This is a genomic window from Methylocaldum sp. 14B (assembly GCF_002005105.1).
Lineage (GTDB): Bacteria > Pseudomonadota > Gammaproteobacteria > Methylococcales > Methylococcaceae > Methylocaldum.
Window position 1 is genome coordinate 1 of the sequence record NZ_MSCV01000008.1, and the last position, 115,343, is coordinate 115,343.

The 115,343-nt window shown below is 58.2% G+C and carries 101 protein-coding genes, 1 tRNA gene, 2 rRNA genes and 1 pseudogene (1 of these 105 running past the window's edge); 54 read left to right on the plus strand and 51 right to left on the minus strand.

What is annotated here, in order from left to right:
• From B2A78_RS07345 to B2A78_RS07375, 9 genes and pseudogenes are all read left to right on the plus strand, one after another.
• Positions 1 to 108 (plus strand): 23S ribosomal RNA (locus B2A78_RS07345); the annotation flags it as partial.
• Between the two features lie 95 nt (positions 109 to 203).
• Positions 204 to 316, plus strand: a 5S ribosomal RNA gene (rrf, locus tag B2A78_RS07350).
• Between the two features lie 233 nt (positions 317 to 549).
• A pseudogene (locus B2A78_RS26535) lies at positions 550 to 888 on the plus strand (ATP-binding cassette domain-containing protein); the annotation flags it as partial.
• A gap of 28 nt (positions 889 to 916) precedes the next feature.
• On the plus strand, positions 917 to 1,006 hold the full coding sequence (locus B2A78_RS26860; protein WP_276205384.1) for an ATP-binding cassette domain-containing protein: 90 nt from the start codon (positions 917 to 919) through the stop codon (positions 1,004 to 1,006).
• A 185-nt stretch (positions 1,007 to 1,191) separates the two neighbouring features.
• Positions 1,192 to 1,752 (plus strand): hypothetical protein, encoded by a 561-nt coding sequence (locus B2A78_RS26540; protein ID WP_240502439.1) that lies wholly within the window; start codon positions 1,192 to 1,194, stop codon positions 1,750 to 1,752.
• A gap of 35 nt (positions 1,753 to 1,787) precedes the next feature.
• Entirely contained in the window at positions 1,788 to 5,690 is a 3,903-nt protein-coding gene (gene hrpA, locus B2A78_RS07360; RefSeq protein WP_077729273.1) for an ATP-dependent RNA helicase HrpA, read from the plus strand.
• Positions 5,691 to 5,863: 173 nt separating this feature from the next.
• On the plus strand, positions 5,864 to 7,060 hold the full coding sequence (gene purT / locus B2A78_RS07365) for a formate-dependent phosphoribosylglycinamide formyltransferase (RefSeq protein WP_077729465.1): 1,197 nt from the start codon (positions 5,864 to 5,866) through the stop codon (positions 7,058 to 7,060).
• A gap of 145 nt (positions 7,061 to 7,205) precedes the next feature.
• Complete coding sequence (locus tag B2A78_RS07370; protein WP_077729274.1) at positions 7,206 to 7,820, plus strand: lytic transglycosylase domain-containing protein; 615 nt, start codon at positions 7,206 to 7,208, stop codon at positions 7,818 to 7,820.
• The gene (locus B2A78_RS07375; protein WP_077729275.1) at positions 7,820 to 8,689 is read left to right on the plus strand and encodes an HDOD domain-containing protein; all 870 of its coding nucleotides are present in this window, start codon (positions 7,820 to 7,822) and stop codon (positions 8,687 to 8,689) included. Before B2A78_RS07370 ends, B2A78_RS07375 begins: the two co-directional genes overlap by 1 nt.
• A gap of 1 nt (position 8,690) precedes the next feature.
• On the opposite strand, the gene B2A78_RS07380 is transcribed toward B2A78_RS07375, so the two are convergent.
• Positions 8,691 to 9,269: a Maf family protein gene (locus B2A78_RS07380; protein ID WP_077729276.1), complete on the minus strand. Its 579-nt coding sequence runs from the start codon at positions 9,267 to 9,269 to the stop codon at positions 8,691 to 8,693.
• Between the two features lie 54 nt (positions 9,270 to 9,323).
• On the opposite strand from B2A78_RS07380, the gene B2A78_RS07385 reads away from it, so the two are divergent.
• From B2A78_RS07385 to B2A78_RS07445, 13 genes are all read left to right on the plus strand, one after another.
• The gene (locus tag B2A78_RS07385; protein WP_240502440.1) at positions 9,324 to 9,860 is read left to right on the plus strand and encodes a YceD family protein; all 537 of its coding nucleotides are present in this window, start codon (positions 9,324 to 9,326) and stop codon (positions 9,858 to 9,860) included.
• Between the two features lie 13 nt (positions 9,861 to 9,873).
• Positions 9,874 to 10,065: a 50S ribosomal protein L32 gene (gene rpmF, locus B2A78_RS07390; RefSeq protein WP_077729278.1), complete on the plus strand. Its 192-nt coding sequence runs from the start codon at positions 9,874 to 9,876 to the stop codon at positions 10,063 to 10,065.
• A 95-nt stretch (positions 10,066 to 10,160) separates the two neighbouring features.
• A complete protein-coding gene (gene plsX / locus B2A78_RS07395) occupies positions 10,161 to 11,189 on the plus strand; it encodes a phosphate acyltransferase PlsX (protein WP_077729279.1) in 1,029 nt (342 codons plus the stop codon).
• Positions 11,186 to 12,151, plus strand: a complete 966-nt coding sequence (locus B2A78_RS07400; protein ID WP_077729280.1) for a beta-ketoacyl-ACP synthase III — start codon at positions 11,186 to 11,188, stop codon at positions 12,149 to 12,151. The genes plsX and B2A78_RS07400 overlap by 4 nt, the downstream gene beginning before the upstream one ends.
• An 8-nt stretch (positions 12,152 to 12,159) precedes the next feature.
• The gene (gene fabD, locus B2A78_RS07405) at positions 12,160 to 13,116 is read left to right on the plus strand and encodes an ACP S-malonyltransferase (RefSeq protein ID WP_077729281.1); all 957 of its coding nucleotides are present in this window, start codon (positions 12,160 to 12,162) and stop codon (positions 13,114 to 13,116) included.
• Positions 13,113 to 13,850: a 3-oxoacyl-ACP reductase FabG gene (gene fabG / locus B2A78_RS07410; protein ID WP_077729282.1), complete on the plus strand. Its 738-nt coding sequence runs from the start codon at positions 13,113 to 13,115 to the stop codon at positions 13,848 to 13,850. Before fabD ends, fabG begins: the two co-directional genes overlap by 4 nt.
• Before the next feature lie 147 nt (positions 13,851 to 13,997).
• Positions 13,998 to 14,228, plus strand: coding sequence for an acyl carrier protein (acpP, locus tag B2A78_RS07415; protein ID WP_026609307.1), 231 nt, complete (start codon positions 13,998 to 14,000; stop codon positions 14,226 to 14,228).
• 83 nt (positions 14,229 to 14,311) lie between these two features.
• A complete protein-coding gene (gene fabF / locus B2A78_RS07420) occupies positions 14,312 to 15,553 on the plus strand; it encodes a beta-ketoacyl-ACP synthase II (RefSeq protein ID WP_077729283.1) in 1,242 nt (413 codons plus the stop codon).
• Positions 15,554 to 15,697: 144 nt separating this feature from the next.
• Positions 15,698 to 16,573: an aminodeoxychorismate lyase gene (gene pabC / locus B2A78_RS07425; RefSeq protein WP_077729284.1), complete on the plus strand. Its 876-nt coding sequence runs from the start codon at positions 15,698 to 15,700 to the stop codon at positions 16,571 to 16,573.
• Positions 16,489 to 17,526 carry an endolytic transglycosylase MltG gene (gene mltG / locus B2A78_RS07430; RefSeq protein WP_143735100.1) on the plus strand — a complete coding sequence of 346 codons (1,038 nt, stop codon included), beginning with the start codon at positions 16,489 to 16,491 and terminating at the stop codon, positions 17,524 to 17,526. The genes pabC and mltG overlap by 85 nt, the downstream gene beginning before the upstream one ends.
• Positions 17,519 to 18,139 (plus strand): dTMP kinase, encoded by a 621-nt coding sequence (gene tmk, locus B2A78_RS07435; RefSeq protein WP_077729286.1) that lies wholly within the window; start codon positions 17,519 to 17,521, stop codon positions 18,137 to 18,139. The genes mltG and tmk overlap by 8 nt, the downstream gene beginning before the upstream one ends.
• Positions 18,139 to 19,152 carry a DNA polymerase III subunit delta' gene (locus B2A78_RS07440; RefSeq protein WP_168175373.1) on the plus strand — a complete coding sequence of 338 codons (1,014 nt, stop codon included), beginning with the start codon at positions 18,139 to 18,141 and terminating at the stop codon, positions 19,150 to 19,152. The genes tmk and B2A78_RS07440 overlap by 1 nt, the downstream gene beginning before the upstream one ends.
• Positions 19,149 to 19,505 carry a PilZ domain-containing protein gene (locus B2A78_RS07445; protein WP_077729288.1) on the plus strand — a complete coding sequence of 119 codons (357 nt, stop codon included), beginning with the start codon at positions 19,149 to 19,151 and terminating at the stop codon, positions 19,503 to 19,505. Before B2A78_RS07440 ends, B2A78_RS07445 begins: the two co-directional genes overlap by 4 nt.
• A 62-nt stretch (positions 19,506 to 19,567) precedes the next feature.
• Here B2A78_RS07445 and B2A78_RS07450 read toward each other — a convergent pair whose 3' ends face one another.
• The 3 genes from B2A78_RS07450 to B2A78_RS07460 form a co-directional block, all read right to left on the minus strand.
• Positions 19,568 to 20,332 (minus strand): OmpA family protein, encoded by a 765-nt coding sequence (locus B2A78_RS07450; RefSeq protein WP_077729289.1) that lies wholly within the window; start codon positions 20,330 to 20,332, stop codon positions 19,568 to 19,570.
• A gap of 13 nt (positions 20,333 to 20,345) precedes the next feature.
• Complete coding sequence (locus B2A78_RS07455) at positions 20,346 to 20,864, minus strand: DUF4398 domain-containing protein (RefSeq protein WP_139840988.1); 519 nt, start codon at positions 20,862 to 20,864, stop codon at positions 20,346 to 20,348.
• 102 nt (positions 20,865 to 20,966) lie between these two features.
• Positions 20,967 to 21,233 (minus strand): PGPGW domain-containing protein, encoded by a 267-nt coding sequence (locus tag B2A78_RS07460; RefSeq protein WP_077729291.1) that lies wholly within the window; start codon positions 21,231 to 21,233, stop codon positions 20,967 to 20,969.
• Between the two features lie 556 nt (positions 21,234 to 21,789).
• Here B2A78_RS07460 and B2A78_RS25600 point away from each other — a divergent pair.
• Complete coding sequence (locus tag B2A78_RS25600; RefSeq protein WP_143735101.1) at positions 21,790 to 22,212, plus strand: hypothetical protein; 423 nt, start codon at positions 21,790 to 21,792, stop codon at positions 22,210 to 22,212.
• 301 nt (positions 22,213 to 22,513) lie between these two features.
• The gene (locus B2A78_RS07465) at positions 22,514 to 23,863 is read left to right on the plus strand and encodes a HAMP domain-containing sensor histidine kinase (protein WP_077729292.1); all 1,350 of its coding nucleotides are present in this window, start codon (positions 22,514 to 22,516) and stop codon (positions 23,861 to 23,863) included.
• Between the two features lie 31 nt (positions 23,864 to 23,894).
• On the opposite strand, the gene B2A78_RS07470 is transcribed toward B2A78_RS07465, so the two are convergent.
• From B2A78_RS07470 to B2A78_RS07480, 3 genes are all read right to left on the minus strand, one after another.
• Complete coding sequence (locus B2A78_RS07470; RefSeq protein ID WP_077729293.1) at positions 23,895 to 24,572, minus strand: DUF1294 domain-containing protein; 678 nt, start codon at positions 24,570 to 24,572, stop codon at positions 23,895 to 23,897.
• Between the two features lie 163 nt (positions 24,573 to 24,735).
• Positions 24,736 to 25,128 (minus strand): Hsp20/alpha crystallin family protein, encoded by a 393-nt coding sequence (locus B2A78_RS07475; RefSeq protein ID WP_077729294.1) that lies wholly within the window; start codon positions 25,126 to 25,128, stop codon positions 24,736 to 24,738.
• Between the two features lie 16 nt (positions 25,129 to 25,144).
• Positions 25,145 to 25,588 carry an Hsp20/alpha crystallin family protein gene (locus B2A78_RS07480; protein WP_077729295.1) on the minus strand — a complete coding sequence of 148 codons (444 nt, stop codon included), beginning with the start codon at positions 25,586 to 25,588 and terminating at the stop codon, positions 25,145 to 25,147.
• A 218-nt stretch (positions 25,589 to 25,806) separates the two neighbouring features.
• Here B2A78_RS07480 and B2A78_RS07485 point away from each other — a divergent pair, with 218 nt between their 5' ends.
• Positions 25,807 to 26,907 carry a DUF1207 domain-containing protein gene (locus tag B2A78_RS07485; RefSeq protein ID WP_168175374.1) on the plus strand — a complete coding sequence of 367 codons (1,101 nt, stop codon included), beginning with the start codon at positions 25,807 to 25,809 and terminating at the stop codon, positions 26,905 to 26,907.
• A gap of 20 nt (positions 26,908 to 26,927) precedes the next feature.
• Here the strand turns inward: B2A78_RS07485 and B2A78_RS07490 are convergent, their stop codons facing one another.
• The 6 genes from B2A78_RS07490 to B2A78_RS07520 form a co-directional block, all read right to left on the minus strand.
• Entirely contained in the window at positions 26,928 to 27,617 is a 690-nt protein-coding gene (locus B2A78_RS07490; RefSeq protein WP_077729297.1) for a phospholipase, read from the minus strand.
• Between the two features lie 271 nt (positions 27,618 to 27,888).
• Positions 27,889 to 28,794 (minus strand): VOC family protein, encoded by a 906-nt coding sequence (locus tag B2A78_RS07495; RefSeq protein ID WP_077729298.1) that lies wholly within the window; start codon positions 28,792 to 28,794, stop codon positions 27,889 to 27,891.
• A gap of 85 nt (positions 28,795 to 28,879) precedes the next feature.
• The gene (treY, locus tag B2A78_RS07500; RefSeq protein WP_077729299.1) at positions 28,880 to 34,039 is read right to left on the minus strand and encodes a malto-oligosyltrehalose synthase; all 5,160 of its coding nucleotides are present in this window, start codon (positions 34,037 to 34,039) and stop codon (positions 28,880 to 28,882) included.
• A 5-nt stretch (positions 34,040 to 34,044) separates the two neighbouring features.
• Entirely contained in the window at positions 34,045 to 36,252 is a 2,208-nt protein-coding gene (gene treZ / locus B2A78_RS07505) for a malto-oligosyltrehalose trehalohydrolase (protein ID WP_077729300.1), read from the minus strand.
• An 828-nt stretch (positions 36,253 to 37,080) separates the two neighbouring features.
• Entirely contained in the window at positions 37,081 to 38,346 is a 1,266-nt protein-coding gene (locus B2A78_RS07515; protein WP_077729301.1) for a glycosyltransferase, read from the minus strand.
• Entirely contained in the window at positions 38,339 to 39,040 is a 702-nt protein-coding gene (locus B2A78_RS07520) for a DUF5752 family protein (protein WP_240502441.1), read from the minus strand. The genes B2A78_RS07515 and B2A78_RS07520 overlap by 8 nt, the downstream gene beginning before the upstream one ends.
• A 245-nt stretch (positions 39,041 to 39,285) precedes the next feature.
• On the opposite strand from B2A78_RS07520, the gene B2A78_RS07525 reads away from it, so the two are divergent.
• Positions 39,286 to 41,112 carry an ATP-binding protein gene (locus tag B2A78_RS07525; RefSeq protein ID WP_077729302.1) on the plus strand — a complete coding sequence of 609 codons (1,827 nt, stop codon included), beginning with the start codon at positions 39,286 to 39,288 and terminating at the stop codon, positions 41,110 to 41,112.
• A 471-nt stretch (positions 41,113 to 41,583) separates the two neighbouring features.
• Here B2A78_RS07525 and B2A78_RS07530 read toward each other — a convergent pair whose 3' ends face one another.
• Positions 41,584 to 42,309: an ABC transporter ATP-binding protein gene (locus tag B2A78_RS07530; RefSeq protein WP_077729303.1), complete on the minus strand. Its 726-nt coding sequence runs from the start codon at positions 42,307 to 42,309 to the stop codon at positions 41,584 to 41,586.
• On the opposite strand from B2A78_RS07530, the gene B2A78_RS07535 reads away from it, so the two are divergent.
• The 3 genes from B2A78_RS07535 to B2A78_RS07545 all read left to right on the plus strand — a co-directional run bounded on the left by B2A78_RS07535 (position 42,308) and on the right by B2A78_RS07545 (position 44,143).
• On the plus strand, positions 42,308 to 42,910 hold the full coding sequence (locus B2A78_RS07535) for an arylesterase (protein WP_077729304.1): 603 nt from the start codon (positions 42,308 to 42,310) through the stop codon (positions 42,908 to 42,910). The genes B2A78_RS07530 and B2A78_RS07535 overlap by 2 nt on opposite strands.
• An 84-nt stretch (positions 42,911 to 42,994) precedes the next feature.
• Positions 42,995 to 43,369 carry a HopJ type III effector protein gene (locus B2A78_RS07540; RefSeq protein ID WP_077729305.1) on the plus strand — a complete coding sequence of 125 codons (375 nt, stop codon included), beginning with the start codon at positions 42,995 to 42,997 and terminating at the stop codon, positions 43,367 to 43,369.
• A 522-nt stretch (positions 43,370 to 43,891) separates the two neighbouring features.
• Positions 43,892 to 44,143: a hypothetical protein gene (locus B2A78_RS07545; RefSeq protein WP_077729306.1), complete on the plus strand. Its 252-nt coding sequence runs from the start codon at positions 43,892 to 43,894 to the stop codon at positions 44,141 to 44,143.
• A gap of 326 nt (positions 44,144 to 44,469) precedes the next feature.
• Here the strand turns inward: B2A78_RS07545 and B2A78_RS07550 are convergent, their stop codons facing one another.
• On the minus strand, positions 44,470 to 45,288 hold the full coding sequence (locus B2A78_RS07550; RefSeq protein WP_077729308.1) for a pyruvate, water dikinase regulatory protein: 819 nt from the start codon (positions 45,286 to 45,288) through the stop codon (positions 44,470 to 44,472).
• A gap of 113 nt (positions 45,289 to 45,401) precedes the next feature.
• On the opposite strand from B2A78_RS07550, the gene ppsA reads away from it, so the two are divergent.
• Both ppsA and B2A78_RS07560 read left to right on the plus strand, forming a co-directional pair.
• Complete coding sequence (gene ppsA, locus B2A78_RS07555; protein ID WP_077729309.1) at positions 45,402 to 47,762, plus strand: phosphoenolpyruvate synthase; 2,361 nt, start codon at positions 45,402 to 45,404, stop codon at positions 47,760 to 47,762.
• 52 nt (positions 47,763 to 47,814) lie between these two features.
• A tRNA-Ser gene (locus B2A78_RS07560) sits at positions 47,815 to 47,905 on the plus strand.
• Positions 47,906 to 48,103: 198 nt separating this feature from the next.
• On the opposite strand, the gene B2A78_RS07565 is transcribed toward B2A78_RS07560, so the two are convergent.
• From B2A78_RS07565 to B2A78_RS07575, 3 genes are all read right to left on the minus strand, one after another.
• Positions 48,104 to 49,120: a hypothetical protein gene (locus tag B2A78_RS07565; RefSeq protein ID WP_077729311.1), complete on the minus strand. Its 1,017-nt coding sequence runs from the start codon at positions 49,118 to 49,120 to the stop codon at positions 48,104 to 48,106.
• Between the two features lie 526 nt (positions 49,121 to 49,646).
• A complete protein-coding gene (locus B2A78_RS07570; RefSeq protein ID WP_077729312.1) occupies positions 49,647 to 50,384 on the minus strand; it encodes an ATP-binding cassette domain-containing protein in 738 nt (245 codons plus the stop codon).
• Positions 50,381 to 51,124 (minus strand): ABC transporter permease, encoded by a 744-nt coding sequence (locus B2A78_RS07575; RefSeq protein ID WP_077729313.1) that lies wholly within the window; start codon positions 51,122 to 51,124, stop codon positions 50,381 to 50,383. The genes B2A78_RS07570 and B2A78_RS07575 overlap by 4 nt, the downstream gene beginning before the upstream one ends.
• 139 nt (positions 51,125 to 51,263) lie before the next feature.
• On the opposite strand from B2A78_RS07575, the gene B2A78_RS07580 reads away from it, so the two are divergent.
• The 5 genes from B2A78_RS07580 to B2A78_RS07600 are packed head-to-tail and all read left to right on the plus strand — an operon-like array spanning position 51,264 to position 57,207.
• Entirely contained in the window at positions 51,264 to 52,847 is a 1,584-nt protein-coding gene (locus B2A78_RS07580; RefSeq protein ID WP_077729315.1) for a thymidine phosphorylase family protein, read from the plus strand.
• A gap of 2 nt (positions 52,848 to 52,849) precedes the next feature.
• Positions 52,850 to 53,743: a ribose-phosphate diphosphokinase gene (locus B2A78_RS07585; protein ID WP_077729317.1), complete on the plus strand. Its 894-nt coding sequence runs from the start codon at positions 52,850 to 52,852 to the stop codon at positions 53,741 to 53,743.
• Positions 53,744 to 53,749: 6 nt separating this feature from the next.
• Complete coding sequence (locus B2A78_RS07590) at positions 53,750 to 55,261, plus strand: HAMP domain-containing sensor histidine kinase (RefSeq protein ID WP_077729319.1); 1,512 nt, start codon at positions 53,750 to 53,752, stop codon at positions 55,259 to 55,261.
• 7 nt (positions 55,262 to 55,268) lie between these two features.
• Complete coding sequence (locus B2A78_RS07595) at positions 55,269 to 55,841, plus strand: hypothetical protein (RefSeq protein ID WP_077729321.1); 573 nt, start codon at positions 55,269 to 55,271, stop codon at positions 55,839 to 55,841.
• A 4-nt stretch (positions 55,842 to 55,845) separates the two neighbouring features.
• Positions 55,846 to 57,207, plus strand: a complete 1,362-nt coding sequence (locus B2A78_RS07600) for a sigma 54-interacting transcriptional regulator (RefSeq protein ID WP_077729322.1) — start codon at positions 55,846 to 55,848, stop codon at positions 57,205 to 57,207.
• Positions 57,208 to 57,421: 214 nt separating this feature from the next.
• On the opposite strand, the gene B2A78_RS07605 is transcribed toward B2A78_RS07600, so the two are convergent.
• The 4 genes from B2A78_RS07605 to B2A78_RS07620 form a co-directional block, all read right to left on the minus strand.
• Positions 57,422 to 58,273 (minus strand): universal stress protein, encoded by an 852-nt coding sequence (locus B2A78_RS07605; protein ID WP_077729323.1) that lies wholly within the window; start codon positions 58,271 to 58,273, stop codon positions 57,422 to 57,424.
• Between the two features lie 14 nt (positions 58,274 to 58,287).
• Positions 58,288 to 59,766, minus strand: coding sequence for a SulP family inorganic anion transporter (locus tag B2A78_RS07610; RefSeq protein ID WP_077729324.1), 1,479 nt, complete (start codon positions 59,764 to 59,766; stop codon positions 58,288 to 58,290).
• Positions 59,767 to 60,423: 657 nt separating this feature from the next.
• Positions 60,424 to 60,993 carry a nicotinamidase gene (locus tag B2A78_RS07615; RefSeq protein ID WP_077729325.1) on the minus strand — a complete coding sequence of 190 codons (570 nt, stop codon included), beginning with the start codon at positions 60,991 to 60,993 and terminating at the stop codon, positions 60,424 to 60,426.
• A gap of 56 nt (positions 60,994 to 61,049) precedes the next feature.
• On the minus strand, positions 61,050 to 61,601 hold the full coding sequence (locus B2A78_RS07620) for a macro domain-containing protein (RefSeq protein ID WP_077729326.1): 552 nt from the start codon (positions 61,599 to 61,601) through the stop codon (positions 61,050 to 61,052).
• 433 nt (positions 61,602 to 62,034) lie between these two features.
• Between B2A78_RS07620 and cysZ the strand changes: the two genes are divergently transcribed.
• On the plus strand, positions 62,035 to 62,805 hold the full coding sequence (gene cysZ, locus B2A78_RS07625) for a sulfate transporter CysZ (protein ID WP_077729327.1): 771 nt from the start codon (positions 62,035 to 62,037) through the stop codon (positions 62,803 to 62,805).
• Here cysZ and mtaB read toward each other — a convergent pair.
• The 3 genes from mtaB to B2A78_RS07640 are packed head-to-tail and all read right to left on the minus strand — an operon-like array spanning position 62,748 to position 67,725.
• Positions 62,748 to 64,067 (minus strand): tRNA (N(6)-L-threonylcarbamoyladenosine(37)-C(2))-methylthiotransferase MtaB, encoded by a 1,320-nt coding sequence (gene mtaB, locus B2A78_RS07630; protein WP_077729469.1) that lies wholly within the window; start codon positions 64,065 to 64,067, stop codon positions 62,748 to 62,750. The genes cysZ and mtaB overlap by 58 nt on opposite strands.
• 7 nt (positions 64,068 to 64,074) lie before the next feature.
• The gene (locus B2A78_RS07635) at positions 64,075 to 65,304 is read right to left on the minus strand and encodes a spore maturation protein (RefSeq protein WP_077729471.1); all 1,230 of its coding nucleotides are present in this window, start codon (positions 65,302 to 65,304) and stop codon (positions 64,075 to 64,077) included.
• Between the two features lie 18 nt (positions 65,305 to 65,322).
• Positions 65,323 to 67,725: a DNA translocase FtsK gene (locus B2A78_RS07640; RefSeq protein ID WP_077729328.1), complete on the minus strand. Its 2,403-nt coding sequence runs from the start codon at positions 67,723 to 67,725 to the stop codon at positions 65,323 to 65,325.
• A gap of 84 nt (positions 67,726 to 67,809) precedes the next feature.
• Between B2A78_RS07640 and trxB the strand changes: the two genes are divergently transcribed.
• Both trxB and B2A78_RS07650 read left to right on the plus strand, forming a co-directional pair.
• Complete coding sequence (gene trxB, locus B2A78_RS07645) at positions 67,810 to 68,769, plus strand: thioredoxin-disulfide reductase (protein ID WP_077729329.1); 960 nt, start codon at positions 67,810 to 67,812, stop codon at positions 68,767 to 68,769.
• A 102-nt stretch (positions 68,770 to 68,871) separates the two neighbouring features.
• Positions 68,872 to 69,042, plus strand: a complete 171-nt coding sequence (locus B2A78_RS07650; protein WP_077729473.1) for a rubredoxin — start codon at positions 68,872 to 68,874, stop codon at positions 69,040 to 69,042.
• Between the two features lie 175 nt (positions 69,043 to 69,217).
• On the opposite strand, the gene B2A78_RS07655 is transcribed toward B2A78_RS07650, so the two are convergent.
• Together B2A78_RS07655 and B2A78_RS07660 are read right to left on the minus strand one after the other, a co-directional pair.
• Positions 69,218 to 70,897, minus strand: a complete 1,680-nt coding sequence (locus tag B2A78_RS07655) for a GTPase (RefSeq protein WP_077729330.1) — start codon at positions 70,895 to 70,897, stop codon at positions 69,218 to 69,220.
• 3 nt (positions 70,898 to 70,900) lie between these two features.
• Positions 70,901 to 72,763, minus strand: coding sequence for a GTPase domain-containing protein (locus B2A78_RS07660; protein ID WP_077729332.1), 1,863 nt, complete (start codon positions 72,761 to 72,763; stop codon positions 70,901 to 70,903).
• Between the two features lie 578 nt (positions 72,764 to 73,341).
• On the opposite strand from B2A78_RS07660, the gene B2A78_RS07665 reads away from it, so the two are divergent.
• Positions 73,342 to 74,826, plus strand: coding sequence for an alginate export family protein (locus B2A78_RS07665; RefSeq protein ID WP_077729475.1), 1,485 nt, complete (start codon positions 73,342 to 73,344; stop codon positions 74,824 to 74,826).
• Between the two features lie 262 nt (positions 74,827 to 75,088).
• A complete protein-coding gene (locus tag B2A78_RS07670) occupies positions 75,089 to 77,461 on the plus strand; it encodes a tetratricopeptide repeat protein (RefSeq protein WP_205780695.1) in 2,373 nt (790 codons plus the stop codon).
• 268 nt (positions 77,462 to 77,729) lie between these two features.
• Here B2A78_RS07670 and B2A78_RS07675 read toward each other — a convergent pair whose 3' ends face one another.
• Together B2A78_RS07675 and B2A78_RS07680 are read right to left on the minus strand one after the other, a co-directional pair.
• Positions 77,730 to 79,190 (minus strand): arylsulfatase, encoded by a 1,461-nt coding sequence (locus tag B2A78_RS07675; RefSeq protein WP_077729479.1) that lies wholly within the window; start codon positions 79,188 to 79,190, stop codon positions 77,730 to 77,732.
• Between the two features lie 173 nt (positions 79,191 to 79,363).
• Positions 79,364 to 81,058 carry a sulfatase-like hydrolase/transferase gene (locus tag B2A78_RS07680; protein ID WP_077729334.1) on the minus strand — a complete coding sequence of 565 codons (1,695 nt, stop codon included), beginning with the start codon at positions 81,056 to 81,058 and terminating at the stop codon, positions 79,364 to 79,366.
• Positions 81,059 to 81,309: 251 nt separating this feature from the next.
• Here B2A78_RS07680 and B2A78_RS07685 point away from each other — a divergent pair, with 251 nt between their 5' ends.
• From B2A78_RS07685 to B2A78_RS07700, 4 genes are all read left to right on the plus strand, one after another.
• Positions 81,310 to 83,757, plus strand: a complete 2,448-nt coding sequence (locus B2A78_RS07685; protein ID WP_077729336.1) for an arylsulfatase — start codon at positions 81,310 to 81,312, stop codon at positions 83,755 to 83,757.
• A gap of 185 nt (positions 83,758 to 83,942) precedes the next feature.
• Positions 83,943 to 84,773, plus strand: coding sequence for a substrate-binding domain-containing protein (locus B2A78_RS07690; protein ID WP_077729481.1), 831 nt, complete (start codon positions 83,943 to 83,945; stop codon positions 84,771 to 84,773).
• A 128-nt stretch (positions 84,774 to 84,901) separates the two neighbouring features.
• Positions 84,902 to 85,153, plus strand: coding sequence for a GlsB/YeaQ/YmgE family stress response membrane protein (locus B2A78_RS07695; RefSeq protein ID WP_205780696.1), 252 nt, complete (start codon positions 84,902 to 84,904; stop codon positions 85,151 to 85,153).
• A gap of 220 nt (positions 85,154 to 85,373) precedes the next feature.
• Positions 85,374 to 85,964 (plus strand): hypothetical protein, encoded by a 591-nt coding sequence (locus B2A78_RS07700; protein WP_139841053.1) that lies wholly within the window; start codon positions 85,374 to 85,376, stop codon positions 85,962 to 85,964.
• Positions 85,965 to 86,214: 250 nt separating this feature from the next.
• Here B2A78_RS07700 and B2A78_RS07705 read toward each other — a convergent pair whose 3' ends face one another.
• Positions 86,215 to 87,642, minus strand: coding sequence for an amino acid permease (locus tag B2A78_RS07705; protein ID WP_240502442.1), 1,428 nt, complete (start codon positions 87,640 to 87,642; stop codon positions 86,215 to 86,217).
• 417 nt (positions 87,643 to 88,059) lie between these two features.
• On the minus strand, positions 88,060 to 88,509 hold the full coding sequence (locus B2A78_RS07710) for an SRPBCC family protein (protein WP_077729339.1): 450 nt from the start codon (positions 88,507 to 88,509) through the stop codon (positions 88,060 to 88,062).
• A gap of 686 nt (positions 88,510 to 89,195) precedes the next feature.
• Between B2A78_RS07710 and B2A78_RS07715 the strand changes: the two genes are divergently transcribed.
• Together B2A78_RS07715 and B2A78_RS07720 are read left to right on the plus strand one after the other, a co-directional pair.
• Positions 89,196 to 89,570: a GNAT family N-acetyltransferase gene (locus B2A78_RS07715; protein WP_240502443.1), complete on the plus strand. Its 375-nt coding sequence runs from the start codon at positions 89,196 to 89,198 to the stop codon at positions 89,568 to 89,570.
• 174 nt (positions 89,571 to 89,744) lie between these two features.
• Positions 89,745 to 90,188, plus strand: coding sequence for a hypothetical protein (locus tag B2A78_RS07720; protein WP_077729341.1), 444 nt, complete (start codon positions 89,745 to 89,747; stop codon positions 90,186 to 90,188).
• Between the two features lie 142 nt (positions 90,189 to 90,330).
• On the opposite strand, the gene B2A78_RS07725 is transcribed toward B2A78_RS07720, so the two are convergent.
• The 10 genes from B2A78_RS07725 to B2A78_RS07770 form a co-directional block, all read right to left on the minus strand.
• The gene (locus B2A78_RS07725) at positions 90,331 to 90,609 is read right to left on the minus strand and encodes a hypothetical protein (protein ID WP_077729343.1); all 279 of its coding nucleotides are present in this window, start codon (positions 90,607 to 90,609) and stop codon (positions 90,331 to 90,333) included.
• A 122-nt stretch (positions 90,610 to 90,731) separates the two neighbouring features.
• Positions 90,732 to 91,841: a glycosyltransferase gene (locus tag B2A78_RS07730; RefSeq protein ID WP_077729344.1), complete on the minus strand. Its 1,110-nt coding sequence runs from the start codon at positions 91,839 to 91,841 to the stop codon at positions 90,732 to 90,734.
• Positions 91,842 to 91,843: 2 nt separating this feature from the next.
• On the minus strand, positions 91,844 to 93,028 hold the full coding sequence (locus tag B2A78_RS07735) for a glycosyltransferase (protein WP_077729346.1): 1,185 nt from the start codon (positions 93,026 to 93,028) through the stop codon (positions 91,844 to 91,846).
• 11 nt (positions 93,029 to 93,039) lie between these two features.
• The gene (locus B2A78_RS07740) at positions 93,040 to 94,176 is read right to left on the minus strand and encodes a glycosyltransferase (RefSeq protein WP_077729347.1); all 1,137 of its coding nucleotides are present in this window, start codon (positions 94,174 to 94,176) and stop codon (positions 93,040 to 93,042) included.
• Positions 94,177 to 94,197: 21 nt separating this feature from the next.
• Positions 94,198 to 95,358 carry a glycosyltransferase family 4 protein gene (locus B2A78_RS07745; protein WP_205780697.1) on the minus strand — a complete coding sequence of 387 codons (1,161 nt, stop codon included), beginning with the start codon at positions 95,356 to 95,358 and terminating at the stop codon, positions 94,198 to 94,200.
• Entirely contained in the window at positions 95,355 to 96,383 is a 1,029-nt protein-coding gene (locus B2A78_RS07750) for a Gfo/Idh/MocA family oxidoreductase (protein ID WP_077729348.1), read from the minus strand. Before B2A78_RS07750 ends, B2A78_RS07745 begins: the two co-directional genes overlap by 4 nt.
• Positions 96,380 to 97,387 carry a zinc-binding dehydrogenase gene (locus B2A78_RS07755; RefSeq protein WP_205780698.1) on the minus strand — a complete coding sequence of 336 codons (1,008 nt, stop codon included), beginning with the start codon at positions 97,385 to 97,387 and terminating at the stop codon, positions 96,380 to 96,382. The genes B2A78_RS07750 and B2A78_RS07755 overlap by 4 nt, the downstream gene beginning before the upstream one ends.
• Before the next feature lie 868 nt (positions 97,388 to 98,255).
• Complete coding sequence (locus B2A78_RS07760; protein WP_077729351.1) at positions 98,256 to 99,416, minus strand: NAD-dependent epimerase/dehydratase family protein; 1,161 nt, start codon at positions 99,414 to 99,416, stop codon at positions 98,256 to 98,258.
• On the minus strand, positions 99,413 to 100,528 hold the full coding sequence (locus B2A78_RS07765) for an NAD-dependent epimerase/dehydratase family protein (protein WP_077729353.1): 1,116 nt from the start codon (positions 100,526 to 100,528) through the stop codon (positions 99,413 to 99,415). The genes B2A78_RS07760 and B2A78_RS07765 overlap by 4 nt, the downstream gene beginning before the upstream one ends.
• Before the next feature lie 200 nt (positions 100,529 to 100,728).
• Positions 100,729 to 101,721: a UDP-glucuronic acid decarboxylase family protein gene (locus tag B2A78_RS07770; RefSeq protein ID WP_077729354.1), complete on the minus strand. Its 993-nt coding sequence runs from the start codon at positions 101,719 to 101,721 to the stop codon at positions 100,729 to 100,731.
• Between the two features lie 557 nt (positions 101,722 to 102,278).
• Here B2A78_RS07770 and B2A78_RS07775 point away from each other — a divergent pair.
• Positions 102,279 to 103,151, plus strand: a complete 873-nt coding sequence (locus B2A78_RS07775; RefSeq protein ID WP_077729355.1) for an SDR family oxidoreductase — start codon at positions 102,279 to 102,281, stop codon at positions 103,149 to 103,151.
• A 289-nt stretch (positions 103,152 to 103,440) separates the two neighbouring features.
• Here the strand turns inward: B2A78_RS07775 and B2A78_RS07780 are convergent, their stop codons facing one another.
• The 10 genes from B2A78_RS07780 to B2A78_RS07825 form a co-directional block, all read right to left on the minus strand.
• Complete coding sequence (locus B2A78_RS07780) at positions 103,441 to 103,863, minus strand: CBS domain-containing protein (RefSeq protein WP_205780699.1); 423 nt, start codon at positions 103,861 to 103,863, stop codon at positions 103,441 to 103,443.
• Between the two features lie 59 nt (positions 103,864 to 103,922).
• Positions 103,923 to 104,945, minus strand: a complete 1,023-nt coding sequence (locus B2A78_RS07785) for a YihY/virulence factor BrkB family protein (RefSeq protein ID WP_077729357.1) — start codon at positions 104,943 to 104,945, stop codon at positions 103,923 to 103,925.
• Between the two features lie 182 nt (positions 104,946 to 105,127).
• Positions 105,128 to 106,345 carry a DUF3618 domain-containing protein gene (locus tag B2A78_RS07790; protein WP_077729359.1) on the minus strand — a complete coding sequence of 406 codons (1,218 nt, stop codon included), beginning with the start codon at positions 106,343 to 106,345 and terminating at the stop codon, positions 105,128 to 105,130.
• A gap of 129 nt (positions 106,346 to 106,474) precedes the next feature.
• Complete coding sequence (locus B2A78_RS07795; protein ID WP_077729361.1) at positions 106,475 to 106,924, minus strand: ferritin-like domain-containing protein; 450 nt, start codon at positions 106,922 to 106,924, stop codon at positions 106,475 to 106,477.
• A gap of 48 nt (positions 106,925 to 106,972) precedes the next feature.
• Positions 106,973 to 107,533 carry a phage holin family protein gene (locus tag B2A78_RS07800; RefSeq protein WP_346425836.1) on the minus strand — a complete coding sequence of 187 codons (561 nt, stop codon included), beginning with the start codon at positions 107,531 to 107,533 and terminating at the stop codon, positions 106,973 to 106,975.
• Entirely contained in the window at positions 107,487 to 108,035 is a 549-nt protein-coding gene (locus tag B2A78_RS07805) for a hypothetical protein (protein ID WP_143735102.1), read from the minus strand. The genes B2A78_RS07800 and B2A78_RS07805 overlap by 47 nt, the downstream gene beginning before the upstream one ends.
• A 530-nt stretch (positions 108,036 to 108,565) precedes the next feature.
• Positions 108,566 to 109,597 carry an SDR family oxidoreductase gene (locus tag B2A78_RS07810; RefSeq protein WP_077729366.1) on the minus strand — a complete coding sequence of 344 codons (1,032 nt, stop codon included), beginning with the start codon at positions 109,595 to 109,597 and terminating at the stop codon, positions 108,566 to 108,568.
• A 136-nt stretch (positions 109,598 to 109,733) separates the two neighbouring features.
• A complete protein-coding gene (locus tag B2A78_RS07815; RefSeq protein WP_077729367.1) occupies positions 109,734 to 110,174 on the minus strand; it encodes a DUF2383 domain-containing protein in 441 nt (146 codons plus the stop codon).
• Between the two features lie 43 nt (positions 110,175 to 110,217).
• Positions 110,218 to 110,736, minus strand: coding sequence for a hypothetical protein (locus B2A78_RS07820; RefSeq protein WP_077729368.1), 519 nt, complete (start codon positions 110,734 to 110,736; stop codon positions 110,218 to 110,220).
• A 231-nt stretch (positions 110,737 to 110,967) separates the two neighbouring features.
• Complete coding sequence (locus B2A78_RS07825; protein ID WP_077729369.1) at positions 110,968 to 111,159, minus strand: CsbD family protein; 192 nt, start codon at positions 111,157 to 111,159, stop codon at positions 110,968 to 110,970.
• 273 nt (positions 111,160 to 111,432) lie between these two features.
• Between B2A78_RS07825 and B2A78_RS07830 the strand changes: the two genes are divergently transcribed.
• The 6 genes from B2A78_RS07830 to B2A78_RS07855 form a co-directional block, all read left to right on the plus strand.
• On the plus strand, positions 111,433 to 111,591 hold the full coding sequence (locus B2A78_RS07830; RefSeq protein ID WP_077729371.1) for a DUF1674 domain-containing protein: 159 nt from the start codon (positions 111,433 to 111,435) through the stop codon (positions 111,589 to 111,591).
• Between the two features lie 97 nt (positions 111,592 to 111,688).
• Positions 111,689 to 112,057, plus strand: coding sequence for a succinate dehydrogenase, cytochrome b556 subunit (gene sdhC / locus B2A78_RS07835; RefSeq protein WP_077729372.1), 369 nt, complete (start codon positions 111,689 to 111,691; stop codon positions 112,055 to 112,057).
• 20 nt (positions 112,058 to 112,077) lie between these two features.
• On the plus strand, positions 112,078 to 112,458 hold the full coding sequence (gene sdhD / locus B2A78_RS07840) for a succinate dehydrogenase, hydrophobic membrane anchor protein (protein ID WP_077729373.1): 381 nt from the start codon (positions 112,078 to 112,080) through the stop codon (positions 112,456 to 112,458).
• A gap of 1 nt (position 112,459) precedes the next feature.
• Complete coding sequence (sdhA, locus tag B2A78_RS07845; protein ID WP_077729374.1) at positions 112,460 to 114,247, plus strand: succinate dehydrogenase flavoprotein subunit; 1,788 nt, start codon at positions 112,460 to 112,462, stop codon at positions 114,245 to 114,247.
• Positions 114,248 to 114,257: 10 nt separating this feature from the next.
• Positions 114,258 to 115,040, plus strand: a complete 783-nt coding sequence (locus B2A78_RS07850) for a succinate dehydrogenase iron-sulfur subunit (RefSeq protein WP_077729375.1) — start codon at positions 114,258 to 114,260, stop codon at positions 115,038 to 115,040.
• A 90-nt stretch (positions 115,041 to 115,130) separates the two neighbouring features.
• A protein-coding gene (locus tag B2A78_RS07855; RefSeq protein ID WP_240502445.1) for a succinate dehydrogenase assembly factor 2 crosses the window boundary here: on the plus strand, positions 115,131 to 115,343 show its 5' portion. 72 nt of this gene lie beyond the right edge of the window; only the first 213 of its 285 coding nucleotides appear in the window; the start codon lies at positions 115,131 to 115,133; its stop codon lies off the right edge, out of view.

Below are 115,343 nucleotides of genomic sequence, written 5' to 3' on the forward strand. Positions count from 1 at the left end.
GCGAGTCCCCTGAAGGGCCCTGGAAGACCACCAGGTTGATAGGTGGGGTGTGGACGGTCAGTAATGGCTGAAGCTAACCCATACTAATGGCCCGTGAGGCTTGACCATATAACACCCAAACCGTTTGGGTGATGACACAAACGCCGTGTACGTTGTCCGAGTGAAGAGCTAAAAAATAAAAGCTCGACTCAAAACCAGTTTTGCCTGGTGGCCAGAGCGAGCGGGAACCACCCGACCCCATCCCGACCTCGGAAGTGAAACCGCTCAGCGCCGATGATAGTGCAGATCCCTGTGCGAAAGTAGGTCACCGCCAGGCACCTCCTACCCAAAGCCCCGTCGCCTAAATGGCAACGGGGCTTTATTTTGTCCCGACCTGCCAATAGCAACCTCGAGCGCGATCCAAGTGTTTAGTCCGGTATAATTCGGCAATTACTGCCTCCCGGTCTTGTCCAGCTCAGAAATACTTTCCGGATAATTGGCTGCATGACCGTGATGCATATGTCCGATGCCGTTATTTTCGCCAGTCAGCTGACAAAGTCCTATGGAGGGATGAGTGTAGTCGACTATGTTTCCTTTTTGATCCCTCGCGGAGAGCTCTGTGGAATTCTAGGGCCTAACGGCGCCGGAAAAACGACGACTCCCAATATGCTAGTGGGTAATGTTCCTCCGACCGCCGGACGGCTGCGGGTCTTGGGGTTTTCAATTCCAGCTCGTGCCCGGCAAATGCGGCTCAGGATTGGTGTTGTGCCGCAAGAGGATAACCTCGATCCGGATTTTACAGTGATCGAGAACTTGAAGGTGTACGGTCAACATTTCGGTCTGAAGCGTGCCGAAATTAATGCGCGGATACCGTTTCTCCTGTCCTTGGCTGCACTTGAAGACAAGACACATTACCGAATCAACCAACTTTGGGGGGATGAGGCGGCGCCTATCCATTGCTCGGGCACTGATCAACCGGCCGGAACTTCTAATTCTTGATGAGCCCGCCACCGGACTTGATCCTTAGATCCGCCAGAATATCTGGTAGATGTTGAGACGGCTTCAGAAAGACGGGCTGACGATCGTACTCACGACACATTATATGGACGAGGCGGAGCGTCTCTGTAGCCGCATTATCTTGATGGATCACGGTCGGATTCTGACCGACCAAACGCTGGTCGCCTCGTTCAGGAATGCATCGAACCAAGAGTCTTGGAGGTTTATGGAGACGATGTTTTCTCGTGGCATCGCAGCCTGCCGTTACAGGATGACATCCGTTTCGAGCAAGTCGGGGAAACTTTTTTCCACTATGGCGAAAATCTGGAGTGTTTGGTTCACTCTTTGGACGAAAGAGTAGGCATACGCTATTCCTATCGCCCATCAAATTTGGAAGATGTGTTTCTGAAGCTGACAGGGGGGAGTTACGAGATGATTGATGCGTTATGCCTCTGGGTTGCAGTATGGCGGCGCAACGCTCTGGTATGGCGCAAGCCGATACGTACCTCTTGGGATGATTCGCCGAACCAATATTTTATCTATTTGCGCTGGGATATGGTCTCGGGGCCTTTATCGGGGAAATTGAAGGATTATCGTGCCTGGCGTCCCCTTCAACACGTTGTTGAGATTATACGAACGCTGCTATCCGGGCGAATTTCTCAAGACATTTTGAAACACTTGCTTATTCTGGCTGCTTTTGCCGGGCTGGCAATAAGCTATGCGATTTGGCGATCGCGGCGGCGCTTGCCGCTTTTGATTAAAACAGTCGGCTCTTAACCACCGTGGAATCAAGCGTATTCATCAATCCCTCAATGCAGGAAATCTTCAAACAACTCGAACGGAACCTCGAACTTTGCCTTCGCAAGGATCGCTACCGCCTCGGAAAGAGGCTTTCACGTTTGCTGGCGGATATACGCCAAGACCAAGCCGCTACGGATCAGTTACAGGCACTTCAGGACTCGATTAACCAGTCCGTAGCACAAAGGCGGCTTCGAGCAGACGCCATTCCGGTACTTGATTATCCGCACGAACTTCCGGTTGTCGAACGGAAAGCAGAGATCCTCGCAAGCGTTCGCAATCATCAGGTCGTCGTCGTTTGCGGAGAAACGGGGTCGGGCAAAACGACCCAATTGCCGAAAATCTGTCTTGAGGCCGGCCGAGGCGTCTCCGGTTACATCGGTCACACCCAGCCTCGCCGCATCGCGGCCCGTACCGTTGCCGCTCGGATTGCCGAGGAGCTCAAACAGCCCTTGGGGCAGGCAGTCGGCTATAAGGTTCGATTCCAAGATCACACCCGGCCGGAAAGCTTGATCAAGCTGATGACCGACGGCATCCTGCTGGCCGAGACTCAGCACGATCGATTTCTCGACCAGTACGACACCTTGATCGTCGACGAGGCTCACGAGCGGAGCCTCAATATCGATTTTCTGCTCGGCTATCTCAAGTGGCTGATGCCCAAACGTCCGGACCTGAAGCTCATCATCACTTCCGCCACCATCGATCCAGAACGCTTCTCACAGCATTTTGGTCATGCGCCCATCATCAACGTCTCCGGTCGAACTTATCCGGTAGACATCCGTTATCGGCCGGTAGAAGTCGAGGAGGGCGACGAGACCGACCGCGCCGAGCAGACGGCTATACTCAACGCCGTGGACGAGCTGTGGCGGGAGCAGCCCGGGGATATTCTCATCTTCCTGAGCGGCGAGCGCGAAATTCGCGAAACCGCCGAGTCGCTGCGCAAACATCACCCGTCAAAATGTGAAATCCTGCCGCTGTACTCGCGTCTGTCCCAGTCCGAGCAGGAGCGGGTGTTCAAGCCTTCGGGTACGCGTCGCATCGTGCTGGCGACGAATGTGGCGGAAACTTCGCTCACCGTGCCCGGCATCCGCTCGGTTATCGATACGGGCTACGCGCGCATCAGTCGGTACAGTCACCGCAGCAAGCTGCAGCGACTGCCGATCGAGAAAGTCTCCCGTGCTTCGGCCAACCAGCGATCCGGCCGCTGCGGACGGGTCGGTCCGGGGACAGCGATTCGGTTGTATTCCGAACAGGATTTTCTCAACCGGCCCGAATTCACCGATCCGGAAATCCTCCGTACCAACCTGGCGGCAGTCATTCTGCAAATGCATGCCCTCAAGCTGGGAGATATATCCAAGTTCCCGTTTGTAGAACCGCCCGATTCGCGGTTGATTCGCGACGGTCTTCGAACCTTGCAAGAGGTCAACGCGCTGGACGAGCGCGGGCAGATCACGGATATCGGCCGCAAGCTCGCGAAGCTGCCCGTGGATCCCAAACTCGGGCGGATGCTGTTGGCCGGGGCGGACGAGCATTGCCTGAGCGAGATCGCAATCATCGTCGCTGCCCTGAGCGTGCCGGATCCCCGCGAGCGCCCCGCCGACCAGGCTTCGAATGCCGATCAGAAGCACGCCAAGTTCCGGGATGATGCGTCGGATTTCCTGTCCTTCTTGAAGCTATGGAACGAGTTCGAGGAACAGAAAAAGCATTTGTCGAAATCCAAGCTACGCCAATGGTGTCGGGACAACTTTCTGTCTTACGTGCGAATGACGGAATGGCACGATATCCACGCGCAAATCATGGAGGTGGTGAAGGGCGAGCTGGACTTGAAATTGAACCAGGCGCCGGGCGAATACGGCGAAATTCATAGGGCACTGCTTTCGGGTCTGCTGTCCAATGTCTGTCTCAAGCAGGAGCAGAACGAATATGTCGCGACGAGGGGTACCAAGCTGTTCATCCATCCCGGCTCTTTTCTGTTCAAGGCCAAACCCAAATGGATCATGTCGGCCGAGCAGGTGGAGACCACAAAAGTTTACGCCCGCACCGTGGCCAAGATCGAGCCGGAGTGGATCGAGAAGGTCGGCGCCCATCTCGTCAAGCAACAACACTACGATCCGCACTGGGAACGCAAGGCGGCACGCGCGGCGGTGCATGAGCGTACCACGCTGTTCGGACTCGTCATTCAGGCGGGACGCAAGATTCCGTACGAGAGGATCAATCCACAGGCGGCCCGCGAGATGTTCGTCCGCCACGCCCTGGTGCACATGGATTACGACAGCAAGGCCCCGTTTTTCCTGCACAATCTGAAACTTTTGGAAGAGGCTGATTATCTCCAGCACAAGGGCCGGCGCGCGGATTTGCTGGTGGACGAGGATTGGCTGTTCCGCTGGTTTGACGAGCGGATTCCGCAGGACGTGGTTAACGGCGTCACCTTCGAACGTTGGCGCAAGGCAGCGGAGGCGGGCAAACCCGATATTCTCAAACTCAGCCGAGACGACATTACCGCGAAGGAAGACAGTTCGCTGGATGCCAGGAATTTCCCCGATCACTTTCAGGTAGGGCCGTTGCGGTTTCAGTTGCAGTACCGATTCGAACCGGGACACGAGGACGACGGCGTCACGGCCATCGTGCCGTTGCATCTCCTGAACCAGCTCGATCCCGAGCCGTTCCGCTGGTTGGTTCCGGGGCTGCTCCGGGAGAAGACCATTGCTCTCATCAAGTCCCTGCCCAAGACTTTGCGTATCCATTTCGTGCCCGCACCGGACTACGCCGACCGGGCTTTGCCTATGCTGGATTACGGTCATGGTTCGTTCTGCGCCCAGCTTTCGTCGGCATTGAAAAAGACCGGCGGTATCGCCGTGTCGCCCGATTCCTTCCGAGAAGACGTGCTGCCGGCGCACCTTCGCATGAATTTCGCCGTAGTGGATGAATTCAATGCCGTCGTTGATCGTTCCCGCGATCTCAAGGAACTCAAGATCCGCCACTCCGCCGACGCCGGCAAGAACTTTCAGCAACTGGCTCGGCAGGCCTACCTGCATACCGGCTGCAAAAGTTGGAGTTTCGGTGAACTGCCTCAATGTTTCGACGGCCAACACGATGGCCAGACGATCTATGGCTTTCCAGCGGTGGTCGACGAAGGGGAGAACGTGGGCGTTAGGGTATTCGATACTCCGGAAGAAGCAGCGCGGCAGCAGGAACTGGGACTGGCACGCCTGTTCCGCTGCGCTTTGGCCAAGGAGCTCAAGTATTTAAAAAAGAATCTTGCAGTCAATGCGCAAGCGGAGTTCTTATACCGGCAAGTGCCTGCGCATCCGTTCCTCTATTCCGAATTGAAAACCGGGCGCGAGCTGCGCGAGGATCTTTTGGACCGGCTCATGGGGACGTTGTTCTTGGAAGGGCAGCCAGATATCCGTAGCGCCGATCAATTCGAGAAGCGGCTTAGAGATCAGAAAACTGAGCTGGTCCTAAAGGCGGACGAAATGGCGCGCATAGCTCAGACCGTGCTTCAACTATATGGCGAGGTGCAGGCCAAACTGAAGACTAGGCCGGCCAATGCAGCCACGCAGGATATGCAGGAACAAGTGGGATTGCTTGTTTACGCGGGATTCTTGGTTACGACTCCATATGCGCAGATCAAGGAAATGCCTCGTTACCTCAAGGCGATATTGCATCGTCTGGAGAAATCTGCGCAAGACTCTGTTCGCGACCAGAAGCAGTACAATGAGCTTGCGCCCCTTTGGGCGCGCTATTGGAACGTCATCAAGGCGGCCAAAGGGCGTTTGCTTCCTGAGCGCGACGCCTATCGCTGGAGCTTGGAAGAGTTCCGCGTTTCGCTCTTCGCTCAGATGTTAAAGACGCCGTATCCCGTGTCCGCGAAACGATTGGACGAGGCATGGAAACAGCTCGGGCCTCGGACGTGAGACCTTAGACCCGAAGTCGTTCGCGTTGGACTGGAATATCAGCCTCTTCGCCGGACATGCTGCATATCCAGGCAAGGTGGATACGGTGCAGGTAAGAGGCTGTGATTTGAATGCCGGAGAACGGTCTTAATGAATAAACGCATATGCAGCCGATCCATCGAAAGGAGCCAGTCATGAAAATAGGTACCGCACTGACACGTAGCGCCACGCGCGTCATGCTTCTGGGTAGCGGCGAACTCGGCAAGGAGGTCGCGATCGCTCTGCAACGCTACGGCGTCGAAGTCGTGGCCGTGGATCGTTATCCCAATGCGCCCGCCCAGCACGTGGCGCATTGTGCCCACATGATAGACATGACTGATGGAGAAGCTATAAAGCGACTAGTGGAAATGGAAAGACCGGACATCATCGTGCCGGAAATCGAGGCGATCGCCACGGACGCCTTGGCCGAGATTGAGCAGGCCGGTGCGGCGGCCGTGATTCCTACGGCACGCGCGGTCTGCTTGACCATGAATCGTGAGGGGATTCGCCGCCTTGCTGCGGAAGAGCTCGGTTTGCCCACCTCGCCCTATGCTTTTGCCGATTCTTTAGATTCGCTGAGGACAGCCGTTCAAACGATCGGCTATCCCTGCTTTGTCAAGCCCGTGATGTCCTCTTCGGGTAAAGGGCAATCGCTGCTGTGCAGCGAGGTCGATGTGGAAAAGGCTTGGGAATACGCGCAATCAGGAGGGCGAGTCAAGGATGCCAGAGTCATCGTAGAAGGCAAAATTGAATTCGATTACGAAATTACCTTGCTTACGGTGCGAGCCAGCGATGGCCACGGTGTAGAGGAGACTTATTTCTGCGAGCCTATCGGTCACCGGCAGGAACTTGGCGACTACGTAGAGAGTTGGCAGCCACAGCCCATGAGCGCAGTCGCTTTGACGGAGGCTAAACGCATCGCCACGGCGGTGACGGGGCGTCTCGGTGGGCGTGGTCTTTTCGGTGTGGAATTGTTCGTCAAAGGCGATCGGGTTTGGTTCAGCGAAGTCAGTCCGAGGCCTCATGACACGGGCATGGTTACCATGATCACCCAGGCGCAGAGCGAATTCGAGCTGCATGCCCGAGCCATACTGGGATTTCCCGTTTCGACCGGTCTCCGCAATCCGGGGGCCAGCGCTGTGATTTACGGCCAGATCGAAGGCGAGGGGATCGCGTTTGAGGGAGTCGGCGATGCGCTTTCCGTTCCCGAAACCGAAATCCGGCTGTTCGGCAAGCCGATTTCATATCCGCGCCGCCGAGTCGGCGTGGCTTTAGCCGCAGGTAACTCCATCGAAGAAGCCCGAGAACGAGCAAAAAAAGCGGCAGGATTGATCAAGCCCTTGCCGGGTTGATGTCTTGCGGAGCGAAGCGGCTCGCAGGTTTACCGCCCTGACGTTTTGACGCGGTAGGGGCAATGGCCTTGCCGAGTTGCAAAAAAACAGATTCGTGCAAAACTTTCGTCTGTCGATAGGGTGACGATCAACAGGCGGAAGAACGATGATTAGACCATCAAAAATAAGACGCTCGTTGGCACTTTTTTTCTTTCTTTGTTCGGGTTCGGCCGCTGCGGATGTTTACAAATATGTGGATAGCGCCGGACATGTTTTTTATACGGACAATCCGAAACACTCGGGCTATCAGTTGATCATCAAGTCGCCTGCCGCATTTTCGCTCTCTCGGACCTCGAAAAAATGGCCGACCGGCTCCAGATTCTCCGATAAAAATCGTAGACAATTTGCGTCATTGATCGATGCGGCAGCCAGCAAGTACAGCCTTGATCCGGCATTGCTGCATGCCGTTATCCGTGCCGAGTCTTCCTATAACCCCGGAGCAATATCCAGCAAAGGCGCTGTCGGTCTGATGCAGCTCATGCCCGAAACGGCCGCTCGCTACGGTGTTCGTGATCGCTATGATCCGAGCGAAAACATAGAAGGAGGTGCAAGGTACCTAAGCGAGCTGATCGACATGTTTCAATCCGACGTTAGACTCGCCGTTGCAGCTTACAATGCCGGGGAAAACAACGTCATCAAATATGGAAATAAGGTGCCTCCCTTTCAAGAAACTCAGGCGTATGTGACCCGAGTCCTCAATTATTACAACCGATTGAATTGATGTTTGCAGCCGAAACGCCGGAAGCCCTCGTCATGGGGGTACCTCAATTGGTATCCCCGCCAGTCGCGGTGGCGCGGATTTCGACCGTTCTCGAACGTGAAGACTTCACGATCGGAGAGGTCGCCGAAGCGATTGGTCAGGATCCCGCACTTGCGGCGCGGTTGCTGAAAATCGTCAATAGCTCTTACTACGGATTGTCGGGGCGTATCGAGACCATTACTCGTGCGGTTGGAATGGTCGGTGCCGACGCACTGTATGATTTGGCGCTGACAACCTCTGTCATTCATGGATTTCGCAACATCCCCGCTTGTCTAGTCAACATGAACGATTTTTGGTTGAACAGCCTCTATTGTGGCGTGATTGCGCGTCTGTTGGCCAAGGAAGCTTCCGTTTTGCATAGCGAGCGCTTGTTTGTTGCCGGGCTGTTGCATCGTATCGGTGCGCTGATTATCTACATGCGCTTGCCGGATAAGGCGAGGGAAATTCTTTTGGTTGCGGCAGGTGACGATCGGTTGATTCCGGGGTTGGAAAAGGAGCTGCTCGGGTTTACCTACGCCGAGATCGGTGCGGCATTAGCCAAGGCGTGGAAAATGCCATCGGCCTTGCGGGAAGGGATTCGTTGGCATTTGGAGCCCGAACGGGCCGAGGACTATCGTTTGGAGGCCAGCCTGTTATACCTCGCCAATCAACTGAAAACTGTGTCATTACTCGGCTTTCCGATCCAAGATGTGCTTAGGGCGATTCCTGATGAAGTCGCCTCTGCTATACGTTTGGACGAGACCCAAATAATAAATGTGATGTCCAAGGCAACCGAGAAACTCAGCGATACCGCTGCCGTGTTCATGCCTGATGTTTACGTGCGCCATTGATTCAGATTACCTGAACCCCGAAGCTTTCCAGTAGGCGGGCTAGCCTGATCAGTGGAAGCCCAACCAGTGCGTTGGGGTCTTCGCCTTCGAACCTTTCAAACAGCACGATGCCCAAGCCTTCGGACTTGAATCCTCCAGCACAATCGAAAGGCTGTTCTCGATCTACATAACGTTCGATTTCCTTGTCACTCAGTTCTCGAAAGTGAACCAAGCAGCGGTCGATTTCGGCTTTCATATCTCCCGTGGCGGTGTTTAGGACGCATACAGCGGTGTAAAACACAACGCATCGGCCGGAAGCCGCACGAAGTTGCCGGATGGCGTTATCACGAGTCATAGGTTTGACCAACTGTTTTCCGCATAGAACGGCTACTTGATCGGAGCCGATTATCAGGGCGTCGGGAAAACCGGGCGCCGCGGCAGCGGCTTTTTCCTGCGCTAGCCGCAGTGCTTGGCAATCCGGCTTTTCGTTGACTTTGGGCGTTTCGCTAATCCCTGGAGAGATCGAATCAAACTCAAGTCCCAGCTTTTTGAATAGGTCTTGGCGATAGGTCGAGCTGGATGCCAGAACAATTTTTGTCATGAGGTCGGATTTGAGTGAAGACTTAATGGGTCAAAAAGAGTTAAAGAAGCGATTTTGACAGCTTTTGACATTTCTCGATATCATTGCACGATTATGCTTGACCGTTTGCCGGATTTGATAGATCCATTAGAGTTCGCGGAAAAGAAGCGACGGATCGTCGGATCGATGCCTTTGAACACCATTTCTCGTATACAGGATATGGTGCTGAATGGTGAAGCTGAGGCGAAAGTCGATCTTGAATTTAAGAAAGAAGGCCGTCGTGCAATCGTTTCTGGTTGGGTGGAGGCCGATCTTAAGCTGGAGTGCCAATGTTGCCTGGGGCCTCTGGACTGGCCGGTGCACAGCGAAGTACACCTCGGCGTCGTCAGCTCCATTGATGAGGGGGATCTACTGCCCGAAACGCTTGAGCCCTTGCTTCTTGACGAAACGGGTGTGATTGATCTGGCGGATATAGTGGCGGATGAATTGCTGCTGGCTATTCCTGCAATTCCCCAGCATTCCCATTGTGCTTCGCCTAAGACAGAAACTACTAATGTGGATTCCCGCGAGAATCCTTTCGCCGTGTTGGCGCAACTGAAAACTATTCGATAATAGGAGCTTTTAAATGGCCGTACAGCAAAATCGTAAGACACGTTCCAAGCGGGGTATGCGTCGTTCGCACGATGCTTTGAAAGCAAATGCGCTTTCCATCGAGCCTACCACGGGTGAAACGCATCTTCGGCATCACGTCAGCCCGGATGGGTATTATCGCGGGCGTAAGGTGATTGCGAGCAAAGAAGAATCTAGCGAAGAGTAGCTTTGATATTTGGATTGACTTCGGGAGCCGGAATCGATGCGGCTCCTTATCGTTGTTTCTGCTGAGTTTGCCGCTCGATTGACTAAACAAGAACTATGATTAAGAAGCCGACCATCGCTTTGGATGCCATGGGCGGCGATCACGGTCCCGCCGTGATCGTTCCGGCGGCTCTGGACAGTGCCGAAAGCAATCCTCACTTAAATTTGATTCTTGTAGGTGATGAAGCCGTATTGCGCCATCATCTGGGATCAGCGTTAGCACGTCTCGGTGACCGAATTCGCATTCATCACGCGTCTGAAACGGTGGAAATGCATGAGTCCCCGGCGAAGGCTCTCCGCGGCAAGAAGGATTCATCCATGCGAGTTGCCGTTGACCTGGTCAAGGAAGGCGTTGCCGATGCTTGCGTCAGTGCCGGAAATACCGGTGCGTTGATGGCGATCGCGAAATTTGTTCTCAAGACGATACCTGGGATCGATCGTCCGGCCATTATCTCTGCTGTTCCCTCCATGGGAGGACATACCCATGTACTGGATCTCGGGGCGAATGTGGATTGTTCGGCCGAGCACCTCTATCAATTCGCCGTAATGGGCTACGAGCTCGTGCGCGCGGTCGAGGATAAAGATCATCCGCGGGTGGGGTTGCTGAATATCGGCGAAGAAGAAATCAAGGGCAACGAGCAGGTTAAGGAGGCCGCAAAACTATTGGCTGGTGCCCACATCAATTTTATCGGCTACGTCGAAGGGAACGATCTCTACTCGGGTAACGTGGATATCGTCGTCACCGACGGCTTTGTCGGCAACGTGGCGCTCAAAACCAGCGAGGGTCTCGCCAAAATGATCAATCATTCAATCAAACAGGCGTTCGGCAGGAATTTTTTCACTAAACTGGCCGGTTTAGCGGCTATGCCGGTACTCCACTCCTTTAAAAAGCAATTCGATCATCGGCGCTACAATGGAGCTTCCCTCTTGGGGTTGCGCGGCATCGTAATCAAGAGTCATGGTAACGCCGACCGTTTGGCTTTCGCGAATGCCATCGGCATTGCGGTGAAGGAGATTGAAAAGGCTGTTCCGACTCGTATCGGCGAGCGCATAGCGGAGATTTTCGCTGAGAGGAAGACTGCGTGAGACGGTACGCTCGGATTCTCGGAACCGGTGGCTATCTCCCCGAAACCATTCTCACCAACGAACAGATCGCTCAAACCGTCGATACATCGGATGCTTGGATCATCGAACGGACCGGTATTCGCGAGCGCCGCATCGCAGGAAAACATGAAACAGCCTCCAGCATGGCGGAGCGCGCTGCGCGTCAGGCTCTGGAGTCGGCAGAAATCGAACCGGGAACGATCGATCTCATCATCGTTGCAACTTGTACGCCGGATCGAGTTTTTCCCAGTACCGCTTGCCTGTTGCAACAGAGGTTAAATATCCGGGATTGCGCTGCATTCGACGTTCAGGCAGCATGCTCCGGTTTTATCTACGCGCTCAGTATCGCTGACCAGTATGTCAGGGCAGGAGCCGCCCGTCGGGTTCTCGTCGTAGGCAGCGAGGTAACCTCGCGGATCGTCGACTGGTCGGATCGTGCAACCTGCATTCTTTTCGGCGACGGTGCCGGGGCTGTCGTGCTGGAAGCGGCGGATGAGCCTGGAATCCTGAGCACACATATTCATTCCGATGGGCAATATCAGGATTTGCTGTACGTCCCCAACCCTAACGGTGCGGGGAGCGGTGAAGGCGACGAGCGATTCTTGAAGATGCAGGGTAACGAGGTATTCAAGATCGCCGTCAATACTCTGGGACGCATCGTGGACGAGACCTTGGCCGCCAACAATCTGCAGAAATCGGATATCCACTGGTTAGTCCCCCATCAAGCCAATATACGCATCATCGCCGCTACGGCAAAAAAACTGCATATGCCTATGGACCGCGTGGTGATGACCATCGAAAAACAAGGAAATACATCCGCAGCTTCCGTGCCGCTCGCTTTGAACGAAGCAATTCGCGACGGTCGAATTCAGCGAGGCCAGATGGTTTTGATGGAAGCTTTCGGTGGCGGTTTCGCTTGGGGCTCGGCCCTAATCCGGTACTAGGGGAGTTTATGTCTACGAATCTCGTCGACGAAGGTTTGGCGTTTCTTTTCCCGGGGCAAGGCTCCCAGTCCGTTGGGATGTTGTCGAAGCTAGCCGAAGTCCATACCGAAGTTGCGTCGACCTTTCAGGCCGCTTCAGAAGTGCTTGGCTACGATCTCTGGGATTTAGTGCGGAACGGTCCCGAAGAAAGACTTAATCTGACGCAGTGTACCCAGCCGGCTATGCTGGCCGCCGATGTTGCTGCCTGGCGAGTTTGGTCCAAACGGACTTCGGTAAGACCGGGCTGGATGGCCGGCCATAGCTTGGGCGAATATGCGGCATTGGTGTGTTCCGGCGCTTTGATTTTCGAGGATGCGGTTCGGCTTGTGGCCGAGCGCGGACGATTGATGCAGGAAGCGGTGCCTCCCGAAACCGGGGCGATGGCAGCTATTTTGGGATTGAACGACACCCAGGTCGTTGAGGTTTGCAGCAGAGCATCGACCGAAACGGAGATTGTCAAACCGGCCAATTTCAACGCTCCTGGGCAAATCGTGATTGCCGGTCATAAGGTTGCCGTGGAGCGGGCAGTTGAACTAGGCAAAGCGGAGGGCGCCAAGCGGGCCGTTCTCTTGCCGGTCAGCGTGCCGTCCCATTGTCCGTTAATGAGAAGCGCCGCTGAGAAATTTAGGCAAATGCTGTCCGACATAGCGGTAAAAATCCCTCCGATTGGAGTGCTGCATAACGTCGACGTCGCCTCCCATTCGGCTCCCGACGTGATTCGGGCCGTCTTGGAAAAGCAACTGTACAGCCCGGTTCGTTGGACCGATTCCATTCTGTTCATGTCTCAGCAGGGCGTCAGCCGGTTTGTCGAATGTGGTCCCGGTCGAGTTCTGACCGGTTTGAACAAGCGAATCGTCCCGGCGTGCAGAACCGAAGCGGTTTTTGATCCGGATTCCTTAATTAGAGCGTTGGAGCTTGTTCAATGATGTCTAAAGTCGCTGTTGTAACCGGGGCCAGTCGCGGGATCGGGCGTGCTATAGCTCTGCGTCTGGCGAAGGATGGTCATACCGTCATAGGTACGGCGACCACCGAGTCGGGGGCCAACGCCATCTCGGCGGCTTTGGCCGAAGGCGGATTTCGCGGCAAGGGCATGGTACTGGACGTGGCCGAGGCCGATTCGGTTGAGCGATTCTTCAAATCTGTGAACGAAGAGTTCGGCGCCCCGCTCATTTTGGTCAATAACGCCGGAATAACGCGAGACAACCTGCTGATGCGGATGAAAGACGAGGAATGGGATGACATCATCCGGACCAATTTGTCATCCGTTTACCGTATGTGTAAAGCCGGTTTGCGTGGAATGATGAAAGCCCGAGAGGGACGCATGATCAACATTACCTCCGTCGTCGGAGCGATGGGAAATGCAGGGCAAACCAATTATGCGGCCGCCAAGGCCGGTATCATCGGTTTTACCAAATCGCTCGCGAGAGAAGTTGGGTCACGGAATATCACCGTCAACGCCGTGGCGCCGGGATTCATCGATACCGACATGACGCGCGCGCTGCCTGGGGAAAGCCGTAAAGCGTTGCTGGATAACATCCCCTTGGCGCGATTAGGATCTGCGGATGAGGTGGCAGGCTTGGTGGCCTTTCTATGTTCGGATGACGCTGCTTACATCACGGGCGAAACCATACATGTCAACGGCGGCATGCACATGGCATGATCTCATGCATTTCCGGGACGCGTGCTTTCGCTAATGAATTGAGCGACCGACGTTTTCTTTTTAGAGAAAAGTCTTGTATTCACCCGGTTTCAAATTAAAATTTCCCGACTCACTAAAACCAGAGAAAACAGCTGAGGATATAAAACGATGAGTGATGTAGCAGAGCGTGTTAAGAAGATCGTGGCTGAGCAATTGGGCGTGAAAGAAGAAGTCTCCAATGAAGCTTCTTTCGTCGACGACCTCGGCGCCGATTCCTTGGACACGGTCGAACTGGTGATGGCCCTGGAAGAAGAATTTGAGTGTGAGATTCCCGACGAAGACGCGGAGAAGATCACCACTGTCCAGCAAGCGATAGACTACATCGAAAGCCACATCTGATTTGATCCTGCCGCCCCGCAAGGTTTTCGGCTTGGCGGGGCAGGATTGTCTTTGTCAATTTACACCCCGCTAAGGAATAAAGATTGAGTAGAAGGCGCGTGGTCGTTACCGGATTGGGCGCAGTATCGCCGGTCGGGTTAACGGTGACTGATTCCTGGGGAAACGTGCTTGACGGCAAAAGCGGCATCGCGCCCATCGAGCATTTCGACGTTTCCGATTTCTCGACCCGCTTTGGCGGGAGTGTCAGGGGATTCGATATCACCCGATATATTTCCGAAAAAGAAGCCAAAAAAATGGATGTTTTCATCCATTACGGGCTTGCGGCAGGCTGCGATGCGTTCGAAGACTCTGGACTGGACGTAGCCGAAGAAAATTCTGAACGTATCGGCGTGGCCATCGGTTCCGGCATCGGCGGTATCACGGGAATCGAGAGCGGACATAGCGCCTTTTTGAGAGGCGGACCGCGGAAAATTTCACCGTTCTTTGTGCCCAGCAACATCATCAACATGATATCGGGCAATGTATCCATCAAGTACGGATTGAAAGGCCCCAACTTCGCTATCGTTACCGCATGTACGACAGGCACTCATAATATCGGTGAGGCCGCCCGCGTGATTCAATACGGCGATGCTGATGTCATGATTGCCGGCGGTGCCGAAATGGCGACTTCGCCGACTTCCTTGGGAGGATTTGCGTCAGCACGGGCCTTGTCCCGCCGCAATGACGATCCGGTGCACGCCAGTCGTCCTTGGGACAAAGACCGGGATGGCTTCGTATTGAGCGACGGTGCGGGGGTCTTGGTGTTGGAGGAATTGGAACACGCCAAGCGGCGTGGTGCCAGGATTTATGCCGAACTGATCGGTTACGGCATGAGCGCCGATGCCTATCACATGACTCAGCCGCCGGAAGGTGGCGAGGGGGCGGCACGTTGCATGCGAAACGCGCTGAGGGACGCCGGCATCAACGCCGATCAAGTCGATTACATCAATGCTCATGGAACATCGACGCTAGCCGGGGATATCGCGGAAACCAGAGCGATCAAGACCGTGCTTGGAAATCATGCCTACAGTACTCCGATCAGCTCGACGAAATCCATGACCGGCCATATGCTGGGTGCTGCCGGTGGCATCGAGGCGATATTCTCGGTACTGGCGCTCAGAGATCAAGTCATTCCTCCAACCATCAATCTAGACAATCCGGACCCGGAATGCGATCTCGATTATGTTCCCCACACCGCGCGTGAGGCAAGGTTGGACATCGTCATGTCCAACTCTTTCGGCTTCGGTGGAACGAACGGCACTTTGATTTTCAAGAAGTACAACTAATTTCCGTTTGATAGCTCCAACTCTTCGTCAATAAAGGCTTAGAGTTGGACGTTCATATAGGCACGCATCAGCGTGCTTTTTGTTATCTTAAGACCAGGTTTTTTTGGGTTGGCCGATTAAGATGATGATGTGGGTTCGGCGTGTATGACGGCTCTAGTGAACGGCCAACCGACACGTTGTGTGGATTTGGCAGACCGTGGCTTCCAATACGGAGACGGGACATTCACCACGATTGCCGTCCGTCAAGGAGTCCCTTTGTTTTGGGCTTTGCACCTGGCTCGTCTGGAGCGCGACTGCCAAAGACTTCTCATTTCTTTTCCCGGGAGCGAATGTTTAGAGCCCGATGTACGGACACTCTGCATGACGCAGCTGGAAGGGGTGTTGAAGATACAAATCAGCCGAGGTATCGGAGGCCGCGGTTACCGACTGCCGCAACCGCAGCGGGTGACTCGGGTCCTGAGCATGCACCCCCTGCCCGAATATCCGCCCGAATTATGGAAAGTCGGTGTCGAGATACGGGTTTGCGGGAGCCGGTTGGGTATCAACCCCCGGCTGGCCGGCATCAAACACATGAATCGTCTGGAACAAATCCTTGCTCGTGCGGAGTGGGCTGCCGACGAGATTCGGGAAGGCATCATGCTGGATGCCGAGGGCTATGTCACCGAAGGCACGATGAGCAATGTTTTTCTGGTTAAGGACGGCACTCTGCACACGCCGAAAATCGACCGCTGCGGCGTCGCCGGGGTCATGCGTGGCATAACGATCGCGACGGCTCAGGAGAACGGGGTCGACTTCGTAGAGTCACGGGTTACGCTTGAGGAACTTTACGCTGCCGACGAGGTATTTTTAACAAACTGCGTAATTGGACTATGGCCCGTTCGCCGATGCGAGCATCGAACATATGGTATTGGGCCGATTACAGAAGAGATTGATCGATGGCTAAGGACGAAGGCGGAAAGCGAGTTGGCCGCAGCGTGCAACGGGCGATCGGGATTATCGTCATCGCTGCCAGTTTCCTGATCGGATGGTTGTGGATGGACTATCGAGCAGCGCTGGATAGGCCGCTAGGACTCGAGAGTCCAGCTTATTTCGAGATTGCTAAGGGCGACAGCCTGGCCCGCATAACAGCCAGACTTAAAGAGCAGGGAATTGTATCTAGCCCGGTATGGTTCAGATTTCGGGCCTATCTGGACGGTTCGGCCAGACATTTGAAGTATGGCGAGTACGAAATCCCGCCGGGGACGACGCTTCGGGAGCTACTGGCGCTGTTCGTCTCGGGCAAGGTCCGCCAGTACCCGATTACGCTTGTGGAAGGCTGGACATTCCGGCAAATTTTGAGCGCATTGGATCAAAGTCCCCCCCTAAAGAAACGTGCAACGGGTAAATCTCCCCAAGAGATCATGCAAATCATCGGGGCGCCCGATGAGCATCCGGAGGGACGTTTCTATCCGGACACTTATTTCGTGACCAAGGGCACCTCGGATATCGAGGTTCTCAAGCGGGCTTATCGAAAAATGCAGGGAGTACTGAACGAAGAATGGGCCAATCGTGCCGAAGGGACTACCTATGGTACGCCCTACGAATCATTGATCGTGGCTTCGATTGTGGAGAAGGAAACGGCCCGTTCGGATGAGCGTCCTCTTATTGCCGGCGTATTCACTCGACGTCTGGCCAAAGGTATGTTGCTGCAAACGGATCCGACGATCATTTATGGTCTGGGTGACAGCTTCACTGGAAATATCCGGAAGGAAGACTTGCTGAAAGATACGCCTTACAACACCTATGTTCGTTCGGGATTGCCGCCGACCCCCATCGCCAATCCGGGGCGCGATTCGATCCGCGCGGCCTTGCATCCCGCTGCGGGGGAGAGTTTGTATTTCGTCGCCCGCGGAGACGGCACTCACGTTTTTTCCGATAGTCTGGAAGAACATCGGCGCGCGGTCGAACAATTCCAAATGCGGCGACATGACTAGAGGAAAATTCATCACCCTCGAAGGCGGGGAGGGCGTAGGCAAAACCACCAATCTGGAGTTCATCCGAGATTATCTGCAAAGGCGTGGAATTAGATTTCTCGTGACCCGCGAACCTGGCGGCACCCCTATAGGTGAAGCCATCCGCCGGCTGGTGATCGATTCTCAAGGGATGTCGGCTCGGACTGAACTCTTGCTGATGTTCGCCGCCCGCGCCCAGCACATCGAAGAAGTCATCGAGCCCGCTTTGGCCAAAGGCATCTGGATCGTTTGCGATCGGTTCACCGATGCTAGTTATGCGTACCAGGGCGGTGGGCGCGGCATCGATAACGCGGTCATTCGATTTCTTCAAGAATGGTTGCAGAAAGGGCTGGAACCCGATCTCACCCTTTTGTTCGACGCTCCCGTGGAAGTCGGCCTCCAACGGGCTAAAGGCAGAGGCCAACTGGACCGTTTCGAAACCGAACTGCCGGCTTTCTTTTCCCGGGTCAGGGAAACGTATTGCGATTTGGCCAGACAATGGCCTCACCGCATCAAGCTACTCGACGCGACTCAGCCGCTCGAGGGCGTGCAGGCGGAAATCGCAAGGCATTTGGATTCTTTGCGTCAGACCTGATGGGAACGGCGTCCAGCGGCATTCTCTATCCTTGGCTCGATGAGCCATGGCAAAAGCTGAACGCTTATCTGGCTTCTCAGAGGCTGCCACAGGCTCTCTTGATTCACGGTGTTGACGGGATCGGGAAAACGTATCTGGCCGAGACTTTCGCCCAAAAGCTGCTTTGCAAGCACCCGGAAATCTTTGCCTGCGGCGATTGTGCCGGGTGCCGGTTGTTTCTAGCCGGAACCCACCCGGACTTCCTGAGGATAGAGCCTGCAGAGCGGGGAAAGCCTATCGCTGTGGACACGGTTCGGCACTTGATCGCGAACCTTTCGCTCAAGCCGCAGTACGGCGGCTACCGCATAGTCGTGTTTTGCGCGGCGCATCAATTGAACATCAGTGCAGCCAATGCCCTCCTGAAAACCTTGGAGGAACCGGGTGAAAATACGGTAATGCTATTGCTGACCGATATGCCTTCCGCCCTGCCGGCGACTATTTTCAGTCGTTGTCAGCGTTTGCCGATCGCGCTTCCGGACGATGCGGTCGCCGCTCGATGGCTGGAGGAGCAAGGAACCGGCGAAGCTACAGCCGTGTTGCTGGCCACTGCGAGGCATGCTCCATTAAAGGCGTTGGCGTTGGCCGAGTCAGACGTCGTGGAGCGCCGGAGGACGGCGTTTTCGGAGTACGTCGACGTGGCTTTGCGACGTCAAGAGCCAATAACTCTCGCGGAACGGTGGTCGACCTTGGCTTATGAGGATTTGGTCGACTGGATGGTTTCATGGACTATCGACTTAATCCGTCTCCGCAGCGTGCCGGACTCTCCGCGTTTGGATAACCCGGATTTGCGTCAGGGCTTGCAGGCCTTGGTCCGTCGACTACACTTGAAGAGCTTGTTCGGATTCCTCGACTTATTGCTGCAAGCAAAACGCGCGCTGAACGGTCAAGTCAACCGCCAGTTGCTTTTGGAGGAGCTTTTGATTCATTGGGCGCAACTCGGACAGTCGCCGCAAGCGGACTGGTATCTATCATGAGTGCAAGCGAAAACAAGGTACGCCAAGGCATTCTGTCTCTAACGATTCGGGATAAAAATGTTCTGTACTCCGCCTATATGCCGTTCGTCAAGAACGGTGGGCTGTTCATTCCGACGAACCGCAGCTACAGTCTGGGCGAAGAAGTATTCATGTTGCTGAATCTTATGGATGAACCCGAACGGATTCCGGTAGCCGGAAAGATTATCTGGATTACCCCTAACGGTGCGGAGGGTTCTCGCGCCGCGGGTATCGGCGTGCAATTCAGCGACGAGGACGGCGGGGCTACACGTGCCCGAATCGAAAACTACCTGGCCGGCAGCCTCGAGTCGCAGCGGCCGACACATACGATGTAACTGCTGACGAACGACGGTTATATGACGCCCGGCTTCACTTTGAGTTCGGACTTCGGTTGATATCATCTACCTCGTTCGGCGACTGGTTTGCCCGGTTCCGACAAATATATTTCTACGCGACGGTTCTGTAACCGTCCGGCGTTTGTATCGTTCGAAGCCACTGGATAAGCCTCGCCGTATCCGCGGGTCACGATACGGTCCGGGCTGACGCCGTTTCTAAGCAAGAAATCCTGCACGGCTTGTGCGCGGCGCAGAGACAGCTCCTCATTATAGGACTCCGATCCGCGGCTGTCGGTATGCCCTTCGATGAGGACGTTGCGATCCGGGTGCTGTTTAAGCGTATTCACTAACTGATAAAGCTCTTGCTGAGCGCCCGGTTTGAGGTTGGCTTTATCGTATTCGAATAGCACACTGCCCAAGGTAACCATAAGACCACGCTCGGTCTGCTGGGCCTTAAGCGCAGAAAGCTCCTGTTGTAGAAGCAGCCTCTCGCGTTCGTCGAGGATTTGCTGGGTCTCGGACTCGGCTTTTCGGGTTTCGGCTATGGCCCGTGCGATCTCGATTTTCCTCTGGGCGATGTAGGCGAGATGGGTGGTTTCGTCTTCATCGTCAGCGTTTTCGGCCTGCCGCAGGGTTTCACCCGCCTCCGCGAGCGCGACTGGAGCATTTTGTGCGATCTCGACGTCTTGCTGGGCTTGCGAATACGACAGGCGAGCCTTTTCCAAGGATTCGTTCTGCGTGGCGCAGCCTGCGCATAGGGTGATTATGCCTAGCGAAAAGCAGCGAATCGCGAGTGAATAACGGAGATTATTGTCCGTCCTTGACATAGCGTTGCCTCCTTTAGAGATTCACGTCGTCAGTGCGCCGACCTCTGGTTTCCGCCTCGCGGCGCAGCTCTTCGATGGTTTGCTGGGCTTGCTGCGCCATTTGGCGGGCATTTTCCGACTGGGCTTTAGCCTCGGCCAACTGGGCGTCGATCTGGGCCTGCTCGGCCAGACGGCGCGCATCCTCGTATTTCTCGTCAGCCAAAGCCTTCTTGGCGCGTCCCAATTTATCCATGGCACGTTGTATTTCCGCCGGGGCATATTCCGACGCTTTTACCATCATGGCTTGGTTGAGAGCCGTATCCGCTGTCGAAATCGTATTGATGGGCGGAGTTTCGGATGCACAACCGAACAATCCCATAGCACTCAAACAGACGATAGAAATACCTGGCCGAGGTTTTGAAAATGCCTTGTAGATTCTCATGAGAAAACCTCCTGTAACATGAGAGTTGCGACTTTCAGAACTACTCTTATTCCCTGTCGATAAGCCAAGCGTTAAGTGCTCGCCGATACGATAGTCGGGCGCATCGGCCATAGGCTCGATCAAATGCGAGAAAAAATCGCTTCGCAGCCGGCAAGTTATCGGAAGTGTGTCATCGGGTAACTGACTCTTTATTTTGCTCACAGTATTACCGGTTCATTTCCCGATCAGATTGCTAGCTTTCCGTTTGATATCGTCGGCACTTTGCTTGAGATCTTTGGCTCGTCGTTTGACGACACGTAACCAGTGTCGCGCCCAGGCGAATTCGATGCCCAGAATTGCCAGGCCTAAAGGGATGAGTAGAAAAGCTGGACCCGGCAATACGATTAAAGCGATCCCGATCAACACTACGGTAGATCCGACCACTCCGATGACCACGCGCCGCGCCACCTTATACGTTTTGACGAGGCTCGTGCGTGACATAAGTCCTCTTTTTCATTGATGAGCCGAGGTTTTGCTGAAACTTTTCAAGGTTTTGACCGGTCGGCGGTGGTTCAGTTTCTGAAGGCGAGCCGTATGACTGAACGATCTTGTCGTTCGCTTAGCAAGGCAGTAGGCATTTAGGATTATCCGATTGCCCTCAAAGAGCCGTTTTTTAGATCGTTAAAAAGCATCTCGATCACATAGATAAATCGTGACGAAAAGCAGCACAAAGACGGATGGTCAAGTGACGTCGCTAGAATTATCTCTGATCTCCAGAAAATAATATTCTTGATTGAACATTACGTTTAATCATTACGGAAAGGCCTCTTAGTGTGAAAGGCAAATCATGATTGAATAGGCATTCAATTCGGTTTTAAGATCGGCTGACCAATATATATCAATACTCATTAAGCCGACCTAAAAATAAGTCCCAGTTTTACTGAGCATGGATTCGGTACCTGTCCATCCGCGGGAAAGGGCTTGCCGGAGTCGAACCGGCCTTCCGGGGATATGAGCCCCGGCGCGCACCGGCGCCTTTGTTGGCTCCGCGGTCTACGTGGGGCATGCAAAAAAGAAGCCTTACCTATTAGATGGCGAGCTTGCTAATCTATCGCAAAAAAATGTAAAACTCCGTGAATATACTTATCTCTTAACTGTGACAAATGCCGCGAAAGTGGAATCGCCTATCGGCAGCATATCTCTTGGGAGGTACGATATGTTTCATGAAGTGACCGGCTCATTGGTTGTGCCGTATGTTTTTGTGAAGCACATCGGTTACGCTCGGCAACCCCTTATAGAGTCGTGTTTCTACTGCCTTTGCTTATGGCGATCGGTAGGCTTTCGAGTAGATTCTGGAGGGATATATAAAATGGAGCCTGCTGAAACCGGACAACCGCTATCAATCGACCTGTTATTATTTTGCATCCTTGATTTTGTTAAATGCCCGGCGCTGGTTGCCGATCTTGGTTTCCCCGTTTAAACCATGCCGGTCACGAAAGAGGGCGGTCTTCCGCGGCGGATCGGGAGATAAAGCAAGATAGCGCGGGAACTTAGACGCCATTTGAGCATCTATAGACGCTCGGTGATTGCCTCCTTTTCGGCGCCCATCTACAAGGGGAGGGCTTAGCCGGCGCTCTGTAGCAATGTAGCAATCCGATTGATTGGTCGATTGGAGGTGTGCAACCGATCGACTCGATTTAAGCTTCCCCACTTAAGGCCTATCCCCGTTGGCTATCAGTCCCGATCATTGCCGGATTTCTGATCGCCTGCGGAATCGAGGTATGAGTAGATTCATAGAGATACAAACCATGTGGGATAGTCTTCAAACATTAATTTCAGCTGACGGGCTCATGCCTCACGGATATTGCCTGCTATGGCGTCCTTCCTTGCTTTATCTGCATGTTTTTTCGGACGTCATGACGGCGCTGGCCTACTATTCCATTCCAGGCGCTTTGATCTACTTCGTCCTGCGCCGCCGCAATCTTCGCTTTCGCAATATTTTCTTGCTCTTCGGCGCCTTCATTCTCGCCTGCGGTACGACTCATTTGTTGGAAGCCTGGACGGTCTGGCAGCCGATCTACGAGGTGGAAGGTATTGTCAAGCTGTTCACTGCCCTGATTTCGGTCGTCGCTGCCGTTGTGCTATGGCCGTTGATCCCCCAGGCTCTCGCCATGCCTAGCCCGGAGGAACTGGAAGAGACCAACCGGCGATTGATCAAGGAAATACAGGAACGCAAGGCGGCCGAGGAGAAGATTCGGCAACTGAACGCTAATCTGGAAGAGAGGGTTACGCAACGCACGCACGAGTTAATGCAGCTTAACCGCCAGCTTAAATTGGAGATTCAGGAACGCAAGCGGGTCGAAGACAGTCTTCGCGATGCCGATAGCCGCAAGGACGAGTTCCTGGCCATGTTGGGTCATGAGCTCAGAAATCCCTTGGCTCCGATTCGAAACGCCGTGCAGGTCATGCGCAAGATCGGTGTGGCCGATCCCAAATTAGCTTGGGCGCGCGATGTCGTTGATCGTCAAGCCGGCCATCTGACCCGGTTGGTGGACGACCTGCTGGATGTTTCACGCATCATCAGGGGCAAGATTACGCTGCACAAGCGCGCCATAACGGTTGCCACGGTTATCGAACAGGCTCTCGAAACCAGCAAGCCGTTAATCGATGCTCGTCATCACGAACTCGCGGTCTCGTTACCGGAAAAACCGGTGCAGATTTATGGGGATCCGGTGCGTTTGGCTCAAGTTCTCTCGAACATACTCAATAATGCGGCCAAGTACACGCCTTCTGGCGGCAAAATCAGGCTGACGGTGGCGCGTGAATCCGCCCAGGCGGTCATTTGTGTACGTGATACGGGTGAGGGCATACCGGCCCATCTGTTGCCGAGGCTTTTTGATCTGTTCACTCAAGCCGAGCGTACCATCGACCGCTCGCAAGGCGGTCTCGGTATCGGTCTGACGATCGTCCAAAAACTCGTGGAGTTACACGGGGGCCGGGTCGAAGCCAGCAGCGAGGGTCCCGGAAGAGGCAGCGAGTTCGTCATCAGGTTGCCGGTTTCCGAAGAACTTGTGGAAGTCGGCGCTAGCGGAGAATCCCCGTCCGCTACGTTGAAAAGCGTTCATTCATGATCGGCCGGTTTCTGCCCGAACTCGATGAGGGTTAGGGCCCAAGAAAATCGACCGCGAGAAACGCTGCCCACGCCAGTCCGTGGCAGACAATAATGCCCCACAGGATTATCCTGTAGCGGGTTTTCCGTATCTTATGGCGGAAATCGTGCTGCGCAAGGAGCGCCCCCGGCCAGCCTCCCATCAACTCTATTATGTGCATGTAAAATTCCGGTATGCGCCATTGGCCGGTTATCGCGTGTTTCTTATCCAGTCCATAAAGCATGATGGCCAGGACGCTCAGGAAAACGTAAGAAAAGAACGGAATCGGATTGTATGTCCGCCAGATCAGATAGCACGACAAGAGGATGGGCAACCCGATCAAGGTCCAGAGAAATGGCGAACGCGGGGTGGCTAGGATACCCTCGGTCGGCTTTTTCGCCGTGATATCGACGCCTTTGATCGCGGCGTAGGAAAGGCGCCTCTTGCCGGGAACGTCGCTTGCCACGTTGTAGAAAATGATGTCTCCGACCTGTGGGCGCCGGCTCGTACCCTCCTCGAGTACGCTGATATGGACGAAATAGTCGTCGCCGCCCATGGATGGACGCACGAATCCGAAGCCTTTGTCATCGTTCCAAAGGACAAGGACGCCTTCCTGCAAGCGGGAATCGTCGGCGACGATCCGCCGCTTGCGGCCGGTCGTCTTTCGTTTATTGAAAGGGGCGGAGGTCAATTCAATTTGCCTTATAGAACTTTGGCATACGCCTTATTGTTACCTGTGTCATTTGTAATCGATTTTACATCTGCCGGCTCAAATCCGATTCGCGGATATGGCAAGGCCCGGCGCTTCCGAACACCGGGCCTCGACATCGCAGAATCCAAAAGGCTGGCTCCGGCTAATCCACGCGTACCTCAATCTTGCGCGGACGCAATTCGGCCCGCTTGGGAATTTTCAGAGTGAGCACGCCGTCCTTGAGTGTGGCGTCGATGTTGTTCGGTTCCAGTTCCGGACTGAGCGAGAAACTCCGGCGGTATCGCGTCGAACGGATGTCCGCATATAGCGCCTGGATGCCCTCCGGCATGTCGAAATGCGCATCACCCTCGATAAGCAGACTGTTCTTATCGACTTCTATGTTGAGTCGATCTCTCGATACCCCCGGCATGTCGGCTACCAGCGTGATGCCCTCCGCATCTTCGCAGATATCGACCGGCGGGTTCAACACCACCTGACGCTCGGGTTTTTGGACGTCGGCGGACTGCCTTGTTGCAACATCTTGTGTCTCAGCCATGATGTTCTCCTTTTGCTCATTTCACTTCGATCTGCCGAGGCTTGGCCGCCTCGCGCCGTTGTACCCTGATGTGCAGAATGCCGTTCTCGCAGCGGGCTTCGACTCGATCGGCATCCACATCTTCCGGTAGCATGATCGCGCGCCGGAACTCGCCGTCGAAACGCTCCTGGCGATAGTAGTTGGCATCCTCTTTTTTCGGCAATTTCCGCTCGCCGGAGACGGACAGCACGTTCTGCTGAATGGAGATGTCCAGTGTCTTGGGATCGACACCCGGGGTAAACAAGTAAACGTCCACCTCGTCGGATGTGGCGCCCACATTCACCGGGGGGAAACTGCCGCGAGTGGCGGATCTGATTCCAATCGGCCAAGGCCAACGGCCGAATAGATCGTCCATCTCCCGCTCCAGGCGTTGGAACTCGTCGAATAAGCTGCTCTCGAATGGCGTGAGTCTGTTGAACATAGGTCATACCTCCTTTTAAGCGGTTCAAACTCTTGCTGGCTGAAAGAACAATGGGGTCTCGGCCGCGATTTTCAAGAGATTCGGAGCGAGCGGCATACGCCAAGCCTTTCCTCATTTGGCCTGATCGGCGCAAGGGCTGGCGGGTTTCCGGCATTGCCTGGAACTTGCCTACGGACTAAGATCACGCTGCACCCCGAATGGATTTCAGGAGTTACTCCATGCGCTCGCACTATGGATGGGTCCTTTCCTTCGTTTTTTTCATTCCTTCTGTGGCTCAGCCGGCCGGTCCGAGGGACGATCGTTTCCTCGAGGGTTATGCTTCGGCCGTACTCGCCATGCGTTTCGGGTTGAGCGATGCGAAACCCAGCGTGAAAAACGGTCGGCTGGTGCTCGATCCGGCTCAACTCAAAGGACAGAACCCGCAAACGGTCGCTGACGCTCTGCGTGGCATAGAAGGGTTACAGGTCGAAGTGGGAAGACCCGGCAGCGCGTCGATTGCGGTTCGCGAGCCGGTCCCCGAAACCCAGCCGGCGTCATCTTCCGGAAAACTGACGCGCTATACGGGCTGGCTTCCGCCGACCAAGGCTTTCGAGTCCCTGATCGCCGATCCGAAATGGCCGCGTTTCTCCGCATCCGTCCAGTTTTACCAGAGCGATGAGGAACTGAACACGGTCGGTTCCGCGAACTTCGGCGCCACGCTTCCGTTTTACGGATGGGAAGGATTGGGCGCCATGTGGCAAGTCGGACTCCAGGCCGGGGTATTTTCGATTTTCAATCTGAACGCGAATTCTACCGATCTGGTGAACTCCGATTTCTTCGTGGCGCTGCCGGCGAGCGTCAGAACCGGCCCCTTCTCGGCCCAGGCGCGCGTTTTCCACCAGAGTTCGCATTTGGGCGACGAGTACCTGCTGCGCAATCGGGTCGATCGCATCAATCTTTCCTTCGAGGGCGCCGATCTCTTGCTCTCCTGGAATTTCGGCGATTTCTTGCGCCTCTACGGCGGTGGAGGAGGGCTGTTCCGAACCGATCCGAGCGATCTCGAACCATGGTTTGTGCAAGGCGGATTCGAGTTGACGAGCCCCTATCCAGTATTTACCGAACTCTTGTATCCGGTCGCGGCACTGGACATTCAGGCTGCCGAAGGAGGCGATTGGGACGCCAGCTATTCGGCGCGTGCCGGCATCGAGTTTCGCAGCGCCTGGCTGGAGGGTCGGCGCTTGCAGTGGCTGTTCGAATATTTCAACGGGCGCTCGCCGAACGGCCAGTTTTTCGAAAGGCACATCGAGTATTTCGGGACCGGTCTCCATTTCTATTTCTGAACAGGAGAGACCCGCTGGGATCAATGCAGCCCCGTTTTTCCGGCAAACCAACGGGCAGCCTCCTGCGCTATATCCGAGGGAACGCTATGGCCGCCCTCGAATTCCCGGTAGACAACCTCATAGCCGGCCCGCTTCAGCTGCGGCACGATGCGGCGGCTGCATTTGTCGATAGGCAACACGGTATCGTCCGTGCCATGGGAAATGAAAACCTGCGGATTTCCGCGCTGTACGGTGGATATCATGAAGCCCGGCGAAAACGCGAGGATATGGCTGAACAAGTCACCGTTCATGACGCCCAGCGAGAGCGCATAAGACGCGCCGTCCGAAAAGCCGCCGATCGCGATTCGCGACGGATCGACCGCATAGTGGGTAAACACATGGCTCAAGACCCGATCGACCTGGGTGAGGTCTACCCCATAGTCTTCGATGATCACATCCCAGGTGAATTCGTGCGATGCGGGCGCCGCCAGGATCAATCCGCAAGGATCGGCCAACTTCAAGAGAGGGGCCAAACCGTGCTGGGAATTGCCCCCGGCTCCATGAAACAACAACACCAGCGGAAGAGCGCGGCCTCCCCGATAGCTCTCTGGAATATAGAGATGCCCGCTACGCTTGGATTCTTCGAGTCTGAGCGGTAGCAGGCCGGTTGGGGCGGACTTCTTGATCTTTATCCGCTCCGGACGCGCCGAAAGATGTCCTATTTTGCTCATTGCGATACTTTTCCTTGAATGAAGATTCCAAGGTTCGAGTGACGCTCGGGTCCTTTTGTGAGCTCCAGCCGGTCGGATTCATCTCAGCGGAAATCCGATGCTCACGCCGGTACGCATATGAACCGGACCGTATCGGACACCTGGCCCGGAAATGCCGATACCGGCGTACGGCCTCACGCTGCTACAAGCGCTAAGTAATGGCGCAACGAGGATCAGCCCTATGATCAGGATGATCGGCCTTTTGGCTGCTTTCATGATCGGACCTCTTGCTTCATCGTGAAGGCGGTATTTGCTGAATGCCGAACATCGCTCCCGACGGATCGGTCATCACGGCGACCGTTCCCGAGCGGATGTCGGGGTGCGGAGCGATGAGCACCTTACCTCCGAGACTTTCCGCGCCGGCAACAGTTCCGGCGAGATCCGAGACTCGAATGTACGGCAGCCAGGCCGCTTGTCCCCCGGCCAGGGGCTGTCTTGCGAGTCCGGCCCTCGGAGTCCCTTCGCGCTTGAAGATGAGATACGGTTGCTTGCCGCTCTCGCGCGGCCACGAGTCGACTTGATATCCCGCAAGCTCATGGTAGAACCGTGTCGCCTTGTCGAGGTCCTCGGCCCACAATTCGTCCCAAAACCAGTCGTTTTCCTCGGGTTCGATGGGCTCGGGATCGCCCCATCGGGTACGGATTACCGTCAGCGGAGCACCGTCCGGATCGCGGATAACGGCGAAACGTCCCCGTTCCGGCGCGTTCACCGGCGTCAGCGGCACGGTTCCGCCGGATCGCTCGGCCAGCTGCACCGCGCGATCGACATTCTCGACCGAAAGCAAGCTAAGCCACTGATTCGCGGGGTGCGGCGGTTCGGTATCCTTAGCCACGAGACCGGAAATCGGACGTCCGTGGTTCCAGGCAATCGAATAGTCGAAATCACCTTGAGTGGAGTCGGTAAACCGCCAGCCGAACAGGCTTCCGTAAAAACGCTTGGCGGCGGGTAGATCGTCGGTCACGAGATCGTGCCAGACAAAACGGCCGGGTTGGTGGAGCCGCGTCTCGGTGGGCGAGATTGCGGGCAACTCGACCACACGGTCGGCACAGGCCGAAAAAAGTCCGAGCGAGACGATCAGCAGGACCGGGATAATGCTTCTACAAGTGTGTTTGAAAGGTTTGTATCTGATACGACGCATCACAAACTCCTGCCAAACGACCTATGGTGCTTTCGGATTCAAGGTGCTGCCTACGGCGGCTTCTTCTATCGGATGTGAAAACCCACTAATCCACCTTGACCAACAACGCCAGCGGAAAGCCCGAAAACAATTCCGTTGCCATCAGCGGGGCCGCGCCGCCAAGCGTTACCTGTTCCCGCGTGAGGCAGTGCGCATAAGTGCCGGCGACGGCAGGCGGCAGCGTCAGGCGGGTATCGTCCCAAACCGTCCCATCGCCCAGCGGCGATAAGGCGCCGTTGCCGAGGCGCAATATCCAGCGGGGCACCGCCACCAGCACCGTGCGCGAGCCGAAGCGGCGGAGAAACGCGCACAGGTGTTCGGCTTTTTTCCCCTCGGCTTCCAGCGGATGATAGCCGCCGCGGCGGAACAAATCCGGATCCTGTTGCCGCACTCGCAGCGTTTCCCGTGTGACATACAGCTTGATTCGCCCGTCGCTCATATCGCTTTGCATCTCACCGAGTTTCGGTGCGAGCTCCGGCGCAGTCAGTCCATCCCATGCCTTGATCTCGTTCAATAAAAGCTGTCGCCGCTCATAATCCACCGGCCGACGGTTGTCCGGGTCGACCAGGCTGAAATCCCACAGCTCGTTTCCCTGATAAACGTCCGGCACGCCGGGAACGGTGAGCTTAAGCAGGACTTGAGCCAGGCTGTTGTGCAAACCTGCGCGGGTGATGCCCGACAGAAAATCGCGAAAGTCGCGGAGAAATTCGTCCTGCTCTCCTGGAGTTACGAGTTTCCGCAGAAAATCCGAGACTGCCCGTTCGTAGGGTAAATTCGGATTCAGCCAACTGCTGAACAGCTTGGCTTCTCTCATCGCCTTGACCATGTAGGCTTCCAATCTCTGCACGTAGTTCCCCGCGCTTTCCGGGTTCAGCTCTCCCAGCGGCCAGGTTCCGACCAAAGTCTGATAAATCAGGTATTCATCGTTTCTCGACGGGGCCGGATCGCCGTCGACCATGCTTTTCTTCTTCCGGTTGAGCTCGCTCCAGTTACGGACGCGCGCTATCCATTCATCGGGAAGCTCCGACAACACGTCGATGCGGGCCCTCACATCCTCGGAACGCTTGGTATCGTGGGTCGAGGTGCTCAATAGGGAATGGGGCCAGAATTGGCTGCGTTCTTCGTTACGGCGATGAAAATCGGCGAGCGAAACGCCGAAATATCTGGGATCGCCACCGACTTCGTTCAAAGACACGAAACGGTTGTAGCGGTAGAAAGCCGTGTCTTCCATGCCTTTCGCCATGGCCGGGCCGGTCAGCTGCTGAAATTTCATCGCGAACGAGACGACCTGTTCCCGATACCGGTCGCTCTTGCCCTCCGCCAGAATCGTCAGCAGTTCGTCCCGGACGAAATCGAAGATCGTAAGGTCTCCCACCAGGCTTCGTTTTTTCGCGTGCTCGACCGCGAGCTCGATGTAGTTCCGATCGGTTTCGGATATCCCCCGGCCGGTTACGTAGGTTCGGTAGACCGGAAAACAAGCGATGATTTCCCGCAGTGCATCCCGCAGGCTGTTCAGGCTGTAATCGCGGGTGCGGCGGTCGCTTTCCGCGATCCGGCTCAGCCGGTTGGCGAGCACCGTGAGTTCGCTGGAAAGGGCGACCCTAAGAATCAAGCGCTTTGATTGGTAAAGCAATTCGTCGAAATCGACGGGAAAACTGCAGAAGGACCGGTAGAAGGCATCCAGCGCCTGCTCGGCCCCCGGCCAGATGAAGAGGCCGTTGACCAGGTTGGCGAAGTCGTAGCCGGTCGTGCCATGGACCGGCCATTGGCTGGGAAGGCTCTCGTCCAGAGCGAGGATCTTTTCGACCACGACGTAGAACGCCCGAGCTTCCGATGTGGCGGCGGCCTGGTCCTCGGATTCCGCGGTTTCCGTCCGGGTCAACGCCAGCACGCGATCTTGCAGCGCCCGGCAGTAGGCTCCCGGATTGTAAAGTCCGTCCGGATGGTCGATCCTGAGTCCCTGTATCTTTCCCAGGGCGATGAGGTCCAGGACGAACCGGTGGGTGGCCTCGAAGACATCCTCGTTTTCGATGGACAAGGCGGCCAGATCGTTGGTATCGAAGAATCGGCGATAGTTGATCTCGTCCGCCGCAACCCGCCAATAAGCCAGCCGGTAGGCTTGATATTCGAGAAGCTCGTGGAGCCGGTCGAAACTTGCCGGAACGCCGGGCATGCCGTTGAACTCGCTGACATTCTTGGCGATGAACTGCGAGATGTCCCGGCTGGCTGCGCACAGCCGCGCCAGATGCTGCTTGTGGATTTCTTTGTCCCGGTTGCGTTCGTTGCGCTTGTCCTTGCCGGTCTGCCAGCGGCCGGGCAGGTGGCTGAAAGCCGTTATCAGGCTCTGAAATTCCGCGAGGTGGGAATCATCCGGACTGAGCGCGGTTTTCAGCTGATCCAGCCGGTAAGCCAGAATGCGCGGATATTCCTTGGGATCGATCGGGAACCGGTGGGGCCCGTAGTAAACGGAGAAGGAACCCTCCTCGGCGTCGAAAGCGAGTTCCAGCTCTCCGCTTTCCAATGCGGTTCCGTACGGCGACCCCAAGGTGGGCAGCAGGACTTTGCCGCGCAGATAGTCTTTGACCGGCGACCAGTCGATATCGAAAAAATCGGCATGATCCGAAGCCGGTCCATTTTCGAGCACGTCCAGCCACCAGATGTTGTCGCTGCCCATGACGCCCATATGGTTGGGCACCATATCCAGAATCTGGCCCATGCCGCGCCGTGCGAGCTCGGACACGAATCGGTCGAAATCTTCCTGGCTGCCGATTTCGGGATTCAGTTCGCCATGATCGACGATATCGTAGCCATGGGTGCTGCCCGGCCGCGCTTTCAGATACGGAGACGCATAACAATGGCTGATGCCTAGGTCCTGAAGATAAGGCAGGATTTCCGTCGCCTGGCGAAAGGTGAAATCGCGGTTGAACTGCAACCGATAAGTGGCGCGCGGAATGGAAAAGCTGACGCCCCCGGCTATCGCCGTCTTGCTTTTGATCTGGGTTTTCGGAATTCCGCTGCGCCTTTCGGCCAAGGCGTGCAGCAAGGCGGTGACGGTATCTTCCTTGCGCCACTGTTCGAATTCCAGCGGCAGTTTTCGCCGCCAGTTCGGAAAATCGTCGGGCGCGCCGGGGATCACGAGCTGGTCGGCCTGCCCGAGGGCATCCTCCAGCCGCAGCAGCACGATGTCGGCCGCGGTTCGGGACAGCAGAAGATAAACCGCGCGCACCATGTCGGGCATCATATCGGGCACGGAAATCGGATGGATATTGATGTCGGCCGGCAGCAAGTCTTCCTGTTCCAGCGTGACGAGCAGGCGAGCGCGGGCGACTGCCCGGGCCACGACGGCGTCGTGGCGGGCATCTTCGGAGGCAAAGAGCTTCAATGCCGTGCGTTCGTCCAGATCGCGCCCGAGCCAGAATCCTCTGAGGGGTGGCTCGTCGATCCCGGACGTGACGATGGCCGATTCCGGCGCATATTCCCGTGTAGGCAGGAATTTTTCGGTCTTCCAGTGGGAGAACAGCGATTCGCAAGGCAGCACGCCCGCGTGTTTCAGCCGTTCCATGATGTCCGCCGGAACGGTTTCGCCGTCGGTCGCCAGCACCAGACAGCGATTGCGCTGGCTTTCCAGGGCAAGGATCCCCAGGAGGTCCTCGAAGGGAAAGGCGACATAGCTGCCGTCCTCGGAGCTCCCGCCGGCCGGAATCCAGTACTGCCGGGCCAAGTCGGTCACCTTGTGCACCAGCACGGCGCCGACATGTCGCATCGTCTGCCGCAGACTGGCGGTGAAAGGGCGGTAGGCCGCTTCTCTCAGACTCGGTGGTGTAAAGGGCGAAATGGTGGAGACGCCGCCGTCCGGGCAGGTTTCGGTCGGCGGCGAACCGAGCCGGATGCCGGGCGCATGGTAGGTTTGCTGCGACCAGACTTCCGCACCGCCCGCGGCGGCACTGAATACGAATTCCAGGCATAAGCCGATACTCAAGCCGAGCTCCGCGGCGCGGTCCCCGGCCGACTGGATTTGCTGTTCCGCCTGCCAGTAGAGATAGGCATAGTAGTCGAGCCCGGCGGCATTTTCGGCCGCAAAGCTTTGTACCTCGGGAGACGACGGATCCCTGAATTGCGCCGGCCAATCGGTCCACGCCGAATATCCGGCGCCCTCGCGGGCAAAGCGTTCGCACAGCGCGTCGAACAGCGACTGATGATAAAGAACGGGCCCGCGCGCGGACTGATAGGCGCGAAAGGCTTTTCCGCGTTTGGAAAGCTTCCGCAAATGCTTGTTGCGGAAATGAGCGAAGAGCGATTCCAGGATGCCGAGCTTTACCGCCGCCACTTCGGTATAGTCGATCAGCTCTTCGGCGCGCAGGGCGCGTAGCTGCGCCTGGAATTCCGGATCCGCGACGGCTTGCTGCACGGCCTCGGACTCGGCGAAGTCGGGAATGGCTTCGACGTCGAGGTACAGCACGTTGTAAAAAAGCCGGTTGGACGGCTCGTAAGCATTGCCGATTTCCGGCTTCACCGGTTTCAGGGCTTGGAGCGGACTCACCCGGATCATCGCCGCTTCATGCTCGGCGGCATAATCGACCAAGCCCTTGAGATCGGTAAAATCGCCGATGCCCCAGTTGCGTTGCGAGCGTACGGCGTGAAGAGCCAGCGATAATCCCCAGACCTTTTGTTTTTCTTGCAGAACCGGCGGGAGATAGCAGCGCTCAGGCGTCACGATAAGGCTCATGCTGCCTTTGAGATTTCGCTCCGCGTACTCGACCGTCAGTCGGTGATAGCCCAGAGGAGGCTGAACCGGCAGGGTGAAGGTGTAGCGCCGATAGCACTGGTCCTGAATCGCCAGCTCGCCGACCAGCGCCAACTCGGCCGGGCAGAAGTCTCCGTCCCATCGCTTTCCATCGTCGAGTTCCAGAATCCACGTCATGAGCACATGATCGAGCTGACGAGGCAATGTACAGACGATGACGCGGGAATCCTCGCCCTCGCGAACGACCTTGACCGGCGGCAGGATTCGAAGCCAATGCTCATATTCCAGCTCGGCCATGATCGCCGGCAGCCGTGCCTCGTCGTAGGCATCGATGCCCATGGCCGCCAAGAGTTCGCGCTTGGTGTCGGCGGAAACGCGGACCGTTTCGCCCCGTGAGTCGACGAACTCCGTCTCGATGCCGCAAAGGCCGCACAGCTGGTCGATCGCTTTAACGACGGGCATCAGTCTTACCTAATCATCTGTGCGGCCAAGAGCCGCGCCTTATTTCCTTCTCCCTTCGGGCAGAGGTATCTACACAAGTCTCCAAAGCCGTCATTCCGGCAGGGAAGGGTTGCGACTAAAGCAACCGTTTGCGATTGGATGCCGGAATCCAGAACACACGGATGTGAGAGGCCGTTGCCGTCCTTGGCGTCTGGACCCCGGCACTCCAATCGCAAACGGTGTCTTCGGGAAGGGCGTGGCCGGCGCTCCCGGCCAGGCCGTTTGCGATTGGAGCACCGAAGCCACCCTTCCCTGCCGGGGTGACGAGTTGCGTCGATACCTTTACTCCTTGGGAGAGGGGTGGGTGAGGGGCTTGGAGAAAGTGGCCCGAAGGGCTGGATGAGGGAGAGCGCGCTCTCCGGTCGCATGAGAAACCAGGCCGTTGACCAGGCGGGTATCCGGCCCGAAGGCAAGCTGTCGGTAATGTCCGGGTCGCTGACGGCTAATGCCGGATCCGAGGAAAGATCCAAGTTCGACAGCGGTTCTTCCCCAAGATTGGATAAGAGGATCAAGCTGCCGCCGTCATCCAAGTTCCAGACGACCGAAAGCCCTCGTCCGCCCAAGATCGCGAAGCGTGAACAGCCGACGCGTATTTTTTTCAGGATCGGGACGATTTGCTCGCGGCGGACCGCCAGTAGGGATTGGTAGAACGACTGCCATTCCCGATGTTTCGGAATCTCCAGTGCGGCCCAGTCCAATTTCGAGTTGAAGAAGGTCGAGGGGGCGGAAGGATCGGGAATCCGTTGTCGGAGCTCCGGGGCGGCGAATCGTCCGAAGCGGGCGAATTCGTTGCGTCGGCCTTCCGTCACCGCCTGGGCCAATTCCGGTCCGAAGTCGCAGAAATATTGGAACGGCGTCGGACAGGCGAATTCCTCGCCCATGAACAGCAAAGGCGGGGAAGGCGCCAACAGCAACAGCGTCACCGCCGCTCGGAGTGGGCGGGTTTCCACCAGATCGGAGAGACGCTCGCCGAATGCGCGGTTGCCGACCTGATCGTGATTTTGCAGAAAGGGGACGAACGCGGTGGGCGGAAGATCGCGGCTGATTTCGCCGCGCCGGCGGTTGTCGCGATACGGCGAGGCTTCCCCTTGATAGGCGAAGCCTTCGGTCAGGGCGCGTCCCAAGTGTTTCAGGGGCGCGTCGGCATAATCGGCGTAATAGCCGTCGGTTTCGCCCGTCAACAAGAGGTGCAACGCATGATGCAGGTCGTCGTTCCACTGCGCGTCGTACTGCCGGGGCGAACCGTCGGCCTCGCGCGCGAGATAATGCGCGGCGTTGTCGTCGTTTTCCAGTACCAGATGGACGTGCCGGCAGCTTCCGGGGCCGGCGCGAACCCGCTCCGCCAACTCGTCCAGAATATCCGGACGCGAATCGTCGATGATGGCGTGAACCGCATCCAGCCGCAGTCCGTCCAGGTGATATTCCTCCAGCCAGTACAAGGCGTTGTGAATGAAAAAATCGCGCACGGTGCGGCAGTTCTCGCCGTCGTAGTTGATCGCGCTGCCCCAGGGCGTATGGTGCCGGTTGCTGAAGAACGGCTTGCCATAGACATACAAGTAATTGCCTTCCGGCCCGAAGTGGTTGTAGACCACGTCGAGGAACACCATGAGGCCCTTGTGATGAGCGGCCTGGACGAACTCCTTCAGATCGTCCGGCGTTCCGTAGCTGGCATCCGGCGCGAACGGTAGGACGCCGTCATAGCCCCAGTTCCAGCGGCCGGGAAAAGCCGCGATCGGCATCAGCTCGATCGCCGTGATGCCTAGCGAAGCCAGGTAGTCCAGCTTGTCTTGCAGTGCCCGAAAGCTTCCTTCCGGGGTGAAGGTGCCGACGTGCAGTTCGTAGATCACGGCTTCTTCCCAAGGCCGTCCGGTCCACTCCTCATCGGTCCAGCGGAAGCCGGCCGGATCGATCACCTGGCTGGCGCCGTGCACGTCCGAAGGATTGAAACGCGAGGCGGGATCCGGAACGGCGAGGCCATCGTCCAGCCGAAACCGGTAACGGCTGCCGGCCGCCGCTTCAGTTGTCATGACCTCGAACCAGCCGTCGGCTCGCTGCTGCATAGTCAAACGTCGCTCCCTCTCGTCCGTTCCGAGGATCAAGTCCACGCTCTTCGTTTGCGGCGCCCAGAATCTGAAGCGCACGCCGTCTTCCGTGATTTCCGTGCCGAATGGCATTGAGTGTTTTCGAATCATCGTTCCGATTTGGGTGTTTCCCTTCGAGTTATCCGGTAATAGGCTGGGATAGGCGGCAGCGTTCCCGGCAAACGGCTGAGTTGTTGTCTTGGCCAACCGAGTCGATAAGGAGTCGCTGACGCGACGGTTGTTTTGAATGTGGGTTTCCGAACCCACGGTCGGGATACTTTCTTTTGCTTGGCCAAAAGAAAGTATCCAAAGAAAAGGCCACCCGATTGCCGCTTGTCTCCTCCGCTTCTCGCTTTCGTCGGGAGGCGATCAAAGGGACTCCTGTCCCTTGATCGCCGCGATTCATCCATGAATCGCCCCTCCGGGTTATTCCCGCCGAAAGCTGCGGTGCTCGGCGCGGCAAACGGGAGTTAGAGTAATTTAAAAATTGACTGTGGGCGTTTTTTGCCCCGTATGGTGCGCCCGAGCATCGACGCCTTGAGCCGGAACCGCCCGAAGGGGCGCGGCACGATGCCGCGCGGCAACAAAGGCACATGGAAGTGCCTTTTGTTGCCCCCGGCTCAAGGCGTCGACGCGCAGGATCAGCGCGCCATCCGGGTGTCCTTTCTTTTGGGGCCTTTTCTTTGGACAAGCAACGAAAAGGACCTCGGCTGTGGGTCCGACAAACCGGCAGGACAGCCGGTTTGCACGGCTTCGCCGCCCGATAGGGCGAGGCCTAAGGATAGGCCGAGTGAAACCCACATTCAAAACAACCGTCGCGTCAGCGACTCCTTACCATCGAATCGGTTGCTACAGCGAACTCAGCCGCCGGGAACGCTGTGTCCTTCAACCGGGCTCTGCGTTCCCGGCCAACACCACCGATTACTGCCCTCTAACTCGAATCGCCCCCGCCAGCTCGATGCGTTCTCCCGCGGCGTGCAGCACGCTCACCATCAGGGTCAGGTATTCCCGAAGGTGGCGGGTGATCAGGAAGTTTTCGCGTACGAACTCCCGCGCTTTATGGCCCATTTCCTCGATTTTGTGCCGGTCGTGGAGCAGGTAACGGATGCGCAGGGCCGCGCCTTCCGGGGTATTGACCAAAAAGCCGGTGTGATGGTCGATCACCTGGAGCCGAATACCGCCGGTATCTCCGCCGATGACCGGTTTGCCCTTCCATAAGGCTTCGGTGACCGTCAGGCCGAAGCCCTCGCGAAGCGATTTCTGCACCACCAGATCGGCAGCCCGCTGCAATGCATTGATGGTGCGGTGGGCGTCGGGCGGAAGGAGCAGGACATGTACATCGGAGTCGCCGTTCGCCGCCTGCCGCGCTTCGGCCAAAACGGCGTCTCCTTCGGGATCGTCGGTAGCGGAACCTCCGGCCAGAACCAGCTGAATGTCCCGCAGGAAATGCTTGGCGATTCGGTATGCTTCAATTACGCCTACCGGGTCCTTGAACTGGTCGAAGCGAGAGACCTGAACGATGATGGGGCGCGTCCGGTCGATACCGAAGCGCTCGCAGACGCTGTCGATCTCGTCGTCCGGCAGATCGACATTCTTGTCGCTCAAGGGATCGATGCTGGGCGGAATCAGGTATTGCGAGTGGGGCAGGGGCTGCACGAACGCGGCGAGCGAGAAAACGCTGGCGTCATAGCCGGCGACGAAGCCGCGGAGATAACGCCAGATTACGCGGTTCGGCCGATTGATATCGATATGGCAGCGCCAGATCCATTTGCCCTTGCGCTCGGGAATATATCTCAGCAGCGGAGCGGGCTGCGGATCGTGAATGAAAACGATGTCGGCATCGCTTAGAATCGGGCGCAGCTGTTCGGCGTTAAAGGCGTTGGTCTCTTCGAAGTTCCGCAGCCAGTCGTTGGGCATGTTCACCATTTTGCCCTGGAGACCATTGTGAAAACTCTTGGTGCATTGATAAAACACCGCATTGCCGGTGATCACTTCCCAGTGGGTTTCGATTCCGAGCTCCCGCATCAGCGGCACGTGTTTTTCCAGAATCTCCGCGACGCCGCCGCCGAGCCGGGTCGAGTTGACGTGGACCACGCGTTTGTCCCGCAGCGTTCCCGCGAGCTGATGCAGCTGATCGATGACATCCTGACCGACGACCTCGGCGTACGATTCCAACAGATTAGCCACGGCCCACCTCGCACAGGCAGCCGGAGAACACGCGCGCCAATTCTTCGCGGAGACTGGTCAGCGAGGTAAAGTAGGGATCGATCTTGGCCAGACATTGACAGAGGCTTTCATAGCGTCCGTCGAAAGACTCCAGCCAGTTCCGAAAGTCATCCAGCCGGTTCTCGTTGCGCCGCTTGGCGTCGATGAAGTGATAGAAAATGCTGCTTACCGACATTTGTCCGATCCGGGCGGCAAGCTTCTCCGGGGTGAAAAACTGGAGATCGGTGCGAAAAACGACGGTGAGCGCCCGAATAAACTCGAACTGCTGATCCGGTTGCGCCCATGCCAGAACCTCGCGTTCATCCAGCCGCTGCTCGATGATCTCGATCAGCTCCTGGCGCAATTCGTCGAGCGTGTCATAGCTGTTGGGATCGACGACACTCAGGCGCTCGGCGAGCACCTTGTCGTGCAAAGCATGCCTGGACCAGGCGGCGAAGTCGTTGCTGTATTCGGGCTCGTCGAAGCGGGGATGGAGCAGATTGCCCCAGAAGTGAAAATAAATGCTCCCGGGATGAATAGCCAATAGCTGATCGCGCAGTTCCTTAAGGTTCTGTGCCCGTTTACCGGTCGCGATAGCCAATAGGGCGCAATCATTGACTATGAAAGGCATCGATCCGCTGGCGACGTTCTCCATGGCGATCTCTGGCTTGCCCATCGTTTGCGTACAATTCTCGAGCACCATAGCCAGCTTGGCGGTATTTGTAAATCCGTGAAAGTCGGGGTATGTCTTTTCAGCATCGGCAGGCCGGGAATAACACCTTTTCCCGCTGCGCGACGGGATAACGCAGTGGATTTGACACGCCCGTTCGTTGTCCCTGTGTTACAGTTTTAATCCTACGTACCGGTTCGTTGACAAGGCCTGGTTCGGGGAGTTTAAGCGCATGCTGGGGAGACGACACGATGTCGAACAATACGGACAAGACCACGCTGAGAGAGAATGCCGAAGCCGAGCTCGACAATAAGCTTGAACCGGCCGCACCTACGGACGTCGATGAGCAAACTCCGCAGCAGGAGCGTCAATCGCTACACGAGTTTCAAGTCCGCGCGCTGGAATTGGAAGCCGAAAACCGGAAGCTGAAGGAGGCGCTGGAGGCGCTGGAGGAGTCCCGCGACCACTACGCAAACCTTTTCGATTTCGCTCCGGCGGGTTATTTGACCTTGGATGAACACGGCGTGATCAAGGAGATCAATCTGACCGCCGCCGGCATGCTGGCACGGGAGCGCCCGGCCCTAATCGGGCTTCCGTTCGTTCGCTTTATCGCCAAGGCAGATCAAAAAAAGTTTTCGAATCACCTTTCGCAAAGTCGATGCGAGCGGCGGAGCCTCACCACGGAGCTCCGTCTAGTCGGAAAGGGCGGTTGGCATCTTCCGGTGGAAATGCATACCTCATCGATGCGGGATAGCCGACACTATGTGTTTTACCGCACGGTGCTGACCGACATCAGCGAACGCTTGCTGGTGCGAACGGCCTTGGATCAGTCGCGCCGGCAGCTCGAACAGAATGTTTCGGAACGGACGGCCGCTCTGCAAGAGAATCGGCAACTGGAGGCCGAGGTCGCCGAACGGAAGCGGCTGGAAGCCGAGTTGCGGCAACGCATGCAAGAACTGGCCGATGCGGACCGGCACAAGGACGAGTTCATGGCCATGCTGGCGCACGAACTGCGCAATCCCCTGGCGGCCATCGTCAATGCGACCGAGTTGATGCGACGCAAGCCTTCGGGCCATCAGCACCTGTATGACTGGGCCTGCCGGGTGATCAAAGATCAGACCGCGCATCTCGCCCACCTTCTGGACGACCTGCTGGACGTGGCGCGGGTCACGCAGGGAAAGATCGTATTGGACCAGGCGACAATCGATCTGAGGACCGTCGTGTCCCAAGCGGTCGAAGCCAATCGGGCCCTGCTCGAGGATCGCCGGCATCGCCTGAACGTGCGTGTTCCGCCCGAGCCAGTTTGGGTGCAGGGCGATAGCACGCGTTGCGTCCAGATCGTCGGCAATCTGATTCACAACGCCGCCAAATTCACCGAGGTGGAAGGCGAGATCGAGGTCGTCCTCGACACCGAAGCCGACGATGCCGTGGTGCGGGTTCGCGACAACGGCACCGGCATTTCCACCGAACTCTTGCCCCGGATTTTCGAGCCGTTCACCCAGGAAGACCGCTCGCTGGCCCGTTCACGCGGCGGCTTGGGAATCGGTCTGTCGCTGGTCAAGAAACTGGTGGAGCTCCATCACGGCCGGGTGGAGGTGGCCAGCCAAGGCCCCGGTCAGGGCAGCGAATTCACGGTCCGCTTGCCGTGGATGAAAACGCATTCGTCCAGCCGGAAACACAGCGAGAAGGTCCAAGATTCAGGTTTGTCCGCGGCCGATCAATATGTCCTGGTGGTCGACGACAATGTGTCTTCGGCCGATTCCTTGTCGACCTTGCTCGGGGCGTATGGGTATCAGGTTCAGGTCGCCTACGACGGCAAAGAGGCGCTCGACCGGGGCAGGGAGCGAGCGCCCGATGTCGTGCTGCTGGATATCGGTATGCCGCAGATGGACGGGTATGAAGTGGCTCGGCGCATGCGGGAAGATCCACGGCTCACGGGAACGCGCTTGATCGCGATCTCCGGCTATGGCCAGGAAGAGGACCGGCAGCGCTCGCGCGAAGCCGGCTTCGACCACCATCTGGTCAAGCCGGTGGACATCGATGTCTTGCTGGATTTGCTCGGCAGCAGGCAGCCGTAGGTCAACAATCCTTTGTCGACAGATTTCGTAGGGCGGATTAGGCGCACTCCGGCATAGGCTGGATGTTGAACACCGCGTTCTGCGTGCGCCGTAACCCGCCAAAACAACGCCCCGTGTCCTTGCCGTTCGCTTCGGTGGGTTACGGTGCGCGCCTGAATCGGTGAGTTACAGTGAGTAAAGAACACTATGCCAGTATTACCCGTCATTCCGGCAGGGAGTGCCGGAATCCAGAGGCCAAGGATGGCCTGCCCTCTACGTCCTTGTAACCTGGACCCCGGCAGTCCCAATCGCAAACGGGCCTTTAGTCGGCCCCTTCCATGCCGGGGTGACGATGTGGTTTGACTTTCGTTACGAACAGTAAGTACAGGTTGTCGGGGCGCACCTAACCCACCCTACCATGGGCTGATAGAGTACTCCCGTATCGCGCCGCATGGTCGGCGGCACAAATACGCCGGAATACGCTGCGGTAGGTCAACTCTCCGCCGAATATCCCACGATGCGGCCGCTATCCAGGCGGATCAAGCGTTCGCAGCGGGAAGCCAGGGTTTCGTCGTGGGTGACCAGAACCAGCGTGGTGCCTTTCTCGCGGTTCAGCTCGAACAGCAATTCGATAACGGTCCGGCCGGTATTGCTGTCCAGATTGCCGGTAGGCTCGTCTGCGAACAGAATTTTCGGTTCGGTGACGAAAGCCCGCGCCAGCGCGACGCGCTGCTGTTCGCCCCCCGAGAGCTGCCGCGGATAATGCTTGAACCGGTGGCTCAGGCCGACCCGTTCGAGCATGGCAAGGCTGCGGAGCCGGGCCTCGTCGCCGGCACCGGCCAGTTCCATGGGGAGCATGACGTTCTCCAGTGCGGTCAGATTGGGAAGAAGCTGGAACGACTGGAATACGAAACCGACATACTCGCTGCGGAGCCGCGCCCGGCCGTCTTCGTCCATATCGGTGAGGCAGGATCCCGCGAGCCAGATGCGGCCCGAAGAAGGTAGATCGAGGCCGGCCAGAAGGCCGAGCAAGGTCGATTTGCCCGATCCCGAAGCGCCGACGATGGCCAAGGTTTCTCTCGGTTTGATCGAGAGGTCGACTGCTGTCAATATATCTAGCCGACCGTCCGCCGTTGTGACGTGTTTGCCGAGATTCTCCGTTCGAATGACGAATTCCGCGTCGATATCCTCCAACGCACCGATCTGCTCCTGTGTCATGCGAAAACTGTTGTTATCCTTCATTTTCCTCGTGTTGCCGGGATTGTGTCAGGCAAAAACCGTTCTTGTTCTCGGCGATAGTATCAGTGCCGGGTATGGTTTGGAAAAGATAGACCACGGCTGGGTGGCTATGTTGCAGGAGGCGGCGCGGCCGCTTGGCGCCGAGGTCGTGAACGCCAGTATTTCCGGCGAGACGAGCGCCGGCGGCCTTGCCCGGATCGACGAGCTTCTTCGTCGGCACCGGCCGACCGTGGTGATACTCGAACTCGGCGCCAACGACGGTTTGCGCGGGCTTTCGCCCAAGCAGCTGGAAGCCAACCTGAGCGAAATGACCGTCCGCTCCAAGGCCGCCGGTGCCGAGGTATTGCTGCTCGGCATGAAGATACCGCCGAACTATGGCAAGCGTTACGCCGACCTTTTTCGGAATGTCTTCCACCGGGTCGCCGAGACCCACGATACGGCGTTCGTGCCGTTTCTTCTGGAAGGCGTCGGCGGTCAAGACCATTTGATGCAGGCGGACGGCCTGCATCCCAATCGCGAGGCTCAGGCGATCCTGTTTCGCCAGGTTTGGGACAAGCTGGAGCCGATGCTCGCCCGTTAAGCTCTGAATTTGCGACCGTCTGCGGTCTCTACGTGACGGTCCTCCATACGTGATCCAATAAGGTTCGTTTTCTTTATCACCGACATGATTACATCGTTAGAAGCATTCATCGCCAAAATCAAGCAATGCCAGCCGGTCGCCTTCAAAGAAAGCATCGACGTCATCGGGCAATATTACGATTATCGGCCAACCCGCTTTACCAACGGTCTGGCTGATAACCGGGTGGTCAACGAACCGGGGAGCAACGAAGGTTCCTGCAAGATTTTCTATTTCGGCCGGCTGCACGGGTTATCCGAGAAAGAGACTCTGGCGCTGTTCGGCGAGCATTACGTCGAAGTGCTGTCGAACCCGAACGGCGAAAGCCACAAGAACATCAGAACCTTCATGCAGTGCGGATGGCCTGGAATCACCTTCGACGGCGAAGCTTTGGTTCGAAGATCGCCGGATCGCAGTGCGTGATGAGAGGGGACGAAAGCGGGGTCCCCGCCGGCGCGCTTTTCACCACGGCGTAGCGGTATGGATCTGGAAGCCGCTTGGTACACCCGAAATGTAGAACTTATAGGATGGGCTGAGTGTGCGAAGTCCATCGTTCGCGATCGATGCCTGTCCTGAGCCCCGTCGAAGAGCGCTTCGTTCCACAGCGCATTCATTTTATGAACTTTCCGCCACGGTACGGCAGAGCGGGCTGGAAAGCCGTTCCCGGCCAAGGAAAATGTAGGCCGGAATAAGTCGTAGGTCGACAATCATTTGCCGACGACCGTGCGCAACGCCATTGATGGATCTGGGAGGGAGGCGGCCGCCCGATTTCGGCGCGCGCCTCGGCGGCGGTCGTTGTCCTGCGCCGTATCCCGTCGTCTAGTTTCATCGAATGAATTGTTGTTTAATCCGAACGCTTTGCCCGCATATGCTGTCAAAAGCCCGTTTTCCCTAGATTTTTTCCGGAAATTCCGGTGCCATACCGAAACATCGTTGGAGAGTTTTATGCTGATTTTTTTCAAGAGCCTAGTGGCCCTCTCGATATTGATTTTTATCGTCGGGCTGATTAAACCGAAATGGATTCTATTCTGGATGAAGCAACCGGATCGTCTGATAGCCACCTCGGTGGGCTTGCTGCTGTTCATGGCGTCGTGGACCGGGATCGCCAAGCTGACCTTGAAGCCGAAGGCTCCTCAGGCGGTACAGCATTCGGAGCGGTCTGTCGACGAGCAGAATACTTTGCAGTTGGGGCGTTGAGGGTTCGGCAGCTGTTATCGTGCCGTGCCGTTATCGTTTCTCGCCCTCCTTTGCAGCCAAATAGCTTACTGCGGCTTCCGCCACGGAATGGTTACTCGGTCTGATCAGTTTATTAATCAGGCCCGTAAATACCCTCCTGATATTTACGGGCCGCCGCCCAGGCCGGTACACGCTTAGGCTTGGGCTCGCGCGGCTTGTCGCCGTGCTAAGGAAACCCTGCCCCGGATTACCCCGGCCTATGTTTATAGGCCGGGGTAATAATCAACGATACGGCCGCGCCGATCCGAGGCTATGGTGCCGGAGGTAAGTCCGCGACCTGGCCCCGTTTACCACCGCATTCGTTGCAGACCAGCACGGTGAAGTATGTTGGCGGCGATTTCTTCCACCGACATGGTCGAAGTATCTAAGTAAGGAATTCCCGCTGCTTGGAACAGCCCGTCCGCAGCGCGGATTTCATTTCGACATTGTTCGAGAGAGGCGTAGCGGCTTCCGGGTCTTCGTTCTTCTCTGAGCTGATGTAGGCGTTCCGGATTCATGGTCAGACCGAACAGCCGCTCGCGGTGCTTCCGTAGATTGGATGGCAGCCCGGAAAGATTCAGGTCCTCCTCGGTCAAGGGATAGTTGGCGGCCTTGATGCCGTAGTGCAGGGCGAGAAACAGGCTGGCCGGGGTTTTTCCCGAGCGTGAAACCCCGACGAGAATGATGTCGGCTTTGTCGTAAGCGTCGACGCCGATGCCATCGTCGCAATCGATGGCAAATCTCAGAGCTTCCACGCGCCCCCGGCCCAGAGCCGCATTGCCCAAGCCGTGGGCCCGTCCGATCGCTTGGGCGGACGGCTGTCCGAGCGCCGTTTCCATACGATCGAGAAAAGCTTCGAAAAGATCGAATACCACGGCTTCGCTGCGTTCCAATATTTGACGAAGATGATCGTCGGTCAGCGTACTGAATACCAGCGGCGCTTGTCCGTCCCGGGCAAATGCGTCGGCGATGCGCCGGCAGGTGTCTATCGCCTTGGCTTCGCAATCGACGAAAGGCTGGGTGACGCGTTCGAACGTGACGGTCTCGAACTGGCTCAAGAGACTCCGTCCGAAGGTCTCGGCGGTGATGGCCGTGTGATCGGATACGAAGAAGACGGTGCGTTTCATGCTTTTCTTACCATGCCGGGTGGATTCCCATAGAATACTGAATTCGAACGCAGGAGGCTTGTGAAAGGGCCGCGGCGCATCGCAAGCTCTCGGCAACTATTACGGGGTGTCCGATGAACGAATACGTGGTTTGGTTCGATGCTTTGGGAATGGACGATGTGGGGCGCGTAGGCGGCAAGAATGCCTCGCTCGGCGAAATGATCAGCCGGCTTTCCGAGGCGGGCGTCACGGTACCCGACGGTTTTGCCACCACGGCCGAAGCGTATCGGGATTTTCTCGCTCAGAACGGCCTCGACCGACGCATCTGGGCGGAACTGGACCGGCTCGACGTTGATAACGTCACGGCGCTGGCGCGCGCGGGCGACACCATCCGCCAGTGGATCATGAACACACCTTTTACCCCCGAACTGGAAAAAGCCATCACGGAAGCTTACCGCCAACTGGCCGGCGAGTCCCCGAAGGAGTTTTCCGTGGCCGTGCGCTCCTCTGCCACGGCGGAAGATCTTCCGACGGCGTCGTTCGCCGGGCAGCAGGAAACCTACCTCAACGTGCAAGGCCTGGACGGCGTGCTCCGGGCGGTCAAGCAGGTTTTTGCCTCGCTTTTCAACGACCGGGCCATCGCCTATCGCGTGCACCAAGGCTTCGAGCACCGCAAGGTATTATTGTCCGCCGGCGTGCAGCGGATGGTGCGCAGCGATCTCGCCGCGAGCGGCGTGATTTTCACCCTGGATACCGAATCGGGTTTCCGCGATGCCGTTTTCGTGACTTCGAGTTACGGTCTCGGCGAAATGGTGGTGCAGGGCGCGGTCGATCCTGACGAGTTCTACGTCTACAAGCCGTCTCTTGCGGCCGGAAAATCGGCAGTGCTGCGCCGCAGCCTCGGCAAGAAAGCCGTCAAGATGATTTACGACCCCGCCAAATCCGTGGTCACCGTCGACACGCGCGAAGAGGACCGGCAGCGGTTTTCCGTCACCGATCAGGAAGCGGAAGAGTTGGCGCGGCTCTCGGTGCGCATCGAACAGCATTACAAGAGGCCCATGGACATCGAATGGGCCAAGGACGGACTCGACGGCCGCCTCTATATTCTCCAGGCCCGGCCGGAGACGGTGCAAAGCCGCGTCACGCGCGAGATGGAGCGCTATCGGCTCAAGCAGAAGGGCAAGGTGCTGGCCGAAGGCCGCAGCGTTGGACATCGCATCGGCAAGGGGTGCGCCAAAGTCATCGCCAGCGTGTCGCAGATGGATCTGGTGCAGCCGGGCGACGTGCTGGTGACCGACATGACCGATCCCGATTGGGAGCCGATCATGAAAAGAGCCAGCGCCATCGTCACCAATCGCGGCGGGCGGACCTGCCACGCGGCGATCATCGCCCGCGAGCTCGGCATTCCCGCGGTTGTCGGCTGCGGCGACGCCACCCGCAAGATTCAGCGCGATACCATGGTCACCGTCTCTTGCGCCGAAGGCGATACCGGTTACATCTATCAGGGCGAACTGCCCTACGAAGTCAGCAAGGTCAATTTGGACGAGATGCCAATGCTGCCGGTCAAGCTGATGATGAACGTGGCCAACCCGGAGCGCGCTTTTGCCTTTTCCGCGCTGCCGAACGACGGCGTCGGCCTGGCGCGGCTCGAATTCGTCATCGCGCGGACCATCGGTGTTCATCCGAAAGCCTTGCTCGAATACGAGCGCCAGCCGGCCGAGTTGCAACAGTTGATCCGCGAACGCATGGCCGGTTATCGCGACCCGGTGAGTTTTTATGTCGACAAGCTGGCCGAAGGCATCGCCATGATCGCCGCCGCTTTCGCGCCCAAGCCCGTGATCGTCAGGACCTCGGACTTCAAGACCAACGAATATGCCAATCTCCTGGGCGGTAAAGCCTACGAGCCGAACGAAGAAAATCCCATGATCGGTTTCCGCGGCGCCTCGCGTTATGTGGACGACTCATTCCGTGACTGCTTCGAGCTGGAATGCCGCGCCTTGAAAAAGGTGCGCGAGGATATGGGACTGGAGAACGTTTGGGTCATGATTCCCTTCGTGCGCACTTTGGACGAGGCGCGCGGAGTCGCCGAGCTGCTCCAGCGCTTCGGCTTGCCGCGCGGAGTGAACGGGCTCAAATGGATCATGATGTGCGAAATTCCCTCGAATCCCTTGCTGGCCGACGAGTTCCTGCAAATCTTCGACGGCTTCTCGATCGGTTCCAACGATCTGACCCAGCTCACCCTGGGCATAGACCGCGACTCCGGGCTGGTCGCGGGGGGCTTCGACGAGCGTAACCCGGCGGTCAAGGCGCTCATCCGCCAGGCCATTCAGGCCTGCCGCAAGCATGGCAAGTACATCGGAATCTGCGGACAGGGGCCGTCCGATCATCCCGACCTCGCTCGCTGGCTGCTGGACGAAGGCATCGAGAGCTTGTCCCTCAACCCGGACACCGTGGTCGAGACCTGGATGTTTTTGGCCGGGAATAACGTCGGTTGAGTATCGAGGAGGCTGACAACCGCCGGATTTTCAATTAAAATGCCGCGTTTTCGGAGAGATGGCCGAGTGGTCGAAGGCGCACGACTGGAAATCGTGTATACGGCAAAACCGTATCGAGGGTTCGAATCCCTCTCTCTCCGCCAATCATAGAAACCGAAGGCGTTCGGTGAAATCCGGAAAACCCGCGAGTCACAAGGCTTGGCGGGTTTTTTGTTGTCCGGAGACGTTCGGCAGGGAACGCTTGAACCAAGACTAATTGTTATGCGATGCCGTCAGAGATCCCGTATTTGGCTGGATTGGAAAATCCGAGCATAAGCGCGGTGTCGATTCTGCGTGCTCCGTTACCCGGACACTCCCCCCAAATTCGCCAGTGAAGCACCTAAGGAGCCGCCGATAAACGGTGCCAACATAGCGATTACCTGGGGTAATTGACGCATGGGTTCTCGCGATATACCGAAAGTCTGGAGATAACTCCACAGCTCCGGATGTTCGGATGTGGGAAAGTTTCGATTGAACTCGCGCTTGGCGCGCGCGTATAAGGCCAAAGTGCAGGGGATATACAAGGCGATGACCATCAGGGAAAAGACCGCACCCCAGTACATGCTCAAAGTCAGCGACCAACTGACGAATTCCTCGGTCAGTTTTCCCTGCCCCAAGAAGACCACCGGCCACCGCAGCCAGGCGAGCATATGCAAGACGCCGATCAACAGCATCGCAGAACCCAAATTGACCGCGTTTTTTAGGTGGCTAAAACGCGCTTCGATAAAATGCAGGACTTCATCCGGAGGCAGTTCCTCGAACGGAGCCATCGAACTGCTTCCGGCCAGAATGATCGCGAAAGGCACCACGGTCGCGATCAGATTGACCACGCTTACCAGTCCGAGAATAACTGCGAGCTGCAAGGGGGAAAAATAGCCTGACGCTTCGAGTACCCCGTAGGTCAGTCGAAAAATCGCGGTCACACCGTTTTCGCGGAGAGCACCGAAAACGAAGTAGGCGACGGACAGGATTCCGAGGAGACCTATGATTGCACCGAAATACCTGAAGCATTGACGACTCAGGTTGAGGCGAATCGTATGAATGCTGACGATCATCACGGCTACTGCAATGGCGTAATAGACAATAACAGCCGTCAGCCACACCGTTCGTGCGCGCAGCTCGGACAATTCCATAACGATGCTGCGGTCGAACGCTGAAATCTGATGGGCCAACTTGCCGGGGATCGTCGACAGTCCGAACCCGCCCAATTCGAATACTACGATAGCCGTCAGCAAAACCCCGACCGGGGCAAAGGCGAAAAGAAGACATCCGAACTCCTGCTTCGTCGCAGCATCGGGAAGAAAAAAACGCTTTCTCATGGCTTTGTCCCCCAGCCGATGTCCTTCTCCGCCAGGAACGCACCGGGTAATGACGGTCGTGGCAGAACGACGATCGTTTAGATGTGAAATTTACATTGTACGAGTCTGTCAGGCGGTCGATTCCTTCGCCCACGGTCGGTCGCCGCAAATAGCCCCGACCCGCCGACCATGACGTGTAGCCTATTTCGGGAAGCTCGGATAGAGCGACGCCGAATTCAGGGAGCTTGCCGCCCTACGCGTCCAGCATTCCAATATATTTCAGCCGGTTGATTTCCGCAGATGATGGGAGATTTTCGACAAACGGTCCAGGGGGCGGTCTCTACCTGATCCGAGTGTTTGAGCTCTTGGTCTATTACTCGAAAAGTCGCTATTTCGGTGCTGCACGGTTTCCATTAGCTAGTCCGTTTGCCGACCCGTTAACGTCGGGAAAGGATTCCCGACCTACAATAGCCTAAGGCGCTATACCACATCGGAAAATGCACTAGCGTGGCACGTGTGCCGCCATGGGCAGTATCTACAAGAGCGGTTAAAGCAGCTCCCGAATGACCGGATAATCCGAGTAAAGCCGCTGGCGAAAGGTTTCGATCGCGGCCTCGCTTCGCTCCGTGCGCGGGATGTTTACCGGAATGTCGCCAATCACCGAAGCCGGACGCGACGACAGGAATATCAGCCGATCCGCCAGTTCGATCGCTTCGCGCAAGTCGTGGGTAACGAACAGGACCGTGTGCGGACGCTCTTGCCAGAGGGCTACGACCAGTTCGCGGACACGGCGGGCCGTGGGCGGATCGAGCGATACGAACGGTTCGTCCATGAGCAAGAGATCCGGATTGACGGCGAAGGCCCGCACCAGGGCCACACGGCGGCTCATGCCCAGCGAGAGCCGTTCCGGGTATACATCCTGCGCGTTGGCGAGTCCGACTACGTCGAAAAGATGATCGATATAGGCGGGATCGGCCTCTTTGGGAAGAGCCAGCTCGATGTTTTCCCGCACCGTCCGCCACGGAATGAGGCGCGGATTTTGAAAGACATAACCGATGTGCGGTTTTCCGGTTTCGGTTCCGATTCGGACCGTGCCTTCATAATCCCGGTCCAGTCCGGCTGCTATATTTAGTAGCGTAGTTTTGCCGCAGCCCGATGGGCCGACGAGACAGGCGAATTCGCCGGATCCGAGTATGATGGACAGATCCTGGAGTATAGCGGGTGCTCCCGTTTCTCCTTTGGGCCGATAGGTTTTTCTGACTATCTCGATTTGAATCGCGGTCATCGGCGCCACCGTTGGGCATGGCGATCGAGAGGCTTGAGGAGGCCGATCTCGATCAGTTGAATGACGACGACGAAGGCGATGGTGTAGGCGAGGATGGCGGAGACGTTGAACATCTGGAAGAACAGGTGCAGTTGAAAACCCATGCCGTTGCTGCGTCCGAGCAATTCCACGACCAGAATGATCTTCCAAATCAGTGCGAGCCCGGTCCGCGAGGCGGCGATGAAGAACGGGTACAACTGCGGCCAGACGATGTGGCGCAGCGTTTTGTATCGGCCGAACCGATACGCTTCGGCCATTTCCAGGAGATCCCGGTCCAGCGTCCGTGCGCCTTCCCGCACGGTCACGACAACATTGGGCAGCTTATTGATAACCACGGCGGCAATGGCGGCGCTCTCGACCAGCCCGAACCAGACGTAACACAGGATGATGATCACCAGAGCCGGAATGTTCAGAAAAAACACGAGCCAACTGTCGAAAAAACGGTCCAGTTTTTCGTGCCGGCCCAGCAGTATACCCAAGGCAGTCCCCATACTCATGGCCAAGACGAAACTGACGGCCAGCCGCGCCAGCGTCACGCCGAGATGGTAGGGCAGCGCTCCGGAGCGGACTTCGGACAGAAGCACTTCGGATACCTCCAAGGGAGACGGCAACAGCGGCGTTCCAAAGGCGATTGCCGCGGCCTGCCAAAAGGCGACCAGCGCCGCGATCGAGGTTATCGGGTAGAAAAAAGCGGCGCGCATGTCGGAAATAGCGGCAAATGGACGTGAGAAACGACTGATTACAAATGACGTGTTATTTTAAGGGTTCGGCGGTGTCAGTGGTAAACAATCCGCCTTCTTGGAGGAAAATTAGAGTTTTTTCGAAAACGATTGCGGAACCATGACCGAAACAACATCCGATTCCGAAGTATCCGATCTCCGCAACGATCACATCAGCTATCGGCTCAAGCTGCGCCGCATCGCCATCGATACCTACCGGGAAAATGTCGCCTATCTCCACCGGGAGTGTTCGGTTTACCGTGCGGAAGGCTTCCAGGCGCTCGCCAAGATCGTGGTCTATTGCAACAACGAGCGAATCGAAGCCGTACTGAATGTGGTGGACGACGACCAGATCGTCAATCCCGACGAACTCGGCCTTTCCGAGCAAGCCTTCAGTCAACTGTGCGCGGAGGAGGGGCACGACGTTCGGGTCGCGCAGGCGGAACCGCCCGCATCCATGGATGCGGTTCGCCGCAAGATCGGCGGAGAGCGGCTGAGTTACGACGATTACATTTCCATCACGCGCGACATCGCGAATCGCCGTTATTCGAAAATGGAGATGGCGGCCTTTCTGGTCGCGACCGGACAAAACGGACTGGATCGGGACGAAGTGCTTCTTTTGACCAAGGCCATGCTGTCGACCGGGAGCAGGATCGACTGGAACGAGCCTTTGGTCGCCGATAAGCATTGCATCGGCGGCATTCCCGGCAACCGGACATCCATGCTGGTCGTGCCCATCGTGGCGGCACACGGCACCCTGATCCCGAAAACCTCGAGCCGTGCCATTACATCGCCGGCCGGTACGGCGGATACCATGGAGGTCTTGACGCGAGTCGATCTCTTGCCGGAGACCTTGGACAAGTTGGTTCGAATCGAGCGAGGCTGCCTGGTCTGGGGCGGAACGACGCGCCTGGCGCCTGTGGACGACATGCTGATTTCGGTTGAGCGCCCGCTGGGCATCGATTCGCAAGGCCAGATGGTGGCTTCGATTTTGTCCAAGAAGCTCGCGGCCGGCGCGACGCATCTGTTGCTGGATATCCCGGTCGGGCCGACAGCCAAAGTTCGGCACATGCGCGATGCGATGCAATTGCGAAAACTTTTCGAGTACGTCGGCGACCGCTTGGGACTTTATTTGGAGGTCATGATCACCGACGGCCGGCAACCGGTCGGCCACGGTATCGGGCCGGTTCTGGAGGTGCGCGACGTGATGCAGGTGCTGGAGAACGACCCGCGTGCTCCGACCGATTTAAGGGAAAAGTCCCTGCGATTGGCCGGGCGTATTATCGAATTCGACCCGGATGTGCGCGGCGGTCAGGGATATGCCATCGCTCGGGAAATTTTGGAGTCGGGGCGAGCCTTGGAAAAGATGAACCGTATTGTTGTGGCACAAGGTGTGCAAGAACAAAAATTCGAGCTGGGCAAGCTAACGTATGAAGTCTGCGCCGAACGCGCGGGGTCGGTGACTCATATCGACAACTTTTTTCTCGCTCGTATCGCGCGACTGGCCGGAGCGCCGATGTCGAAAGGGGCTGGCGTCGACGTGCTGAAGAAGCTGGGAGACAAGGTGGAAAAAGGCGAAGCGCTGTACCGGATTCATGCCGAGTTTCCGTCGAATTACGATTTCGCTTGCGATTTCGTCCGTCAGCGTACGGGGTACGAGTTGGGCGAGTTCGATAAAATACCTAAAGGTTACGTGGAATTTTGACCATGATTTTAGGATTCTCCGATTCTCGCGTTCAGGCCATGGCAGTGGTGGAGGCTCTGGATGCCCGATACGGCGAGGTCGGCATCCACCGTTTTCCGGACGGGGAAAGCAAGGTGACCTTGCCGGAGATAAAGGACGAGCATGTCGTCGTATTTCGCAGTCTCCAGGATCCCAACGACAAATTGGTCGAGCTGCTCCTGGTCGCTCGCGCTCTGCGGAACCAAGGCGTCAACAGACTGTCTTTGATAGCGCCCTATTTATGTTATATGCGGCAGGATTGTGCCTTTCAACCGGGTGAGATCGTCAGTCAAAAAATAATCGGGGAGTTTCTTGCCGGCTTGTTTGATGATGTCGTGACCGTCGATCCTCATTTGCACCGTATCAGCCGGCTCGAAGAGGCGGTTCCGGCGAGAAATCCGATTGTCGTACCGGCGGCTCCGCTGTTCGCGCGTTATCTCGCGAACCGGTCAGACAAGCCGTTGCTGGTGGGGCCGGATGCCGAATCGGAACAATGGGTAAGCGCCATCGCGAAAGGCTGCGGGCTTCCTTTTGTCGTCGCTTTCAAGCAACGTTTCGGTGACAGGGCAGTGTCGGTCGAGACGACTGATTTTCAGGTGAGGGGGCGAAGCGTAGTCCTGGTTGACGACGTGGCCAGCACCGGCACGACCTTGACCGAAGCCGTTGCCAAGCTGCGCGCACTGGGGGCCGAGAACGTCGATGTGCTGGTGACGCACCCGTTATTCGTCGAGAATGCCGTCGATAAGCTGCGACGTAGCGGTGTTTCCGAGATCGGCAGCAGCGACAGTATTCTTCACTCCACGAATGTCGTGTTTTTGGCCCCGATCCTGGCGGAAACCTTAAGAAACGCACTCGACTACAATCGGAATTCCAGCTAAGACTCCATGCTGATCTTCTTTAATATTCTGCGAAGGATATCGCTCAGGAAGCTGATTCTTGTCGGTTTTACGATGGCGATACTGCCCTTGGTGTTCGCTGTCACGGCGGTCAAGGAATTGGCGGTTTCCTCTCAAAAAACGGCTTATCGGGTGGCTCAAATCAGCCAAAAAAAGGAGTTGTTGCGCGAGAGGCTCACCGATTTCGAGCGCAAGGCCAAGCGGTACTTGATTTTAGAAGACGCGGAGAGCCGCGTCGCTCTCGAAACGGTTCACCGTGACCTCGGCGAGGTAATCAGCAATTTGTTGAGCTTGACCGAAGAGCCGGCGTTGGTCGCCCAGCTCCAGCGGTTTTCGGTAGAAGAGGGAGGCATCTTTCAGCATGTTTCGAACATGGCGATCGAGCCGACGGCAAAGCCCGAAAAAGTCGACACCCGCCGTTCCGGCGCGACGCGCGAGCAGCGTGACCGGCCTAGAAAGGCGCGCATGGAAAAGACAGATGAAATGTTTTCGACGCTCAATCTGAAGGCCAAGGAACTCGCTCGCGGTTTCTCGGGGATCGTGGATTCCGAGGTCGACAATCTGGAGAGCAGGTCCTCCGCGGTTCAGCGCCGGATGTTGCAGGAGTCGTCGGTTCTGCTGCCTATTTCGGTGGTCTTAATTTCGTTTGTTACGTTTTTCATCATCCGCTCGGTGCGCCAGATGGACCATGCGATACGCAAGCTCGGGGCCGGCGATTTCATTCGGCCGATCCAGGTGACCGGACCCAAGGATTTGGAATACCTGGGCGAACGGCTGGATTGGCTGCGCAGCCGGCTGCGAGGTCTCGAGGAGGCGAAACAGCAATTCATCCGCCATGTGTCCCACGAGATCAAGACTCCGTTGGCGACCATCCACGAAGGCACCGAACTGTTGGCGGACGAAGTGGTCGGGGAACTCAATACCGAGCAAAGAGAGATCGCGCAGATCGTGGTCAGCAATACGCAAAAGCTGGATACCTTGATCGCCGAGTTGATCAATTACAGCCAAGTCAACGCTCGTCCGGGAGCCATGCTTCGGGAAACGGTCAATATGGCGAGGCTCGTCTCAGAATTGATCGACGATTACCAGATTCGCTTGCGCACCAAATCCATCGAGCTGACCGAGCAGTTGCGGCCGGTCGAACTCGACGGCAACCCGGATCAATTGCGTACCGTTGTTGATAACCTGCTGTCAAATGCAGTTAAATACTCGCCCGTCGGCGGCGAGATCTGCGTGACGCTCCGCCAAAACGGCGGCCATATGGAGTTGGAAGTAGAAGATGACGGCCCGGGCATAGAGCCCGACGAGCGTAAACACGTTTTCGAGCCGTTCTTTCAGGGAAAAGCTGCCCGAGAGGACGGCATCGCGGGGACGGGCATGGGATTGGCTATTGTCAGCGAATGCGTTTCCGGTCATCATGGCAAGGTCGAAGCCTTGGAGCCCCGCCCGAACAAAAAAGGCGCCCGTATTCGGGTGCAAATACCTTTACGGCTAGATTAAGCGATACATGAAATTCCCCTCCCGCGCTACAGCTCTGATCGTGCTGTTTGCTATCACGGGTTGCGCAGGATTCAGAAGCAAGGAGAGTGCTGATACTGCACCCAAAGCGTCCGAGCAGAAATACGCCAGCTATGCGTTCGAGGATCTCCTCAGTTTTGCCGCCGAGATTGCCCGCCTGCCTCCGGCCGAGCGGCTATCCGAATGTCAGCAACTGTTGCAGCGTTACCAGGCCGATCGCAGCTTAGGCGTACGTCTGCATTTTTTCTTTGCCCAGGCGGCGACCGAGGCCTGTGGCGACATCAGGAATGCCTCCGTGATCGTGGACGCCTCTTTGGCCGAACTTCAGGACGAACGGCTTAAAGCCTTGTTGATTTATCAGAAAGAAATTTTGAGCCGTCTCGACAACGAAATCGAGCGGCGAAAACACTCGGAGCGTCAGGTCTCTCACACCGTATCGAAAGAAAAGAAAGTGCACCGGCGGCTGAAAACGCAAGAGAGCGAGCTGAAAGAGCTTCAAGAGAAGCTGGATGCGCTCAAAGCTATCGAGCAGCGTTTAGACGAGCCAGACAGCGGACAATAATCCTATGAACACTGCACGTAAACGTGTCCTATTGGTGGACGATGATCCGGATCTGTTGCGCCTGGTGGCCCTGCGTCTCACCTCAGCGGGATTTGAACTGGAAACCGTGAACAGCGGACCGGCGGCCATTTCGAGGGTCTCCGTGTTTCGCCCCCATGTCGTCGTGACGGATCTGCGTATGGAGGGCATGGACGGCCTGGCGTTGTTCGACTTTCTCCATGAGCAATATCCGACGCTGCCCTTCATCATCATGACGGCCCACGGCACGATCAGCGATGCCGTCAGCGCGACCAAGCGGGGCGTGTTCGGCTTCGTGTCCAAACCTGTGGACAAGAACGAACTGGTCAAGCTGGTCAACCAGGCCATGCGGATCGGACTGACCAGCGGCGTCACGGTGGATCAGGACGCTTGGAGACAACACATCGTCACACAGAGCCCTCTCATGGAGGAGTTGCTGAGCCAGGCCAATCGCGTCGCACAGAGCAAGGCGAGCATATTTATCGGCGGCGAGAGCGGCACTGGCAAGGAGTTGCTCGCGCGCGCGATTCACGAGGCCAGTACGCGGGCGGACGGGCCGTTCGTGGCGGTCAATTGCAGCGCGATTCCGGAAAATCTCTTCGAATCCGAACTTTTCGGGCATCGCAGGGGCGCGTTCACAGGCGCCACCCGCGATCACAAAGGGCTCTTCCGTGCCGCGGACGGCGGCACTCTGTTTCTGGACGAAATCGGCGACATGCCCAAGTCTTTTCAGGCCAAGCTGTTGCGCGCGCTCCAGGAGATGAAGGTGCGCCCGGTGGGCGCCACCGATGACGAGCCGGTCGACGTGCGCATCATTTCCGCAACTCACGCGGATTTGGATAAGGCCATGGCGGAAGGGAACTTCCGCGAAGACCTTTATTACCGGCTCAATGTCGTCACCTTGATGCTTCCGCCCCTATCCAAGCGGCCCGAGGATATTCCTTTGTTGGCGATGCATTTCCTGAGGGATCTCGCGGAAACCTACGGCAATCGGGTCAAGGGATTTTCGCCGGAGGCCATGGAATGTTTCGTGAATTTCGAATGGCCCGGAAACGTGCGGCAACTCCGTAACGTCGTGGAGCAGTGCGTCGCGCTGTCCTCGACGCCGCTCATCCCGGTGACGCTGGTGCAACGGGCGTTGCGGGACGAACCGGCGTCGTTCCTGTCCCTGCAGGAAGCCAGGGAACAGTTCGAGCGAAACTATCTGATCCGGCTGTTGCAGATGACCAACGGCAACGTAACTCAAGCCGCCAAGCTGGCCAAGCGCAACCGGACCGAGTTCTACCGCTTGCTCAGCCGGTACGGCATGAATCCGTCGTTGTTCAAGAGTTCCGACGTAGCGCCTTAGGGCAGTAGGATGGGTAGAGCGATAGCGAAACCCATCGATCGCGAACCGGCAGGGCAAGCAGGCAGGCCGGAAAGGTCTGCCCCGGGTCGCCCGAGAAGCGGAAGCTTCTTCGTGCGGGTTCCCAAACAGGAGTTTGCGAACGAGAAAAAAACTAAGAAAAAATAGCCTTATTTTTCTTCCTGCCGGTTCCATCGCTTACCTTTTCGATTTTTCGTTATCGCAGCACCAGCACGGGAAGCGAGGCATTGGTGAGCATGCTCGTCGTCGTGCTGCCCACCAGGAACTCGCGTATCCTGGAGTGGCCGTAGGCGCCCATGATCAACAGGTCGATGCCATGCTCTTGCCGGTACCGCTCGGAAACGTTGATGACGTCGCCCTCGCGGATTTCGGCCGTCACGTCCAAGCCGGCCCGCGCCAATGTGGCTCTGGCCCAGTCGAGGTGCTCACGCAGACCGGCACCGTCTTTGCCGGCCATCAGAATGTGACAGGAAAGCCCTCTGAATAGCGGGCTGTTGGCAACCATCTCTATGCCTTTGCGCGTGGTCGCGCTGCCGTCGAAAGCGAACATGACCCGTTCGGGCTCCCGGAATTGATGGGGCGTTACCAGAATGGGTCTGTGCATCGTTCTGATCACCGTTTCCAGGTGGCTGCCGATATGACGATTGGTGCCGTTGGTGCTTTCGCCCTGCTTGCCCATCACCAATAAGCGTATATCCTCCTCGAGTTCCAGAAGCGTATCCACCAGGCTGCCGTGGCGTTGAACGCAGGATGGCGACTCGACGCCGTCGGCCACCGCACGCTCTTTTGCCGCCGCCAGCATCAACCGGCCCTGTTCGCGTGCGAGTTTCCCGCGTTTTTCATCCAGAGCCGTCAGTTCTTCCAATAAGGATTCGCGGCTGCCCAACCCGATATTGCCGCTCAGATTGCCGTCCACCGGGTACTGCGACTTGTCCAGCACATGAATGAAAGTCAGCCGAGCCCGAAGGCGCCGACTGGCCCAGGCCGCATAGTCGCAGACCGCCGTAGCCGCCCTGGACCCATCGATACATGCCATTACCTTAGTCATACTAAAACCTTCTGTCAGTGGGCCATCAATTTTTCTACGGCTTCCGGTTTATCGTGCACCGCGAACCGATCCACGATGGTCGCGCTGGCTTCGTTCAAACCGACGATCTCGACCTCGATGCCCTCGCGCCGGAACTTGATGACGACTTTATCCAGCGCGCTCACCGACGTGATGTCCCAGAAGTGGGCGCGAGTCAAATCGATCACGACTTTATCGATATCCTCCTTGAAATCGAAGGCTGCGGTGAACTTGCCGGCGGAGGTGAAAAACACTTGGCCGACCACGAGATAAGTCCGTATCGAACCGTCATCGCTGGACTTCGAACGGACTTCGAGAAACTGACCGACCTTGTTCGCAAAAAACAATGAGGCCAGCAATACGCCGACGAAAACGCCGAGAGCGAGATTATGGGTCGCGACCACCACCGCGACGGTCGTGATCATGACGATATTGGTGCTCAAGGGGTATTTGCTCAGATTGCGGATAGAGTCCCAACTAAAGGTTCCGATGGAAACCATGATCATCACGGCAACGAGCGCCGCCATCGGGATGCGCGACACCCAGGGTCCTAAGAATACGACCATGATCAACAGGAAAACGCCTGCCGTCAGGGTGGACAGTCGCGTCCGCCCGCCGGACTTCACATTGATCACGGACTGGCCGATCATCGCGCAGCCCGCCATGCCGCCGAACAGGCCCGCCGCGATATTGGCGATGCCCTGGCCCTTGCACTCCCGGTTCTTGTCGCTGGGCGAGTCGGTGAGATCGTCGACGATGGTGGCCGTCATCATCGACTCCAGTAGCCCGACGATGGCCATGGTGATGGCATAGGGGAAAACGATTCCAAGGGTTTCGACATTCAGCGGCAGATCGGGCCACAGGAACACCGGCAGACTGTCGGGCAGTTGCCCCATGTCGCCCACGGTACGGATATTCAGGTTGAACCCTATGGCGATTGCGGTCAGAACCACGATGCAAACGAGCGGCGACGGAACGGCTCTAGTCAGGAACGGGAACAGATAAATGATGGCCAAACCGCCGGCGGTCATCGCATAGACATGCCAGCTCACGCCGGTGAGTTCGGGTAGTTGCGCCATGAAGATGAGAATGGCCAAGGCGTTGACGAACCCCGTCACCACCGACCGCGACACGAACCGCATGAGGTCGCCCAGTCTGAGATAACCGGCAATGATTTGCAGAATGCCGGTCAGAATAGTGGCGGCGAAGAGGTATTCCAGCCCATGCTCTTTGACCAGCGTAATCATGAGCAGCGCCATGGCGCCGGTGGCTGCGGAGATCATGCCTGGACGGCCGCCCGCGAAGGCGGTAACGACGGCGATGCAAAACGACGCGTACAGGCCGACCTTGGGGTCGACCCCCGCGATGATCGAGAACGCGATCGCTTCTGGAATCAGCGCCAACGCCACCACGGTACCCGATAGCAGATCGCTGCGAATATTGGAAAACCAGTCTTGTCGAACGGACATTAGCATTTGACGCTCCAATCAAATAAAAACAACGAGGATAGTTATCGCGACGAACTCAACGATCTGAAGAATGCCGACTAACGGCAACGGCGAAATTGAAGATCTTTCCGTTGATCGTCCCGCCAACGGTGCAGTTCGTCCGATATCCGACGCCTGGCTGCTTCTTGCGTCCGGGCTTTCTTTATCAATCAGGCCCGTAAATACCCTCCCGGTATTTCGGGCCGCCGCCCAGGCCGGTAACACGCTTAGGCCGAGCTTACGCAGCTTGTCGCCGCGCTAAGGAAACCCTGCCCCGGATTAACCCGGCCTAATTTATAAGCCTGGTTAATAAACCGAGACAGACTTGATCAGGTTCCGCCCAAGCGTGGTTCTCGACAGCAAAATAGCCGGCGTCCGTCATTCAGGGCATCTGACGGCAAATTCGAAAAAGCTGGGTAGGAAGGGCGGATGTCCTGCCGAGTAGGACAGGGCAGGCGACGCTATGGCGGAGTCGGAGAGGTGTGGTAAGGCATCGGACAGATCAATTGTCGCTTCGCTTTTGTTTACGTTTGGTTGACAATTTAGTGGGTTATGTCAGGCTTGTCCACGAAATGAATTGTTTCTGTGGAACAATATAACTTCACAGTAGTCGTGAAGCGGGCAGTCCTGTGCTGCAAACGCGAGTCAGGAGGCAATGCCGGCGCCCGCATCCTGCATCTCCCGTCGGGCTTTCTCTCCGCCTTGAGGCGTGACCGGACGGGTGGCACACTGGATCACCATGACCTCGAACCCCTCCTTGCGTGCGTCCAGCACCGTGGCCAGCACGCAGACATCCTCCGCGAGACCGCCTATCCAGAGGCGCCTGATGCCTGCTTTGCGCAAATGTCGGGCAAGTCCGGTCTGGTCGAAGGCGGAATTTTGATCCTGGTCGAAGCGCACGCCCTTGGTCACGATGATGGCCGAATCGGGCAGTCTCAGCTCCGGATGAAAGCGGGCGCCCTCGCTGTCCTGGATGCAGTGAGGCGGCCACGGGCCGCCGCTTTCTTGGAAGCTGACATGCCCTACGGGGTGCCAGTCACGCGAGGCGTAGACCGGAACGTTTGCTTTAGTGGCGGCCTCAATCCAACGGTTGAGTACAGGCACCACCGCATCGCCGTTTTCGACAGGCAACGCCCCGCCCGCACAAAAATCGTTCTGCACATCGACCACGATCAAGGCGTCGCCGGGTGCAAATAGGCTGTCGATATTCGTCATTCTCGTTCACCTTTCATCTCGACGCTAAATCACCCATAAAAGGTGTCGACTTGAGATCACGTTTTGGACTCGTGTTCCGAAACGGTCTCGAGGATTCTGGCGTGCAACTGCAGGTCTTTCGCGTGGAACAGGACGAAGCGTATGTGTTCGACCGACGAGAGCTTCGTTGCTTCGTCGAAAATAGTCCTAAAGGCAATATGTGCCGCCGCTTCCATCGGATAGCCGAACGCGCCGGTTGAGAGCGCCGGGAAGGCGACGGACCGGATGTTGTTCTGCTCGGCCAGGTGAAGCGCGTTGCCGTAGCAGGCGGCGAGCAGTTCGCCGGCGGGTTCGTCAACCCCGTAGACCGGCCCAAGGCAATGGATCACGTAACGGTTGGGCAGGTTATGAGCGCCGGTGATGACCGCCTGACCGGGACGAATCGGGGCGAACTGCCGGCATTCCTCTTCGAGTCCGGGCCCTGCGGCCCGGTGGATCGCGCCGGCTACGCCCCCACCCGTGCGCAGCGCGGCATTGGCCGCGTTGACGATAGCCTCCATGTCGGGCTGATCGGCGATGTTCCCCTGTATGCATTCGATCGCTACGTCGTGGATAATTCGTTTGGTCATCGATGTCACTCCCTCAGTCGCGCTGTTGGTGACGACAACTTTGCCACGTGACCGGACCGTAAATCGCAATAATTCGCTCAGGTTTGACCTTTACTGCCGTCCTCGTGAACGCGAAATCTCGACCAGGAGACAGAACGGTGGCGGACTGGTTCCCGAACTCCGGTTTGGGAACCCATTGCGAGAAACTACAGCTTCTCGGGAATTGCTCCCAAGCTTGGAGCTTGGGCGCCAGCGGTAAGTTCGTCTTGAATCGTCAGTCGCGTGCCTTATGGCCAAGCGGCCTTCAGAGCCGTAGGATAATGGCATGGACTCGTCTCCTCGGAAAAAGTCTCGTATCAAAGCGGAAAACAAGACTACGCGGTCGAGCCTGTGGAGAACTCCCTGAAATCGACAGTCAGAAATGAGCTGTTCCTAATCCGGATTTAACCCATTCATGAATTACCCAGTAAACACCGAGAAACTCAATAACCTGCATCTTTCCGCCGCCTGTCTCCTGCGCGGATTACGCTTGCTCTCGACGCCCGGTCTGCGCCACCTGGTAGGAATTCCGCTGCTGATCAACCTGGTGCTCTACGGAATCGCCCTGGTCGGCGGGATTTATTATTTTTCGGCTTTCATAGACTGGCTGGTGCCGGCCTGGCTGGATTTTCTGCGCTGGCTGCTGTGGCCTCTGTTCGGACTGAGTTTTCTGCTCATCGTGTATTTCACGTTCACGATGCTGGCCAATCTGATCGGGGCGCCGTTCTACGGACGTTTGGCGGAAAAGACGGTCGTCTTGCTGAAAGGGCAGCCGGCGCTGGTGTCGGAAGCCTCCTTGGGTAAAGCGCTGGTGAGTGATTCGTTGTCGGAGGCGAAGCGGTTGCTATATTTTCTGACCCGCGCCGTTCCGTTGCTCGTCCTTTTTCTGATTCCGGGCCTCAACCTCATCGCGCCGTTCCTTTGGCTGGCGTTCAGCGCCTGGTTCCTGGCGCTCGAATACATGGCCTATCCGCTCGAGGTCCATGGCTACAGGTTCGACGAGCAGCGCCGCATCGCGAAGAAACTGCCGTTCGGTGTGTTCAGCTTCGGCGGCCTGGTCACGCTGGGGCTAACCATCCCTTTGCTGAACGTGCTGATCCCGCCGGCAGCGGTGATCGGCGCCACGCTTTATTTCTTGGAAGGACAGATCGGGGATCGGCCGGATGCCGGTTCGGCCAAGAGATAATCGCCCGAATCGGCGACAGCCCTCAGTCGAGCGTTGGTGATGCGGTTCGCCAAGGATTGTTTTGCTTCGGCTCGGGCCGCCACGCGCAGATAATTCGGCGTATAACCGAAAACCTCGGGGACATCGTCCGACGCCGCTTTCTCGGTTTCCCAGAGAACCGGAAATTCGCGCCCCAGGAATCGCTCGAAGTTTGCCCGCTTCAGTCTTTCCGAAAGCTCGTGCAGCGCGCGGCTTCGGGCCTTCTTGAGCTCGGCCGGGACATGGCTCGGCATTTCGGCGGCCTTGGTGCCGGAGCGGGGCGAGTAGGCGAAGATATGGATGTGGCCGAACTCGATCGACTCGATAAACGCGAGGCTCTCTTGCCATTCCGCTTCGGTTTCGCCGGGAAACCCGACGATCACGTCGGTGGTGATATTGATGTCCGGAACGTCCTTCCGCAATCGGCCTACCAGCCGGGCGAAATCGGCCGTTTTGCAGCGACGGGCCATGCGTTTCAGTACCGAATCGGCCCCGCTTTGCAGCGGCAGATGCAGGTGCGGCATGAATCTCGGATTCTCGAAAAGTTCGCTGAAGGAATCCGGCAAATCCCAGGGTTCCAGGGAGCCCAGGCGCAGGCGCGGGATGTCGGTGCGTTCGAGTACGGCGCGAATTAGCCGATCGAGCCCGTAGCCGAGGTCGCTGCCGTATCCTCCTAGATGAACGCCGGTGAGCACCGCCTCCTGGACGCCTTGGGCGTGCAGGTCGTCGATCTCGGCGACGATGTCGTCTAGGCTCCGGCTCCGCTCCTCGCCGCGCGCGACGGTGACGATGCAGAACGTGCAGCGGTAACGGCAGCCGTCCTGAACCTTGACAAAAGCGCGTTGCCGGCCGAGCCGGAATAAGGCCGATTCGCCGGGATCGGTCGAAAACGCCGGCATGACCGGCAGATCGAGTTCGTCCTTGGCGATATCGATCAGCTTTGCCTTGTTCTCGTTGGCGACCACCAGATCGACGCCCAGGCCTTCCGCTTCCTCCCGGTTCAGGGTGGCGTAGCATCCGCTCAGGACCAGCTTCGCTTTTGGGTTTTCGCGCGCCGCGCGGCGTATCAGATGCCGGGATTTGCGCACGGCCTCCTGTGTAACGGCACAGGAATTGAGCACAATGAGATCGGCTTCCTCGGAGTCGTCGACGATGCGATGGCCCTCCCGCTGGAGTTGCCGCGCCCAGGTTTCGAGTTCCGCTTCATTGAGGCGGCAGCCCAAGGCTTTCAAGTTGACGCGCATGATGTTCTTAACCAAAAAATCGATAGGTAATGGCTATGGCCGCAAATACTCCGGCCAGATCCGCCAGAAGTCCGCAGCCTATTGCATATCTGACGTTTTTGACACCGACCGCTCCGAAATACACCGCGAGCACGTAAAAGGTCGTTTCGGTGCTGCCCTGAATGATGGTAGCGAGCCGTGCCGCAAAGGAATCGACGCCGTAAGCGCGCATACTGTCCAGCATCATCGCACGCGCGCCGCTGCCGCTGAACGGCTTGATCAGCGCGGTCGGCAAGGCATCGACGAAGCGTGCATCGACTCGGACGGCATCGCAAAGAAAACGTATTCCGGACATGATCGCTTCCAGCAGCCCGCTGGCCCGCAGCACGCCGATGGCGACCAGCATCGCCACCAGATAAGGCAGGATGGCGATCGCCGTGTGAAACCCTTCCTTGGCGCCTTCGACGAAGGCTTCGTAAGCATTAATTCGCTGGCGGACTGCACCCGCCAGGAACAGGGCTATAAGCGAGAACAACAGCAGATTGCTGAAAGCGGCCGAGTTCCGCTGCATCTCGTCCTGACTGAGTCCGCCGAAATAAATCGCGATTCCGGCGACGGCCGACATGAACCCGCCCAAATAAGCCATGATGACCGGATCGCGAAATTCGATGCGCTGTCGCAGGGCGACGCTCGCGAATCCGACGAAGGTGGAGCAGAAGGTCGCCATCAGGATGGGAACCATGACATCCGCAGGATGAGCCGCGCCCATCTGCGCCCTGAACACCAGAATCGATACGGGGAACAAGGTAATGGACGACGCGTTGATCACGAAAAACAGTATTTGAGCGTCGGTGGCGGTGTCGGGCTTCGGGTTCAGATTTTGCAGCTCCTGCATGGCCTTGATGCCGAGCGGCGTGGCGGCATTATCGAGGCCCAAGACGTTTGCCGAGAGATTCATCACCATGGCGCCCATGGCCGGATGATCCGGAGGAACCTGCGGCATCAGGCGGCGGAGCAAAGGTGTCAGCCCACGGGTAAGCAGCCTGAGAAACCCGCCGCGTTCGCCGACCCGAAGCATCCCGAGCCAGAACGCCAAGGCGCCGGTCAGTCCCAGGGAAATCTCGAAAGCCGCTTTGGCACTGTCGAACACCGCCTGCATTAGTCGGGCGAAAATCTCCGTATCGCCCAGCCAAAGCCACTGGACCAGTCCGGACAGAAAGGCGGCCAGGAAAAAGCCGGCCCAGAGATAATTCAGCAACAAATCGGGACGTTGTTTTCAGACATCGGGCGGCGGCGGAGCCAAAACCTCACGGCTTCCGTTGGTTTCGGCGGGCCCTACGATGCCGGCCTTCTCCATGTCTTCGATCATCCGCGCCGCGCGGTTGTAGCCCACCTTGAACCGGCGCTGCACGCTGGAGATCGACGCCTTGCGCGATTCGGTGACGAACCGCACGGCCTCGTCGTAAAGCGCGTCCAGTTCTTCCCCGTCGCCGCCGCCGGATGATCTGCCGCCGGAAAAATCGCCGCCGTCCTCGGAGAAGCGGGTGATTTCGTCGATGTAGTTGGCACGCCCGGTCCGTTTCAGGAACTCGACCACGTTGTGGACTTCCTGGTCGGACACGAAAGCGCCGTGCGCCCGCATCGGGAGTCCTGTGCCGGGGGGGAGATAGAGCATGTCGCCATTGCCCAGCAAGGCTTCGGCGCCGCCTTGGTCGATGATGGTGCGCGAATCGATGCGCGACGATACCTGGAAGGCGATGCGGGTCGGGATGTTTGCCTTGATCAAGCCGGTGAGGACGTCGACCGACGGACGCTGGGTGGCCAGAATCAAATGCAGCCCGGCGGCGCGCGCCTTCTGTGCCAGACGGGCGATCAGTTCTTCCACTTTCTTGCCCACGATCATCATCATGTCCGCCAACTCGTCGATGACGATGACGATATACGGCAGCGGCGATAGGGTAGGGGGCTCTTCGCCCTCCAGGGCCTGATCGGCGGACCACATGGGATCGTGTAGCGGCTCGCCGGACTCGATGGCCTCGGTGACCTTCTGGTTGAATCCCGCGAGATTCCGGACGCCCAGCATGGACATCAGCTTGTAGCGACGCTCCATTTCCGCCACACACCAACGAAGGGCATTGGCGGCTTCCTTCATATCGGTGACGACCGGGGTCAAAAGATGGGGAATGCCCTCGTACACCGAGAGTTCCAACATCTTGGGATCGATCATGATCAGGCGGATCTCGTCCGGCCGTGCCTTGTAAAGCATGCTGAGGATCATGACGTTGACGGCGACCGATTTGCCGGAGCCGGTGGTGCCAGCCACCAGAAGGTGAGGCATGCGGGCCAGATTCGCCACCACCGGCTGGCCGCTGATGTCCTTTCCGAGAACCAGGGTCAGGGGCGAGCCGGAGTGCTGGTAAGGTTCGGACGAAAGCACCGAATGGAGCAGTACGGTTTCGCGCTCCTCGTTGGGGATTTCGAGGCCGATCACGGATTTGCCGGGAATGATTTCCACCACCCGGACGCTGGTGACGGACAAGGCCCGCGCCAGGTCTTTCGCCAGTCCGCTGATCCGGCTCACCTTGACGCCGGCCGCCGGCTGGATTTCGAATCGCGTGATGACGGGGCCGGGATGGACCTCGGTGACCTGGACCTCCACGCCGAAATCCGCGAGGATCGTCTCCACCAGTTGGGACATTTCCTCCAGCGCCGCGTCGGAGTAGCCCCTGACCTTCGGAGCGACATTGTTGAGCAAATCGAGCGGAGGCAGTTCGCCCTCGTTCGGCAAAGGCGTGCTAACCGGCTTCGCAGCTTTTCGGAACCGGAACGGTTCCCTGGGTTCCTTGGGCTCTTTGGTGTCTTTGACTTCCGGGGGCTGAGGTTTGCGTTTGACCGTGGGCTCGATTCGCTTGGGCTTGACCTTATCTCTCGGTGCGTCGATCCGAGGCTCGCTTTCTTCGCGCTGCCGTTCCGGTCGGAATGTTCCGGCAAGCGCTCGGAACGCGGCGAAAAAGCCGTTGGCGACCATCAAGCCGCCTTTCCCCACCGCGTCCAGCAAGCCCAGCCAGGAAAGGCTGGTATAAAGCGATACGCCTGCCAGAAAAAACGAGATGAGCAATATGGTGGCGCCGGTCGTGCCGAACGCGCCGGTCAATAGTCCGGCCGCTTCCTGGCCCAGGATGCCGCCGCTGGTCACGGGAAGAGGAAACGGCAGACGCAGTACGTGAATATCGGCCAAAGCGGAGCCTGCCGCCATCGCGGTCCCGAAACCGAACCAGCGAAACAGGTAGTTCGCGGCGCCGGAGGGTTCTTTCGAGGCGGGGCCTTTGTAGATAGCGTAGCCGTAACCGGACAGCAAAAAAGGAAACAGGAAAGCCGGTATTCCGAACAGGGAAAGGGAGAAATCCGCGAGCCAGGCCCCGACCGCGCCACCGCCGTTGGCGATGGGATGGCCCGTGCCGGTATGCGACCAGCCCGGATCACTCGAGTCGAAAGTCATCAGGGAGATCAGGAAAAACAACGAAATAGCCAGGTAAATCAAAAAGGCTGCTTCGCGCAGCCCTCTGACCAGTACCGAGCCCAGATCCTGACCGATCGTGAGCTTTTTGTAAAACTGCGACAAAATTCTCACCAAATCAAATAAATAAATGACCGGGGTATTGTTCAAAATCGGCGTCATTTAATCAAGAGCCGGGGTTTACGCCCCAAAAACTTATCGTCATACTTGGTATTTTGTTGTTGCGATAACCCAACCGAGGAGCACATGACCGAACAAAGACATTGCCGGTTGTTGATCTTGGGATCCGGTCCGGCTGGATACAGCGCCGCCATATATGCGGCGCGCGCCAATCTGAACCCGGTCCTCGTCACCGGTATCCAAATGGGCGGACAATTGACCACGACCACCGAGGTGGACAATTGGCCCGGCGACCCCGAGGGACTGCTAGGGCCCGATCTCATGGAGCGCATGCGCCGTCACGCCGAACGCTTCGAGACCGAAATCATCTTCGATCACATTCATACGGCCGATCTGTCGTCCAGGCCGTTCCGGCTGAGCGGCGATTCCGGCGTATATACTTGCGATGCCCTGATCATCGCCACGGGTGCTTCCGCCCGCTATCTGGGCCTGCCGTCGGAGGAAGCGTTCAAGGGCAGAGGCGTATCGGCGTGTGCGACCTGCGACGGATTTTTCTATCGGAACAAGCCCGTGGCGGTCATCGGCGGCGGAAATACGGCGGTGGAAGAGGCCCTTTATCTCGCCAACATCGCATCCCATGTCACCGTCGTGCATCGGCGCGATAAGTTTAGATCGGAAAAGATTCTTTCGGAAAAACTGCTGGAACGTGCGCGATCCGGCAACGTGACCATCGAGTGGAATCATGTGGTGGACGAAGTGCTGGGCGACGACTCGGGGGTCACCGGATTGCGCATCAAGAGCGCACAGGACGGCTCGTCCAAGGATTTGACGCTGGATGGCGTCTTCATCGCAATCGGCCATACGCCCAATACCGAAATATTCGCCGGGCAATTGGAGATGCGCGACGGCTACATCATCGTTAAGAGCGGGCTCGAAGGCAATGCGACGGCGACCAGCGTGCCGGGCGTATTCGCCGCCGGCGATGTAGCCGATCCCGTTTACCGCCAGGCGGTCACGTCTGCCGGTTCGGGATGCATGGCGGCGCTGGATGCCGAGAAATACCTGGACGGTATCGGAGGCGGCTGATCGCCGTCTCGCTTAACTCTTGAAAAAAATGCGAGCGGCCGGACACGTCGGCTGCCCGCAGGATTGCTCGAATAAGAAGATCAATTAATGGAGCCGTTATCCATGTCCCAATATCGAAAGTTCATTTGTTCCGCTTGCGGTTATGTTTACGACGAGGAACTGGGCGATCCCGATTCCGGTATCGCGCCCGGCACGCGTTGGGAAGACATTCCGGACGATTGGGTATGTCCCGAATGCGGGGTGGACAAAAGTTACTTCGATGCCATGGAGTAAGCCGGGCGAACTCGGGCACTTCGTCGGCAAAGGACTGTCGACCTACGAGTTAGCTGTAGTAGGTCGGGAATCCTTTCCCGACATGACGAGGCGGGAAACATGACGGGTCGTCGGCAACGGATTGCCGACCTACAACCTTCCCGATCCACACTGCTAAACCTTGATGAACAACGTTCTAGCCGACGGTCTTCTGGCGCTTTCGGACGGACGCCGGGAGAACCCGTTCCAGCAGTTTCGAACCCTGAACGGCTTCGGGAGCTTGGGTTGGCGATGAAAGGCTGGCGATCCGGCGGCCTTCTTCCATCAAGGCCTGACGTTCTTGCTCCATCTCCCGGAGCAGTTCCGTCACCCTATCGCCGCTCAGATCCAAAGCCAGCCCGATGCCGTCTCGCAGTCCCTTGATCGCGGTGCGTTCGGCCGAGGGCTTCAGCTTTCGATAAAGAAAATAGGGCAGCAGCCAGGACAGGGCGATGAGCAATACGCTGTGTATCGCGAAATCGGTTCCCAGATAGCCCAGGTGGTAAAGCGCGCTTTCGTAATAGCCTTTGACGACTTGGTAGGAAACCCATCCGATCGCGATCAGCGGTAGGAAAACCGTCAGGAAGCCGGAAAGTTTCAGGAAGAAACGTTGCAGCGCGTTTCCCGGATTGGCCAATGCCAGCCGCAGCGACCGCTGCCCCTCCGAGAGAACGGTGCGGCCCACTCCGCCCGCCAACTGGTCCAGCCGCGTCTTGAGCGGGACCACGGCAAGTCCCCGTTCGCCGGCTTCGACGATCAAATGATCCAGCGCGTCCCGATACCGACTTTCCGCCCAGTCATCCCACAAGATCGATTCGGGCGGCGCTTTTTCGGATCGGGGTTTCTCGTCGGGAGATTTGGTCAAATCGATGCGCCGGCGGAGCAAGCTGGTTTCATGGGTGACGAACGCGCGGGAGACCTCTTGGATCGGCCATTCCAAGCCCTTCATCAAATCATCGTGCATTTCCTGCCAGATCCCGGACCAATTCGGTTCTAGGCCGGCGTAACCGTCGCGGTTGCCGAGTTTTTCGAGACAATCGTGCAAAGCGTCCCGAAGCGCATCGAGGCGCAAGGTTTCCGCCCGCATCTCCAGCTGATGGATGACATGGCGGTCGGCCATGTCCTGGAGGATGGCCTGCAAAGTCTCGAAATCGTCGGGTTTTCGCTCTCCTTCGATTTCGCGGCTGTCGGTTCGGAGCAAGATGGGATTCCTGAAACCGGCCTTGGTCAGCAGTTTAGCGAAATCTTCGATCTGAGCGGGGTGGCCGTGGTCCCACTGGTTCATGACGAACAGCCAGGCGTGCTCGCCGCCGTGGGCCTGCAGCAGGCGCCAGCCTTTATCGTCGCGATAGCGCTCGGGGCTGACCACGTAAATCAAAACATCGATGTGAGGCAGCCAGTCCAGCACGAGTTCCCGGTTGCTCTGTTCGATGCTGTCGATGTCGGGCATGTCGATCCAGAGGATTTGCCGGCGCCGGTCATCGTGGTGATAGGCCGTGCGCACCCGGTCGATGGGAAAGTTCTTCGGGAGGTGTTGGATTTTCACCGAATCGTGGAGATAAAGGGACACCTCCCTAGAAGTAGGGCGCTCGACGCCGGTTCGGGCGATACCCTGGCCGGCAAGCCGGTTCAGCAGGGTGCTCTTGCCGACGCCGGTCCCGCCGAAAAAAGCCGCAACCAAGGGGCGGTGTGCGCCGGCTTCGAACAGGGCCGCCGGCGTTCCGATGTCCACTTCGTTTAGGGCGTGGATGTCCCCTGACGTGAGCCATCCTTCGGCTTGGGCTTTTTCCGCCCAGCCCTTTGCAGTCATCAGCAGTTGTTCGAAGGGTATTTGCATGGCTTAAACCAGTTGCGCTTCGGCCGACTCGATGGCCTCGGGGGAAATGTTGAACTGACGGGAGGTGTCCATCTGCCCCGGTAGACCGTTCAAATAGGCATGAACGGTTCTGTCGAATAATGCTTCCACGGCTTTGAACTGCTTCTGCTTGAGGTCGGCCGCCGCTTTGCTCATGTAACGCCCCAGCGCGCTCTCGGCGAGCATGGTCGTCAGCGAGAGCATGGCCGGTGCGATGATGAAATCCTGCACGCCGATGCCGCCGGTATGCAGGGCCACGGCCAGTGCTGCAGCGTCGGTGGTGACGCGGGTGGCCCTGAGGCCATTCAAGACTGCGGGATGTTCCCGCAGGCGATCGTACAGACTGTGCGCGGTTTTCTCGATCTCCGGTTGAAACGCCCGAATATATTGGTCGACAGCCAATTCGTAGCGGTTCGTCAGGACCGGTCTCGTGGTTCTGAGCAGTCCTGCCATCTCTTTCCACCAGGCTTGCCGGGACGGATCGTCGTCGCGTTTCAGAAGAATGGTTTCGCTGATGCGTATGAACAGGTGTTCGGCGGCTTGGTGCAGGATCGCAGCCTCGCCGCTGATGCTCTGCTGGCGGCGGCCGCCGACGGCCTGGCCGAGTTTTACGATCTGCCGCACCGGCCAGGTCACGATCTTGCGTGCCGTGAGCAGCGTGCCCGCGAGGCCTGGAATTTCCAGCAGCGTCAGGAGTTCTGCCAGCGCTCGCTGGAATGTCTCGTAATGGTGGGGATGGTTGAGATAATCCCGCTTGTAAAGATTCAGGCTGTCGCGGACGGCCTCATCGACCAAGCTGTGCCATTCGGTCTTGAGGCTGTGCTCGGCCTTGACCGGCGCCAGCCAGTCGCGCCAATGAACCTGGACAAAATGCTTCGCATTCTTCGCGTGCCGCTCGCGACGGACTTCCCGGATTGCCCGATCTACGGCGCCGAGAAGTTGTGTGCGCTCGCTGTGCAGCAGGGCAAAGTCGTCGACCTGAATGTTTTCCAGATAAGGGACGGTAATGATGGGCGGAGGCGGGTCCCGCCGGGCGTTTCGCCACTTCTCTTGGAGCGATCCGACCAAAGTCTGGTAGGACGTTTTCTCGATTTTGTTCAGGCAGATAACGGTCGGTTGCGACAGCGGCTCCAATAGATCGATCAGTTCCCAGACCGACAAATCGGCGTACTTGTCCTTGCTCAATATCAGCAAGACCACGTCGGCCAAGGCCGCCACGCGCAGGACGGCTTGCCGGTACTCTTCGGCATCGACGGAATCGAAATCCGGCGTATCCCAGAGTACGGACCCGCTCAAGACATGACGCGCATCGGCTGCGGTCTCCAGTAGTGCGAAGCAGTCGTAGCGGTCGGACGGAAGCACATCCCGAGGGCAGCGCTGGTATTGCCGGAAATAGCCGTCGATCCATTCCACGCGGTCGGGCGGGAGATTGATGCAAAACCCCTGCGGATGAACGGTAAAACCGGCGAGCGGACTGACCTCGGCAAGCTTCTTCTCGAGCAGCCAGTTGATGACCGAGCTTTTTCCCGCTTGCGTGGGGCCTAAAACGGCAATCTGTAGCGGATGATCCTTCCTCGACCGATTCAATTCTCCCTTTTCCAGTACCGCCTCGCCGAAGCTTATGGATTGCAAGTTTCTTCGCAATTCGAGGAAGCGCGCCTCATCGTCCGGCGGGACGTGCTTCGAGACACTTTCATAGCTCTGCTTCAAGCGGCGGATAAAGGAAAGCATGGTCTGGGGAGCTGAAGAGACAGCCACGTTGCTGAAAGGCAGATTGTACACGATGGCATTGCGCACGCGCTGGTCCTGAAATTGGAAGGCGCTACCTTCCCGATTGCTGGAGGACATGGTCTGTGTCAGGAAATTGTAGTTCTGTTGGTGAAGGCGTTGCCTGTCCACACTATTTTGGCCGAGGAAAACTGTAAGAGTTCGGCTAGCTTCGCGTGGAGACGCATCTCTAAGAAGCTGTCTTCAAACTACTGCGCGCCGCCATGCCGGCGTTGCTCAAGGGCTCAAAATGCTGATGAAAAACATCCCTGTTTTTCACTCACCACATCCCTGTGGTTCGCCCCTACGGGCGGCCGAGCCGTGCAAATCGGCTATCCTGCCGATTTGTCACCCTACCGGGCGCGCTACCGCGCGTCCCATTTCTCTCCTGGAGAAATGGTCATGTACTCCTCGGTACACTCCGGTTTTGACTCGCCCCATCCCTGGGGCTCGCCCTGCGGGCCAGCCTAACGGCTGTTCCCTCCGCGGGTCCCGTGGCTTCGGGTCGCCCTTTCGCGCCTTGGCCTGACGTCGCTCGTGACGTTTGAAGACCGCTTCTAAGCATTCGATTTTACACGTTATTTCGGCGCTGCTCCGATGTTGGTCGTATTGCATCTTTATGTTGTAATTTCATAACAAATTTTGTGCTGGGGCCATTCGTGAAGAGAAGCATAAAAATAGCGTGCGGCGTTGTGCTGATCGCAGCATCCCTTCAAGGTCAGGCTGCCGTCGATCAAAAAGAGGAGAAGCCGAAGACGGGCGGTCGTCCGCCGTTCAGTTGCTTCGGCAGCCAAATGAACGATTATTTGGCCGGTGTGGTGCCGGCGCGCCCCGCTCATAATGCGCACGATATGTTGGGTTTGCCGGGCTGGTTGAACTTCAGCATAGAGCATCGCACCCGCTATGAAGTACTGGACGGACAATTCCGCGCCGGAGCCTCGGGCGGCGACCAGCAGATTCCTATGCAAACTTGTGTGTTTCTAGAGGCGAATTTCGAGCCTTTCAGAATCGGCGCAGAATTTTTGGATGCACGGGAATACGGGGCCGACGAAGGCTCGACGCTCAATAACACCCATGTCAACGAAGCGGACTTTTTACAGATCTACGGCGCCTGGTCCGACGAGGACGTGCTGGATTCGGGACTCGGAATGGAAGTCAAAGCGGGACGGCAGACCATGAATTTGGGCAGCCGCCGTCTGGTCGCCCGCAACGTTTTCCGCAATACCATCAATGCCTTTACCGGCGTGACGTTCCGATTGAGGGATGGCGAGGGGAAATGGCAACTGCGCGCTTTCGCCACTCAGCCGGTCAACCGGCTACCCACCAGCCAGGCCGATCTGCTGGAGGGGGTACACGAATTCGACGAGGAAGAATACCGTACCTATTTCTCCGGCCTGTTCTTCGAGGCCTCCGACTTGATTTGGGGCATCAACGGTGAGGCCTACTTATTCCACTTGCACGAAGAGGACCGGCCCAACGGCGCCACCACCAACCGCCGTTTGTTCACGCCCGGCGTGCGCTTAATCAGGCCGCCGCGAAAAGGACAATGGGACATGCAGGTGGAGACCATCGCCCAGGTCGGCGAATCTCGGGCGACGACCGGCCGCAACGACACGCGGGATCTGTCCCATGAAGCCTGGTATCAACACGCCTCCTTGGGCTATACCTTCGATATGCCCTGGTCGCCCCGGTTCTTAGCCCAGTACGACTACGCCACGGGCGATGAAAATCCCAACGACGGCAAGAACCAGCGTTTCGACACGCTATACGGGGCGCGCAGGTTCGAGTTCGGTCCCACCGGGATTTTCGGCGCCTTCGCCCGCAGCAATATCAATTCGCCCGGTTACCGGCTTTTCGTCAATCCGCGCAGCGATTTGTCGGCGTTCGTGTCCCACCGGATGTTCTGGCTCGCATCGGACAAGGATCAATGGACGCCGGCGAGACTACAGGATAGAACCGGCCGCTCCGGCGATTTCATCGGCCATCTGGTGGAAGTCTCGGCGCGCTGGGATGCGTTTTCCAACGTGTCGTTCGAATCCGGCTGGGCGCGCCTGATCAAAGGCGAATTTGCGAAAGATGCTCCGAACGCGCCGGATCCAAAGGACGTGGATTACTTTTACGTACAAACTTTGCTGCGGTTCTAATCCGACGCGTTTGTCGGCTACGGATTGTTTAGCTACGACATCGTATTCGGGTCTATCTCTCGGTCCATGGAAGCCTTGTGCGGAGCGCCCCCCGCTCTAAAATCATTGGTGCGGCGGTCTAACTGACCGTTAAGGAACGGCAATCATAGTGGAGCAAGGAATGCGAAAACGGAGCGACAAACACCGATCAGGCCGGAATGGCCAATCCCACCGAACCCAGTCCCCCGGTCGAACGGTCAAGAACGGATCTTTGATATCCCCAATGAAACCGCGACGCGCGATGTTTCTGCGGGCGCTGGCCGTCGCTGGCACAGTCGCGGTGATCGGCATTGCGCTTTGGCAGGGACGGCCCGAGCAAACCGTTCCGGAACGCTCGAGGAAAACCGTGGAGAAGGCCGTTGCGCCGGCGCCGACTTACGTCGGGGAACAGGTCTGCGCGGATTGCCATCAGGAAGAGAATCGGCTCTGGCGGGGCTCTCATCACAAGCTGGCCATGCGTCCCGCCAGCGAAGAGACGGTTGCCGGCGACTTCGACAATGCCTCGTTCACCTATGCCGGGGCGACTACCATCTTTTTTCGCCGCGATGGCCGCTTCATGGTTCGCACCGACGGACCCGACGGGCAGCTTTGCGACTATGAAATCCGGTACACCTTCGGCGCGACGCCGCTGCAGCAATATCTGATTCCGCTGCCGGGCGGCCGCCTGCAGGCATTAGGGATCGCCTGGGACACCCGGCCCAAGGCGGAAGGCGGGCAGCGCTGGTTTCACCTCTACCCGGATCAGAACGTGACCCATAGCCATCCGCTGCACTGGACCGGCCTAAACCAGAACTGGAACTACATGTGCGCGGAGTGCCATTCGACGAACGTGACGAAGAATTACGAGCTCAAGGCGCGGCACTATTCGACCACGTTCTCGGAAGTCAACGTGTCTTGCGAAGCCTGTCACGGCCCCGGTTCGAATCACGTCGCGTGGGCAAAGAAGGAAGGCGACGGACAGCACCACGACGATGGGAGCAAGGGTTTGGTCATTGCGCTCAACGAGCGCAAGTCCGTTCAATGGATGCCGAATCCGGAAAGCGGCAATGCCGTGCGCTCGGCGCCGCGTCGGTCTACGCGGGAAATCGAAATGTGCGCTCGCTGCCATTCGCGGCGTGGTCCGATTTCCGAAGACTATGGTCATGGTCGTCCGCTGGGCGACACCCATCGGTTGGCGCTGCTGGAGGACGGTCTTTATCACCCGGATGGGCAGATGCGCGACGAGGTGTATGTCTACGGCTCGTTTCTGCAGAGCAAGATGTTTCGGCACGGTGTGACCTGTAGCGATTGTCACGAGCCGCACAGCCTTGGGTTGCGTGCTCCCGAGGGCGAGGTGTGTCTCCAGTGCCATGAGGCTGGGAAGTACGAAAGCCCCAAGCACCATTTTCATCCGCTGAATTCCCGCGGCGCGGACTGCATCGAATGCCATATGCCGGCGACGACCTACATGATCGTCGATCCGCGACACGATCATGGCTTTCGCGTGCCGCGGCCGGATCTGTCCGTCAAATTGGGAACGCCGAACGCCTGCAACCGATGCCATGCAGACCATTCGCCCGCTTGGGCGGCGAAGCGGGTAGAGCAGTGGTACGGGCATACGCCCGAGGGCTATCAGCGATATGCCGAAATACTGCACGACGGTTCCACGGGAGCGCCCGGCGTGGTCGAGCGCTTGCTCGGCCTCGCCGAGGATAAAAGTCAGCCGGCGATCGCCAGGGCGAGTGCGCTGGCTCGCCTGGACCGTGTTCCGAATCCTCGCTCCCTCTCGGTAATCGGCAGGCAGTTGCGCGACGACGACCCGCTGGTTCGCGAGGCGGCGGCCGGTGCGTTGGAAGGCGCGGAACCACAAACCCGTTTCCGGTTTCTGGCAGATTTACTCCGGGACCGGGTCCGCGCTGTGCGCATCGAGGCGGCACGGGTGCTGGCCGATGTTCCGGCGGAACACCTGATGTCCGAACAGCGGACTGCGTTGACTCGGGGTATCGCCGAATACATGGCGGCACAGCGGCTCAATGCGGATCGTCCTGAAGCGCACCTCAATCTCGCGCAGGTGCATGCGGCCCAGCGCCGGTTCGATCGGGCCGAGGCGGCCTTGCGCACCGCTCTGGAGCTGGACCCGGGCTTCGTGCCGGCATCGGTCAACCTGGCGGATCTTTATCGCGCGCTGGGCCGCGATACGGAGGGGGAATCGGTGTTGCGGGAGGCGTTGCGACGCAGTCCCGAAAGCGCCGCCCTGCACCATGCGGTCGGATTGCTGCGGGTGCGCCAGAAGCGCATGTCCGAAGCCTTGGCGGAGTTGAAACTGGCGGTTAGCTTCGACCGCGGCAACGCCCGCTATGCCTACGTCTATGGCGTAGCCCTGAACGGCGTCGGGCAGGCGCAAAAGGCCATTGCGATGCTTCAGAGCGCACTCCGGCAACACCCTTTCGATCGGGATTTGCTTTTTGCGCTCGCGAGCATCTACCGAGACAACGGGCAGCCGCACAAAGCGCTCTCCTACGCGCGGACTCTCGCCGAATTGGAACCCGAGAATCCGGAGAGGGCAGCCCTGGTAGCGGAGCTCCAAGAACAGGGGCGGCGCAAGTCGAGGGATTGAGCGGTGGCTTGTTTTTACACACTTTAGGAATATATCGCGAGACGCTTCCGTCGGCAAAGGATTGCCGACCTACGCCGCTGGTGGAGGTGTTGCGAAAACAGGTTCAACCAAAGCCGAGCGATTGATCTGCGGCCTGTGACTACACACTTGGAAAATGTTTAGTGTTGTCGTCGGCAAGGGATTGCCGACCTACAATCGCTGAGTAGGTCGGCAATCCCTTGCCGACAAATGCGCCTCTTCGTGCGCATTCGAGGCCCTCCCAGCCGAATTACCTCGATACTCCCCCCAAGGCGCATGAGGGAGGCGGTTTGTAGGAGTCCAGGGAGCCCACCGGCACGTTCGGACACTGTTCGACGCTGCGTCGGAAATCGGTCGTGATGGTGTTCGCATAAAAGATCCAGGTGTTGTAGGGCTCGGCGGCCTGCCGCTCTTCCCGCGGATCGCGGGTCAGGTCGACTACCTTCGGCGCGGTCGAGAAGCGCTCGACCGGACTGTATTTCGTCTCCTGCCAGGCGTAGTGGATTTTCCAGTTCCGCCACTTCACCGCCCTCAGGTCGTCGCCCACATAGATCACGAAACCCTCGCGGCCGGAGTCTTCCCGTTTTCCCAGAAAGAAATCGGCCATGTCGATGCCGTCGATGGGGCGGTCATCGGGAACCTTGGCTCCGGCGAACGCCGCCAGCGTCGGGAAGATATCCACCAGGTGCACGATCGCGTTGTTGACGGCGCCGGCAGGCACTTTGCCCGGCCAACGCATGATGAAGGGCACCCGTATGCCGCCCTCCATCGCCGTGACGTAGGTGCCGGCCCAAGGTCCGCTCCAGCCGCTGAATTGGCCGTCTCCGGCATCGGGGTCCTCCACCCCGTTATCGGAGGCGAAGATCACCACCGTGTCGTCCTCGACGCCGAGTTCGGTGAGGGCATCGAGCATTCGGCCGACGTAGTGGTCGGTCTGCACCAGCATGTCCGCATAGTCGCCGTGGCCGCTCTTTCCCGCGAAGTCGGGATGCGGGAGAGTGGGATAATGGGTCGCCGTGAGCGGCACATACGCGAAGAACGGCTTTCCGCTTCTGACGTTGCGTTTCATGAAATCGATCGCCCGCCGGGTGAGTTCGGCGTCGATCAGCCGGCGCTCGTTCAGATCGTAGAGCTTGACCCGCTGAGGCTCGCTTCCCTTGCGGCCCTCCATGATCCAGGGCTGGTCGGCTTCCGGAACCTGGGCGTCCGCCGGGACCGAATACTCCTGAAGCACTTCAGGCGTCGTCCAGACGGCTTCGTCGGTACTGTTGGGGATGCCGTACCATTCGTCGAACCCCTGATCGGTCGGCCAGCGTCCGGGCGTGCGGCCGAGGTGCCACTTGCCGAAGGCGCCGGTGGCGTATCCGGCGTCGGACAGCGCCTCGGCAAGAGTCACCTCCCATGGCACGAGGCCGTAGAAGGAAGTCCCGATCGGCACGTTCTGCGCGCCGCTGCGGACGGCGAGCCGCCCGGTCATCAGCGCCGCGCGGCTCGGCGTGCACTGGGCCTCGGCGTTGAAATTCTCGAGCCGCATGCCTTCCGCGGCGAGCTGGTCGATCCGCGGAGACGGCGCCCCGCGCAGCGCTCCGCCGCCATAAGCGCCCCAGTCCCCCCAGCCGGTGTTATCGGTGAGAATCAGCAGAACGTTCGGCTGGGCGGCCTGTGCCTCCGCGCAGATGAGGGGCTGGAGCAGAGCAAGGCAAAACGCCATCAGCAGCGGTCGCCTTGTGAGTGGAAACGTGTGGCGTTCAATCATTCGATGCCTCTTATCGGTCGTAGGGCGGCGCCGTTCATCCCCTCGAGAGTGTGGCCGCGACGCCGCCCGTATCGGGAAAAGACCGATCCCGCCGCATTGTGGCGGGACGCTTCACTATCGAGCCACCTTCAGAAGCCTATCTTGATGTTGGGCGGGTACTTTTCCAGGACGGCTTCGTAGCGTTCGGCTTCCTGGCTTATCACCGTCGTGACGGGGAGGTGCCTGATGCCTTCGCCGACATCTTCGCCCGGGTTGGTGTAGAGATTGACGACCGCGCCTCCGGGGATCGTTTCGACGATGGCACCGGTGAACCCGCCCGTATAGCCCCGGTCGAAGACCGCCTGCTCGAGCTCGACGACCATATACATTTTGAATTCATCGAGGCGAATCGCGGACATTTGATCACCGAGGGTATAGATGATACTGCGGCGATTCGATTCGCCCTCGTCGGCCAGCAGGAACGAGGTCTGGTCGATGCCGTCGATATAGTACCCGGTCGCGGGCACGTACTTGGCCACCTCGGCGCCGGGCGCTCCGGCCAGAGATGCCGCGGTGTTGAAGAGGTCGGTCAGATCGAACAAGCCGTCCGAGATTCTGGGCTTGATCACCCCTTTCCAGTAGGCGAAAGTCGGTACCCGTACGCCGCCTTCCCAGGTCGAGCCCTTGCAGCCGCGGAACGGGGTGCGGCCGTGGGGCGGCACTTCGCATTCGGGTCCGTTGTCGGAGCTCAGGATAATCAGCGTGTTTTCGATTTGCCCACTGTCCTCCAGGGCCTTGTACAAGCGGGCCAAAACATCGTCCATTTCCACCATGCAGTCGCTGTAGACGGTGCGCGCCGGGGACTTGCCCGCGTACTCCTCGTTGGGATAGTTGTCGAAGTGACAGCCTCGGGGCGCATGATAGAGGAACCAGGGCTGGTCGTTGTCGGCTCTATCCCGGATGAATTTTTCGCTGTACGCGGCCCAGTCCTGATCCAGGTTCTTGATCGTCGTCAGGTTGATCTCGTAGGTGTTTTCGCACTGTTTCTGACCCTTCACGCAGTGCACGTTGTTGCGGTTGAAGGGCAGTTTTTCCATCATCTCGGTCCGCGAAGGACTCAGGGCGATTTCCGGGTTGAAGTACACGTCCCGCCACTCTGTGTACATGTCCGACACCGACAGGAAGCCGTAATAGTCGTCGTAACCCACATTTTGAGGCAGGGACCCTTCGTTCTCGCCCATGTGCCACTTGCCCACGCCCTGGGTGAAATAACCCAAATCGTCGAGCACGTCGGCGATAGTCACCGCCCCGTCCAGTCCGCCGGGTTCGGCGTACAGGGCGGGCCGCAAGAGCCCGTGGTGCAGGGGGTTCTGACCGGTATGAATGCTCGCTCGGGTCGGGGTGCAACTCGGCGTCGAATAGGCCGAGGTCAGGATCAGACCTTCCCGGGCCAGCTTGTCCATGTTCGGGGTGGGGTTGCCGACCGCGGTGCCGCCGCCGTTGAACCCTGGGTCCATCCAGCCCACGTCGTCCATCAGGAAAATAAGGATATTCGGCTTCTTACCGAATTTCTGTTCCAGTTCGTCGAGCTTCTGCCGGGCTTCCCGCTCCTGGTCGGCGCGCGGGATCACCGGTTCCATGTTTTCCGCGATGCTTTCCGCCTGAACGTGAAGGTATTGGTTGGGATGGTCGTACCCCGGGGCGTCGGTTTGGCCCGTGGTCGATCCGCGGGTAATGTCTGCGGCAGTCGCAGCCCCGGCAGTCAGCATCACGCTCGCCGCGAACGCGCATGTCAGCACGATCGAGTTGCCGCCGCTGGGACGTGGTGGTTTCCTACCGTACATGCTGTGCCTCCTTGTCGGCGTGTCATGCTCGTTCGACTCTCTCGCCGCTCAAGAACGATCGAGAGCCAGCCGACGATGCGCAAGATAACGCCTATTTGACAAGGGACGCGGACAACGATTCACATTTGAATCACGTTGTCGAACTTCGAAGGCGAAATCATCCTTGAGAGGAACGCACAGGATCGTTCTTCCGAGGCAATTCCTGTCTAATTGAGGAAGGAAAGGAAGCGAAACCACGAAAGGAGATCGAAATGGACGCACCCCGTTTTCAGAAGCGGCGCTTGGGCATGTTCCCCTGGTTGCCGTTCAGGGTGATCATACTGCTGGCGTTCTCGCTTGCCGCCGCATGGGCAGAGGGCCCGCGCGGCACGGTGCTGCCCGCGCCGGAGCCTGCCTTCAAGGGCAAGATCGGACGCACTTACAAGGACTCTCAGCCGGACAAGATTCCGGTTGTCAAAGCGCCGGCCGGTGCTCCGAACGTCCTGGTGGTTTTGATCGACGATTCCGGGTTCGGCCAGTGGGGCACCTTCGGCGGGCAGATTCCGACGCCCAATCTCGACCGGCTGGCGAAGGCCGGGCTAAGCTACACGCGTTTCCACACCACGGCTCTCTGTTCGCCCACCCGCGCGGCTCTTCTGACCGGACGCAATCACCACTCGGTCGGTACCGGCACGATCACGGAGACCGGCACCGCCTATCCCGGCTACACCGGCCAGATTCCCAAGAGCGCCGCGATGGTCTCCGAGATTCTGCGCCAGAACGGCTATAGCACCGCGTTCTTCGGCAAGAACCACAATGTCCCGGACTGGGAGACCAGCGTATCGGGCCCCTATGACCGCTGGCCGGGACTGCAAGGCTTCGATCATTTTTACGGCTTCCTCGGCGGAGAGGCCAACCAGTGGGCGCCGGCGCTCTACCGCGACCATCAGCGGGTGGAGATGCAGGTTCCGAAGGGCCGAGAAGGGCGCTACACGCTCAACGACGCGCTGGCGGACGAGGCCATCGACTACGTCTTTCAGCAACAGTCGGTCACGCCCGACCGGCCGTTCTTCGTCTATTACGCTCCGGGCGCGACGCACGCCCCACATCATGTGCCGAAGGAGTGGCTCGACAAGTTCAAGGGACAGTTCGACCAGGGCTGGGACAAGTACCGCGAAGAGACCTATCAGCGCCAGCTCAAGCTGGGCGTGATCCCGCCGGATACCAAGCTCACACCCAGGCCGAAGGAAATACCGGCCTACGACTCGCTGACGCCCGACCAGAAGCGGGTGGCCGCGCGGCTGATGGAAGCCTTCGCGGCCTACACCGCCCAGACCGACTACGAGGTGGGCCGCGTGCTCGACGCCATCGAGCAGGTCGGCCAGTTGCACAATACCGTCGTCTTCTGGATCATCGGCGATAACGGCGCCTCCATGGAAGGCACTCTCTACGGCGCTTTCAACGAAATGGCGGCCATCGGCGGTTTATCCGAAGATCCGGCTTTGCTGGTGCAGCACCTGGACGAAATCGGCGGGCCCAACGCTTACAACCATTACCCGGTGGGCTGGGCCTGGGCGATGAACACGCCGTTTCAATGGGGCAAGCAGGTCGCCTCGCACCTGGGCGGCGTACGCAATCCGATGGTGGTTGCCTGGCCGGATCGCATCAAGGACAAAGGCGGCATTCGCACGCAATTCCACCACGTCATCGACATCGTGCCGACCATTTTGGAAGCGGCCAAGATCCCGATACCCACGGAGGTGAACGGCGTCAAGCAGAAGCCGATGGAAGGCGTCAGCATGCTGTACGGCTTCGATAATGCGAACGCAAAAGGCACGCGGCAGGTACAGTATTTCGAAATGTTCGGCAACCGGGCGCTGTACAGGAACGGCTGGATCGCCGCCGCCCGTCACGGCCGGCTGCCGTGGACCACCGGGACCTTCGATTTCGACGAGGATCAATGGGAACTTTACGACCTGGATCGCGATTTCAGCGAAGCCGACGATCTGGCCGCGAAACATCCCGACAAGCTCAAGAAGCTTCAGGACGAGTTTTGGGTGCAAGCCAAGAAGTTCCAGGTTCTCCCACTGGACGATCGCTTGACCGAGCGTACCGATCCCGGCTTGCGGCCCAGCCTGATCGAGGGACGGACACGGTTCACCTACTACCCGGGCGGTGTGCGCATTCCGGAAGGCTCGGCCGCTCCGGTCAAGAACCGCTCGCACATCATTACGGCAGAGATAGAAGTGCCCCAGGGCGGAGCGGACGGCGTACTCGTTGCCGAGGGCGGCGTGGTGGGAGGCTTCGCCCTCTACGTCAAGGACGGACGGCCGGTTTACGAGTACAACTACGTCACCCAGGCCCGTTACAGCGTAACCGGCTCGGAGCCGCTGTCTCCGGGACCGAATACCATACGCATGGAGTTCCGCTACGACGGTGGCGGCATAGGCAAGGGCGGCACGGCGGCGCTTTTCGTCAACGACAAGAAGGCCGGCGAAGGCCGGATCGAACATACCACCTGGGGACGTTTTTCCGCCGACGAAACCTTCGACATCGGCGAAGACTCGGGATCTCCGGTAAGCGCCGCCTACGCTTCGCCCAATCGGTTCACCGGCACCTTGAAGAAGGTGGAAATCGATGTTCAGCCCGCGAACCTGAGCGCCGACGATCGGGAAAGACTCCGAAGCATGGCGTCAAAGGCGAGGCAAGTCATGGACTAAGGGCCGGGGAAGGCGGGTCTTGCGATACCCACCCTCGGGGAACGTCATTTGGTCGTTTCAGGCTGGGCGATATTCGTCTGACTTTTGCGTTTTCGCGATGATGAGCAAAAATAGCCGGGACGTGGATGGTGCTCGTCCATGAATTTACCTACGTTTCCGATCGGCTCTTCAAAAAAGGATTCAACATGCTAAGAAATCGTCTTGTTGTTCTCGGCCTGATCGCCTCGGTTGTTTTTACTCCCCTGGCCCTGGCCGAACAGGTGCTGAAAATGGCGACCACGACGAGTACCGAGAACACGGGGCTCTTGCCGGTGCTTAATGCGCCGTTCGAGAAAAAGCACAAGGCCAGGATAGACGTGATCGCCGTAGGCAGCGGCAAGGCGATGAAACTGGGCGAAAGCGGCGATGTCGATATCGTCTTCGTGCACGATCCCGATGCGGAAGAGAAATTCATGGCGGCGGGAAACGGTGTGGACCGCAAGCCCGTGATGCACAACGACTTTGTCGTCGTCGGCCCGGAAACGGATCCCGCCGGTGTCAGGAACGCAAAGACCACGGACGAAGCTTTCAGGAAAATCGCCGCGGCCAAGGCGGGCTTCGTTTCCCGCGGCGACGAATCGGGAACCCATGTCAAGGAAAAGACTCTTTGGCGGAAAGCGGGGCTGCGGCCGGAAGGCGAATGGTATCTTTCGGTAGGGCAGGGCATGGGAGCCGTGCTGCGAATGGCCGACGATAAGGCGTATTACGCGCTGACCGACCGGGGAACCTTTCTCGCGAGCAAGGACAAATTGACCGTGAAGCTTCTATTCGAGGGAGATCCGGCACTGTTCAATCCCTATCATGTCATGGCCGTAAATCCGAAGAAGCATAAACACGTGAATTACGAGCTGGCCAAGAAATACATCGACTACGTCACGGGCACGGAGGGGCAAAAAACCATTGCCGACTTCAAAGTCGCCGATCAGCCGTTGTTTTACCCGGACGCGATCTCGAACGCAGAAAAATCGAAGAAATAGTTCGGAGGAACCAAAACCCTGAAAATGTGCCCAATTTAGAGGATTATCCGAATCCGGATACCGATATCGCGGGAACAGTTGCGCCACTGATGTTCCCGATTTTGTTATCGTAACAGGGAGATATCGATATGTTGCTTTGGATTATTTTCGGCGGGATCGCCGGCTGGGTAGCAAGCCTGATCGTCGGTCGGGGAGACGAGATGGGAATGCTGGGTAATATCGCCGTGGGTATCATAGGCGCCTTTCTCGGCGGCTGGATTGCCGACCGTTTGGGATTCGGAGGAAAGCCGGGTGTGGAGCGTCCGACATCTTTGATAAGCTTCGCGACAGCGGTGCTCGGCGCCGTTATTTTATTGGCCATTCTCAATGCCTTGATTTAGTGCGGTGTTCCGGAGAATCCGGTGTGTTTTGCCCGCCGATCGTAGGCGGTGGAGTTCTCCAGGACGATGTCGTTTTGGGGCGAGTACGAGAAACGGCTAAGGCGATCGCTGCAACCGGAAGTCTTGATGGTTCCGAAGGCGGTGTAAACCGCTGAGCGAGGCAAAGGCCTCATGCCCGAATAGAGAGGCAGACTCGCATAGATTTTCGCGGGGGATGATAGTGAACAATTGGTCAAAGAATGCTTTGGGGGGATTCCTCGTCATATGGGCGTTTTCCGGCCCCGCCACGGCCCAGAAGTTCGGTCCGGAGCCGGACGTTGACGAAGGATTCGAAGAAGTGGAATCGGCCACCCTCAATGACGTCGATCTTGAATTCAGCGAGGACGAGCGGGTGAGGCTGAAGGAGCTGAGAGCATGGCTGCATCAGCGTAGTCGCGAAAGAGCGCGAGCCGCGGCGTTAAGTTCCGGAGACGTGGATGAAGCAAGCCGATTTGATTCGAGTGCCACATACCGAACGGTGCGCCCGCCGCAGCTCCTGCACGATGCACGAAACTGGCAAGGCCGGCCCAGGCTGCATATCGGTCGGGTACCCGACGATCGAGTGCGCGGCAGCTACGAGCCTCTCGATCCGAAAACCATCGTTTCTCCACGGCGGCAACCGACTCTAGACCCGGCCTCCGGGCGTCAAGCCGGCACTGCGGCGCCGCTGGAAACCAAGGCCAAAAAAAGCCGCGTCAGGCTGGTCTGGACCGCCGATGTGGCCCGGCACAAATCCGATTCATCCCCATCCTCCTCCAACGGCCGCCGCTGACATTGGCGCAGTTCTCGATCGGACCGGCTTGTCTATCTCTGGCTATGGCAGGCTAGAGCATTTTCCGATTCGGTGTCAGAGAGCCCGATAGGTAGGTCGGCAATCCCTTCCCAATCGCAAACGGCCGTCCTGGGAGCGCCAGGACGCCCCTTCCCACAAAGTCCTTTGCCGAGCCGATAAGTCGGCAAGGGATTGCCGACCTACGTTCTTCCCGCCCGACACGAAGCCGTACACCGGGATGAAAAACGCTCTAGATCTCGCTAGTCTGCGCTTCGTCCGCTTTCGCGAGCTTGCTGTGGCGTACCGAGTAGACGAAATAGACGATCAGCCCGATACCGAGCCAGATTATGAACCGGTACCAGGTGGTTGTCGGAAGAAAAACCATCAGTGCTCCGCACGAGAGGACGCCGAGTATCGGGAGCACGGGGTTGGCCGGCGCCTTGAAAGGACGGTGCATGCCGGGGTCGGTGATGCGGAGAATCATGACGCCGAGGCAGACGAGTACGAATGCGAACAGCGTACCGATGTTAACCAGTTCGGCAAGCTCGCTCAGCGGCACGAAACCCGCTACGGATGCGATCAGAAAGCCGCACAGGATGATGACTCTCACCGGCGTTTGGGTTTTCCGGTTGACGGTCGAAAACCACGGAGACAGGAGACCGTCGCGGGCCATCGCGAAAATGATCCGGGTGAGCGCGTAATAGAGCACAAGCATGACCGTGGTCAGCCCGGCAATGACGCCAGTCGCCACCAGTGCGGATGCCCAGTTCAAACCCAACAGCTGGAGCGCGTGGGCCACGGGAGAGGACACGTTGAGTTCCGTGTAGGGAACGACCGCGGTCAGCAGGCCGGCGACCAGGATATAGACCAAAGTACAGAAAGCCAGCGCCGTCACGATGCCGACCGGCACGTCCTTTTTCGGGTTGCGCGCTTCTTCGGTGGCGGTCGAGACGGCATCGAATCCGACATAGGCGAAGAAAACGATGGACGCTCCCGCGAAAATGCCGATCGGTTTGCCCTCGGCCGTGTGGTCGAACCAGCCGAAAGGCATGAAGGGCTGCCAGTTGGCCGGATCGACGTTGAACAGCGCGACCGAGACGAATATGCCTATGGTCAGCAACTTGATGAAAACCATCAGCGAATTGAGCCGGGCGCTTTCCTTGACCCCGATGATCAGCAGGATCATGAGAATCAGCACGATGCCGGCCGCCGGAAGATTGATGATGCCGCCCAGCTCCGGCGCATGGGTCAGGTAATCGGGCAGCGGCAAACCGATGGCGGTCAAGGCGTTGTTGAAATAGCCGGACCAGCCGTTGGCCACGGCGGCTACCGAGAGCCCGTACTCCAGGATCAGGTCCCAGCCGATGATCCAGGCTGTCAGCTCGCCGAACGCTGCATAGCTGTATCCGTAGGCGCTGCCGCATCCGCCGACGCTCGAGGCCAGCTCGGCATAGGCCAGCGCGGCGAAGGTGCAGGCGAGACCGGCGATCACGAAGGAAATGATTACCGCGGGCCCCGCCTGAGTCGCGGCGGCAATGCCGGTCAGTACGAAGATTCCGGTACCGATGATGGCGCCGATGCCGAGGAGAGTCAGATCCATCGCTCCAAGGCAGCGTCTCAGTCCACTGTCCTGGAAGTCGTCCGTGGTAGTTCTTTTGGTGCGGAAAATCTGCATCATCGAATTCTCGCGGGCTGGTTTTATTAAAGGAATTATGCCTGATAAATTCGACCGATGACGATTTCTGCCGTCCAGCGAGCGGGAGATCTCGATTGGAGCGGAGGGCCGCCCCGCACGCGGTTGTCGTGGCCAAACCTGTCGTTGATCGACAATCCCTTGCCGACAAATGCGTCCGTTCGCCGGGAACGGCCAAGCATTCTCGCCCCGCCCTCCCCAAACTCCTTATTCGGCCAAACAGGAGGGCGAATTGGGGAGGACGTAGCGAGAGGGGACAAAGCGGGTTTGGAATGGGGAGCGCTTCATCTCGGCTTGCTTGGACTGCGCTCCTTTGGTTTTCAGTCGAAAGGCGATGGCCGATCGGGACTTGAACGATGACGCGGCAAGCCGTGTTCCGCAGCCATCTCTCGGAGCCTCGCTTTAGTGGATTTCACCGCGCCAGGCGCCGGTTTCGTGTCCCCGTGACTCGAGAAAATCCCTGAAGTTCTCCAGGTCCTCTTCCACGTTGGAAGACACCATTCCGAGCATATCGCCGACCTTCTCCATCGTGGTCTCGGGCTGATATTCGATATCCACGCTGACACGGGTGCGGTCGCCGCCCACCGGCTCGAAACTCACGATCCCGTGGTTCTCCGGTCCGGCCGTGGTACGCCATGCGATGCGCTGATCCGGTACCTGCTCGACGATTTCGGTGTCCCATTCCTTGTGTTTTCCGCCGATCTCGGCATGCCAATGCACATGGCTATCGTCGATCTGGCGCACCTCCACGATGTTCTCCATGAAACTGGGAAAATCCTCGAACTGGGTCCACTGGTTATACGCAACTCTTACCGGCACGTTGACCTCTATGGATTTGTGCACGCTTGCCATTTCACACTCCTTCGGATCTGGTCTATTCGGTTTGTCCGGAATGCACCGGTCGAACGATGCATGGGTTCAATAAGTCGTTACCGATGGTGCCCAAAACGCCGCAATCGCCGCCGTTCGATCACTCATCAGCTCAAAAATTAGACACCGGGCGATTGGCACGGTTCGAAAGGAATCCAGAAGCCAAGGGCGGCGTATGCCCGGATCACATCCGTGTGTTTTGGATACCGGCATCCAGAACAAAGATCTGCAATTCGGTCCGACGCCATCCTTGGCCTCTTCGGCCAGTTTTCCACAGAACGCCGAATCTTCGGGAAAACCGCTTCGGTCATCGCGTATCAGTCTTATCAGGCCGAGTTCGTAAGCTTTTTCTGACTTGACGCGGGTAACAAGAACAATTCAGCATTCCGGCGCTTAACAGGATGGCGAAAAACTCTGACTGGTGCGCCGGGCGTCAACGGCGTGACCATATGAATGCCCGTCCGGCTTACCTGAAACAGTCCGTAGGGCGGGTTAGGCGATAGCCGTAACCCGCCTTGCCGCGGAATCGGCGGCTATCGCCTAACCCGCCCTACGAGCTGACCATTCACGATTGGGCTGTGTGGCATAAGCGGTGAACAATGGATTACGAACTTAGACCTGCTACTTCTGATGACTACGCATACTGTTACCGTCTCACCAAGAGGAACATGCATGATTTATTCTATAAACACTGGGGAGGCTGGGTTTCAACCGAGTTCCGTAACGGATTCGTCGTTGAGAACATAACCATGGTGATCATTGCCGGTAAACGAGCTGGTTACCTCAGCGTAATCAAAGAACCCACATCGATTTACATCGACAACATCCAGTTATCCCCTGCCCGGCAGGGCCAAGGTATTGGCACAAAGCTCTTGAACCGTCTACTTGCTACTTATTCAAAGGTCAGCATTCGTCTTACGACCTTTGAAGACAATCCGGCCAAAAGGCTGTATGAGCGAATGGGGTTTGTCGTCGTAGAAAGAAATGGCATGACAGTTAAGATGGAAAAACAGCCTAACGAGGCGGTGCACCGGAGCTGCTAACGCGGCCCGATTACCGGTGACGTTAGCAAAACGGCCCACGCTTTGGTTATTCGCTTTGATTTTTTTACGCAAAATGACGAAGTTCACTTAGCTGAACCAAGCCGAAGTTAAAACAACAAAAGCTTGACCCAGTCACCAAGCGCCGATTGTTCGGCACATGAGGCCACGTACCATATGTCCATCGCAAAGCTCAGATACTCAGATCTCCTTGATGCCTTCGAATTCGTGAGTTCCGGCGCGCCCTTTGACAGCAGGGCCTTCATCGATCGGGACACCGGAACGATTCACTATTTGTCACCCGAGTTCGACTTCGAAGAAGAAGTTCCCGACGATCTCGAAACATCAGACAGGTACGTCGAAGTTCCTCGCAAGCACGATCTGGACTTGGGGCATAACCTGGTATTGTCATTCGTAGAGCAAGAACTCCCCGGCGAATACGAAACCGTTTCCGAGTTTTTTCGAAAGAAAGGCGCTTACGGTCGCTTCAAAGATTTCTTGAATAGCCGAAACCAGCTTGAACGCTGGTACGAATACGAATCCCGCGAGACTGAAAAGGCGTTGCGCCTTTGGTGCGACGAAAACGCCGTTGAGCTCACCGATGATTCATCTGTGGCCTAACCTCTCGGTCAACCGGGCCGTCTGCTGGTTGCGCTTGCAGGTTCCCGCCGCCTTATCGGCTGCTGCCCGGTCCGGGATTCCAATTCCGCGCGGTGCAGCCGGCGACAAAGAAAGTATTTTCTTGCGTTCTACGGGGCGACGATCAGTCGCGCCGCACCAGCTTGAAAAAACGGCTTATCTCTCCGCTCTGGGTCCTTTCCTGATAAAGAAAAGCCAGCTTTTGCTCTTCGAACTTGTCGAAGAACGCCTCCCAGGAGATCCGCTCCAGCGTTTCACCGCCTTCGGTGAACCGGATGCGCAGGATGCCTGCCTCGTCGCCTTTGCCGGCGGTACCTTTAACGGTGGCGGGCCAGCCTCCCCGTTCTTCCACCCAGCGGCGAATCTCCTCGTGATTCGTCGTTTTTTTCGATTCGTGCGACATGACGACACCTCCTGGCATTGATCATTCGGTAATGAAGCCTTGCGGCGAGAACATTTTTTAGTTCGGTGTAGGGTGTGACGGTTTCGTATGCCGCCCGTTCCTGCACCCTAGTAAAAAACGTTCTAACCGTAGCTATGAATGATGCGGGGTCTAGGGAATCCCCCGCGTGCCCGGCGCACATGGTTTTCCAACTCTATGGCCCGATGAATCGAGGTATGGGCCGAAAGCACCTTGGCACGCGCCCGCTCGCCGATGCGGGTCCGTTCGGCATCCGAGGTCTCCTGGAGATGACGCAGAACGTCCTCGGCGCGTTCGGCCACCAGAATTTCTTCACCGATCTTGAAGAAGCTGTTGAGACCTTGCCAACGATCCGAGATGACCGGCGTCCCGCAGGCGGCGGCTTCGAACAGGCGCACGCTGGGCGAGTATCCGGCGCGTACCATCTCGTGGCGGGTGACGTTCAGCGTGAAACGCTGCGAGGTATAGAAGCGCCGGTGAGCGGCGGGCGGCAAGTGTTCGATGCGGTGAACGTTCGGAGGCCAGGCTATCGTTTCCGGGTATTGCGCTCCGACGATCGCAAATCGCCCCTGTGCCCACTGACGCGCGGGTTTCAGCAGCAATTCCTCGACCGCCGGCTGCCGGTCTTCGCTGTAAGTGCCCATGTAGCCGAGGTCGTACTCGATGGGGCCGAAGTCTGAAGAATGTAGATCCGGGTCTACCGAGCAGTAGAGCGGTTCCACCCGTTGAGCGCGGTACGAGCGTTTGAGCCAGGACAGGAGCGGACCGCCGGTGAAGGATAGATAAAGCTCGTAGCGGGGGATTAGATCCGGGTGCAGATATTCACAATCGCCGTGCACCAGTTTAGCCAGCGTGATCGGCGTATCGATGTCGTAGAAAGCGGTAAGGCCGCGCGCCGTGGCGATCACCCATTGTCCGACCTCGACGCCGTCCGGAACGTACGAGCCGACGATGACCAGATCGGCTTGCGCCACCTCGTCGGTGAACCGATCTTTCAGTTCGTCAAGATCGGCATAAAGGCGGGTCGTGCCGTAAGGCGGGTTGGGCAGGTCGCGGTTTTTCGCATACCAGGGCTGGTCGCGTTCCAGAAACAGTACGCTATGGCCGCGCGCGCTCAAGCCGTGTACCAGCGCCCGATAAGTCGTGGCGTGGCCATTGCCCCAGGATGACGTAATCGAGAGTCCCAGTATGACGATGTTCAATGGCTCGGACATGATCAAGCTCCTGTGTGTGGGTTTAAGGAGGGGTTGAACCGATCGGGAAGAGAGTTCTCCTCAGCATTGGATCGAGGCGCGGGCGTATTGCTCGAAACGCCGTCATCCGCCAGTCCGGTCAGAATACGGTGGACCAGCGCCGCCCGGTGCGCATAGGTATGCTCCGCGATCACCCGCCGCATGGCGGCGGCGCCGATCGCCCGAGCACGTTCTTCGGACGTCGTTTCAAGATGCCGGACGACATCGTCCCCGGTCCGGGCAACCAGAATTTCCCGGCCGGGTTCCAGAAATTGCTCGATGCCCTCCCAGGCGTCGGTGACGATGCAGGCGCCGGCACCCGCCGCCTCGAATACTCGGGTGGCGGGGGAGTAGCCGAAGCGCGCCATGCTGCTGCGGTTGATGTTGAGGACCATGCGCGAGCTGCAATTGAACGCGTTGTGATCCTGGGCGTATACATGGCCGAGATAGCGGAGATTGGGGAGTTCCGGTATGTTGCATTCCCACCCGTTTCCGCCGAGCAGGAAATCGGCTTTCGGGAGTTTCGCCGCGGGACTGAAGAAGAATTCGTGCACCCGCGTTTCCCGGTCCGGGAGGCGGTTTCCGAGAAATCCCAAAGTGGCGGCAAACCGGGGATCCGGTGTCACGGGATAATGAATGGCCGGGTCCAGCGCGTTATAGACCGGCACGCAATCGCGTGCGGCCAGTGCCCGGTAAGCCTCTACGACAGGCGGTCCGCCGCCGTAGGTCAGGATCAGGTCGTAATGGGGAATCAGGGTACGGAACGGATCGTTGGGATTCTGGTGAACCCGCTCCAAGGTGGCCGGGGCATCGACGTCCCAATAGATGACCATTCGGTTTGGCGCCCGAAGGCCCGGAATTTCGCGTTCCAGCCAGTCGTCGAACACGCCGACGCCGCTTGCCTTGACCAGGATATCCGCCTGCCGGGCGGCTTCCAGCGCTTTCGAAACGCCCTGTTCCGTGGCTGGATAAACCACGACGTTGGCCCAGGTCGGATTGGCCATATCGCGATGCTGCTGCCGCTCGAAGGCATCCGGCTCGTAGAAGGTAGTGCGGTACCCCAGCACGCTCAAGGCGCGAATCAGTCCGCGGTAGTACGTGGCCGCGCCGTTCCAGTAGGACGAGACCAGACTGGAGCCGAAGAATGCGACTTGCAGCCGGTGTTTCATGAAGACGTCTCCTATGTGACAGCGGGCTCTTTCCTCGATTTGTGTTCCGCGGAGCGGGACAGGCGCAGTTCGCGGCAGATGTCCAACAGCTCGTCGATTCGGTGCGCGCAGGTGTGGCGTCTGAGTATGGTGGCGCGTCCCTGCGCGGCCAGACTCTGCGCGAATTTGCGGTCGTGCAGAACCGCTGCGACGGCTTCCTCCATTTCGTGACGGGTGCGGGCGACCAGGAAATCCCGGCCGGGCGTAAACAAGCCCTCGACATCGTCCCAGGGCGCGCTGACCAGCGGAATGCCGCAGGCCAGCGCTTCGAAGGGGCGTATCGTGGGTATGCCCGGCAGCGCCCTGCGATAAGGCCGCCGCGGAATGTGAACCGTCACCTTGAAACGGGCGAACATTCGGGGAACCTCATAATTCGGCAGCCATCCGCCGTATTCGATTCCGGCGTCGGACAAGACGTCGAGCGCCCGTGCCGGGTAGCGCACGCCGTAAATGCGCGTCCTCAGCTTGAGCGTCTTGACCGGATCGATGAGAAATTCCTTGAGCTCGCGGGTGCGCTCGTCGTCGCCCCAGTTGCCTATCCAGATCAAATCTCCTTCCTCGGGCTCGCGCGGCATCGGACGGAATACGCGGGTATCGGCGGCCTCGTGCCAGGTCCAGGCCCGCGAGGCCCAGCCCCGGTCCAAATAGATGTCGCGCAGTACCTTGCCGAAGGCCAGCACCCCGTCGTAGTGTTCCAGATCGTATCGGGCGATCGATTCGGGATCGGTCACCGCCCGATGATGGGTGTCGTGGAACAGCAAGACGTAGTGCCCCGATCGGGCGCGATGGCGTCCGATCTTTTTGACCAAAGCGGGATCGTTCCACTCATGCACGATGACCACGTCGGCATCCGCCAGAACGGCGCCGATGTCGATATCGTCGACGTTATAAAAGCGGCTGAGCAGCTGTGGATAGGCCTCGAAAAAGCCCATCAGCGAGCCGGGAAGCCGCTCGGCGCGGAGGTTCTGAAGACTCCAGCCGTCGGTCGGTTCGTAAACCTCGACGCGGTGGCCGCGCTGCAGCAGTTCGGTGGCGATGCCCCGCAGGAAATGGGCATTGCCGTGGTTCCAGTCGGAGATCAGAGAGTGATAGAAGAGGACAAATTTCATTCTAAGATTCCATTGTTTTAGTTAGACGTGGCGATCGGGTCGCACCGGCGCTCCCGGCGATGCCGTTTGCGAGTGAAAAGAGACGTTCGTCGTCTTGCCGGCCCGGCGTTTGGTCGTCCGTCGGTCGGCGATCAAATCGTGATAAGCATTCCAGTACGCGGCGGCCATCCGTTCCGGCGTGAACCAGGCCGCTCTGATCCGGGCCTTGGCCGCCCAGTCGTGCCGCAGGTCCGGCCGGTCGATCAGTTCCTGAAGCGTCGAGCGGAGTTGCTCGGTATCGTTCGGCGATACGAACAAGGCAGCGTCCTGCCAGATTTCGCGAAGGCTGGGGATGTCGCCGAGCACCAGGGCGCATCCCGCCGAGGCCGCTTCCAGCGCCGATAAACCGAATGGTTCGTAGCGGGCGGGCAGGGCGTAGATAGCGGCATGGGCGAACCAGTTCGCGAGTTGCTCGGGAGAAAGCCGCCCGAGGCAATGGGTGTCCGCGAAGTCGGACGTTCCGCCGTCGGGATGTCGGGCTTCGCCGGCGATGTAGACGGGCCATGACAGGCGCGGGGCGATTCGGGCGAGAGCGGCGATATTCTTGGCCGGGTCCCATAATCGGCCGGCCGAGAGGATAAAGGGCTTTTTGTTGCTCTCGGGCTGGCCGGCGCGCCCATTGGAGATCACGCGGGCTGTCGGCAAAGGACCGTACAGCCTGCGCAATTCGGCGAGCATGGCCGCGGTCGGTGCGACCAGGCAGTCCGCCGCCCGCAGCCCGGTTCGAACGACGTCCCGATAGCGGTCCAGGCGCTTCGGCGCCGGCTCGCCATATACCGCTTGCCACCACGACAGCACGCAGGAGTGGCCGACCATCAGGACCGGAGCCGGCCAGGCCAGATGGCCGTGGGGGTAATCGTTCAAATGAATCAGCGACGGATTGGCGTCCTTCGCCAGCTTCAGCAGCCACCGGCCGGCTGCTTCGAGATCCTCCCAGGGATCGTCCATCCAGACCAGTTTGTAGCGGCTCTCGGCCACCCGGACATGGTGAAGGGCCGCGGCTTCGCGCCGCTGTTCGGCGGACAGGGGGGCGCCCATCGTGGCCAGCACGATGTCCGCCCCGAAAGCTTCCAATCCGCGGGCCAGCTCCAGCGCGTACCGCCAGACGCCTCCGATCGTGTCGGCCGTCATGAGGATTTTCATCGTCCGTAGATCCTGTCGAGTACGGTTGCGATTTCGACGAACTGCCGGGCTTCCGGGGCGAAGCGCCCTTCTTGGCCGAGCCTCCGTGTCCAATCGATGAGCGCCCTCCCGCCCCAGGGGTCGGGAGGGCTGGCGACGGCTTCGCGCCGGGTTCCGTGGAAGCGTTCGACGATGAAGTCGTAGAAGGAGCCGTCGACATTGCGGAGCGCGGCCCCGCCCCCGGTGCCGTGGAAAGAGAAATCGATCGCCGCATCGCGGCCGGCCGAAAGCCGCCAGGAACAGGCGATGCGAGCGACGGCGCCGCCTCGGAATCCGATCTCCGCGACGGCATAGTCTTCGATCTCGGCAGCCGGTTTTGCCAGGAGCCTCCCGCGGGCGTACAGGCGGCTGACGACCTCGGTGACGTCCGGAAAATCCAGCATCCACAGCGCCAGATCCACGAGGTGGACGCCCAGATCCATGACGCAGCCGCCGCCCGCCAGGGCGAGGTCGTAGAACCACGGCTTGTCCGGGCCATAGGCGTTGTGGAAGGTCAGGTCCACGGCATAGATTTCGCCCAGATCGCCCCGGCGGATGGCGTCGCGAATTTCCGCCATGCCGCGTACGTAGCGGTAGCTCAAATCCACGCCCAACAGCCTGTCCGCACGGCGCGCCGCATCGACGATGCTTCGCGTTTCCTGCCGGGTCCTGGCCAGCGGTTTTTGGCAGAACACCGCAAGGCCTCTTTCGAGAGCGGCCATCGCTTGCCGGGCGTGAGCGGCGCTGGGCGTGGCAATGACTATCCCGTCCACAGAGTTCTCGAAGAGGCTCTCCGGACGTTCGCTCAGGGCGGCTCCGGGCGCGAGGTGCGACGCTTCCTTCAGGGCTTCCGGGGACGGATCGGCGAGGGCGACGATCTCGGCGCAACCCTCTTCCGCCAGGGCGGCCATCCGGTTGCGGCCGATCCAGCCGACGCCGAGAAAGCCCAGCCGCGGACGGTTCGGCCGAACTTCCGTAGTCGCGTTTTGTACCGGAGTCGCGCTCATAGCAGCACCACCGCTTTCAGAAAGCCATCCGGGCGCGACCGCATCAGCTCGAAAGCCTGGGGCAGCTCCTTGAGGGCGAATCGGTGGGTGTAAAGCGGCGACGGATCGATGCGTCCGGTGGCCACAGCCGCGATCGCGGCGTGCAGACCGTCGGCGTATCGCTGCGGGTCGCGTTCGTGGGCGTTGATGACGTCCAGGCCGCGCCAGTTCCACAATTGCATGTTCACCTGGCGCGGCCCGTCCTGATGGTAGCCGGCGATCACCAAGCGACCCCGTACTCGGGTCAATTCGGTGGCCAGATCCAGGGTGTACTGTTCTCCCCCGACCTCGATCACGCAGTCGCAGCCGACATCCCCGGTCAGTTCTTTGACGCGGTCGACGGCAGCCTGAAAATCACCGATCGACAGGGTTTCGTCGGCGCCTTGGCGGCGTGCGACATCGAGTGCGTAGGGACGGCGGGACAGTGCGATCACGCGGGCTCCGGCCTTGGCCGACAGGCCGACGAGCAGGGCGCCCAGAAACCCGATGCCGACGATGGCGACCGTTTCTCCGGACTTGATGCCGCTGCGGTGAAACACGTTCATCGCGCAAGCCAGGGGTTCGCCTGGGAAGATCTGGTCGTCGAGCACGGCGGGAAGAGGAATGGCGGCGCTGGCTTCGACCAGATCGTATCCGGCGTAGGCGTGATAGGACAAAACCGCTACCCGAGTGCCCACCGCCGGACGCTCGACGTCCGCGCCCACTGCCTCGACGCGGCCCCAGCCTTCGTGTCCGGGGGCGCCGGGCGGGAAGGGGTAGTCGAACCAGGGGCGTCCTTCCCAGACCGGGAGATTCGAACCGCAGACGCCGCAGCCTTCCAGCTTGACGCGCACCTGCCCAGGACCCGGTGGGGGCACCGAGACGGGCATTACTCGAAGGTCCTTCGGTCCTCTGAAAACCGCCGCCAAGCAGCGAATCTGGGCGACGGTTGCCTGTAAGGGAGCTTGTTCCGTTGCCGGTCTCACGCGTTGATGTCCTCCTTGTGCTCAGCCATCCGTGCTGAGATTGTCCCGTTCCGGAAGCGGGCATCGGCCGGCAAGAGATCAGATGTTCATGCTGCTGACCGCTTCGCTATCGTTCCCTGTTTAAGCACTCTCGGATTCCACGCATCGGTCGGATTCCAAGGGGTGTCCAGTGCTAACTGTCGTGTTATTAACCCGGCCTATAAATATAGGCCGGGTTGATCCGGGGCAGGGATGCCCCGGCGCGGCGACAAGCCGCGTGAGCCCAGGCCGGGCGTGTACCGGGCCTGGGCGGCGGCCCGAAATACCAGGAGGGTATTTACGGGCCTGATTAATAAGTAAAGCTTTGAAAAAAGCCATCTCCCTCTGACCAAAGGTATCTACACAAGTCCGCAAAACCGTCATTCCGGCAGGGAAGGGTTGCGACTAAAGCAACCGTTTGCGATTGGATGCCGGAATCCAGAACACATGGATGTGAGAGGCCGTTGCCGTCCTTAGCCTCTGGACCCCGGCAATCCATGCCGGGGTGACGATTTGTACAGATACCTCTACTCTCCGGGAGAGGGTTGGGCGAGGACCCTTTAAGTCAGTCAATTACGCAAGTTTTTTACTCCGAACAGAGATTTACTGCGCGTAAATAAAGTTGCGTAAAGTTAAGCCCTATTCAACTCACCCGCACCCTAGCCCAATCACTCCGCACGTTCCCTATGCGGAGCCGCAAGCGGAGCTCGCGCGTGCAAATCGGCCTCGCCACGCTACGCTGTCCCGCTTCGCTCGCGAGTCCGGGGCAGCCCATCCCAGGCCTGCCCGCTCGTCGCGTTGCGCCTCGCCCTGCCGATTTTTCCCAGAGGGAGAGGGAGTGTTTGTGGCTTTACTTTCCCGGCCATTCGTAATCAAAGCTTCCTTTTAGTCCCTTCGACCGCACTGCCGCTGTCTTGCCGGGGTTGTACCGCGTCTTTTGGTCCGAGTACATTAGTAACCATTCGTATGTCGCCGCCACCCCGTCGTGCACGGCGGTTTCCGGTCGCCAGCCGATGGCGCGGTCCAGCTTTCGGATGTCGGAGACGTAGTACTTCTGATCGCCGGTGCGCCACGGCGCGAATGCCAGCTCAGGCCGGCGGCCGTGCAGTTCCTCGATGAGGTCCACCAGTTCGATCAGGCTGGTCGTCCTGGCCGGTCCGCCGCCGACATTGAAGGCCTGTCCGCGCAGCCGGCCGATGTTGTCTCCGGCGAGCCGCAAGGCTCTTACCAAGTCTTCGACGAACAGCACATCCCGGACCTGAAGGCCATCGCCGTAGATGGTAATCGGCCGATCCTGCAAGGCTCGAATCAGAAAGTGAGCCACCCAGCCCTGGTCCTCGGTGCCGTACTGGTGCGGCCCGTAGATGCAGCTCATGCGGAACACGGCCGTAGGCAGCCCGTAGCTGCGCGCATAGTCGAGGACGTATTGGTCGGCTCCGCCTTTCGAGCATCCATAGGGGCTGTGAAAATCCAGGGGCCGGTCTTCGCCGACACCGTTTCGGGCGGTTTCCTCGTCGTGCGGCATATAGCGATCGCCCTGGCGGCGTACGCCGAGATCGCCGAGATCGCCGTACACCTTGTTGGTCGAGGTGTAAACCAGCGGCGGCGGATTCGAGGCCGAGCGCAAGCCTTCGAGTATGTTGAGCGTGCCGCGGAGGTTTACCTCGAAATCGGCGGCCGGATTTTCGATGCTGGTGGTGACCGCCACCTGCGCGGCGAAGTGGAATACCTGCCGGGCCCGGTGCACGGCGTTCCGGACCGCGTGAAAATCCCGGATATCGGCGATGTCGACCTGGACCCGGTTACCATGGGTAGAGCGGAGCCAGTCGAGATTGCGCTCGACGCCCGGCCGGCCCAGATTGTCGAAGATCAGCACCGGAATGCCGTCGTCGAGCAGGCGATCCGCGAGATTGGTCCCGACGAACCCCGCTCCGCCGGTGATCAGCACCGGCCTCAGGTCGTTTCCGGTAAAACCTTGCTTCGGATTCAACGGTTGGTGCTTGTCGTTCATAGCCGCAGTCCCCGCTGCGAAAGTTCCTCGTTCGCCGCCTCGAACCGGTCGAAAGCGGGCTGGGTTTGCAGCCATTCCGCCAGTTCCGCCATGCCTTCCTCCAGCTCGATGCGGGGCCTATAGCCGAGGATGTTTTGGGCCTCGCCGATATCGGCGAAGCAGTGGCGGATATCGCCGACCCGATATTGCTCGGTGATTACCGGCCGAATCTCTTCCCTGCCGAGCAACCGACCCATCTGCTCGGCAATCTCGCGCACCGTATAGCTGCGGCCGCTGCCGACATTGAGTGCCCGACCGGCGGCCTCGTCGCGCTCGAGCGCGAGCACACAGGCCTGCACTACGTCCCGGATATTCACGAAATCGCGTCTTTGTTCGCCGTCCTCGAAGATCGACGGGCTGTTGCCGTTGAGATAACGCGAGGCGAAGATGGCGAGCACGCCGGTGTAAGGGTTGGACAAGGCCTGCCGGGTCCCGTAAACGTTGAAGAAGCGGAGCGCGACGGCCGGAATGTTGTAGGCTTGGCCGACCAGCAGGCATAAACGCTCCTGGTCGTATTTCGACAAGGCGTAGACCGACGCGGGCGAGGTCGTCTTCGATTCCGGCGTGGGCAGGGGTTGCAGCGGATCGCCGTTGTTGTCGGTCAGTTCCCACTGGCCGTGCTGAAGCTGCGTCAGCGGCCGTTCCGGGGGGGTGCAGGTCTGACCACTGGTGGTCCGGTAAAGTCCTTCGCCGTAAACGCTCATACTGGACGCCACGGCCAGCTTTTTCACCGGTTGTTCGATCAGAGATTGCAGCAGCACGGCGGTGCCGCGGTTATTGATGTCGGTGTATCGCTCGATCTGATACATGCTTTGGCCCACACCGACCGCGGCGGCAAAGTGGAACACGGCATCCACGTTCCGTAGCGCCTCTCGGACTGCGCCGGCATCGCACACGTCGCCGTGCATGAATTCGACCGCGGGATTGAGGTATTGCGGCGGCTGTCGGTTATCGCCGTGGACTTGCTCGCTGAGAGTGTCGAGCACCCGGACCCGGTAGCCTTGGTCGATCAACCCATCGGCAAGGTGCGAGCCGATGAACCCTGCTCCTCCGGTAATCAAGATCCTTTCCATGGTCACTCCTGTCGATCCATCGTTTCGGTGATGCTCCGGTGTCGTCGAGACGTGTTGTCGGCAAAGGATTGCCGTCCTGCGACTCCATCGATCTCTATAGGTCGGGAATCCTTTCCCGACGCAGCCCGTCGGCCAGCGGCTCGTCGGCAAAGGATTGCCGACCTACGAATCCGTATCGCCGGCCGGGGGCCGGAACGGAATCAGCTTCCGGTCATGGCTTTCGAGGACGTATGTCCCTTCGCCGTCAAGGTGCTCTCGAAATAGTCTATGGTGCGTTTTAAGCCGTCGACGAGAGACGTGGATGGCGTCCAGCCGAGTTTTTCGCGGGCGTGGCTGATGTCCGGGCAGCGCCGGATGGGATCGTCCACCGGCAGCGGCCGAAAGGTGATTTTCGAACGCGAGCCGGTCAGATCGATGATAGTGTCGGCCAGTTCGAGCATGGTGATTTCGGCCGGGTTGCCCAGATTGAGAGGGCCCGGCACATCGTCGGACGTCGCCATGAAGCGCTGCATCGCCTCGATCAAGTCGTCGACATAGCAGAAGGAACGCGTCTGGTTGCCGTCGCCATAGATGGTCAGCGGACGGTTCCGGAGCGCTTGCCCGATCAGGTTCGGAACCACGCGGCCGTCGTTGAGCCGCATATAGGGTCCGTAGGTATTGAAGATGCGGCCGACTTTGACGCGCACCGTGTGCTGCCGGTAATAGTTGAGAAACAAGGTTTCGGCGCAGCGTTTGCCCTCGTCGTAACAGGCCCGCGGCCCCACGGGGTTGACCGAGCCGCGATAAGCTTCATGTTGAGGATGGGTTTCCGGATCGCCGTAAACTTCGCTGGTCGACGCCTGGAATATCTTGGCTTTCGAGTAACGGGCCATTTCCAGGAGATTGAACGAGCCCTGCACGCAGGTCTTCAAGGTGTGGACCGGATCGGCCTGATAGTGGACCGGCGAGGCTGAGCAGGCGAGGTTATAGATTTCGTCTACGTTTTCGACGTGCAGCGGCAGGGTAATGTCCTGATTGATGATTTCCAAAGCACCCAGGTCCTTGAGTCCGAGGAGAATCTCCTCGCCTCCGGTTCGAAAGTTGTCGATGCAGGTGACCGCATGACCTTGCATAAGCAACCAGCGGCAGAGATTCGTTCCCAGAAACCCGGCTCCGCCGGTCACGACAACGTGTTTCCTTCCACTCTCTGTCATATCCATGATCTCCGCTTTTAGAGTGCATCCTTGACGTTCTTGGACGAATGACCTGCCGACTTCGGGATCAGCGGACCGTTTTGCGGATTTGCCTTATGCGTCGTTGTCCATTCCGGTAGCACACGGCTGTGCTCGATACTGTTCGGCAGCGGATAAACCCACCGCAGCAGTTGCTTAATTGGGCAGCAAAAGGCGTCGCATTCCTTGCGGTCTGTTTATGGTTTGACTGGGTAACTGAAAGCTTGCGGATGACCCTTCCCTGCTGAAAGCTTAAAACTATCCATGTCCCAGGCGTATTACCGGCTACTGATATTTTGGTCCGTGCTGTTTGTCAAAAGTTCAATGACATCTAAGTTGATGCTCGACTTCGGTAGCGGCAGTGTCTATCGGTCGTGCGTTTCGTCACCGGGATATCTATCGCCATGATCTATCGACGGTCTTCGCCGAAATGCCGGATAAACAAGCGACGCTCGGAGTCGAATATTTACATTTGAGGTTGATGTTCTCGGTTTGAGTCCGGGCGAACACGGGCCGATATCAGGCAAAGGAGCAAGCGTATGACGGGCGAGTTGCAAGAACCGAAACCGCCGTTTCCGGAACAACATCTGGAGCGGCCGGAGCTGGAATCCGAGCTGGAGCCCCGGCCGAGATATTCGGCGCCGCTCTACAAAGGAGCGGGCAAGCTCAAGGACAAGGTCGCGCTGGTGACGGGGGGAGATTCGGGAATAGGCCGGTCCGTCGCCGTGCTGTTCGCTCGGGAGGGAGCGGATGTCGCCATCGTTTATCACGAGGCGCATTCGGACGCCGAGGAAACCAAGCAGGCGGTCGAAGCGGAAGGGCGTAAGGCTCTCGTCATTTGCGGCGACATCAAGAACTCGTTGTTTTGCCGACAGGCGGTGGAAAGAACCGTTCAGTCGTTCGGCAAACTGAACATTCTGGTGAATAACGCAGCCTATCAGAAACACTGCGACAGCCTCGCCGAGATTTCCGAGGAGCAGTGGGATCTGACGTTCAAGACCAACATCTACGGTTATTTCCATATGACCAAGGCGGCGCTGCCTCACCTCAAGGGCGGCGATGCCATCATCAACACCGGATCGATCACCGGTCTGGAAGGCAATGCCGGGCTTCTGGATTACTCGGCGACCAAAGGCGCGATCATCGCCTTCACCAAGTCGCTGGCGCAGAATCTGGCGGAATCGCGGATCCGGGTGAATTGCGTCGCTCCGGGGCCGGTTTGGACGCCTCTGAATCCCGCCGATCAGCCGGCCGAAAAAGTTGCCAAATTCGGCATGCAGACCAAGTTTCAGCGACCGGCCCAGCCCGAGGAAATATCGCCGGCTTACGTGTATTTCGCGTCCGAGGCGGATTCGAGTTACGTGACGGGCGAAGTGCTGACCTTATTGGGAGGGAATGTTCGCGCCGGTTGAGTTAATGCGGTCTTCACGCCGGTCTCGCGCCATGCACTGGAAAACGTCCCGCCTATTCAAAAGGCAGGCCGAACCGAGTGGTCGTCGGTCGGCCATCGTTTGCCGAGCAATCCGTGATGTCGGGAAAGGATTCCCGACCTACCCGGAGTGATTGCCTGAGTTCGTAGGTCGGCAATCCTTTGCCGACTGCAATGTCGGGAACGGGGCGACTCGAGGTCCGTTTGCTATCGATCCGGCGATACCGACCTTGAATCCAACGGCATCGCCCTCCGTGCTTCGACGGGTCGCTTTAGGGCGCGGCGGAAATCGCCCTGACCAAGTCCCCTACCTTGGAGGTGTCTATGCTCGTGGCCAAGTCGCCTTGGCTCACGACGCCGACCAGCTTGTGCTCCTCGATGACCGGCAAGCGCCTGACTTTATGGTCGATCATCTTGCGCAGCGCATCGTCGATGGAGTCACTGGCATGGACCATGACGGGAGTGCCCTGAGCGACTTCGCCCGCGGTAGTCGTTGAAGGATCCCGATCTGCGGCCAGAACCTTCACCACGATGTCGCGGTCCGTCAGCATGCCCTTGAGGCGCTTGTCGTCGCCGCAAATAGGGAGTGAGCCGATGTCGAGCAGTTCCATTCGCTTCGCGGCTTCGATGATGGTTTCGTGCTCGCCGATGCACTCGGCGCCCTTGGTCATAACATCTCGTACCTGTTTGTTCATACCGTTTTCCTGCGCTCCAGTGATTGACCGGACGTGAGTCGCCGCTGCGAATGCAGGCCTCATCGTCTCGGATGTTGCCTCGAATCGTCCGTGTTGTCCCTTCCTTTGTCCCCATAGGCTTTGCCGATGGTGTCGGCCACGTATGCACGACGTTCGCCCAAAGGCTCGGGTTCGCCTATGGTGGTGTCCTCCTTGGTTTGATGCTCCATTTCGGCGTTGAGCTCGGCGCCCAGGAGCACCACGTAAGCCGTGAGGTAAAACCAAGTGAGCAGAATGACGATGGCGCCGACCGAACCGTAGGTTTCGTTGTAGTTTCCGAAATTGGACACATAAAAAGAAAACAGCCCCGAACCGATCAGCCACAACACTACCGCCAGCACGGCACCGGGGCTGATCCATTGCCAGCGGGGCGCATTGCGGCAAGGGCCGTAATGGTAGACGACGGCCAAACCGAAGATGAAAGCCAGCGCCAGAAGCGGCCAACGCAGGAGAGAAAACAGGAATGACAGAAATCCGCGGAGGCCGGTAAAGCTCAGAAAAGCAGGCAAGCCGGCAATGAGGCCTATGGCGACCAGGGCGAAGAGGATTCCGCCGAAGGTGAAGGCTAGAGCCAGGCCGTTCAATTTCAAGAAGCTCCTTTTCTCCTGCTCGTTGTAGACGATGTTCAGCGCGGTGATCAGGGAGGTGATGCCCTTTGTAGCGCTCCAGATCGCCACCGCTAAACCGATGAGGACACTTAAGCTCAGCGCTGTGTTGGCATGACTGGCGATGTCGTTCAACTGCCGGCTCAGCAGCGCATGGGCCTCCGCAGGGACGATGTTCGCCAGCGCTTCGATCTCTTTCTGAACGTCGGCGGGATCGGCGACCAGACCGTACAGGCCGATCATTGCCGCCAAGGCGGGGAAGATCGCCAGCAGGGCATAGAACGCTACGCCGGCCGCGACGATCGAAATATTGTCGTGGACGACCTCGTTCTTGACACGGTAGGCAATGTCCCGCCAGCCTGCGAGCGGGATATCCCAAGGACGCACTGCCGAGCGGCCTCGGTCGTTGTAAGCGGAAGCGTCAGTCGATGTGGGCATTGGGAAGACCTCCCTGACTGATTCGGGAAAAGCGATTTCCGGCGCGGAGACGGCATCGACTGTGCAATCTCGACGCCGTCGTTCATGGCGCGCTCCGTCGTCGCTTTTTATGCGAATTCGCCATGACGCGTCGAGCGCGCCATGGCGTTTTTCCAACGGTTAACCGGCTTGAGGACCGTCGCTTACGGCGTGTTCGGAGACTCGTAGCCGGGTCCTCGGCTCATGGAGCCGGACATCCGGCGATCGGGCATGCCGTGCCGCCGCTCTCCGGCAGGCGGTACTCGCGTGACGTTTCCGATCGTCTCGGCCAAGAATCCCTTGCGGCGGTCGCTTACGCCTCCGCGGCGCTCGCCCATCGGTGGCACGCCTTTCATGGATTCGGCGGCGGCTGCCTCACCTCCCGTGGCTCGTGTAACTCCGCCCATACCTTCGGTGGTCGTACCGCCGGCCGTGGTGCCTCCCACCGTAGTTCCACCGGTGCCGATGCCGGTTTCGCCGCTTTCCATGCCATGAAGTATTTCGCCCGAACTCGAGCCAGCCGTAATCGGGCTGCTCTCGGCTTCGGTCGGACCCTCGTGCATCGGGCCGGCGGTAGCCGGTTCGCGTTCGGCTTCGACGGCGCCCTCATGCATGATTTCCCGGCCGGTTTCGCGAGCTTGACGCGCCAATCGGTCTCTCGTCTCTCCCATCATTTCGTCTTCCATGCGTGTGCGGGGCACGGCGGCACCGAGCGCCGCTCCGATGGCGATCCCCAACACGCCCAGGACCAAGGGTTGTTCCTGAACGATGTGCTGATACTGGTCTTGGGCCGCATGGCCGAGTCGTACCGCCTGATCCTGCGCTCTGTGAGAGACTTCTCCGGCTTTTTCGCGGACGCTGCTCATGGTGTCGCCGACGGAGTGCCGAACATGGCTCGCCTTTTCGCCGAGCGTTTCCCGGACATGGCCGACGGTCTCCGATACTCTGCCTTTGGCGTGTCCAAGCTTTTCGCTCATGGCGCCTTCGCCCTTGGTTCCGCCCATGCCGTGGGAAACGGACCGTTCTATCTCGCCATGGCTGCTATGCAGACTTTCCATGCCGTGAGAAGGCTTCATGAGCCCAGAAACGGATCGGCCGCCTTTGCCTTTGGTTCGGCCCGACAGCGCCAGCCAAGCGAGCCCGGCGCCGAGCAGAGTCATCGGAATCGGATTTTCCTTGACGACAGTCCCGGCACTGGTGCCGAACCGTCGCAAATTTTCGTTTATCTGCTTCTCGTCCAGATAGTTCAAGGCTTGATCCAGGAGCTGTCCGGGCGAAAATCGCTCTTGAATCGTGTCCAGAGTCTCCGCCATCTGGCTTCGTGTCCGTTCGATATCGGTTTCGATTTGTTCGGGACTTCTGGTCTCGTCATATGTAGCCATAACATTCTCCACTATGCTTGCTAGAGAGCACCCGTCCCAGTCGTAGCCTGGGGGGACGCTCTTTAGAACTATGCTGATAGGATGTCCTCAAAACAGTCGGACTACCCATTAATCGCCATCGAAATACGGTCACATCAGTGTCAATCGCTCTTCGATCCAGGCCCGGTGCCTCCGTTCGTCCGCCAGATTGCGCTCCAGCAGCGGACGGGCTTGAGGCAAGATATCGGTCCGCTGGAGTGCCTGGCTGTACGCCTGGTTGGTGTCGTCCTCATTGGATTTCATGGCCTGGAGAATGCCTTTATCGCCGGCAATGTTGCCGATGATGACCTTGCCTTGCGTCAAAACGGCTTTGAAGTCGGCCTCGGTAGGCGGCATTTGGCCAAGATCGCGTACGATGCGACTCAGTTCCTGGATATGGCGCTGGTGATCGCTCATGAATTCACCGAGCCGATCACCGACGGCACCATCGTCGATCCTTTTAATGGCGGCTTCGTATGCGGCGACGGCATCGAAGTCGAGCTCGATCAAATTGCAGAGCGTTTCGATGAAGGATTCCTCATTTCCGATTAGGGTAGGCATATGGTTCCTCGCTCGTCCGAGCGGTTCTCTTTTCTTAACGATGACGAGTTACTTGATATGCTCACGCAAAACTTCCGAATCTCTGCGGAGTGACTCGCCGGACTTCTTTGGCATCAAGTTTTTCGCCTTGAGATTGCTGCGGCCTTTTTGCAGCAATACCAAGCCGATGATGAGAACGATCGATCCGACGATCAGCGGCGACAGCCACGGGTTGTCGACAGCGACGGCTCCCATGATGTCGTTGAGGGCGGCGACCGCTGCGAGCAAGAGAGTCAAAAACCCTGCAAACACGATCGCACCGCCCACCGTCAGCGAGCCGACCCCGGCACCTGCTTCCGACACTTTCTCGGAAAGCTCCGCCTTCATCAATTGTCCCTCTTGACGGACGAGAGTCGACAACTCCCGCGTAAAGTCCGTTAGGAGTCCGGCAAGCGAAGAATCCTTCTTGCCTGTAACTTCATCTGGTTGCATGACAGCACTCCTCTCATAAATGGTTGTGCCGGCGCCTTTGACGCCGGATGTTTCGCGTGTCGGATATGTAGCCCTTTTGGAATCGGAAACCTCAGTGGGTATATCGGGTTTCGGTTCCCACGCGCTCCGTGGAGCCATGCGCCGGCTCGGTTTCTCTCCGTTCTGCCGAGCTCTTGAGAAATCGTGAAAGCATGAAACCCACGAGTACGCTTCCACCGAAGAAGACCCCCGGATTTCGGCGGGCGAAGTCCTCCGTCTTTCTCATCATGGTGCGAAGATCTCCTTCGCGAATGGTATCGACCATTCTGTCGAGAGCTCCCGCCGCACGATCGACATAGCGGGCGGTCGTACCTTGTTCCCGCTCGTTCAACTGTTGAGCGGTTCGATGCAAGGCTTCCGCCATGCCGCCGACTTCCGAGGCCGCGGCGTTGCGCTGACCCCTGAACAATGATTCACCTCTTTGCTTGGCTTCTTCCTTCAGCCGTTGCATTTCGTGCTTGATTTCGCCGGCTACTTCCTTGGCTTCGGTCTTAATATCCGACGAACGCATTTCCGCGCTGCCTGTGGTACCCATTCCAGTACCGGACTGAGTCGAGGAGGCAGGTTTGGTGCTATCTAAATCAGTATCTACGTTAGCCATGACATCACCTCGCCTTCTGATGGTTGATAATTGACAAATTATTCTTCGAGATACCAGGAAAAAACAGTCGTATTAATTCGTATTCTTAGTTAAAAATCATGGTTTTCCGATAAACTAGAACTGCTGGTATATTCCTTTTGGCAAATCGATCTAAATACCTTGACGATCTGTGAGAAGGTAAATAAGACCAGGTTATGAATGTTTTTAAGAAGATGGTCTAAAGCGGCTGGCGAATACGTACTTGAAGGGTGATATGGAATAGTATAAGAACGAATATATTGCCCTTATGAACAACAGGCGGCCTGTTGTTTTGTCTCTTGTCTACAACAAGTTGGGAAAAAGACTAAAAATACAAAGCTAAGTTGCCGATCTCCAATGATGGTTAAACCGAGGCCCGCCTCGATACCGAGTCTTGATATAGGTTTAAGACCATTGATAGGGATTGAATATCCCTGATGTCGAGGTAACGGTGGCTCGTACGTGCGGACATCTATTTCCGAATGAGACCCCGCCTCCGGGAGAGGTTCAGGCTATTTATCGGGATTCGGTAGAACGTTGCCGGCTTCGGCAGTTCGTGGCGTCGAGCGTCTGGAGGAGTTCAGGTAAAGCGCCGCGCCAAGACCGGCGAGCAGGGCCAAGGTGCCCGCAGTCCAGGCCGTCTTTCGATAGCGTTGTTGATGGGGTTCCAGCCAGCCGCCGCGCACGGTGTCGAATTCGGGCATGGGTTCGAAAAGGTTTCCGGGCGAATCCGGTCCGGGCCGGTCTTGAAAGTGACGTCGCTCCACCTTTCTTGCCACCATCCGTTCCGCCAGCGGCGGCGCAAGATTCCACATGGCGATCATCCGCCCCGCGTTGCCCACCGTGACCTCCCTCTTCGGATGGCGAATCGTCTCCAAGATCGCCTCCGCTACGTCTTCGGGCGCATAAACCGGCGGCATCGCCTGAACCGCTTTTCCGGAGTAGTTGGCGGCATGTTGGAACAACGGGGTATCGATGGTTGCAGGCAGAATGGTGCACACGTGAATGTCGGGCGTATCGCGAAGCTCCATGCGCAAGCTTTCCGAGAATCCGGTGATGGCGAACTTGCTGGCGACATACGCGCTGGCATACGGCGCCGCCACTTTCCCCACTACCGACGCCACGTTGACCAATACACCGTATCCTTGCTTGTGGAAATAGGGCAGAACCGCCCGTGCACCGTGAACATAACCGAAGAAGTTGGTTTCGATGACGCGTCTAAATGCATCCGCAGGCGCGTCCTCGAACCGGGACAGCATGGTAACGGCGGCATCGTTGACCCACACGTCGATTCGCCCGTAAGTCTCGATGGCACGGCGCGCCAATTGCCTGACTTGCTCTTCGTCGGTGACGTCGGTCCTTACCGCCAACGCGCGTCCGCCGATTTGCTCGCATTCCCGCACCACTTCGTGCAATACGTCCGCTTGGCGGGCCGCCAGCACGACCGTTCCATGCTGTTCGGCGACCTTCATCGCCGTCGCTCTGCCGATGCCGCTGGACGCTCCGGTAATGACGATCACGGAGTCGGCAATATTCAATCGCATGGAAACGTCCTCTCATTCCAGCCGGGCACCGACTCGAAGATCGGTATAGTTCGCCGAAACAAACGAGGCGCGGTGGACAGAGCGCCGCAGCGAGATTCCCTCTCTATCGGCTCTCTGCGGCCGCGCCGCAACAGGATCAGGTGGTCCCGATGAGCCTGTTCAGAACGTTGAGGTGTTGCTGTTGTCTCGGCAACAGCGTGGTTTGAATCAAGTTTCGGACATCGGCCGGAATATCCGCATCCAGCAGGGCTTCCTGGTAATCCTGAATACCGTTTTCCTCTCCTTGGCGGAGGGCGGTGAGAGCCGCCTTATCACCCAATAATTTGGCGCCGCCCATGACCATTTTGGACCAGGTTCCCCAGGCTCCGGAGTCCTCCGTGGGTTTGCCTCCGGACTGAATGATCCGCTCCCTGAGCTTGTTGGCGGAGTCTCGATGATCTTCGCAAATCGAAGAAATCTGCTGCACTTCTCCAACCTGCGGCTCATTGCGCAATTTATCCAGAGCCTGTTGATAGGTTTCGACGGCGGATATTTCGTCTCGCAATAGGGTATTAAGTTTGGATTCGTCCCATGGCATATACGTCTCCTGATGTTTGCTCCGAAGCGAAGTTGTCCGCTGGTTAGGTGACGCTCGCTTCTCCGCTCACTGCGATGTCTTCCGCATTAGCCTGTTCGAAAATCTCTTTGGCTTTGGACCTTTGGTGGCTGTCAGTGGTATGCACGGAAATCAGAATGTTCCCGCTCTTGATCTTGCCCTCGTAACGTTTGGCTTCGTACTCCGGAATTCCCATGCCGACCAGAGCTCCGATGATTCCTCCGGTTGCTCCGCCGATAGCTGCGCCAGTCAGTGCCGCCGCGATAGGTCCGGCAGCGATAAAGGGGCCGACACCAGGTATTGCAATAGTGCCGATTTCTGCAAGCCAACCGAGCACGGCACCCACGCCCATGCCTGCGACTCCTCCGGCGGTAGCTCCCTCCGGCGCCTTGGTGTGCTGCTCGTGGGCGAAATCTTTGGTCGTGGACTTATCGGGAAAAAGGACGGAGATATCGTTGTTTGAAAATCCCGAGGACCTCAAACGATCGATAATCAACTCGGCTTGTTCTCTCGTCTTGGCGACACAAAATACGGCTTTTTCCATGTCAATCTCCTTATGAAAATTGCGTGATTAGAATATATTGACGCAAGAAGATACCGAAATGGCTTGAGTTATATCTTGAATTTATCAGCAAAAGGTAACTACCTTAAAAGCGGCAATGCCCCACTTATTCTATTCAAGTAGTCGACGCGCTAGCTGACGGTGCATCCCTGATTGGTGGCGCTCGGGGAGCGTGGAAAAACGGCGTTACCGTCAGCTAGCCAAGTATTCGATTTACATCTTCATACCTTCTACTTGCCTTTCCGCTTCTTCACGGGCTATCCCGTATCTTTCCTGAATCTTGCCTATCAGTTTTTCTCTTTCGCCATTAATCTCGTCAAGCTCATCGTCGGTCAACCGACCCCATTGAGCTTTAATCGTGCCTTTGACTTGTTTCCAGTTTCCTTTGACTTGATCCCAGTTCATGACATTTCTCCAAATATACGCCATAGACAAAGCATCTGCCCTGACTGGCTCATAACGTTGAGTACATATACGTATTGACGAAATATGTACCTTTCTTCGACCGTATTTATTCCACCGGTCGAAAGTTTGTAAAAGTTCGACAAAACCTCTCGCGAAAGATTCCTTACTGATAATATTTTCGGACGCCAGCCGCGAAGAGTGTCGCGAACGGCTTGTGATCACTTCCCTGCCAAGGTATAAAAGCCATAAAACAGGCTTCGGAGGAGTTGTGTCATGACTGAGGAACTCAAGTCCTCAAACAGCGATCAAGAATTGGAGAATGGGCAAGCGACAAAATCCGAATCGCAAGCTGCTCCGCGCAAGGACGCAGAGCGCCCAGAGCCTACCCGCTACGGAGATTGGGAAAAGGACGGACGGTGTATCGATTTTTAGTTTCCATGCACGCGGTTCTCGGCGCGTCCGGCAAAGATTGCTGGGCGCAGGTTTGCCATCGCAGCCAGGAACAAGACCTTAGGTGTTTCGCCAAGTTATGAGTGAGCGTCCGCTGTCGCCCCATCTTCAGATTTACCGCTTGCCGCTGACCGCGGTCTTGTCGATCACGCATCGAATAACCGGAGTGTTATTAAGCGTCGGCCTGGTTTTTTGGGCAGTGTGCCTGATGGCCGTCGCCGAGGGAGAGGCTCAGTTCGCCTGGATACAAGCCGTTCTGCGCTCGTTGCCGGGGCAATTACTGTTGTGGGCCTGGCTTTTTTCTTTGTTCTTTCATTTTTCCCATGGCGTCAGACATCTGATCTGGGACACCGGGCACGGTTTCGATCGTGACACTTTGGATCGGTATGCTTATTTGGAGTTGGTCGCTGCGGTGTTGCTGACCCTGGGGTTATTCCTACTCACATGATCACGATTTTCTAAGGGCCCATGAACTATCGATCACCGCTTGCCCGTGCCCGGGGACTCGGCTCGGCCAAACAGGGAACTCATGAATGGTGGCGGCAGCGGGTGACCTCTATCGCGCTGATTCCTCTGATATTTTGGCTTGCGCCCGTAGTCGTTTCGCTGCCTCATGCCGATTACGAGCAAGTCGTTCGGTGGATAGCGACGCCGTGGAACAGTATCTTCCTGTTGTCTTTCATCATTCTGGTCTTCTATCACGCCACGCTGGGGTTGCAGGTGGTGATGGAGGATTACATTCATACCGAATGGCTGAAAATGCTCAGCATTCTGGGCATGAAGCTGGTTTTTTCCTTTCTGGCGTTGGCGTCGCTCTATGCAACGCTGCGCATCGTGTTCATGGGGTAGCATGACCAAGGCCTACGAGATCATTCGCCATACCTATGACGCCGTGGTTGTCGGAGCCGGCGGCGCGGGTTTGCGCGCGGCGCTGGGACTGGGCGAAAAAGGTCTGAAAACGGCGTGCCTTACCAAGGTCTTTCCGACACGCAGCCACACCGTGGCGGCTCAGGGCGGTATCAGCGCCGCATTGGGCAACATGGGCGAGGACGATTGGCGCTGGCATATGTACGACACGGTGAAGGGGTCCGACTGGCTGGGCGATCAGGACGCGATCGAATACATGTGCCGCGAGGCGATTCCCGCCGTCATCGAATTGGAGCATTACGGCGTCCCTTTTTCGCGTACCGAGAACGGCAAGATTTATCAGCGCGCTTTCGGCGGCATGACCACCCATTTCGGGAAGGGCTCCGCCCAGCGCACCTGCGCGGCGGCGGACTTTACCGGCCACGCCATTCTCCATACGCTCTACCAGCAATCGCTCAGGCACAAGGTGGAGTTCTTCACCGAATACGTCACTCTGGATCTCATCATGGACGAGGGCGAATGCCGCGGGGTGCTCGCATGGCGCCTGGATGACGGAACCTTGCACCTGTTCCGCTCGCACATGACGATCCTCGCAACCGGCGGTTACGGGCGTTGCTACTTCTCCTGCACGTCCTCGCACACCACGACCGGAGACGGCAACGCCATGGTCCTGCGAGCCGGATTGCCGCTCCAGGACATGGAATTCGTGCAGTTCCATCCCACCGGGATCTACGGAGCCGGCTGCCTGGTCACCGAAGGCGTGAGAGGCGAGGGCGGTTATCTCACCAATTCCGAAGGCGAGCGTTTCATGGAGCGCTACGCGCCCCACGCCAAGGACCTGGCCTCGCGCGACGTGGTGAGCCGCGCCATGACACGGGAAATCCTGGAGGGGCGGGGTGTCGGGCCGGACAAGGATCACATCTACCTGCATCTTGAACATGTCGATCCTGCGGTAGTCGAAGAAAGGCTGCCCGGCATCAGCCAGACCGTCATGATCTTCGCCGGCGTGGATGTTACGAAGGCGCCGATTCCGGTCATTCCGACCGTCCATTACAACATGGGCGGCATTCCCACCAATTACAAGTGTGAAGTGGTCACGCTGAAGGACGGCAACCCCGAGACGCCGGTGCCCGGCTTGATGGCGATCGGCGAGGCGGCTTGCGTGTCCGTGCACGGGGCGAACCGGCTCGGGTCCAATTCCCTGCTGGATCTGGTCGTGTTCGGGCGGGCGGCGGCATTGCGTTGTGCCGAGCTGATCCAGCCCAAGCGGCTCCACAAACCGCTTCCGCCGGATGCTTACGATCCGGCGCTGGCCCGCTTCGACCGGCTGCGCTACGCCAAGGGCTCGCGGAAAACCGCGGACATCCGCCTGGCGATGCAGAGGAGCATGCAGAGCCATGCGGGCGTATTCCGGACGGGCGAGGTGCTGCAGGAAGGCGTCGACCAGTTGAAAGGCGTCATGGATTCCTTTCAGGATGTGCGCGTTTCGGATCGTTCGCTCATTTGGAATACCGATCTGGTCGAAACCCTGGAGCTCGAGAATCTTCTCGCCCAGGCCATGGTGACCATCGCCGGAGCGCTCAACCGCGAAGAGAGCCGGGGAGGGCATACCCGTGAGGACTTTCCCGAGCGGAACGACGAAAACTGGCTGAAACACTCGCTGCTGTGGCTCGATGAGCGTCACAATGTCCGTATCGATTATCGTCCGGTCCACCTGTACACCCTGACCGACGAGGTCGAAGTCATTCAGCCGCAAAAGCGGGTGTACTAGAGTAAAGGTTATGGGGCTTTTTTCACTACCCAAGAATTCTACGGTCAAACCCGGCAAGGTATATTCGGCGCCCGAGGGCGCCACCAATGTCAGGCGATTCGAAATCTACCGCTACGATCCCGAGTCCGGAGAAAATCCGCGCCTCGACGTTTTCGAGGTCGATCTGGATCGCTGCGGGCCGATGGTTCTCGACGCCATCATCAAGGTCAAGAACGAGATCGACAGCACGCTGGCGTTCCGCCGCTCCTGCCGGGAAGGCGTGTGCGGTTCGTGCGCCATGAACATCGACGGACACAACACCCTGGCTTGCACCATGGCGATCGCCGATTGCCGCGAGGTGATAAGAATTTACCCTCTGCCGCATCAGCCGGTGATCAAGGATCTGGTGCCCGATCAAACCCACTTTTTCGCCCAATATGCCTCGATTCGGCCGTGGATTCAGACTCAAACGCCGCCGCCGGCCGATCGGGAGCGTCTTCAGAGCAAGGAGGAGCGAAACCGGCTCACAGGCTATTACGAGTGCATATTGTGCGCATGCTGCTCGACGGCTTGTCCCAGTTACTGGTGGAACAGCGAACGCTACCTGGGGCCTGCGGTTTTGCTGCAAGCCTATCGGTGGATCGTGGACAGCCGGGACGAGAACACCGGCGAGCGGCTGGACGAATTGGAAGATCCGTTCAAGCTGTATCGTTGCCACACCATCATGAACTGCACGCATGTCTGTCCGAAAAATCTGAACCCGGCCAAGGCCATCGCCGAAATCAAGAAGCTCTTGATCGAGCGGCAGCGTTGAGAGAGGGTGAAAAAAACGTGGCGAGCGGCCCATATTCGCTACGAGAAGCGCAGGCGTACAGGGGGTACGTTGAGCATCGCAGGAGCGAATATGGGCCGCGCAGTAGTTCTGTTCACCCTCTCTGAGCCGATGAAAGCGGCTCAGCTCCGATGGCGCTGTCGCCGCGGCATGCGGGAACTCGATCTGCTGTTGCAGCGCTACCTGGATAGTGCTTACGATCAAGCGCCGGAAACGGAAAAATCGACCTTCATCCGGCTTCTCGATGAACCGGACGAAAGGCTTTGGCGCTATCTTTATACCGAC

Coding starts and splice junctions, on each gene's coding strand:
- plsX (WP_077729279.1), top strand. CDS start 10,161: ATGATTAAGAAGCCGACCATCGCTTTGGATGCCATGGGCGGCGATCAC.
- purT (WP_077729465.1), top strand. CDS start 5,864: ATGAAAATAGGTACCGCACTGACACGTAGCGCCACGCGCGTCATGCTT.
- B2A78_RS07490 (WP_077729297.1), bottom strand. CDS start 27,617: ATGAGCAAAATAGGACATCTTTCGGCGCGTCCGGAGCGGATAAAGATC.
- B2A78_RS26860 (WP_276205384.1), top strand. CDS start 917: ATGAGGCGGCGCCTATCCATTGCTCGGGCACTGATCAACCGGCCGGAA.
- B2A78_RS07820 (WP_077729368.1), bottom strand. CDS start 110,736: ATGGAAAAAGCCGTATTTTGTGTCGCCAAGACGAGAGAACAAGCCGAG.
- B2A78_RS07730 (WP_077729344.1), bottom strand. CDS start 91,841: ATGTCCGAGCCATTGAACATCGTCATACTGGGACTCTCGATTACGTCA.
- B2A78_RS07690 (WP_077729481.1), top strand. CDS start 83,943: ATGCTAAGAAATCGTCTTGTTGTTCTCGGCCTGATCGCCTCGGTTGTT.
- B2A78_RS07640 (WP_077729328.1), bottom strand. CDS start 67,725: ATGACGCCGATTTTGAACAATACCCCGGTCATTTATTTATTTGATTTG.
- B2A78_RS07660 (WP_077729332.1), bottom strand. CDS start 72,763: ATGTCCTCCAGCAATCGGGAAGGTAGCGCCTTCCAATTTCAGGACCAG.
- trxB (WP_077729329.1), top strand. CDS start 67,810: ATGACCGAACAAAGACATTGCCGGTTGTTGATCTTGGGATCCGGTCCG.
- B2A78_RS07790 (WP_077729359.1), bottom strand. CDS start 106,345: ATGGCTACATATGACGAGACCAGAAGTCCCGAACAAATCGAAACCGAT.
- B2A78_RS07475 (WP_077729294.1), bottom strand. CDS start 25,128: ATGGCTGAGACACAAGATGTTGCAACAAGGCAGTCCGCCGACGTCCAA.
- B2A78_RS07830 (WP_077729371.1), top strand. CDS start 111,433: ATGACTGAGGAACTCAAGTCCTCAAACAGCGATCAAGAATTGGAGAAT.
- B2A78_RS07810 (WP_077729366.1), bottom strand. CDS start 109,597: ATGCGATTGAATATTGCCGACTCCGTGATCGTCATTACCGGAGCGTCC.
- B2A78_RS07570 (WP_077729312.1), bottom strand. CDS start 50,384: ATGACCGCGATTCAAATCGAGATAGTCAGAAAAACCTATCGGCCCAAA.
- B2A78_RS07375 (WP_077729275.1), top strand. CDS start 7,820: ATGTTTGCAGCCGAAACGCCGGAAGCCCTCGTCATGGGGGTACCTCAA.
- B2A78_RS07480 (WP_077729295.1), bottom strand. CDS start 25,588: ATGTTCAACAGACTCACGCCATTCGAGAGCAGCTTATTCGACGAGTTC.
- B2A78_RS07715 (WP_240502443.1), top strand. CDS start 89,196: ATGCATGATTTATTCTATAAACACTGGGGAGGCTGGGTTTCAACCGAG.
- B2A78_RS07525 (WP_077729302.1), top strand. CDS start 39,286: ATGTCGAACAATACGGACAAGACCACGCTGAGAGAGAATGCCGAAGCC.
- cysZ (WP_077729327.1), top strand. CDS start 62,035: ATGAATTACCCAGTAAACACCGAGAAACTCAATAACCTGCATCTTTCC.
- sdhD (WP_077729373.1), top strand. CDS start 112,078: ATGAACTATCGATCACCGCTTGCCCGTGCCCGGGGACTCGGCTCGGCC.
- B2A78_RS07685 (WP_077729336.1), top strand. CDS start 81,310: ATGGACGCACCCCGTTTTCAGAAGCGGCGCTTGGGCATGTTCCCCTGG.
- B2A78_RS07815 (WP_077729367.1), bottom strand. CDS start 110,174: ATGCCATGGGACGAATCCAAACTTAATACCCTATTGCGAGACGAAATA.
- B2A78_RS07785 (WP_077729357.1), bottom strand. CDS start 104,945: ATGCCCACATCGACTGACGCTTCCGCTTACAACGACCGAGGCCGCTCG.
- mltG (WP_143735100.1), top strand. CDS start 16,489: ATGGCTAAGGACGAAGGCGGAAAGCGAGTTGGCCGCAGCGTGCAACGG.
- B2A78_RS07370 (WP_077729274.1), top strand. CDS start 7,206: ATGATTAGACCATCAAAAATAAGACGCTCGTTGGCACTTTTTTTCTTT.
- B2A78_RS07800 (WP_346425836.1), bottom strand. CDS start 107,533: ATGGCTCCACGGAGCGCGTGGGAACCGAAACCCGATATACCCACTGAG.
- B2A78_RS07680 (WP_077729334.1), bottom strand. CDS start 81,058: ATGTACGGTAGGAAACCACCACGTCCCAGCGGCGGCAACTCGATCGTG.
- B2A78_RS07495 (WP_077729298.1), bottom strand. CDS start 28,794: ATGCGTCGTATCAGATACAAACCTTTCAAACACACTTGTAGAAGCATT.
- B2A78_RS07740 (WP_077729347.1), bottom strand. CDS start 94,176: ATGAAATTTGTCCTCTTCTATCACTCTCTGATCTCCGACTGGAACCAC.
- fabG (WP_077729282.1), top strand. CDS start 13,113: ATGATGTCTAAAGTCGCTGTTGTAACCGGGGCCAGTCGCGGGATCGGG.
- B2A78_RS07615 (WP_077729325.1), bottom strand. CDS start 60,993: ATGACGAATATCGACAGCCTATTTGCACCCGGCGACGCCTTGATCGTG.
- B2A78_RS07655 (WP_077729330.1), bottom strand. CDS start 70,897: ATGCAAATACCCTTCGAACAACTGCTGATGACTGCAAAGGGCTGGGCG.
- B2A78_RS07805 (WP_143735102.1), bottom strand. CDS start 108,035: ATGGCTAACGTAGATACTGATTTAGATAGCACCAAACCTGCCTCCTCG.
- B2A78_RS07705 (WP_240502442.1), bottom strand. CDS start 87,642: ATGATGCAGATTTTCCGCACCAAAAGAACTACCACGGACGACTTCCAG.
- B2A78_RS07545 (WP_077729306.1), top strand. CDS start 43,892: ATGCTGATTTTTTTCAAGAGCCTAGTGGCCCTCTCGATATTGATTTTT.
- B2A78_RS07765 (WP_077729353.1), bottom strand. CDS start 100,528: ATGGAAAGGATCTTGATTACCGGAGGAGCAGGGTTCATCGGCTCGCAC.
- acpP (WP_026609307.1), top strand. CDS start 13,998: ATGAGTGATGTAGCAGAGCGTGTTAAGAAGATCGTGGCTGAGCAATTG.
- rpmF (WP_077729278.1), top strand. CDS start 9,874: ATGGCCGTACAGCAAAATCGTAAGACACGTTCCAAGCGGGGTATGCGT.
- B2A78_RS07610 (WP_077729324.1), bottom strand. CDS start 59,766: ATGCTAATGTCCGTTCGACAAGACTGGTTTTCCAATATTCGCAGCGAT.
- B2A78_RS07650 (WP_077729473.1), top strand. CDS start 68,872: ATGTCCCAATATCGAAAGTTCATTTGTTCCGCTTGCGGTTATGTTTAC.
- B2A78_RS07735 (WP_077729346.1), bottom strand. CDS start 93,028: ATGAAACACCGGCTGCAAGTCGCATTCTTCGGCTCCAGTCTGGTCTCG.
- B2A78_RS07775 (WP_077729355.1), top strand. CDS start 102,279: ATGACGGGCGAGTTGCAAGAACCGAAACCGCCGTTTCCGGAACAACAT.
- B2A78_RS07535 (WP_077729304.1), top strand. CDS start 42,308: ATGCGAAAACTGTTGTTATCCTTCATTTTCCTCGTGTTGCCGGGATTG.
- mtaB (WP_077729469.1), bottom strand. CDS start 64,067: ATGCGCGTCAACTTGAAAGCCTTGGGCTGCCGCCTCAATGAAGCGGAA.
- B2A78_RS07710 (WP_077729339.1), bottom strand. CDS start 88,509: ATGGCAAGCGTGCACAAATCCATAGAGGTCAACGTGCCGGTAAGAGTT.
- B2A78_RS07520 (WP_240502441.1), bottom strand. CDS start 39,040: ATGGGCAAGCCAGAGATCGCCATGGAGAACGTCGCCAGCGGATCGATG.
- tmk (WP_077729286.1), top strand. CDS start 17,519: ATGACTAGAGGAAAATTCATCACCCTCGAAGGCGGGGAGGGCGTAGGC.
- treY (WP_077729299.1), bottom strand. CDS start 34,039: ATGCCCGTCGTTAAAGCGATCGACCAGCTGTGCGGCCTTTGCGGCATC.
- B2A78_RS07750 (WP_077729348.1), bottom strand. CDS start 96,383: ATGAGCGCGACTCCGGTACAAAACGCGACTACGGAAGTTCGGCCGAAC.
- B2A78_RS07595 (WP_077729321.1), top strand. CDS start 55,269: ATGAAATTCCCCTCCCGCGCTACAGCTCTGATCGTGCTGTTTGCTATC.
- B2A78_RS07380 (WP_077729276.1), bottom strand. CDS start 9,269: ATGACAAAAATTGTTCTGGCATCCAGCTCGACCTATCGCCAAGACCTA.
- B2A78_RS07575 (WP_077729313.1), bottom strand. CDS start 51,124: ATGCGCGCCGCTTTTTTCTACCCGATAACCTCGATCGCGGCGCTGGTC.
- treZ (WP_077729300.1), bottom strand. CDS start 36,252: ATGCCATTCGGCACGGAAATCACGGAAGACGGCGTGCGCTTCAGATTC.
- B2A78_RS07445 (WP_077729288.1), top strand. CDS start 19,149: ATGAGTGCAAGCGAAAACAAGGTACGCCAAGGCATTCTGTCTCTAACG.
- B2A78_RS07780 (WP_205780699.1), bottom strand. CDS start 103,863: ATGAACAAACAGGTACGAGATGTTATGACCAAGGGCGCCGAGTGCATC.
- B2A78_RS07530 (WP_077729303.1), bottom strand. CDS start 42,309: ATGACACAGGAGCAGATCGGTGCGTTGGAGGATATCGACGCGGAATTC.
- B2A78_RS07695 (WP_205780696.1), top strand. CDS start 84,902: ATGTTGCTTTGGATTATTTTCGGCGGGATCGCCGGCTGGGTAGCAAGC.
- sdhA (WP_077729374.1), top strand. CDS start 112,460: ATGACCAAGGCCTACGAGATCATTCGCCATACCTATGACGCCGTGGTT.
- hrpA (WP_077729273.1), top strand. CDS start 1,788: ATGCAGGAAATCTTCAAACAACTCGAACGGAACCTCGAACTTTGCCTT.
- B2A78_RS07580 (WP_077729315.1), top strand. CDS start 51,264: ATGACCGAAACAACATCCGATTCCGAAGTATCCGATCTCCGCAACGAT.
- B2A78_RS07550 (WP_077729308.1), bottom strand. CDS start 45,288: ATGAAACGCACCGTCTTCTTCGTATCCGATCACACGGCCATCACCGCC.
- B2A78_RS07460 (WP_077729291.1), bottom strand. CDS start 21,233: ATGTCACGCACGAGCCTCGTCAAAACGTATAAGGTGGCGCGGCGCGTG.
- B2A78_RS07440 (WP_168175373.1), top strand. CDS start 18,139: ATGGGAACGGCGTCCAGCGGCATTCTCTATCCTTGGCTCGATGAGCCA.
- sdhC (WP_077729372.1), top strand. CDS start 111,689: ATGAGTGAGCGTCCGCTGTCGCCCCATCTTCAGATTTACCGCTTGCCG.
- B2A78_RS07725 (WP_077729343.1), bottom strand. CDS start 90,609: ATGTCGCACGAATCGAAAAAAACGACGAATCACGAGGAGATTCGCCGC.
- B2A78_RS07585 (WP_077729317.1), top strand. CDS start 52,850: ATGATTTTAGGATTCTCCGATTCTCGCGTTCAGGCCATGGCAGTGGTG.
- B2A78_RS07850 (WP_077729375.1), top strand. CDS start 114,258: ATGGGGCTTTTTTCACTACCCAAGAATTCTACGGTCAAACCCGGCAAG.
- B2A78_RS07605 (WP_077729323.1), bottom strand. CDS start 58,273: ATGACTAAGGTAATGGCATGTATCGATGGGTCCAGGGCGGCTACGGCG.
- B2A78_RS07720 (WP_077729341.1), top strand. CDS start 89,745: ATGTCCATCGCAAAGCTCAGATACTCAGATCTCCTTGATGCCTTCGAA.
- B2A78_RS07825 (WP_077729369.1), bottom strand. CDS start 111,159: ATGAACTGGGATCAAGTCAAAGGAAACTGGAAACAAGTCAAAGGCACG.
- B2A78_RS07795 (WP_077729361.1), bottom strand. CDS start 106,924: ATGCCTACCCTAATCGGAAATGAGGAATCCTTCATCGAAACGCTCTGC.
- B2A78_RS07485 (WP_168175374.1), top strand. CDS start 25,807: ATGCGCTCGCACTATGGATGGGTCCTTTCCTTCGTTTTTTTCATTCCT.
- B2A78_RS07760 (WP_077729351.1), bottom strand. CDS start 99,416: ATGAACGACAAGCACCAACCGTTGAATCCGAAGCAAGGTTTTACCGGA.
- B2A78_RS07600 (WP_077729322.1), top strand. CDS start 55,846: ATGAACACTGCACGTAAACGTGTCCTATTGGTGGACGATGATCCGGAT.
- B2A78_RS07670 (WP_205780695.1), top strand. CDS start 75,089: ATGAAACCGCGACGCGCGATGTTTCTGCGGGCGCTGGCCGTCGCTGGC.
- B2A78_RS07590 (WP_077729319.1), top strand. CDS start 53,750: ATGCTGATCTTCTTTAATATTCTGCGAAGGATATCGCTCAGGAAGCTG.
- B2A78_RS07770 (WP_077729354.1), bottom strand. CDS start 101,721: ATGACAGAGAGTGGAAGGAAACACGTTGTCGTGACCGGCGGAGCCGGG.
- B2A78_RS07455 (WP_139840988.1), bottom strand. CDS start 20,864: ATGGCCGATGCGCCCGACTATCGTATCGGCGAGCACTTAACGCTTGGC.
- ppsA (WP_077729309.1), top strand. CDS start 45,402: ATGAACGAATACGTGGTTTGGTTCGATGCTTTGGGAATGGACGATGTG.
- B2A78_RS07465 (WP_077729292.1), top strand. CDS start 22,514: ATGAGTAGATTCATAGAGATACAAACCATGTGGGATAGTCTTCAAACA.
- B2A78_RS07450 (WP_077729289.1), bottom strand. CDS start 20,332: ATGTCAAGGACGGACAATAATCTCCGTTATTCACTCGCGATTCGCTGC.
- B2A78_RS07540 (WP_077729305.1), top strand. CDS start 42,995: ATGATTACATCGTTAGAAGCATTCATCGCCAAAATCAAGCAATGCCAG.
- B2A78_RS07565 (WP_077729311.1), bottom strand. CDS start 49,120: ATGAGAAAGCGTTTTTTTCTTCCCGATGCTGCGACGAAGCAGGAGTTC.
- fabD (WP_077729281.1), top strand. CDS start 12,160: ATGTCTACGAATCTCGTCGACGAAGGTTTGGCGTTTCTTTTCCCGGGG.
- pabC (WP_077729284.1), top strand. CDS start 15,698: ATGACGGCTCTAGTGAACGGCCAACCGACACGTTGTGTGGATTTGGCA.
- B2A78_RS07620 (WP_077729326.1), bottom strand. CDS start 61,601: ATGACCAAACGAATTATCCACGACGTAGCGATCGAATGCATACAGGGG.
- B2A78_RS07675 (WP_077729479.1), bottom strand. CDS start 79,190: ATGGCGTTTTGCCTTGCTCTGCTCCAGCCCCTCATCTGCGCGGAGGCA.
- B2A78_RS07745 (WP_205780697.1), bottom strand. CDS start 95,358: ATGAAAATCCTCATGACGGCCGACACGATCGGAGGCGTCTGGCGGTAC.